Origin of the sequence: Vibrio nigripulchritudo, from assembly GCF_027924785.1 — a bacterium.
GTDB lineage: Bacteria > Pseudomonadota > Gammaproteobacteria > Enterobacterales > Vibrionaceae > Vibrio > Vibrio nigripulchritudo.
Genome location: NZ_AP027049.1, coordinates 2,131,532 through 2,246,874 on the forward strand (window position 1 = coordinate 2,131,532; position 115,343 = coordinate 2,246,874).

At 45.6% G+C, this 115,343-nt stretch carries 100 protein-coding genes, 1 pseudogene and 1 riboswitch (2 of these 102 running past the window's edge); of the genes and pseudogenes, 48 read left to right on the forward strand and 53 right to left on the reverse strand.

Annotated elements, in window-relative coordinates:
• The 11 genes in view from tssC (QMG91_RS09810) to tagH are tightly spaced (at most 38 nt apart) and all read right to left on the reverse strand, a layout consistent with a single transcriptional unit that may run on beyond the window.
• A protein-coding gene (gene tssC, locus QMG91_RS09810; RefSeq protein ID WP_022550487.1) for a type VI secretion system contractile sheath large subunit crosses the window boundary here: on the reverse strand, positions 1-929 show its 5' portion. It extends 577 nt beyond the left edge of the window; only the first 929 of its 1,506 coding nucleotides appear in the window; its start codon is at positions 927-929; the stop codon falls past the left edge of the window.
• A 38-nt stretch (positions 930-967) separates the two neighbouring features.
• On the reverse strand, positions 968-2,461 hold the full coding sequence (tssC, locus tag QMG91_RS09815) for a type VI secretion system contractile sheath large subunit (protein WP_022550486.1): 1,494 nt from the start codon (positions 2,459-2,461) through the stop codon (positions 968-970).
• Positions 2,461-2,982: a type VI secretion system contractile sheath small subunit gene (gene tssB, locus QMG91_RS09820; protein ID WP_004408930.1), complete on the reverse strand. Its 522-nt coding sequence runs from the start codon at positions 2,980-2,982 to the stop codon at positions 2,461-2,463. Before tssB ends, tssC (QMG91_RS09815) begins: the two co-directional genes overlap by 1 nt.
• Positions 2,983-3,000: 18 nt before the next feature.
• Positions 3,001-4,128: a type VI secretion system protein TssA gene (tssA, locus tag QMG91_RS09825; protein ID WP_281826140.1), complete on the reverse strand. Its 1,128-nt coding sequence runs from the start codon at positions 4,126-4,128 to the stop codon at positions 3,001-3,003.
• Complete coding sequence (locus tag QMG91_RS09830; RefSeq protein WP_281826142.1) at positions 4,128-4,913, reverse strand: PP2C family protein-serine/threonine phosphatase; 786 nt, start codon at positions 4,911-4,913, stop codon at positions 4,128-4,130. The genes tssA and QMG91_RS09830 overlap by 1 nt, the downstream gene beginning before the upstream one ends.
• Positions 4,914-4,926: 13 nt before the next feature.
• Positions 4,927-5,622, reverse strand: a complete 696-nt coding sequence (gene tagF / locus QMG91_RS09835; protein WP_004408927.1) for a type VI secretion system-associated protein TagF — start codon at positions 5,620-5,622, stop codon at positions 4,927-4,929.
• A complete protein-coding gene (gene tssM, locus QMG91_RS09840) occupies positions 5,604-9,128 on the reverse strand; it encodes a type VI secretion system membrane subunit TssM (protein ID WP_004408926.1) in 3,525 nt (1,174 codons plus the stop codon). Before tssM ends, tagF begins: the two co-directional genes overlap by 19 nt.
• A complete protein-coding gene (tssL, locus tag QMG91_RS09845) occupies positions 9,125-10,459 on the reverse strand; it encodes a type VI secretion system protein TssL, long form (protein WP_281826145.1) in 1,335 nt (444 codons plus the stop codon). The genes tssM and tssL overlap by 4 nt, the downstream gene beginning before the upstream one ends.
• 14 nt (positions 10,460-10,473) lie before the next feature.
• Positions 10,474-11,799 carry a type VI secretion system baseplate subunit TssK gene (gene tssK, locus QMG91_RS09850; RefSeq protein WP_022550482.1) on the reverse strand — a complete coding sequence of 442 codons (1,326 nt, stop codon included), beginning with the start codon at positions 11,797-11,799 and terminating at the stop codon, positions 10,474-10,476.
• Positions 11,800-11,828: 29 nt separating this feature from the next.
• Entirely contained in the window at positions 11,829-12,290 is a 462-nt protein-coding gene (gene tssJ, locus QMG91_RS09855) for a type VI secretion system lipoprotein TssJ (protein WP_004400057.1), read from the reverse strand.
• A gap of 4 nt (positions 12,291-12,294) precedes the next feature.
• On the reverse strand, positions 12,295-13,683 hold the full coding sequence (gene tagH / locus QMG91_RS09860) for a type VI secretion system-associated FHA domain protein TagH (RefSeq protein ID WP_045962534.1): 1,389 nt from the start codon (positions 13,681-13,683) through the stop codon (positions 12,295-12,297).
• A 309-nt stretch (positions 13,684-13,992) separates the two neighbouring features.
• Here tagH and QMG91_RS09865 point away from each other — a divergent pair, with 309 nt between their 5' ends.
• Both QMG91_RS09865 and QMG91_RS09870 read left to right on the forward strand, forming a co-directional pair.
• The gene (locus QMG91_RS09865; protein WP_281826146.1) at positions 13,993-16,188 is read left to right on the forward strand and encodes a serine/threonine-protein kinase; all 2,196 of its coding nucleotides are present in this window, start codon (positions 13,993-13,995) and stop codon (positions 16,186-16,188) included.
• Positions 16,189-16,858: 670 nt separating this feature from the next.
• The gene (locus QMG91_RS09870) at positions 16,859-18,658 is read left to right on the forward strand and encodes a sensor domain-containing diguanylate cyclase (protein ID WP_004400060.1); all 1,800 of its coding nucleotides are present in this window, start codon (positions 16,859-16,861) and stop codon (positions 18,656-18,658) included.
• Between the two features lie 65 nt (positions 18,659-18,723).
• On the opposite strand, the gene QMG91_RS09875 is transcribed toward QMG91_RS09870, so the two are convergent.
• From QMG91_RS09875 to QMG91_RS09895, 5 genes are all read right to left on the reverse strand, one after another.
• The gene (locus QMG91_RS09875; RefSeq protein WP_281826147.1) at positions 18,724-19,938 is read right to left on the reverse strand and encodes a catalase family protein; all 1,215 of its coding nucleotides are present in this window, start codon (positions 19,936-19,938) and stop codon (positions 18,724-18,726) included.
• Complete coding sequence (locus QMG91_RS09880; protein WP_281826148.1) at positions 19,938-21,926, reverse strand: di-heme-cytochrome C peroxidase; 1,989 nt, start codon at positions 21,924-21,926, stop codon at positions 19,938-19,940. Before QMG91_RS09880 ends, QMG91_RS09875 begins: the two co-directional genes overlap by 1 nt.
• Positions 21,927-22,232: 306 nt before the next feature.
• Positions 22,233-22,613, reverse strand: a complete 381-nt coding sequence (locus QMG91_RS09885; protein ID WP_004400064.1) for a hypothetical protein — start codon at positions 22,611-22,613, stop codon at positions 22,233-22,235.
• 11 nt (positions 22,614-22,624) lie between these two features.
• Positions 22,625-23,899, reverse strand: coding sequence for an ABC1 kinase family protein (locus tag QMG91_RS09890; protein WP_281826150.1), 1,275 nt, complete (start codon positions 23,897-23,899; stop codon positions 22,625-22,627).
• Between the two features lie 5 nt (positions 23,900-23,904).
• Entirely contained in the window at positions 23,905-24,618 is a 714-nt protein-coding gene (locus tag QMG91_RS09895; RefSeq protein WP_281826151.1) for a TetR family transcriptional regulator, read from the reverse strand.
• A gap of 457 nt (positions 24,619-25,075) precedes the next feature.
• Here QMG91_RS09895 and sbcB point away from each other — a divergent pair, with 457 nt between their 5' ends.
• The 5 genes from sbcB (at position 25,076) to purT (ending at position 29,980) form a co-directional block, all read left to right on the forward strand.
• Positions 25,076-26,500: an exodeoxyribonuclease I gene (gene sbcB, locus QMG91_RS09900; RefSeq protein ID WP_281826153.1), complete on the forward strand. Its 1,425-nt coding sequence runs from the start codon at positions 25,076-25,078 to the stop codon at positions 26,498-26,500.
• Positions 26,501-26,510: 10 nt separating this feature from the next.
• A complete protein-coding gene (locus QMG91_RS09905; RefSeq protein ID WP_004400117.1) occupies positions 26,511-26,873 on the forward strand; it encodes a CidA/LrgA family protein in 363 nt (120 codons plus the stop codon).
• A complete protein-coding gene (locus QMG91_RS09910; protein ID WP_004400118.1) occupies positions 26,873-27,547 on the forward strand; it encodes an LrgB family protein in 675 nt (224 codons plus the stop codon). The genes QMG91_RS09905 and QMG91_RS09910 overlap by 1 nt, the downstream gene beginning before the upstream one ends.
• A gap of 221 nt (positions 27,548-27,768) precedes the next feature.
• Positions 27,769-28,656, forward strand: a complete 888-nt coding sequence (gene cdd, locus QMG91_RS09915; protein ID WP_281826157.1) for a cytidine deaminase — start codon at positions 27,769-27,771, stop codon at positions 28,654-28,656.
• A gap of 148 nt (positions 28,657-28,804) precedes the next feature.
• On the forward strand, positions 28,805-29,980 hold the full coding sequence (gene purT, locus QMG91_RS09920; RefSeq protein WP_281826158.1) for a formate-dependent phosphoribosylglycinamide formyltransferase: 1,176 nt from the start codon (positions 28,805-28,807) through the stop codon (positions 29,978-29,980).
• A 44-nt stretch (positions 29,981-30,024) separates the two neighbouring features.
• Here purT and QMG91_RS09925 read toward each other — a convergent pair whose 3' ends face one another.
• The gene (locus QMG91_RS09925; RefSeq protein WP_281826159.1) at positions 30,025-30,666 is read right to left on the reverse strand and encodes a thiopurine S-methyltransferase; all 642 of its coding nucleotides are present in this window, start codon (positions 30,664-30,666) and stop codon (positions 30,025-30,027) included.
• A gap of 92 nt (positions 30,667-30,758) precedes the next feature.
• Between QMG91_RS09925 and QMG91_RS09930 the strand changes: the two genes are divergently transcribed.
• Together QMG91_RS09930 and QMG91_RS09935 are read left to right on the forward strand one after the other, a co-directional pair.
• A complete protein-coding gene (locus QMG91_RS09930; RefSeq protein ID WP_022592457.1) occupies positions 30,759-31,514 on the forward strand; it encodes a P-loop NTPase family protein in 756 nt (251 codons plus the stop codon).
• 134 nt (positions 31,515-31,648) lie between these two features.
• Entirely contained in the window at positions 31,649-32,419 is a 771-nt protein-coding gene (locus QMG91_RS09935) for a RelA/SpoT domain-containing protein (protein ID WP_004400123.1), read from the forward strand.
• 268 nt (positions 32,420-32,687) lie between these two features.
• Here QMG91_RS09935 and ihfA read toward each other — a convergent pair whose 3' ends face one another.
• The 12 genes from ihfA to QMG91_RS09995 all read right to left on the reverse strand — a co-directional run bounded on the left by ihfA (position 32,688) and on the right by QMG91_RS09995 (position 48,021).
• Positions 32,688-32,984 (reverse strand): integration host factor subunit alpha, encoded by a 297-nt coding sequence (gene ihfA / locus QMG91_RS09940; protein WP_004400124.1) that lies wholly within the window; start codon positions 32,982-32,984, stop codon positions 32,688-32,690.
• Positions 32,985-33,498: 514 nt separating this feature from the next.
• Entirely contained in the window at positions 33,499-34,674 is a 1,176-nt protein-coding gene (locus tag QMG91_RS09945) for a hypothetical protein (RefSeq protein ID WP_281826165.1), read from the reverse strand.
• Positions 34,671-35,381: an ABC transporter ATP-binding protein gene (locus tag QMG91_RS09950; protein ID WP_281826167.1), complete on the reverse strand. Its 711-nt coding sequence runs from the start codon at positions 35,379-35,381 to the stop codon at positions 34,671-34,673. Before QMG91_RS09950 ends, QMG91_RS09945 begins: the two co-directional genes overlap by 4 nt.
• Before the next feature lie 2 nt (positions 35,382-35,383).
• Positions 35,384-36,607: an ABC transporter permease gene (locus QMG91_RS09955; RefSeq protein WP_281826169.1), complete on the reverse strand. Its 1,224-nt coding sequence runs from the start codon at positions 36,605-36,607 to the stop codon at positions 35,384-35,386.
• Positions 36,597-37,826, reverse strand: coding sequence for an ABC transporter permease (locus QMG91_RS09960; RefSeq protein ID WP_281826171.1), 1,230 nt, complete (start codon positions 37,824-37,826; stop codon positions 36,597-36,599). The genes QMG91_RS09955 and QMG91_RS09960 overlap by 11 nt, the downstream gene beginning before the upstream one ends.
• 16 nt (positions 37,827-37,842) lie before the next feature.
• The gene (locus QMG91_RS09965) at positions 37,843-38,598 is read right to left on the reverse strand and encodes an outer membrane lipoprotein-sorting protein (protein WP_281826173.1); all 756 of its coding nucleotides are present in this window, start codon (positions 38,596-38,598) and stop codon (positions 37,843-37,845) included.
• 168 nt (positions 38,599-38,766) lie between these two features.
• Positions 38,767-41,172, reverse strand: a complete 2,406-nt coding sequence (gene pheT, locus QMG91_RS09970) for a phenylalanine--tRNA ligase subunit beta (protein WP_281826175.1) — start codon at positions 41,170-41,172, stop codon at positions 38,767-38,769.
• A gap of 17 nt (positions 41,173-41,189) precedes the next feature.
• Positions 41,190-42,173 (reverse strand): phenylalanine--tRNA ligase subunit alpha, encoded by a 984-nt coding sequence (gene pheS / locus QMG91_RS09975; protein WP_004401280.1) that lies wholly within the window; start codon positions 42,171-42,173, stop codon positions 41,190-41,192.
• Positions 42,174-42,697: 524 nt separating this feature from the next.
• Entirely contained in the window at positions 42,698-43,852 is a 1,155-nt protein-coding gene (locus QMG91_RS09980) for a hypothetical protein (protein WP_281826179.1), read from the reverse strand.
• A gap of 9 nt (positions 43,853-43,861) precedes the next feature.
• On the reverse strand, positions 43,862-44,641 hold the full coding sequence (locus QMG91_RS09985) for an outer membrane lipoprotein-sorting protein (RefSeq protein WP_004401276.1): 780 nt from the start codon (positions 44,639-44,641) through the stop codon (positions 43,862-43,864).
• A gap of 53 nt (positions 44,642-44,694) precedes the next feature.
• Entirely contained in the window at positions 44,695-47,049 is a 2,355-nt protein-coding gene (locus QMG91_RS09990) for an efflux RND transporter permease subunit (RefSeq protein ID WP_281826182.1), read from the reverse strand.
• A gap of 183 nt (positions 47,050-47,232) precedes the next feature.
• The gene (locus tag QMG91_RS09995) at positions 47,233-48,021 is read right to left on the reverse strand and encodes a TetR/AcrR family transcriptional regulator (RefSeq protein ID WP_022592447.1); all 789 of its coding nucleotides are present in this window, start codon (positions 48,019-48,021) and stop codon (positions 47,233-47,235) included.
• Positions 48,022-48,216: 195 nt separating this feature from the next.
• Here QMG91_RS09995 and QMG91_RS10000 point away from each other — a divergent pair, with 195 nt between their 5' ends.
• The 6 genes from QMG91_RS10000 to QMG91_RS10025 all read left to right on the forward strand — a co-directional run bounded on the left by QMG91_RS10000 (position 48,217) and on the right by QMG91_RS10025 (position 53,218).
• Entirely contained in the window at positions 48,217-49,296 is a 1,080-nt protein-coding gene (locus tag QMG91_RS10000) for a PQQ-dependent sugar dehydrogenase (RefSeq protein WP_281826186.1), read from the forward strand.
• A gap of 177 nt (positions 49,297-49,473) precedes the next feature.
• On the forward strand, positions 49,474-49,923 hold the full coding sequence (yciA, locus tag QMG91_RS10005) for an acyl-CoA thioester hydrolase YciA (protein WP_223880394.1): 450 nt from the start codon (positions 49,474-49,476) through the stop codon (positions 49,921-49,923).
• 53 nt (positions 49,924-49,976) lie between these two features.
• Positions 49,977-50,453 carry an NUDIX hydrolase gene (locus QMG91_RS10010; protein WP_281826190.1) on the forward strand — a complete coding sequence of 159 codons (477 nt, stop codon included), beginning with the start codon at positions 49,977-49,979 and terminating at the stop codon, positions 50,451-50,453.
• 192 nt (positions 50,454-50,645) lie between these two features.
• Entirely contained in the window at positions 50,646-52,316 is a 1,671-nt protein-coding gene (locus QMG91_RS10015; RefSeq protein WP_281826191.1) for a metallophosphoesterase, read from the forward strand.
• Between the two features lie 196 nt (positions 52,317-52,512).
• A complete protein-coding gene (locus QMG91_RS10020; protein ID WP_004398618.1) occupies positions 52,513-52,809 on the forward strand; it encodes a YciI family protein in 297 nt (98 codons plus the stop codon).
• A gap of 4 nt (positions 52,810-52,813) precedes the next feature.
• Positions 52,814-53,218 carry a GspS/AspS pilotin family protein gene (locus QMG91_RS10025; RefSeq protein WP_004398617.1) on the forward strand — a complete coding sequence of 135 codons (405 nt, stop codon included), beginning with the start codon at positions 52,814-52,816 and terminating at the stop codon, positions 53,216-53,218.
• A gap of 89 nt (positions 53,219-53,307) precedes the next feature.
• Here QMG91_RS10025 and QMG91_RS10030 read toward each other — a convergent pair whose 3' ends face one another.
• Positions 53,308-53,790: a peptide-methionine (S)-S-oxide reductase gene (locus tag QMG91_RS10030; protein WP_038142290.1), complete on the reverse strand. Its 483-nt coding sequence runs from the start codon at positions 53,788-53,790 to the stop codon at positions 53,308-53,310.
• A gap of 371 nt (positions 53,791-54,161) precedes the next feature.
• Between QMG91_RS10030 and QMG91_RS10035 the strand changes: the two genes are divergently transcribed.
• From QMG91_RS10035 to QMG91_RS10050, 4 genes are read left to right on the forward strand one after another with little or no spacing between them, the layout of a single operon-like run.
• The gene (locus tag QMG91_RS10035) at positions 54,162-55,304 is read left to right on the forward strand and encodes an ABC transporter substrate-binding protein (RefSeq protein WP_022550448.1); all 1,143 of its coding nucleotides are present in this window, start codon (positions 54,162-54,164) and stop codon (positions 55,302-55,304) included.
• A 45-nt stretch (positions 55,305-55,349) separates the two neighbouring features.
• Complete coding sequence (locus tag QMG91_RS10040; protein WP_281830460.1) at positions 55,350-57,065, forward strand: ABC transporter permease; 1,716 nt, start codon at positions 55,350-55,352, stop codon at positions 57,063-57,065.
• Positions 57,031-57,678 (forward strand): ATP-binding cassette domain-containing protein, encoded by a 648-nt coding sequence (locus QMG91_RS10045; protein WP_281826196.1) that lies wholly within the window; start codon positions 57,031-57,033, stop codon positions 57,676-57,678. The genes QMG91_RS10040 and QMG91_RS10045 overlap by 35 nt, the downstream gene beginning before the upstream one ends.
• The gene (locus QMG91_RS10050; RefSeq protein WP_281826198.1) at positions 57,671-58,339 is read left to right on the forward strand and encodes a CDP-alcohol phosphatidyltransferase family protein; all 669 of its coding nucleotides are present in this window, start codon (positions 57,671-57,673) and stop codon (positions 58,337-58,339) included. Before QMG91_RS10045 ends, QMG91_RS10050 begins: the two co-directional genes overlap by 8 nt.
• 116 nt (positions 58,340-58,455) lie before the next feature.
• Here the strand turns inward: QMG91_RS10050 and QMG91_RS10055 are convergent, their stop codons facing one another.
• Entirely contained in the window at positions 58,456-58,749 is a 294-nt protein-coding gene (locus QMG91_RS10055; RefSeq protein ID WP_022550445.1) for a hypothetical protein, read from the reverse strand.
• A gap of 40 nt (positions 58,750-58,789) precedes the next feature.
• Positions 58,790-59,536, reverse strand: a complete 747-nt coding sequence (gene ppk2 / locus QMG91_RS10060) for a polyphosphate kinase 2 (protein WP_281830461.1) — start codon at positions 59,534-59,536, stop codon at positions 58,790-58,792.
• A 328-nt stretch (positions 59,537-59,864) separates the two neighbouring features.
• On the opposite strand from ppk2, the gene QMG91_RS10065 reads away from it, so the two are divergent.
• Entirely contained in the window at positions 59,865-60,752 is an 888-nt protein-coding gene (locus tag QMG91_RS10065; protein ID WP_022598951.1) for a LysR family transcriptional regulator, read from the forward strand.
• Position 60,753: 1 nt separating this feature from the next.
• On the opposite strand, the gene QMG91_RS10070 is transcribed toward QMG91_RS10065, so the two are convergent.
• Positions 60,754-61,908 (reverse strand): aminotransferase-like domain-containing protein, encoded by a 1,155-nt coding sequence (locus QMG91_RS10070; RefSeq protein WP_281826202.1) that lies wholly within the window; start codon positions 61,906-61,908, stop codon positions 60,754-60,756.
• 109 nt (positions 61,909-62,017) lie between these two features.
• Here QMG91_RS10070 and QMG91_RS10075 point away from each other — a divergent pair, with 109 nt between their 5' ends.
• From QMG91_RS10075 to QMG91_RS10115, 9 genes and pseudogenes are all read left to right on the forward strand, one after another.
• The gene (locus tag QMG91_RS10075) at positions 62,018-62,887 is read left to right on the forward strand and encodes an AraC family transcriptional regulator (RefSeq protein ID WP_281826204.1); all 870 of its coding nucleotides are present in this window, start codon (positions 62,018-62,020) and stop codon (positions 62,885-62,887) included.
• A gap of 142 nt (positions 62,888-63,029) precedes the next feature.
• Positions 63,030-63,126, forward strand: a riboswitch (TPP riboswitch).
• 74 nt (positions 63,127-63,200) lie between these two features.
• Positions 63,201-64,052: a bifunctional hydroxymethylpyrimidine kinase/phosphomethylpyrimidine kinase gene (gene thiD / locus QMG91_RS10080; protein WP_281826206.1), complete on the forward strand. Its 852-nt coding sequence runs from the start codon at positions 63,201-63,203 to the stop codon at positions 64,050-64,052.
• Complete coding sequence (locus tag QMG91_RS10085) at positions 64,042-64,845, forward strand: ABC transporter ATP-binding protein (RefSeq protein ID WP_281826207.1); 804 nt, start codon at positions 64,042-64,044, stop codon at positions 64,843-64,845. The genes thiD and QMG91_RS10085 overlap by 11 nt, the downstream gene beginning before the upstream one ends.
• Before the next feature lie 58 nt (positions 64,846-64,903).
• Positions 64,904-65,635, forward strand: a pseudogene (locus tag QMG91_RS10090) (ABC transporter permease); the annotation flags it as partial.
• Positions 65,636-65,710: 75 nt separating this feature from the next.
• Positions 65,711-66,658 carry an ABC transporter substrate-binding protein gene (locus QMG91_RS10095; protein WP_004408386.1) on the forward strand — a complete coding sequence of 316 codons (948 nt, stop codon included), beginning with the start codon at positions 65,711-65,713 and terminating at the stop codon, positions 66,656-66,658.
• Positions 66,659-66,670: 12 nt separating this feature from the next.
• Positions 66,671-67,348: a thiaminase II gene (gene tenA, locus QMG91_RS10100; RefSeq protein ID WP_200765529.1), complete on the forward strand. Its 678-nt coding sequence runs from the start codon at positions 66,671-66,673 to the stop codon at positions 67,346-67,348.
• Positions 67,345-68,130 carry a hydroxyethylthiazole kinase gene (thiM, locus tag QMG91_RS10105; protein WP_281826212.1) on the forward strand — a complete coding sequence of 262 codons (786 nt, stop codon included), beginning with the start codon at positions 67,345-67,347 and terminating at the stop codon, positions 68,128-68,130. The genes tenA and thiM overlap by 4 nt, the downstream gene beginning before the upstream one ends.
• Positions 68,131-68,201: 71 nt before the next feature.
• Complete coding sequence (gene thiE, locus QMG91_RS10110; RefSeq protein WP_281826213.1) at positions 68,202-68,831, forward strand: thiamine phosphate synthase; 630 nt, start codon at positions 68,202-68,204, stop codon at positions 68,829-68,831.
• Positions 68,832-68,968: 137 nt separating this feature from the next.
• Positions 68,969-70,906 (forward strand): tetratricopeptide repeat-containing diguanylate cyclase, encoded by a 1,938-nt coding sequence (locus QMG91_RS10115; RefSeq protein WP_281826214.1) that lies wholly within the window; start codon positions 68,969-68,971, stop codon positions 70,904-70,906.
• A 22-nt stretch (positions 70,907-70,928) separates the two neighbouring features.
• On the opposite strand, the gene QMG91_RS10120 is transcribed toward QMG91_RS10115, so the two are convergent.
• From QMG91_RS10120 to QMG91_RS10135, 4 genes are all read right to left on the reverse strand, one after another.
• Entirely contained in the window at positions 70,929-71,861 is a 933-nt protein-coding gene (locus QMG91_RS10120; RefSeq protein WP_281826215.1) for a class I SAM-dependent methyltransferase, read from the reverse strand.
• Entirely contained in the window at positions 71,858-72,556 is a 699-nt protein-coding gene (locus tag QMG91_RS10125; protein WP_281826216.1) for a TIGR01621 family pseudouridine synthase, read from the reverse strand. Before QMG91_RS10125 ends, QMG91_RS10120 begins: the two co-directional genes overlap by 4 nt.
• Positions 72,557-72,633: 77 nt before the next feature.
• Positions 72,634-74,253 (reverse strand): methyl-accepting chemotaxis protein, encoded by a 1,620-nt coding sequence (locus QMG91_RS10130; RefSeq protein WP_281826217.1) that lies wholly within the window; start codon positions 74,251-74,253, stop codon positions 72,634-72,636.
• Positions 74,254-74,498: 245 nt separating this feature from the next.
• Positions 74,499-75,833 (reverse strand): sodium-dependent transporter, encoded by a 1,335-nt coding sequence (locus tag QMG91_RS10135; protein WP_281826218.1) that lies wholly within the window; start codon positions 75,831-75,833, stop codon positions 74,499-74,501.
• A gap of 399 nt (positions 75,834-76,232) precedes the next feature.
• Between QMG91_RS10135 and cls the strand changes: the two genes are divergently transcribed.
• Together cls and QMG91_RS10145 are read left to right on the forward strand one after the other, a co-directional pair.
• Positions 76,233-77,687, forward strand: coding sequence for a cardiolipin synthase (cls, locus tag QMG91_RS10140; RefSeq protein WP_004408374.1), 1,455 nt, complete (start codon positions 76,233-76,235; stop codon positions 77,685-77,687).
• Between the two features lie 77 nt (positions 77,688-77,764).
• On the forward strand, positions 77,765-78,973 hold the full coding sequence (locus tag QMG91_RS10145) for a cystathionine beta-lyase (RefSeq protein ID WP_022550429.1): 1,209 nt from the start codon (positions 77,765-77,767) through the stop codon (positions 78,971-78,973).
• Between the two features lie 47 nt (positions 78,974-79,020).
• Here QMG91_RS10145 and QMG91_RS10150 read toward each other — a convergent pair whose 3' ends face one another.
• The 7 genes from QMG91_RS10150 to pspA form a co-directional block, all read right to left on the reverse strand.
• Positions 79,021-79,584, reverse strand: a complete 564-nt coding sequence (locus tag QMG91_RS10150; RefSeq protein ID WP_281826222.1) for a DNA-3-methyladenine glycosylase I — start codon at positions 79,582-79,584, stop codon at positions 79,021-79,023.
• A gap of 68 nt (positions 79,585-79,652) precedes the next feature.
• Positions 79,653-82,745, reverse strand: a complete 3,093-nt coding sequence (locus tag QMG91_RS10155) for an efflux RND transporter permease subunit (RefSeq protein WP_281826225.1) — start codon at positions 82,743-82,745, stop codon at positions 79,653-79,655.
• A complete protein-coding gene (locus QMG91_RS10160) occupies positions 82,742-83,821 on the reverse strand; it encodes an efflux RND transporter periplasmic adaptor subunit (RefSeq protein WP_281826227.1) in 1,080 nt (359 codons plus the stop codon). Before QMG91_RS10160 ends, QMG91_RS10155 begins: the two co-directional genes overlap by 4 nt.
• A gap of 1 nt (position 83,822) precedes the next feature.
• The gene (locus tag QMG91_RS10165; RefSeq protein WP_004408369.1) at positions 83,823-84,857 is read right to left on the reverse strand and encodes an efflux RND transporter periplasmic adaptor subunit; all 1,035 of its coding nucleotides are present in this window, start codon (positions 84,855-84,857) and stop codon (positions 83,823-83,825) included.
• A 132-nt stretch (positions 84,858-84,989) separates the two neighbouring features.
• Positions 84,990-85,379 (reverse strand): envelope stress response membrane protein PspC, encoded by a 390-nt coding sequence (gene pspC, locus QMG91_RS10170; RefSeq protein WP_004408368.1) that lies wholly within the window; start codon positions 85,377-85,379, stop codon positions 84,990-84,992.
• Entirely contained in the window at positions 85,376-85,606 is a 231-nt protein-coding gene (gene pspB, locus QMG91_RS10175) for an envelope stress response membrane protein PspB (protein WP_004408366.1), read from the reverse strand. The genes pspC and pspB overlap by 4 nt, the downstream gene beginning before the upstream one ends.
• A 20-nt stretch (positions 85,607-85,626) precedes the next feature.
• Positions 85,627-86,298, reverse strand: a complete 672-nt coding sequence (gene pspA / locus QMG91_RS10180) for a phage shock protein PspA (RefSeq protein ID WP_022592416.1) — start codon at positions 86,296-86,298, stop codon at positions 85,627-85,629.
• Between the two features lie 178 nt (positions 86,299-86,476).
• Between pspA and pspF the strand changes: the two genes are divergently transcribed.
• From pspF to QMG91_RS10215, 7 genes are all read left to right on the forward strand, one after another.
• On the forward strand, positions 86,477-87,487 hold the full coding sequence (gene pspF, locus QMG91_RS10185) for a phage shock protein operon transcriptional activator (protein WP_281826232.1): 1,011 nt from the start codon (positions 86,477-86,479) through the stop codon (positions 87,485-87,487).
• 144 nt (positions 87,488-87,631) lie between these two features.
• Positions 87,632-89,254, forward strand: a complete 1,623-nt coding sequence (locus QMG91_RS10190) for an ABC transporter substrate-binding protein (protein ID WP_281826233.1) — start codon at positions 87,632-87,634, stop codon at positions 89,252-89,254.
• Positions 89,254-90,216, forward strand: a complete 963-nt coding sequence (locus QMG91_RS10195) for an ABC transporter permease (RefSeq protein ID WP_022550422.1) — start codon at positions 89,254-89,256, stop codon at positions 90,214-90,216. The genes QMG91_RS10190 and QMG91_RS10195 overlap by 1 nt, the downstream gene beginning before the upstream one ends.
• The gene (gene sapC / locus QMG91_RS10200; protein ID WP_022550421.1) at positions 90,203-91,090 is read left to right on the forward strand and encodes a putrescine export ABC transporter permease SapC; all 888 of its coding nucleotides are present in this window, start codon (positions 90,203-90,205) and stop codon (positions 91,088-91,090) included. The genes QMG91_RS10195 and sapC overlap by 14 nt, the downstream gene beginning before the upstream one ends.
• Positions 91,090-92,085 (forward strand): peptide ABC transporter ATP-binding protein, encoded by a 996-nt coding sequence (locus tag QMG91_RS10205; protein ID WP_004409215.1) that lies wholly within the window; start codon positions 91,090-91,092, stop codon positions 92,083-92,085. Before sapC ends, QMG91_RS10205 begins: the two co-directional genes overlap by 1 nt.
• Entirely contained in the window at positions 92,082-92,864 is a 783-nt protein-coding gene (locus QMG91_RS10210) for a peptide ABC transporter ATP-binding protein (protein WP_022550420.1), read from the forward strand. The genes QMG91_RS10205 and QMG91_RS10210 overlap by 4 nt, the downstream gene beginning before the upstream one ends.
• An 8-nt stretch (positions 92,865-92,872) precedes the next feature.
• Positions 92,873-93,664 (forward strand): DUF2927 domain-containing protein, encoded by a 792-nt coding sequence (locus tag QMG91_RS10215; RefSeq protein WP_281870008.1) that lies wholly within the window; start codon positions 92,873-92,875, stop codon positions 93,662-93,664.
• Between the two features lie 13 nt (positions 93,665-93,677).
• Here the strand turns inward: QMG91_RS10215 and QMG91_RS10220 are convergent, their stop codons facing one another.
• Complete coding sequence (locus QMG91_RS10220) at positions 93,678-94,067, reverse strand: DUF2750 domain-containing protein (RefSeq protein WP_022550418.1); 390 nt, start codon at positions 94,065-94,067, stop codon at positions 93,678-93,680.
• 106 nt (positions 94,068-94,173) lie between these two features.
• Positions 94,174-95,088, reverse strand: a complete 915-nt coding sequence (locus QMG91_RS10225) for a MurR/RpiR family transcriptional regulator (RefSeq protein ID WP_080717257.1) — start codon at positions 95,086-95,088, stop codon at positions 94,174-94,176.
• Between the two features lie 241 nt (positions 95,089-95,329).
• Here QMG91_RS10225 and QMG91_RS10230 point away from each other — a divergent pair, with 241 nt between their 5' ends.
• The 7 genes from QMG91_RS10230 (at position 95,330) to QMG91_RS10260 (ending at position 102,971) form a co-directional block, all read left to right on the forward strand.
• A complete protein-coding gene (locus QMG91_RS10230; protein WP_281870009.1) occupies positions 95,330-95,809 on the forward strand; it encodes a TRAP transporter small permease subunit in 480 nt (159 codons plus the stop codon).
• Positions 95,806-97,128 (forward strand): TRAP transporter large permease, encoded by a 1,323-nt coding sequence (locus tag QMG91_RS10235; RefSeq protein ID WP_281826241.1) that lies wholly within the window; start codon positions 95,806-95,808, stop codon positions 97,126-97,128. Before QMG91_RS10230 ends, QMG91_RS10235 begins: the two co-directional genes overlap by 4 nt.
• Before the next feature lie 64 nt (positions 97,129-97,192).
• Positions 97,193-98,245, forward strand: coding sequence for a TRAP transporter substrate-binding protein DctP (dctP, locus tag QMG91_RS10240; protein ID WP_004409232.1), 1,053 nt, complete (start codon positions 97,193-97,195; stop codon positions 98,243-98,245).
• Between the two features lie 47 nt (positions 98,246-98,292).
• Positions 98,293-99,660 (forward strand): glutamine synthetase family protein, encoded by a 1,368-nt coding sequence (locus QMG91_RS10245; RefSeq protein ID WP_022550415.1) that lies wholly within the window; start codon positions 98,293-98,295, stop codon positions 99,658-99,660.
• A gap of 22 nt (positions 99,661-99,682) precedes the next feature.
• Complete coding sequence (locus QMG91_RS10250; protein WP_281826244.1) at positions 99,683-101,074, forward strand: aldehyde dehydrogenase family protein; 1,392 nt, start codon at positions 99,683-99,685, stop codon at positions 101,072-101,074.
• Positions 101,074-102,240: an iron-containing alcohol dehydrogenase gene (locus QMG91_RS10255; protein WP_281826246.1), complete on the forward strand. Its 1,167-nt coding sequence runs from the start codon at positions 101,074-101,076 to the stop codon at positions 102,238-102,240. The genes QMG91_RS10250 and QMG91_RS10255 overlap by 1 nt, the downstream gene beginning before the upstream one ends.
• 17 nt (positions 102,241-102,257) lie before the next feature.
• Positions 102,258-102,971, forward strand: coding sequence for a glutamine amidotransferase-related protein (locus tag QMG91_RS10260; RefSeq protein WP_281826248.1), 714 nt, complete (start codon positions 102,258-102,260; stop codon positions 102,969-102,971).
• Here QMG91_RS10260 and QMG91_RS10265 read toward each other — a convergent pair.
• The gene (locus tag QMG91_RS10265; RefSeq protein ID WP_281826249.1) at positions 102,968-104,632 is read right to left on the reverse strand and encodes a winged helix-turn-helix domain-containing protein; all 1,665 of its coding nucleotides are present in this window, start codon (positions 104,630-104,632) and stop codon (positions 102,968-102,970) included. The genes QMG91_RS10260 and QMG91_RS10265 overlap by 4 nt on opposite strands.
• A gap of 166 nt (positions 104,633-104,798) precedes the next feature.
• Between QMG91_RS10265 and QMG91_RS10270 the strand changes: the two genes are divergently transcribed.
• Complete coding sequence (locus QMG91_RS10270) at positions 104,799-105,605, forward strand: alpha/beta hydrolase (protein ID WP_281870012.1); 807 nt, start codon at positions 104,799-104,801, stop codon at positions 105,603-105,605.
• 138 nt (positions 105,606-105,743) lie between these two features.
• On the opposite strand, the gene nagE is transcribed toward QMG91_RS10270, so the two are convergent.
• From nagE to QMG91_RS10295, 5 genes are all read right to left on the reverse strand, one after another.
• A complete protein-coding gene (gene nagE / locus QMG91_RS10275) occupies positions 105,744-107,195 on the reverse strand; it encodes an N-acetylglucosamine-specific PTS transporter subunit IIBC (protein WP_022598921.1) in 1,452 nt (483 codons plus the stop codon).
• A gap of 677 nt (positions 107,196-107,872) precedes the next feature.
• Entirely contained in the window at positions 107,873-109,510 is a 1,638-nt protein-coding gene (locus QMG91_RS10280) for a methyl-accepting chemotaxis protein (RefSeq protein WP_022592402.1), read from the reverse strand.
• 12 nt (positions 109,511-109,522) lie between these two features.
• Complete coding sequence (locus QMG91_RS10285; protein WP_022550407.1) at positions 109,523-109,768, reverse strand: hypothetical protein; 246 nt, start codon at positions 109,766-109,768, stop codon at positions 109,523-109,525.
• Positions 109,769-109,848: 80 nt separating this feature from the next.
• Positions 109,849-111,906 carry an NHL repeat-containing protein gene (locus tag QMG91_RS10290; RefSeq protein WP_281826258.1) on the reverse strand — a complete coding sequence of 686 codons (2,058 nt, stop codon included), beginning with the start codon at positions 111,904-111,906 and terminating at the stop codon, positions 109,849-109,851.
• Between the two features lie 263 nt (positions 111,907-112,169).
• Positions 112,170-113,075: a manganese-dependent inorganic pyrophosphatase gene (locus tag QMG91_RS10295; protein ID WP_004399521.1), complete on the reverse strand. Its 906-nt coding sequence runs from the start codon at positions 113,073-113,075 to the stop codon at positions 112,170-112,172.
• 358 nt (positions 113,076-113,433) lie between these two features.
• Between QMG91_RS10295 and QMG91_RS10300 the strand changes: the two genes are divergently transcribed.
• Together QMG91_RS10300 and QMG91_RS10305 are read left to right on the forward strand one after the other, a co-directional pair.
• Complete coding sequence (locus tag QMG91_RS10300) at positions 113,434-114,636, forward strand: quinone-dependent dihydroorotate dehydrogenase (RefSeq protein ID WP_004399523.1); 1,203 nt, start codon at positions 113,434-113,436, stop codon at positions 114,634-114,636.
• A 2-nt stretch (positions 114,637-114,638) separates the two neighbouring features.
• Positions 114,639-114,821: a DUF1315 family protein gene (locus tag QMG91_RS10305; RefSeq protein WP_004399526.1), complete on the forward strand. Its 183-nt coding sequence runs from the start codon at positions 114,639-114,641 to the stop codon at positions 114,819-114,821.
• 75 nt (positions 114,822-114,896) lie between these two features.
• Here the strand turns inward: QMG91_RS10305 and torA are convergent, their stop codons facing one another.
• Positions 114,897-115,343: the 3' portion of a trimethylamine-N-oxide reductase TorA gene (gene torA / locus QMG91_RS10310; RefSeq protein ID WP_004399528.1), read on the reverse strand. 2,016 nt of this gene lie beyond the right edge of the window; 447 of the gene's 2,463 nt are visible here — the last part of the coding sequence; the start codon falls outside the window, past its right edge; its stop codon occupies positions 114,897-114,899.

The window sequence follows — 115,343 nt, forward strand, 5'->3', positions numbered from 1 at the left end:
CTTCCTGCTTTCAATCCCCTGATATGGGCAAACCATCCCGATTCGCTGTAGGCTCTTAACACTGTGGCGGCAAAACAAAACGAAGCGCTGCCCCACAGCATATCGCTTTCTGAATTGGTCACCTTTTCTTTAAACGCAAAAGCATCTAGTCGACTGCCATCGTATTTGTACGGCTGACGCATAAGAACGTAAGGCACCGTAACCGCGACGAATTTGGCATCTTCACTGTCACGGACTGCCTGCCAGTTCTTATATTCCATTTGGTCAAATTGCGCATGCACATCCAATATCGTCGCCAATTCTGAAAACGCATCAACTCCGAATAAACTAGGAGTTGCTGAAATCAAAACCGGGCAGAATGCTGCTGCCGCTGTCTGGCTGATCTTCCGAACCAGTGTCATGTCTCTGTCAAGCTTGTTTGTTCCTGCTTGATGAGAGATGCAATAGTTCCCCACAATCAGACCAAATGGCTCCCCTCCGGGAGTAGAAAATTCATTTTGGTAGACAAGTTTGAACAGACCACTTTGGTCAAACTCGATAGCTCGCTGACTATCCCGTCTGAGCTCTTCCCAGCTGCACGATAAAATCTTTATCTTGGAGCTTTGCTCGGAACCAAAACTGTCTTTTTGATTCACCAGATATTCGACGCCACGCCAACCCGCTTCAAAAGCCTGGAACTCCTCGTGATGAAGAATCGCGTTTATCTGCTCGTTCAATTGCTCATCAATCAGATCAATAACACTCAGTAAACTTTGATGCATCTCTTCAACACTGCGAATGTTGTTTGCGTCGCACCAATATTTCAGAGATTGTGAATCGGACTGTAAGTCAAGAAAACGGTCAAGCCAGATGGCATCCAAGGTTGGGTCTTGGGGTGTCTGCACATCGTGAATCAACAGCTCTGGTTCTACAAAATGAAATTCTGTCATGATGATATGGCTGACCCGAGGGTCAGCCGTCTATCCTATTAACCGCCTGACTCAGGGATCTTCGCAACAAGACGAAGAGACGTAGTCAGTTCTTCCATTTGTAGCCATGGTTTCAACCACGCTACAGCATTGTATGCACCTGGGCTTCCAGGAATTTCTTTAACCTGTACTTTTGCATCAGCCAGAGGGTACTTAGCACGGATTTCCTGACCGCCACCTTCTGATGCGTTAACGTAAGACAGGATCCAACGGTTTAGCCATGACTCAACGTCTTCTGCTTCCATGAAGCTACCGATCTTGTCACGTGCCATAACCTTCAGATAATGAGCAAAACGCGAAGTCGCCATCATGTATGGAAGACGTGCAGAAATTGCCGCGTTTGCCGTGGCTTCAGGGCTGTCGTACTTAGCTGGCTTCTGACACGTCTGAGCACCAAAGAACACCGCGTAGTTGGTGTTTTTGTAGTGACAAAGAGGCAAGAAGCCCAATTTACTCAGCTCTGCTTCACGACGGTCAGTAATGCCGATTTCAGTTGGACATTTCATATCCGGGTCACCATCGTCACTCTGGAAGAAGTGCGTTGGTAAGTTTTCTACGCGACCACCGCCTTCAGCACCACGGATAGCGGTACAAAAGCCATATTTAGCGAATGCATCGGTCAGTTTTGCACCCATCACGTAAGACGAGTTCATCCAGCAGTAATCATTGTGGTTTGCGTTGATCGCAATGCCAGATACTGGGTCAACTTCAAACTCTTCATAGCCAAATTCTTCAACCGGAGCTGTTGCTTCACCGTATGGCAAACGAGCAAGCACTTTTGGCATAGTAAGAGAAACAAAGCGAGAGTCCGCACTTTCACGGAAAGAACGCCACTGCGTGTATTCCAGAGATTCAAATACTTTTTCCAAATCACGTGGTTTAGAAAGTTCTGTCCACTCATCAAACCCGAATAGCGCTGGAGATGCCGCTGAAAGGAACGGAGCAAATCCCGCTGCTGCGACGTTAGACATCAGACCAAGAGTCTCAATGTCTTCTGGGTGGTTAGTAAATTCGTAGTCACCAATCAGTGCACCATAAGGTTCACCACCAGCACTACCAAACTCTGATTCGTATACTTTCTTAAAGATCTGGCTTTGGTCAAACTCAACCGCTTTACTCAAGTCTTTATGAAGCTCTTTCTTCGTCATACTCATCAGACGAATTTTTAGCGTTGCGCTTGTTTCTGAGTTTGAAGTCAGATATTGCAGTCCACGCCAAGTACCCTCAAGCTTCTGAAGTTCAGGGTGATGCATTACCGCAGCCAGCTGCTTTGAAATTTGACTATCTAGAGCTGCAATCGCTTCACGGAAAGTTACGGTCAAGTTCTTGTTCCAGGTAACCGTACCTTTCATCGCTTCTTCAGTTAGCGTTTTGATCAGCTCTTCCGCACGTGAAGCTTCAGTCTGCTTTGTCGCACCGATCGCCTGCTCTAGAAAAGAAGCACTCTGTTCGCCAACGGTAGGGTCTAACTGCTGTTCAGTTTGAGTACTCATTACTCATCTCCCTCCTTCTTATCACCTTCATTGAGGTTCAGTTCACCAGCCAACTTCTCTAAGTTGTCTGTGTTATTCAGTACGGACTCCAGAACGTCTTCCAGCTCTTCAGAACGGTCTACTTTCGTCATCAAGTCACGAAGTTTGTTACGGGTTTCCATAAGTTTACGTAAAGGATCAACCTGATTTACGATGGAAGCTGGCTCGAAGTCCTTCATGGAATTGAAGCGCAGATCAACGGTAAACGTTGAGTCATCATCAGCCAGTTTGTTATCCACTTTAAACGACAGAGTCGGGCTCATTTTCTTTAGAACGTCGTCAAAGTTATCGCGATCAATCTGGATAAAGCGACGGTCTTTAAGCGGCTTTAGCGCTTCAGTGTTGTGTCCCGCAAAATCACCCATTACACCAAGAACAAAAGGCAGTTCTTTTTTAAGTGAAGCATTTTCAGTTTCTACGTCATACGTAATATGAACACGAGGCTTCCTTACTCGTGAAAGTTTCGAGTGGATACTCGTCATAGGATTCTCCCTTATTTGTTATTCGCCATCTTGGTCTACTATGCCAACCAAACGGAAGTAGCCGTTCTTGGCTTCTCCATCAGAAATAAGCTCTGCCAACAAGTCTGGCAGAGGCATATCACACCACCTCACTACCTGTTCGATTGAATACGAAACGGGAGAATGTGGTTCAGTTTCCTTAAAGAACTCCGCAATCTTTTTGAGTTGCTCTATAGCATGCTCTCTTGATGCCAAGTTCGCCGCTAATAGCTGACCTGCAGGTACCGCAACCGTTTCTACTGTTCCGTCTGCAGTCTCTTCAACGACTTCTTCTAATTCTGTTTCTACTGCCACATCTGCTTTAAGCCTGTCACCAGCCAAATGATTAAGTGCAGATTGAATGGCTTCAAGCTTCTTCTGGATATGAGAACTTGGCATTACTTCGCCACAAGCATCATCCATGGACTGGCTATATCGATTAAATGCTTCAATGGCTAACGCAAGGTCTTCTCCAAGCTGCTGGTAGAACTCCTTCGAAGACTGGTTAACCGCGTCTTGAATCGACTTAAGCTCTACCGCACCGCCATCCAGTTTTTGACGTTTCTTGTCTTCGTCTAAACGTTCCAGATCGACCGCTTGCTGATACTCCCAGTAGGCGTATGACTGCCCCGTATGTGTCTCTGTAAGTGGAATGGAAGACAGAGGAAACAGCAAAGTACCCTCTTTCTCTATTCCGTTTAGTCCAATGATTGGAGTGACGCGTGTCTCGATTCCATCTTCATCGGGCATCGGATGAAGATGATCCCAGAAGTTTTCAATGAGTTGAGCGGCTAATTGGTAGCCCTCTGCAAATCCCTTGAACCCATAGGCTCGCGTCATCGCCTCAATCACCCAGGCAACCAGTTCCAAATCTTTTGAGTGATTGGACAATTGCTCTGGAACGGTTTCAAGAAACGGAATCCAGAGATTGACGTAATTGAGTAGAGGTTCTTCAACGATGATCGCATTGCGTTCTTCATTTCGTGCGACCATACGCTGGTCTTTCAAACGGAAGTAAGCCGACTGTGGGCTTACATCAGAACGCGGATCTGCACCTGCTGGCGCTTCTTCAGATATAGGAAGAAGTGCTTGTTCGATCCATTCAAAATCGGAGGCTTCGTACATCATTATCGACTCCTTGCGAAAATTGGAACCGTTGCATCATCAGATTGTGCAACCTCAGATGAATATTCCGCAGCGGTTGCTTTTATCAGTGCGCAGGTTACGTTGTCTTGTGCGCCTTTCACCAAGGCTGAATGCATAAGTGCCAAACCAGACTGAGCAACAGCATCTGCCTGAAGGCTTCTAGCCAGTTCAGCATTGTTTAGCTCTTTAGTGAGACCATCACTGCAAAGCAGAAATTGATCTCCGGGTACCAGTTGCCCAGACACCTGATCGACGACAACATCGGGTTCCACCCCTATCGCTCTGGTGATCACATTTGCCAGAGGGTGACTCTCGGCGTCATCAAAATTCAGCAGCCCTTGATCAACCAAGTCCATGACTTGGCTGTGATCGCGCGTTTTTTGGACTAACTGATTGTTTCTCATAAGGTAAATACGGCTATCGCCTACCCACAAGCAGTGGTAGAACCCATCCTGAATGTACAAGAGCACCAACGTTGTCCCCATGGTTTTCCCATCGAGGTTACTTCTTGCGTAGTCATATATCGCGTAGTTCGCTTCTAAAACGGCTTTTCTCAGGTCATCAATAGAAAAGTCCTGATGTTCATTCGCGTACTTTTCGATGGTATCAACCAGCATTTGACTGGCAATATCACCGGCTTCATGACCGCCCATTCCGTCCGCTACAACCCAGACACGCTTTGCAGATAAGTCCAGTAGAGAATCTTCGTTGTAGGGTCTGACCTTCCCTGGGTGCGTTTTTGAAAAGGTAAAGAAATTCCAATTCATTTCGCGTTACTCCTTACCAATTCCATTGATCCCAATTGCCATCTAGCATGGCTGCAAATTGTCCGACGGCCGGCAAGCCATCTGTAAACGTTGAAATTGCCGGAATAGTCTCTGAACCTTCGGTCCACCAATAGCATGTGCGCGGCAACTGAGTCTTGAGTAAATGCTGAAGCAGATGATTGCTTTCAAGCGGAATTTGTTCTTCAAACAACAGGTTTTGAAACTCACCGTTTACTGGTGTTGCTTTAAGCACTGGCGAACGGGTTAAGACTGCTTCCCAGTGCTCATTTGTAAGTAGTGGAGTCCAAGCTTCTAGCTGGAAGTTATCATCAAGCACTTCTAATGCGCGATCCTCCGCGGCTTCGCTCCATTTCCTGTCTTGCCAATAGCTGATAGCAGAGCCTTCAACAGGTCTTGCCAGAGTAAAGAAGTAGTATCTTCCAACAGAATCAACACTCGGGATCATGGTGCCAATAACCGTGTTCTCACCACACACATTAGGTGAAAGCGCAAAGTGCCAGATTGGCGCGTTCATGTAGTGCTGTGTCCAGGATTCTTCCATTTGTTCCCGGCTAACAGCAAGCACCGCTTGCTGCCAGTCTTGCCATGATTTTAAGAAGTCTTGTGGAAGGGATTCCTGTATGAAATCCCCTTTAGCCGGCACTTTTCCAAAATATCCCCATTGTGGTGTTATAAGGTTTGAGGACATGTAAATCGCTCCATATCGTTCGACCAGAATGGGTTAATGGTACTGCTCGGTATTAACTCCAATTGAACCTTATTCCCCTTGAGATCAATCATGACAATGTTGTCCTTACGTGTTTCAGGACGAGCCTTAAGTGACTGATCGAGCATCTTGTACAGACCCCATTGACCTTCGTAGGTGTGTGAGATCTCTCTGGATGAGTTAGGCGGAATAAAGATAATTCGTGTTTCCGACTTGCTTGAAGGCCAAGACAAATTCTGAGTTCGCTCTGGACCATGGCTGTAAACCAGTTTTTGTGAACCCAGCTCTAACTTGAACTTAGAAATATGTTGGTCCAGATATTTTGGTCTCAAGCCGAACTCAATCTTCACTGAGTTATCGGTTTCGAAGAAAGTCTGTCTGATTTTCTCTGCACGCTGGAACACTGCTAACGTCTCAGGGCTCACTCCAATTTCTTTTTCGAAGCGCCATACACGTCCAGATGTATCGACAAACGGCTCCAAGTAGTCTGAGAAGAAACTGTCTAATGTTCCGCCGTAACCAAAGAAGCGTTTGAAGTCTTTCAGGTTCACTTCATTCTTAGCAGAAGGATTGAATGGGTATCGACCTTCAATGCTTCGCTCATAAGCTTTAACCACCTGAGTTTTCCAGATCTGGTTCAAGTGATTCTGAGAACCCTTTTCTGCCAAGCGTGTTGATTCATGAGAAAGACCAACTAGCCAGCGGTTAAACGGAGCAGGTAGAATCTGATTGGTGCGCTTAAGTGAACGCGCAACGTCTTCAGTTACTGTTCCATCCAAAATGCTCTTGTATGCCAGTTTCTGGTTGTTACCTGAACTTGATAAGTCGGACAAGTATTCTCTCAATCCAACAAGAGACTGGTTGATCAGTTCAAAATCCTGTTGCTCGATTTTGATGATACCTTCGAACGCTCTTTCTACCTCTTTGCCTGGAAGGTTGATAGCCAGCTCTGTGTTCTCGGTAGGCATGAATCGACCAATAGCGTTTTTCTTGTTGTGCAGCGCAACATCGGCAGCTTTTGTCGCCACTTCAGCAGCCACTTTTTCGTTTTGGCTTAGCGACACTTTCGTTAGCGAAACTTCTTTCTGAACTGCTTTCAGGAAGGATTCCACCGGGCGCTCGGAACTCGCGAGAATTCGGCTTTGAATCAGACTAAGCTCCAGACTTGGTGTCGACTTAAGTGCAATGTCGTTAATCAAAGATTCCCATTCATAGATGTAATCTCTGTAGTAACGCTCGCGTACACCTTTAACCGCAAGATCATGATCTACCGCTTGAATATCGATGTTGTCGCCGTAGACCCAGTTATCTTCCATCAGGTTTTTAACTGTACGTCCAATCTGCATCTGGAAAATACTGTGGAAACCATTAAAGGTGTAGAACCCAGGTATTCCGGCAGAAAGTGGTTTGCCGCTTTTACGCTCAAACTGACTAAGGCTTTGTGACCCCATAACATCTGTGATTCGGAATGAAGGTACATGGCTCTTAATGAATTGCAGTTTCATTCGCTGATAAGCACGCTCTGCCAATGGCAACTGAGTAAGTACATTACGCGCGTCTTGGACTGCGTCATTGTTCACGTATAGCCCGAGGTCGTCGTTAGCCAACAAGTTCTTGGTATGCATCATTAGAGAAGCGCGTTTTTCTTCGTTGAACTCACCTGGGAAGTTGTTCTCGAAATAGAGTTCGAACCAACTTTCGACATGGACGATATCGAAACGCTCCGGATTAAACAGCATCAAGTATGTTTTAAGAGTTTCGTACAAGTATTCCCGGTGAGACTGACTCGCTTCCATCTCACTGATAAGCGCCGATTCCAACAGCTTAGAGAAGTAGCCATTTAACGCCTGGTGATAGGCAGCTTTCGCTGGCTGCCCTATCTTGTCGCCCTGATACAATCCAAACTTCTTAATGCCTTCAACGTCTTCGTAGTATCCGGCATACCCCATAGGTAGCCCCATGATTTCATCGAGCAACTCAAGGGATTCCACTAAGTTGTCTTCGAAATCAAAATCGATTCGCTTCACTTGTTCATCGATATTGGCAATGCGATCATCGGTTTCAGTGATAAGTTGCTTATTCCATTGGAAACTTTGGAACCAGATTGCGCCAAAAGCCGCCACACTCGCCAAGCTGAATGCCAGTGCACCATGCTTGACCCAACGGTTCTGCTTTTGATGATGACGGTTCACACTGCCAAGGAATTGCTCTCTGAATATAATGTCTTCAAACAGAGAACGAATGAAGAAACTCGCTGACTCTTTAGAGCTGGTTTTAAGCGATAGCTGAGAAAGCCCAAGACCTGATGATGTTTCATTCATTACGCGGTCAATTGGCATGCCTTCCTGAACCGCACTCACGATAAACACACCACGAATCATGGTTGACTCTTCGAAGGCGTTCTTTGCAAAGATGTCGCTTAGAAACTCGTCAACATTTGCCTGAAGCATTCTTAACTGCTTTGGAAACTCAAAAATCAGTGCTCGCTTGTCTAGATCAGTTTCCTGTTCTAAACGCTTGTTCATGCGTTTATCGAGGCTTTCCAGAAGATGGTGAAATTCTTTGTTAAACAGAGAAATAACACCTTTCTCATCTTCTGAAGACTCAGGGAACATGAAACCAAGTAACTGATCGCGCTCTTCGTCCTCTAAGTCTGCAAAGTACTCATTAAAACCTGCTATTAGGTCAGCTTTGGTGAGAACAATGTAAATAGGGAACTGCATACCAAGCTGGTTTTTCAGCTCCTGAATACGCGCCTTAATTGCTCTTGCATGCATGCCTCGTTCTGTACGAGTCTGGCTCATCAAGCTCACCAAACTTACTGCCACGATGGCACCATTGATAGGACGTTTCGTACGGTACTTTTTAAGTAACCCAAGGAAACCCAACCAAGCTTTGGAATCTTTTTCTGAATGACTGTCTTGCGTGGTATAGCGGCCAGCCGTATCAATCAGCACCGCTTTATTAGTAAACCACCAGTCACAGTGACGAGTTCCACCAATCCCAGACAAAGGATCTTGCCCTAAGCTGTCAGAAAGTGGGAACTCCAAACCAGAATTTGCTAGTGCCGTCGTTTTACCTGTTCCAGGAGGACCAATTAAAACGTACCAAGGCAGTTTGTAAATGCTTTGCTTTCCGCGTTTGCCCGTCTTGTGTAAGACTTGAATTGCCTGATCAATTCTCTCTTTGAGCAAGTCAATTTCGGCAGCGGATTCTTCATCGTCTTGCGCATTGACTTCCAGAAGATTCTGAATGCTTTCATCTTCTTCTTTCTTTTCTTTCTTCTGCTGGCGGATGTTCACGACACCCCAGCCAAACATTAGTGCTAGCAGTACTAGAAGACGAGAGGTTTCGCTTTTTAAAGGTTCATGACCAGCAACGGCCACGAGCGGGCCAACCAGCCAGATCATAAGTGACAGAGCAATCAGACCAATTAAGCTGACAAACCATTTTTGGCTGACAAATTTCCCTACAGCTTTAAAACTCACTGTTCCTCTCCTCCTACAGCTCTTTGTGCCACTAACAAGTCGATTTCAACACGGCGGTTTTTCGCTCGATTTGCTTCGGTGTCGTTATCAACGAGTGGTCTTGCGTCTCCCATGCCTTCCGGGATCAAACGACCGGTAAGATTACTGCTGTCAGCAAGATGATTAGTTACCGATGTGGCTCTGGCTAAGGACAGGTGCCAGTTAGACGGGAACTTACTAGTAAAAATTGGCTTGTTGTCGGTATGACCAACAATCATAATTCGACCTTTCGTTCCTTCTAAAGAACGACCTACTTTGGACAGTACTGGACGAATATGTTGGGTCAGCTCAGCACTGCCAGAGTCAAACAGTTCGTTTGCTGCAAATGAGATTCTGACTCTATCTGGAAGCTGTTGAATCTCTACAACACCACGATCCATTTCGGTAGCGAGATAGTCCTGAATTCGTAGAGCAACAGGAGCAACATCTGCCAAAGGTGTCGATTCAGTTACTTCAACAGAAGGGACGAGGTTAAGTAAGTTGGTAAAGGTCCTATTAGATTCTTCATTGATCTTATAATTGAATCCCATATACGTAGCGGCAAGGATGGCTCCCGCAATGGAAAGCGTCACCCACACTGGTGTGCTTTCGGTGATTTCCTCACCCACGCGTACCTTATCCTGCCAACCATCACTCAGTACTTTAGGTGGACGCTCGCTTACAGTGGTAATAACGTCGAAAACACGCTGTCGCAAGCTGCGATGAGATTCCACACCGTTCTTTTCTAATCGGTAGCGCCCAATGAAACCAAGAGACATACAAATATACTGAAGTTGCAGAATATCTAGGCTTTCGGTTGGCGCGGACATGGCTTTGTCCAGGTAATCATAAAACTGCTCACCGCCCTGAGTATTGGCATAGAAAGTTGAAAGCAGAGAGTTGTCTACCCAAATTGACTGACCACCCCAGACTGTGTTCAGCACGGTTTCATCGATTAGACAGCATAGGCAGAAGCGTGCGATATCAATATCTTGGTTTCTTGCGTTTTGCAGTCTTAAGCGGGTTTCGTAATCTCGAATTTTCTGGACAAAAGCTTCTCGCAGCTGTTGAACATCACCGTACTGGCTGGTAGCTCTGATTTGACCAATCAATGAGAGAACCACGTTTGCTTCGGCCAGAAGAAGGTTTTTGCCAAACGCGATTACACTAGAGGATTTCTCCTCTTTGATTACTTTGGTAAGCAGTACAGTGCTGTCTCCCTCTTGGGGCGGTGGTGGAGAAGCGGGGGCTGCTGGTGCTGGCTTAGCACCACCTCTACGTCCGGGAGTAGGTTTCATTACAGTGTCTTCCATCAGTCTACTTCAACTTATTGATTAATCGTCCATAACTCGACATCGATCCCCGGATAGTTACCTGAGATATGAATTGCCAAACCACCACTTTCAGTCAGTCTTTGCCAGTAAGGACCTTTCTTGGTCACTTCAAAGTATTGGTAACCTGCCTGATACGGAATTTGTCTTGGAACCACAGTCAGCGGCGAGATTGCGATACCGTGAAGCTGGTTGTTGATGAGATCGCGAATGTTTTCGACAGGTCCGATCTTGATTTGAGACGGTAAGCGTTTACGCAGCTCTTCACTTGCCACGTCAGCTTTGATGGCAAGAACAAACTGACACTTCGAAAGAATGTTTTTGTCAGGAATACTGGAAACACGAATACCGTATTGTCTGATCTCAAGTGGTAGCTTAGTCGCCGTTTGCTCAAGTACTACACTCAGATACTGGCTGAGCATCTGATGCACTACATGGAAAAGTTCTGCCATGTCACCATGTTTGTATTTCGGTAACACAGGCGGACGCTTAGACTTAGTCGAGAAAGTCGCTAGCTCTCCAATCAAACCGTACAGTGCCGTTGTCAACTGGAAGGGATGTAGGTCCGAACACTGGCTGAAATGCCTTAAGGTTGTCTCATGACGGTTGAGCATTTGAAGCATGACAAAATCAACAGCCGATGCTGATGCCGATTTCCCCTGCCCTAATCTTTGAGCAAGAGCATCGGCACGGATTTTAATCATTGCAACAATGTTGTTGAGATACTTATGAATGGTTTCGTTCTTGTTCGCATTTAACGAAGGTGGAATGAAGTCCTGATCAAGCAGAACTTCTCCTTCCGTCGTGACTTCCTTAATTTTGGCAACTCTAATGGAATGGTAACCAGGAAGTTTGTCATTGGTGACTTTCAACTGAACTCTCAAGGAAGCTAGCTGAAGGATTTCTTCATCGTGTCCAGTGACATTGTCCGTGACAGATTGATCAGAATATATATAGCGAGTAACCAACTCTTCTGAGTCGGATGCGATGTTCTGACCATTCACCTTGTCAGCTGGAATAGCGAGGGAAATGTAGGTGTCTTTGGTTTCTGAATCCACCATTAAAGGTTTCGGCGCATTGTCTTTAACCGGTACATTAACCAAGGTCATATCGGGCATGATTGCCTGACATTGCTCTAGATGAAGTTGACCTTCTTTAAGCAGCGCCTGGTTAAACTTAATTAAAGAAACACCCCAGGAATACGGCGACAGCAATTGCTGGATTTCCTTGGATTCAAAATTAATCGCTCGCTCTTGCTGCTGAAAATGTTGAGGGCGCAAAAACATACCCTCACACCATGCGATGGGAGAAAAATCACTCATTAAATTAGTAAACCTATTCGTACAACAATTTATTTAACAGCTATGGACAATTCACCAATAAGTAACTTGTGTTTTTCATAACCCGTTTTGTCTACTGGAATTACTTTTCGCCAGTTAGCATTTTCAATATCTCTGTAAGCTGCAATAACACCGACATATTCCACTTCAGGCTTCATACTTACTTCATATAGCTCAGTGCTACCAGGAGCAAAAGTAAATTCTTGCTTAGCAATTAGATCAGGACCTAAAACTTCTTCAGGTTCTTCATATAGAGAAAAGAAATCTTGGCTTTCAAATAACGTATTTGACGTTAATTCATACACGTGAATGACTACAGGAGAAGGTCGACCATTTAAATCTGGGTTTGCCTTATTGCTAACCTCAAATTCAAGTGTGGAATACGCTGGTACAACATAGTTAGCTACTGAGCATCCTGCCAGAACGAATGCAAATAATAGCCCCATTATTGATAATTTTGTTTTTTGTTTCATTTTCTCAACCTTTTTTCAAAGCCATTTCGTAAGATTTAGCGAAGTCTTCTAAATAGAATGGAGTGGAACTCTCTTCAAGTTCATTGGACAAATCTGAATATTGTCTCTCGTAGTTTTTCCAAAAATTAGCTTGGGTTTTACCCGGTATTATTTTCTCTAGTACACCGTCACCCGCATTCATGGTGGAAATATAATCTGGATTCAGTAATCCCATAACACCACGTACCGCGCCATCTACACCCAGCATTAACGCTTTTTCGTGTTTTTCAATGTCATCAAAGGCTTCTTGAATAGCGTGCTGTGGTGCTAAAAAACTCGCGGTATTACGGTTGTAGAGGTTGTGGATCGCGTCTTCCAGGTTTGCAGAAAATTTAAGTGGGTTATTTTCATGCCTTTGGAATGCGGTGTGATTCAAGCGATTTGTCTGTTTAAATTCTGCTCTGTGATGAAGCGTATCCATCAATCCACCTAGCAACAGCGCAAATGATTCACCGAGTTGCTTAAACCACTCTTCTGAGTGTTGAGCTGGGACCATATTTCGTGTGATTCCCAAACCACTCAGAAACTCGTCCATTTCTCCTGAAGTGTCACCTGCCACGTGAGGTTTTGCCACTTGAGGGGCTTGACTAGGTTGGTTTACTTGCGGTTTTTCTGTCTGAGTTTGGGGAGCCGCTCTGCCCGGCGATGGGCGTTCTACTCTTGGTGTTGCAACCGTTGCCTGAGCAGGTTCATTGTGTGCTTGTGGCTGTACGTGTTGCTGAGGAGGTGGCTCAGGAATAAAATCTGGCGCAACCTGTGGCTGTGCGGGTTGAGAAGGAGTATCTGCTACTAGATCGTCTGTAACATGTGTTTCTTGCAAGTTAAAGAAATCATCAGTTAGCCCGATATCGCTTTCGAACACAGGATTGCTCTGCAAATTCGAAGATAAGTCGCTGGCAAAATTGTGGTCTTGGGAGTGATTATTAAACCCAGTTGGCGCATTAAAATCATCGTTGGGAATTTGATTAAATACGTCACTTGCGTTGACTTCCTGATGAGGGTGAATGGTCGTTTCACCAGAGTTCTTTAACTCAACCAGAATTTCGTACTCACCAAATGTAATTATATCATTATCATTAAGCTTAATTTCATTGCCATTACCAACAGGCGTTACCGACCTATTTAAGAATAATCCGTTTGTTGACAAATCTCTTATTAAATAATCACCACCAAAGCGAATAAGTTCACCATGAACACTTGATACAACTCGTTCTGGATCAGGCAATGTCCAGTCACAGCTATCTGAGCGACCGAATTTAACTGAATCATTTACATTATTATCATTAAATTCAAACTCACTCTGAATCTCAGATGTAAATTTATGAAAGCTGTTAATAGACAGCACGATTCCCATAATAACCTCAAGCCAACATTATATAAATTCTAACGTTATTAATAGAAGCAACTAATTTACTATTTTATCAATGATAAATATAACAATAGAGCGTCACTAAAATTAGCCTGAACTATGATTAAATTGGCTTTTAATTTGAAATATATTTTGCAACGAAAAATGATTTATACAGCGCAGATCAAATTTTAAAAAATATTTACTTCACCAAATTTCGTTTGATTGTTATCTAAGCCGAAACTTTAATTCCTACTAATTGTTTCAAATTGCTGGGTGCCTAACCTTACTGACATTCAACTTGGAGTTCGCTAAATGTCAAAAGATAATCTTCCCCCTAAAGAGCCAACCAAACCACAAGATGGTGATCGCACTCAAATCGTGAAAATTGAGCGCAAAACTGCAGCACCCGCTGATAAACCTGAAGAGAAAAAAGCAGAGCCTAAAAAACCAGTCTCCTCAAAGGAAAAAACCAAGGCACCCGGAACAGCAAAACCAAAGCCTGCTGAAGAGCCAGTAAAGGCACAGTCTAAGTCTCCTACTCAGCCACCAGCATCAGTTGCGAAAAAAGCCACTAATCCAGGCAACGTAACCTCAAACGCCGAGAGCTTAGTAGGCACGTTGGTTAAGGGAAGATACAAACTCGAATCATTAATTGGACATGGCGGTCTATGCGATGTGTATCGGGCAAAAGATAAGGTACTCGAATCTTCTGGCTCCGAATCTCCATACGTGGCACTGAAGATATTGCAAAAAGAGTATGTAAATCAGCCGGAAACAGCTCGCATGCTGATTCGTGAAGCTCAGAACACTCAAAAGCTAAGTCACCCCAATATTATCCGCGTTTTCGACTTTGGCGTTGATCAACAGATTTACTATCTGGTAATGGAATACCTTGATGGAGAAACATTGGAGCAATTGATTCAGCGTTCCCGTCCATCCGGTTTGCAATACACCAAAGCGCTCGCCGTTCTTGACCAAATCTTAGATGCATTGCACTACGCCCATCACCAAGATATTGTTCACGCTGATTTGAAGCCGGCGAACATCATGCTCAACTCTGATGGGCAAATTAAGATATTTGATTTTGGCGTATCAAAGACTTTCAAACTCAAGCAAGATCAATATGCTGCAGCAAGAAAAGAAAGTAACGACAACGTGGGTGGTTACACGCCAAACTATGCGTCAATTAACCTGATTAATGGTTCCGATCCAAAGCACACGGACGATCTATTCGCGTTTGCTTGCATCGCATACGAACTGCTTAGCTGCAAACACCCTTATGGACGCAAACCAGCGAACATTGCGTTAAAAGAAGGGTTGAAAGCGAAGAAGCCTGCCAACATTCCTGCGTCTAAGTGGAAGGCACTTAATGACTATCTAGACCTAAGCTCAGAACCAAAACTTGATTCAGCAGAAAAGATAAAAGAGTTCCTGCATAAGAACTACACACCAGCTATTGCAGCAGGTGTGGCGATATTGGGTCTGGTCGGAATGCTCGGTTATGGCTACTCACAAATGAGCTCCGAAATCGACACCCATAAAACTCATATTGCTGCATTAGAACAGCAAATTGATGCCCAAAACGCATTGCTCGATACCCCGTTCTCCGACGTGCTCGCTATGATCGATGCACAACCCACTCATCATGCTGTTATCTCTCAGGGATTACTTCGTCATCACAAAGAAGCCATCATTTCAGAGTTTGAAACCCGAATTGATGAAATTCTGAATGACAGAGAAAGTTCGTATCCAAACTACTACTCTATTGAGAAAGTTCTGGAAGACGCTAAGAAGTACTACCCTGATTCTCACGAACTTGAAACCATTGCGGCAGATATTCGTTCGAGTAAGCTGTCTACGCTGTCGGTACTTGCCCAGAGAATTAATACCCACCTTGAGAAAGGTCGCTACAGTAAATCGGACAGTAAAGACAATGTGTTCACCCTGTATCTCGATCTGCAGACCATTAATTCCGACTATCAATTTAAGCCATCTTCACTGGCTAATGAGGTATTCGGTTCCAAGTTTGACACTGCATTAAAAGAAAAAGATACAGTGACTCTCGCTGAACTCATCACCGTTGGTAATACTTTGTTTGATAGCGTAGAGGAACACAAAACACTGCTTGTTCAGGGCAACAAGATGTCCAGTGCTATCAGCGCACTCAGCACTTATCAATTGGCTGTGAATTCAGGGCAGTCTGCGACCTACCCATATGAGGCGGCGCGTGTACTGTATGGCGAAGAGTTGTCAGCACTTAGAACTACACTAGAAGGCTCTAATACCATTAAGGAACTTGATAGCTTAGTTGACAATATTGATAATTTCGCGAGCAAAGTACCTTCTGATTTCCGGGATGTCGCTAAAATTCGCTCAGAAACGGCAAACCGTTATCTCGAGTTGTCTGACATTTTGCTGAACAAACGTAAGGCGTCTCAAGCTCGCGCGGCGATGAAGAAAGCAAACGATCTACTTCAAAAAGTAGAATTATCTAAACAAGGCGGATAACAGAGCCAACTAAAGCTTTCGATACGATTACAATAAATCAAAGCCAGCTTCCTTTGAGAAGTTGGCTTTTTGTTTACTAAGATAAATATTGCTTAACTTTAAAGTGATATGTTTATTCAATTTACAATTTAATAGAAAGCATCATAAAACAAATTTATTAGACATAAATCCCAAATAACCATGCCCTATGGTTAATCAATCAAGCTAATTATGTAAACCAATTGTATCAAGTGCGAAAATTTACTGATATGCCCCTGCTTTTATAAACCTTCTCAAAAGTGAAAATTATCAGTGGAATGACTTCAAAATTTTGATGTTTCATTGAACGCAACGCCGTCTCTGGGCAATCGTTTTTAAAAAATTCGTCTAAAGTTATGTGCTAACTCAATCAAACTGTGAAATGAGTACGCCATTTTACTCTTTAGATTTGTATCATTAGTGAGAACTCTATATCTTGATGAGCTTTTAGTAAGTTAAACTTGAGCCAATCGAGTAATTTTGTATGACTTTCTAAGCAATTCGATATTATTATAACTATCAATATACTTGCGACGTCGGTTTCTCTAAAATAAGACAAAAAAACGCTAAGTTGTTTTTTAAAGCGAAAAATGGGATGAGGAAGGTGCTCTTTGAGTGCCAATGCATTTTAATGACAAATATAGAATCAAGGATGTTGCCGAGCTCTTTTGGCATCTTTGCAATGTTTCTGTTGCAGCTTTTAGTATCATTTGGTGCTTCCGCCTCAGTCTTTCCTATTGAGGTTTCAGGGGACGAAGAAGGAAAGCGAATTACAGGTCGCTACCTTTTATGGCACGACGCTTCGGGGGAAGCAAAATTAAACGATGCCGTTAAAGCTTTTCGTAACCAAGAGTTTAAACCTCTTAGTACCAAAGGTTCCACTGGGCTACAGCCCGGTGCTTTCTGGAGCATTTTTGCTCTCACCAACACCACCAACACCGCTATCACGGTTCATCTTGAATACATCGATCATCAGTTGATTTACCTCGATGCGTATCAACGCTCTGTCGCGGAAAACAACTATGAAATGCTGGCAAGCTTATTCCTTGGCGACTCTTTTTCAGAGCGACTGATTCCACACCAAAGGTTTGTGGTGCCTGTTACGCTGGAGCCAAACCAAACTTATCAGTATCTTTTCCGTTATGGCTCTGACGGTCAGGGCTACGTTTTTCCTGACCTGAGAATCTGGAACCCTCAAAAGCTCAACTACGCGCAGTCTGTTGAAGTTGCACTGATCTCTATTGGAGTGGGCAGTTTATTGCTTATGGCATTGACATCCTTTGTTGTGGGCAGCGCATCCAATGATCGTGTTTATATGGCTTATGGCGTCTACGCCATAGCAAAAACCCTTACGTGGCCAACGATTCTCGGCTTTACACACATGTTTGTGTTACAGGATAACTTCCACTGGAACCTGATGTCTTTGGGTGGAGCGTTGTCCATTATGACCGGAATCATTTTTGTACGTTCCATGCTACAAACCAGGGAAAAGACACCAAAGTTAGATTGGGTATTGAAGTTCATGATACTCAATACACTTTTTCTGGCGTTAGCCGCAGTATTTCGTGAGACAGCCCTTGCGGTCATTTTCATGACCATCGCCCTACTCCTTTATCCGTTCCTCGCGATTGCAGGCATCATTCGCTGGATCCAAGGCTCCATAGTTTCCGCAATCTATACGGTCGCCTGGGGTATTCTGGTTGGCGGTTTATTTGCACAAGCGATGCGAGATTTGGGTTATGTCGAACATAACTTCTTCACCTATTACTGGCCTGTCTTTGCTTCCTTTGGTGAAATGGCAGTCATTCTTATTGCAATGGGCATTCGATTACTTCAACTCAGAAGAAGAAAAGACAACGCAGAGACACTTTACCGCCGCCAACTTGAGCGTGCTAAGTACGAACTGGAAATGCTGGTTTCCGAGCGGACTCACGCACTGGAGCAAGAGAAACAACGAGCGGAAATTGAAGCACGTACAGACCCGCTGACTGGAATCAGTAACCGACGTAACTTTATGAAGCTCGCTGAAGAGTCTTTCGACAAAAGCTTACTGGAATCCAAACCATTGGCGGTCATCATGTTTGATCTCGACCACTTCAAAGAAATAAATGACAGATATGGTCATTCAACCGGAGATAAAGCACTGAAACTGTTCGCGAGTACTATTTCAGGGAACATTCCCGACAATGCTATCTTCGGTCGACTCGGTGGAGAAGAGTTCTGTATGGCATTCCACGGCGATCAGGTCATGGCGATGGACATTGCAGAATTTCTCAGAAGCACAATAGAAAATATATCTATCGATAATGGTGAAAGGCAGGTTAGATTTACCACCAGCGTTGGGATTTCAGTACTAGACCACGAGAAACACATTGATCAATTGATCACTAACGCCGATAAAGCTTTATATCGCGCAAAATACTCGGGTCGGAACAAGGTTGTCGTCGCCTAGTAAACGGGTTGCGACACTCTACAGGAAAGGAAAGAGGTGCAGATACCTGCTCCTCTTTTTTATAATCAATATTTCTCATCACCTAATGGTCTGGCTAAATAGTCAAAATCACGCTTAAACGGCCAGTTTGGTGTTGTTTCTATCAGCCTCTCCGTTTTACATGCTTCCGTCTGATCTGCTTTTAAACACCACGAAGTGGGCTCGGGAGTCGGAACTTTATTCATCATATGGCGATAATCTGAGACAGCTTTATAGACCAACCTTCGGGCACGATTTAAGCTGCCTAAAGGCTCCCAACCATCAACCGCCCTCCAGGGGTTCATTGAAACATTCTCACAAAACTCTGTTTGTTCAGGGCTGTTAATCAATTGAGGTGGAATATGAATCGTGGCAATAGGAATAAATGGCGATGCTTTCTCTGACCATATCACCGTCGCATCGTCGATTGGCATGTATTTGCCTGTCACTTTTTCCTGAACCATAAAATCAAAGCATGCTCCGTCAGTTAAAAGCTGCTCTTGGAGTTGGGTATTGAGGTAATTTTCGGGTGAGCGGTCGACTTTTCCAGGGAAGGTCATTCCTTTACAAGGTTTGGTCGAAAACTTGATGGTATTCTTCCCTAGCTGATAAGGGAGCATTGAAAAATACTGAGCATCCAATGGGGTATCAATCACTGTCGATACGGTCTGTATCGCCCGATAGAACTGTTTCGGATGAAACCGTGGTGGAAATATGCTGATGAACCATTTAGTACGTTCAAACTTTGCCAGGAAAAGCATGTCCTCGGCATAGTCAAAAATATTGCGATTAAAAAAGGCGGGAACATTGGTCATGATGAAATCCTGATTGCCGGACGCGCCAAGCTCAGGTGCAATTGGGTCCCCAGGTACATTCATCACCTTAATCGCCATCCCCCGGGCATCACCTTTCTTATCTGCCTGCACCAGCATATCACCATTGGAAAACCGAATCCAAGCGGGATACTGGTGTCCTTCATGCTCAAACAGGCTAGCTTTAAACCTCGAAGGAATATCGGGGTTGACTGTAAAGGTCGCTCTCACGCATCCAGTCGCTTTAGCATGAGCGTCTCGCCGGTAGGGTCTTCCGTTGTATTCCTCTGCTCTCCGAGATATTTCTCTCGCGCTTAGAATCGACGACTGAACGGCATCGTACTCTGGTTGTGACATTCCCATTTCGAGCGCCGTTTCATCAAGCGCATGTGCTTTAAACCCGAATAGAGCGGCGAAAACACATACACTCAAGGTCGTTAACTTGTTCATTAATGTACCTCCAGTGGATGACTTTTCGCAGACTCAAAGCGAGATTCACAAGCAAGCTGCTCTGATTCAAAGTACGGAGCTTCGACGTATTGATTCCAGTTTTGAGGGTCACCGCCAAGTGCAACGTCAAAATCTGGGTTGCCCATGACTTTGATGTATTCCAGCAACTTCATTCTTTCTTTGACGGTCAGAAGTTTTCCAATTCGTCCTTTAACGTCTGCATCAGTGAATAAATGCCCGTGGTTCCCATTACCTTCGATACGAGTGTCATGAAGAAACGCACCTTGCTTGATGTCAGTCGCGTATCCCAAACGAATAGGATCGTATTCTCGATTGCCAACATAGAATTCCTGAGGTCTCTCACTTTGCGGTGAAATCATGTGATAAACGGTTGGTACTGACCCATTGTGAAGATATGGTGGTGTAGCCCACACACCATGCAGAGGCCTGGCTTTATAAGCCCTTTTGTTCACAATTCTAAATGGAATGTTAAGACCGTCGTATTCGGGTATCAGTGACTTATCGATGTGTTCATCCTGATAGAGCTTTGGAATAAGGCGATTGAGTAGAATCTGTAATCCATCACCCGCATTAACTGGCTCTGAATCTGGAATTATCTTACTGGCATCGTATTTGTGGTCCATGTAGTTGTTCGCAGCGGTCGCATCAGTACCAATGGTGTCGATATCAATCCAAGGCAACGCCCAGACAACTTCACGCCAGTCCTGGCGTATTGCCCGACCCGCTACATACGTGATATCCCCATCCATATCCCACTCCCAGTTCACATCAATTTGGTGAGCTGGGTTAGCACCTTCGTGCGATGCTACAGGCCATTGGTAAGACTCGCTTCGGTGCGGACCATGACAAAACTGGCAGTTCTTGGCAAACAGATCTTTTCCATCTCGTGCCATGGCAATGTCAATGTCTCCAAGAATATGCTCTGGCCATTTAGGCGGTTCGAGTGTTCTTAACTTCCCCTCAATGCAGTGCATTCCCGGCAAATCAATCACGGTTTCACCAAACTCATCAGAAGTCAGAAGTTCTCCGTTTTCATTCACCAACTTTATCGGCGCGAGAACCCCCAAACTTTCCCCGATGTTTCTTGCCATTGGCTGATTGGTAAATCCGGTATACTGAACCCAGTCAAATCGCCACATATCCCACAAAAAAGGATAACTGACAGGCGCATTCGCTATCGTCAGGTTGGAAGGTTCATTAATGTCATAGCCAAAAACCACATTTGCAATCCTGCCTACTGCATCGGTACGGCCACGTCCTTCTTCAACTGGATATAAAGATGGATTCCCCGCAGAATTTGCGAAGCTCAGACCTTTTTCAATAAACGCACGCAGATCTTTTCTAAGCTTCATGCGTTTATCCATATCCTCCCCAACTACCCTGTCTGCAAAACGGTTGAACTTAAATGGGTCGACATAGGTAAGAAAGACTGAAGCACCAAGCGATACAATGAACTCGCCGGTTTTGATACTGGAGATGCTGTGAAGTGCCTGACCACCATCAACCCGCATGGCTTTGCCTTGAAAGTGAAGCTCTCCGGTATGACACGCCGCGCAGGTGATATCTAATTTTTCCCGCTGCGTTTTTGGATCGATGTGCCGACCAAAACCAACAGGCAAATTACCCGGATTCATAATGGTAGGCTGCTGACCGGGGTCAACGATAAACCCCCATCCTCGCATATTGTCTGTGCTTGCCAGCATGTCTTTAGAAAAAGGCAGCTCAAGATTCACAAGCCAGTTGTATTCTAAGCCAAGTAGCTCAGTACCTTGAGGAGTAAAGTAATATGTCTCTCTATCTTTGTCAGTCCAGCCACTGTTCAGATAGTGAACTTCATTAACGGTTTCTACTGTCAGATTAGGCGCTAAAAAAGATTTAATCTGAAAGTAAAGGAAAGAAACAATAACGACAGAAAATAATGTTACCCGGAACCATTTCGGTCCAAGAGATAACCATAAGTTCAACAAAGCGATTATTATACCTTTCGCCCATCGATAAACTTTTAATATAATTGTAATTATTGCTCTGAATATTGCTTTTAGTGCAGTGAGTAACGCCTTAAAAAACCATTGGAATGGTAAAATCAGCCACTGAACTGTTTTTTCTAATTGCACAGCGTCTTCCTGACATTTGTAAACACTCTAATTCAACAATGTTAATAAACATTATTAAAATACCCAGATTTTTACCTCTAAAAGGAGATCTGAATATCGAATTAACCGTATGATTGGCTAGTATTTACACATACAGCTCAGGGACTATCAATTAATTGCTTACAAAACTCCCGCCAATCCCAATAAACCTACCGGTAGAAGCAAAATCCACTGAGGAAGAGAGAGCCAAAGGTTTGGTAATTTCCAGCGCCAGGAAATCCACAAAAACAAAAATGCAAAAAGAATGTATTGAACAGAAATAAAGCCAACGCTTAAAGACTTATCCCGGTCAAATGCAGATAAAATAAGCCAGAAACCAGTAGAAAATAAAACGATGGTGACCATATGCCAGCATGCATACATTACACTTTTTACCGATGTTTTCATTTCGGTCGCCATAAATGGTCTTACCGGATCGTAATGCCCCGCAATTAAATGAACAAACGCACAGAAAATTGCAGCGGCTCCTGAAGCTAACCACCAATAATTTGCAATAGCCATAAATTCATCCCTTACAATTGAAACGTAATTTGAGCGTTTGCACGCTGAAAAATTTGTAAATACCCATACAAAACCCGTTCATAAAAAAGAACATCTCCTCTCGGATTGAAAGGCATTTTTTCATCATGATGTGCATGAAAGGCTATGGTCATCCCCTGCTCCATATAACCGGGATTAGATTTAAAGCAGAACCCTTTATCACTCAGTAATTTTGATTTCCACGCAACAAACTCTTTAAAACGTTCTTCAAAGCCATTAAGTCTTTCTGTATTCACACCAGATAGATAAAAGTGACCAACCCACTTTTTAACTTCAGAAAGGTTTTGTGACTGATAGGCTTTTAACATTGAAAGAAACCCGTCTGCCGTTTCTCTATCGATGGGAAATGTGCTACCAAAATCCAGTAATTGAATGGTTTGATTTTCTGAGATAAGGAAGTTGCCTATGTTCGGATCGGAATGAAAGCGTTGCCCACTGCGGAGTGTTTCCAAAAAAAGCGTTAACAAACGCTGGCACACTAAATTTATATTTTTCTGGCTTGGTTGTGTTGCCAGCCATTCGTCTAAATGCATTCCCTCGACATAATGGGTGGTTAACACTTTTGCTGTACAGAACTCTTCTACTGGATTCACAACGCCAACACCATCAATCTTCAGTGATGAGAAAAACTGCGTTTGCTCCAATTCATGAAGGTAATCGACTTCCTCAAGTAAGCTTTTTTCTATATAGGGCAAAGATTGTTTGAAGTTGTATTCGCTAGGTAGAAGTTTTAATAGCTGGCGCAACGTAGCCATGTCTGATCGAATGGTCTGATCTATTCCCGGATATTGAATTTTCACAGCCAGACTGTTGCCATTCTGATCTTTCGCCAGGTGAACCTGCCCCAAGCTTGCCGCTGCAAAAGGCGTATTTTCAAACGACGCAAACAATGTTTCCGGGTACTGACCAAACTGACTATGGATGATTTTTCTGGCCAAAGCCCGGTTGATACCGGGTACCTGATAGCATGATTTACCTAACTCTTTTCGAATCGATTCAGGGACATGAACCTGATTCATGCAAAGCATCTGAGCAACTTTTAACCCGGTACCACGAAGTTTGGTTAACGCTTTGAATAATATTTCCGCCACTTCCTGATCAACCAGTTCATCGCTAGAAGTGTCCGAAGCGTTGTTCAAACCGATCAGCTTTTTCGCCTTTTGAGACACTTTCTTGGATCCAGCCCGAACCACTGCCTGAACAACAACAGAGCTTCGACCAATTTTCCCCGTTGGAATATCCGTCATAATGGCTATCTCCGTTTAATGGTTCTGACTGTACTCATCGCTTTAGTCAGATAGTCAAAACCAGAGAACAGATGATGACGGAATAGAAATGAAAGCATGTCCCCAGCACGATTCAACACGCCACTTTCCAGAACCGACATAGCAAACGCCAGACTAAGATCAATCAATTGCGTGGTTTGCGTGAAGTCTTCGCTGTCGTCTTTAAGCCAGTAAGCCAGAATTCCAACATAGTAGTCCCAGAATAAGGATGGGAGAAAGCTGCTTCCAGCTTGCGGTTCGAGTTCTTCATTCTCGTAAGCTAAATGCAAATATCCTTCAAATGTTTCGGACACCTTGGCTCTGATTGGTGCCATTGAACCAAATTTTGCTAATGGAGATAAATAAGCCAGATCGAATGCTTCTGAAACAAATTCGCGATTCGACAGAAGTAGACTCAGGTTGGTTTCAATAAAGCACTGAACTTTTTCATGTAATTGGTAGGATTCAAATTCTTCAATAGTATCCAGCTCTTTCAAAGTGTCTTCCATCACCACTTCAAAATAGCCATAGAGAATCTTCTCTTTACTTGGAAAGTAATTGTAGATCGTCGCATCACCCACTTCTGCAGCTTTTGCAATTTTCCTCATTGAGACATTTTTAAAACCGTCCTCTGACATTAAATCGACCGCCGCATCAATAATTCTGCGCCTAACCTCTGCCTTTTTATCCTTCATTTTCATATCAAATTACCAAAACCGAAAACACTACGATTAAAATATGATCAATTTGACGTTTTGTCTATAGTATTTTCATATATTGTATTTTACGTCTGCTATTTACAGATCGCTAAAATGCAATTCATCACCAACACAACGATGAAACAATCCAATCAAATACCTAACAAAATGATGACATTAGATATCTCTGCCTATGCAACAATTCACACCATCACCTACAGTTTGAATTAGTCACAAACTGTGTTTATCCCTAATTGAGACTCATGAGCCATTTGCTCTAGCCCGCTTTTAGCGGGCTTTTCTTTTTTCAGCACACTAAAGCTGTCGAAAAATTCTTCACTCCACAATCAAAATCTGCGCAAACGCTTTTCGAAAACACCCTAAATCTTTAGTTCTGGTTTACCTGTCACGAATGCGGTGGTCTAATACGGATGAACGCTTAATTTATTGGAAACCATTCATGTCAAAAGAAAACCAGCCGACTCTGTTCTTTTTCGATTACGAAACCTGGGGGACCAGCCCCGCTAAAGATCGACCTAGCCAGTTTGCCGGAGTTCGCACAGACATGGATCTGAATATCATAGGCGAACCGCTTGTCATTTATTGCCAGCCTCCCTCTGATTACCTCCCTTCACCTGAAGCCGCGCTTATTACTGGAATCTCTCCACAAACAGCTGTGAGTAAAGGGCTACCCGAGCCTGAGTTCATTAAAAAGATTCACGATGAACTTTCTACGCCAAATACCACAAGCCTTGGTTACAACAGCATTCGATTTGATGACGAAGTCTCTCGCTATACTCTTTATCGAAACTTTTATGACCCGTATGCCTGGAGCTGGCAGCACGGAAACTCTCGATGGGATTTGCTGGACGTAATGCGAGCCTGTCACGCACTTCGACCTGAAGGTGTGAACTGGCCTCAACGTGATGATGGCTATACAAGCTTTAAGCTAGAGCATCTGTCTGTTGCCAATGGCATAGAACACGAAAATGCACACGATGCGATGGCGGATGTGATTGCGACCATCGAAATGGCTAAGAAGGTTAAGGAAGCGCAACCAAAGCTGTTCGATTACCTATTCAGCATGCGCCACAAAAAGAAACTCAATGAGCTTGTCGATATCGTCAACATGACACCTTTGATGCACGTCTCCGGTATGTTGGGTGCAGAATGCTCCTACACTTCGTGGATGGTTCCTGTCGCGTGGCACCCAACCAATCAAAATGCTGTCGTCATGATCAATCTTGCCATGGACCCAAGCCCGCTTATTGAGCTGGATTCCGCACAGCTGAAAGAACGTCTCTATACTAAAAGAGATCAGCTTTCCGAAGGGGAACTTCCAGTACCGATAAAACTCGTTCACCTAAACAAATGCCCTGTCCTAGCACCTGCAAAAACGTTAACCGCGGAAAACGCAGAAACAATAGGTATTGATCGCGAGCAGTGCTTAAAAAACCTTGCCATAATTCGCCAACACCCTGAAATTAGGGAAAAGCTTATTGAGCTTTACCAGAATCAAAACGAGTATGACGTAGACCCAGATGTCGACACTCAGCTCTATAACGGATTCTTCTCTTCGGCAGACAAGACAGCCATGGAGATCATTCGAGAGAAATCACCTGAACAACTCGCTGGCTTGGATTTGAATGTAAAAGACGCACGAATCGCACCTCTGCTTTTCCGCTATCGTGCTCGTCACTATCCATGGACTTTGGACGAAACGGAACAAGCGAAATGGGCAGCACATTGTCGTGAGTATTTTGAAAGCAACTTACCGGAATACATGCAGAATCTGGAAAACTTAGTTCACGAACATGACGGTGACGAGAAAAAGATTGCCTTGCTAAAATCCGTATACCATTACGTTGAAAAATTGGTCTCTTAAGGATTCGGCAATGCTACAACGCGTCTTAGGGTACGCAATTTCATTTCTGGTTATTATGGCCTGCCTGCTGGTGGGTCTTACTATTCAACATTTGCTCGGGCTCGCCATTCCGGGCAGTATTTTTGGTATGCTGATTCTGTTCTTTCTTCTTGTAATGGGTTGGATCCCCGTTGAGTGGGTAAGACCAACATCGCAACTGTTTATCCGTTATATGGTTCTGCTTTTTGTCCCAATCAGCGTAGGGCTGATGAACCACTTTGACATGCTGGTGGCAAATGCGCTTCCCATTCTGGCGAGTGCCGTTGGTGGGACAGCCATTGTGCTTATCTTGTTGGCGCTCGGATTAGAAAAGCTGTTAAAAGGAGCAAGCTAATGTGGGTGCTTCTAACTGTAGTGGTTTTCTTTTTTGCCCGAAGTATTGCAAGAAAATTCAATAGCCCAATCGCGAACCCCCTGGTTATCAGCGTTTCTATCATCATCCCTGTCTTAGTTTATTCTGGTGTAGACTTCGACACCTATTATGAACAGAACAAATGGTTTAGCTACTTACTTCAGCCTGCTGTGGTGGCACTCGCCTACCCTCTATATGAGCAGTTGCCCGAGATCCGAGCTCGCTGGAAGATCATTCTTCTTGCTTGTGGAGTGGGTAGTGTTATGTCTATGTTTTCATCTTCGATGATTGCGCATTATCTAGGTACGGATCACGCTCTGATAGCAAGTTTACTGGGGAAATCAGTGACGACACCTATTGCGATGGAAGTATCCAGCTATCTGGGAGGCGAACCCGCCGTTGCCGCTATTCTGGTATTACTTGTTGGCGTTTTTGGAGCGGTTTTCGCTTACCCAATTTATAACTTAATTGGCATTACTCATCCTATTGCACGAGGTCTAACCATGGGTACAGTTTCTCATGCTTTAGGTACGGCTGCGTGCGCAGATAAGAACCCTAAAGACGCGGCATTTAGCTCCCTTGCTCTCGTCGTGTGTGGGGTGCTCACGTCGGTTCTTGCTCCCGCTTTCTTCGCTCTTGTTGTGTGGTTGGGATAGCTCTCCCAGCCATATAAAACTGCTCAAATATCGCACTATCAATCATTCTGTTAATAATTTTGACTTCGCTCGCACCTTTATGTGATGTAATCAATTACAAGTTGAATATCACTCACAAAATGCAACACAGCAATCCATTACACAATTTTACGTGATTTACATCACTGTGTGAGCGTGTATATTTCCTAGAATAACGTTGTATGTACCCAAAAGGATAAAAAATGAACGCTAGGATTTTAAAGGCGATTAAAGAACTTCCATCTGCTCTCGCACATGCGCTTGAAGAAATTACCTCTCAGCCAAGTTATGATGCGACTCTGTCTTCTGAGCAGTTCTCTCACCTAATGGAAGTATCTGGGCTTAAAGATGAAGACCTGAGAGTCGCTCTGTTACCCGTGGCTGCTGCCTACTCTCATGCTCCTATTTCTAATTTTTACGTTGGCGCTATTGCCCGTGGTCTTTCTGGCAGACTTTATTTTGGTGCGAATGTAGAATTTCTGAACGTCCAACTCGGCCAAACCATTCATGCGGAACAATGTGCAATTTCACACGCCTGGATGAAAAAAGAACATGGCATCAAAGACATTACTGTTAACTTCAGTCCGTGCGGGCATTGTCGCCAATTCATGAATGAATTGAACACAGCAACGGAGCTCTCGGTTCAGCTTCCCCATCGTCAGCCCAAAACTCTGCATGAATATCTGCCAGAGGCATTTGGACCTCAGGATATCGGGATTGAGTCTGCATTGATGACAGAAATCGACCATGGCAAATCGTTTGAAAGCGACAAGTCTCTGGTCAATGCAGCCCTGAATGCCTTAAACATGAGCCACGCGCCATACTCACATAATTTAAGTGGTGTTGCGGTACAGACCGAGAGCGGTGCTGAATATTCTGGCGCGTATGCTGAAAATGCAGCCTTCAACCCTAGCCTACCTCCGCTTCAGGTCGCACTTATTCAACTGCTTCTGGCTGAAGATTCTTTGGAACGCATCACTAATGCCGTCTTAATCGAATCAAATTCTGGCACGTCAAGCCACTTCGCGAACACTCAGGCAACGCTTCAAGCCATTAATCCAGACATATCTCTCGAATACATTTCGCTATAAAAAACAACATTTCCTTAAACATTAAGACCTTGTTATCACAAGGTCTTAATACTTTATCTCTGATTGAAAGTCATTGAAGGCAAACGATTGCGTGGCACGTAAATTTCAGTATGATTCGCGTCAGGTTCTCGAATAAAGGTTTAGGAAAATGTTTGGTACTGCGACAAGTAAAAATGCAACTCGTGTCCTTCTGCTTGGTTCTGGTGAACTAGGTAAAGAGGTAGCGATAGAGTGTCAAAGGTTGGGGCTAGAAGTCATCGCCTGTGACCGTTACCCTGACGCTCCAGCGATGCAAGTAGCTCACCGTTCACATGTTCTGGATATGCTTGATGCAAAAGCATTAAGTGACATCATTGAGCAAGAAAAGCCAGATTATGTCGTGCCTGAGATTGAAGCCATTGCCACGGATAAGCTGGTCGAGCTTGAAGCACAAGGGTTAAATGTCGTTCCAACAGCAAATGCCACCAAGCTCACTATGAACCGTGAGGGAATCCGACGTTTAGCCGCGGAAGAGCTTCAGATCCAAACATCTCCATACCGTTTCGCAGACAACTACGACGATTTCGCCAGTGCGGTGAACTTTGTAGGCATCCCTTGTGTTGTAAAGCCGATCATGAGTTCATCGGGCAAAGGACAAAGTGTGATTAAGAGCGAAAGCGACATACAGAAAGCATGGGATTATGCTCAGGAAGGCGGTCGTGCTGGTGCGGGTCGAGTTATTGTCGAAGGCTTTATCGATTTCGACTACGAAATAACGCAGCTCACTGTGAGAGCTTCAGATGGCGTGCATTTCTGTGATCCCATTGGTCACAGACAAGAAGATGGTGACTACCGTGAGTCATGGCAACCGCAGGTGATGTCAGAAGCTGCCAAAGAAAAAGCTCAGGAAGTCGCCGGTAAGGTAGTTAATGCGCTTGGAGGATACGGCATTTTTGGCGTGGAGCTGTTTGTAAAAGGTGACAACATCATCTTCAATGAAGTGTCCCCTCGCCCACATGATACTGGTCTTGTTACTTTGATCTCTCAAGAGCTTTCCGAGTTTGCTCTGCATGTTCGTGCATTCACTGGTCTGCCTATCAATCAGATTACTCAGTATGGACCTTGTGCATCAGCCGTTATCTTGGGGCAAGGCACATCAGAAAACATTCGGTTTGAGGGCGTAAGTGAAGCGCTGAATGCCCCTCAGACTCAACTTCGTCTATTTGGTAAGCCCGATATTGATGGAAGACGCCGATTAGGGGTTGTCCTCACTCGTCGCGATGACACTGATCAGGCGATTTCAGACGCCGTAAACGCAGCCTCAAAAGTGAAAGTAGTTTACTGATTTGTCGCTATAAAGTAAGAAGAGCAGCCGAATGGCTGCTCTTCTCACTCAATTAACCAGGTCTCTTCTGCAAATCGCGAAAGCCCTTTCTTTATCCGATGATGTGTTTTGTCTGCGTCGTCTCGCGCTAGATGCGTAACCTTGAAGCCATCAAACAAACTCAGTACTTCATCTTTCGGAACACTGAATGGAGGTCCTGCCATTTCTTCCTGTGGGTAGTCCAAGGTCACTAACAAAATCTTTCCACCCGGTAAAAGCAAGGATTTCAATCTTTCTACGTAGCTCGATCTCAGATCCTTTGGCAGAGCAATTAACGCTGCTCTATCATAAATCAGCTCTACTGGTTCAATGGGCGCTGTGAAGTAGTCACCGGTGTAGATGTTCAGCTCGTCAAACTGATACCAGTCATGCTGAGATGACACAGTAGTCACAGTTGGAGTATAAAAATGTTCCGCGAAGAAGGCTCGCACGGCAATATCACTTAACTCGACACCTTGTACGTTGTCATGCTTTTGTGCCAGCCACACCAAATCTTCTGATTTTCCACACAAAGGGACGAACACCTTTTGCTCTCGACTGGGAGAAAGTTTCTCCCAGTATTTAATCAACAACGGGTTGACGTCTTCCAGATGAAAACCGATCTGGTTTGATGCCCATTTTTGATGCCAAATCTCTTGGTCTTGCATGTTATTGCCCTAAGCTACCGTTTTGTAAAGCATATCTAATACCATTCGCTTGGAAAAGTCTGATATGCCGTATTTATGCGAATAAAGATGATATGCCTAACGCTCTACTTCTGTGTTTTGTTCGTTTGAAAGTGAATAAAAATGTGGAACGCACACTAGAAAATAAAGTTCACACTATGTCTTTGGCAAAAAGATCAAATTGGGTGAAGCTCACACTTTTAACATGTATTGCGTTAAACCTTAATGTTTATCATGGATTTCAAACGGCAATCCTCGTAGTTTGTGCGGCATATAAACAAATAATTATTACGTCAGGTTCAAATATGGCTAAGCGCACCCTTATATTTGGGAATATAAGTGCTGGCAAATCTGCTTTGGCTAAGCAGATATCTGCCCAAACCGGACAGCGGCACATTGAACTGGATGAACTGGCATGGCGAGATCAGAACCATTCTATCGCTGAAAAAATCCAGGTCATTTCAGATGAACTGCAATATCTTAACGAGTCAGGAAACTGGATTGCGGAAGGTGTTTTCGGGCACCCTATATCTCAGTTATGCTCTCACTCCAATCAGGTTATTTTCCTCGATATGCCACTTTCTGTGTGTATTGAACAACTCGAACAACGCTACGGCAATGAACTGAGTGCTTCTGATCTGGAGCGCCAGAGGCTTTGGGCAGAATCTTATTATCACAGAGATACTGCAAATTCTTATGCATATCATAGTGAGCTATTCGATCGCTTTTCAGACTCTAAAATCAGAATTTCATCTAAAGAGCAGCTGAAGTCTTTCTTATCCGAACTTGCCACACAAAATTCTGAGCACAACCTCACACTTATTAGCTAACATTCCCAAATGGGGTTGGAACTTGTTGTTCTTATCCCCATCTAACTATTGTCTGGCAAATAAAGACAATTCAAATTCTTAGCAACGCAGTGCCCTTTGAGTATCCACTTTACTGTCGCTTACTAGGAGTGTGAATGAACCTGTTTCTCAAAACGACGGCTTTGATGCTTTTGCTTCTGAGCAAGGCACCTCTCGCAGCCGTTACATCACCTGCTTATAACTCAGACTCTCCTCGTTCTGGTACGTCTCAAAACCAGCTTAATCCCAATCGATTCAGACACAGCTTAAGCGGTCTTTACAGCATTCAGTCAATGAATACTCAGCCCGTTCAGCCTTATTCCGATTTTGATGTTTTATACTCGAAAGCACATCAAGCTCAGTTTGAGTTAGAAAGCTTGTGTAAGACAACCGCAATGCTCAGTGGTACTTCCCCTTACTTCGCAGGAGTGAAAAGCAAAGAAAGAGCGCAAGAGAAAATTGAAAAAGAACTGAATGGTGAAGTTTCAAGAATTACCGATCTTGCCCGAGCTACTTTAGTTGCAGACGATATTTCCAGCCTGGTTGCTTCTTATGAAATGCTTCATCAAAATGCCAAGATTCTGAAGGTCAAGAACCGCTTTAAGTCCCCCACACCTTCAGGCTATCGAGACCTAAACGTGTTACTGGAGCTTCCGGGAACCAAAATCGTAGCTGAAGTACAGCTTCATCTGAGTGATATTGCTGAAGTTAAAAGCGGAGCTGAGCACAAAATCTACCAGAATATACAGATGATAGAGCGAACCGCGGTGATTGAATCTCGCGAGCTCAGTGTAAGAGAACAGGAAAAGATCAAAGCATTGAGGTCACAAGCGAAAACCTTGTATCAAAGAGCCTGGCAACCATACATTGCCCCGCAAGCTGCATAACCCTTCATTCAAATACTTCAAATAGCAAAAAGGCACGGTTACCGTGCCTTTTGTTCGAAATATGCCAACTAACTTGAGCAAACTCGCCTAAACGAGACCATCTGCCTCAGAATATTATTGACCTTCGAAAACCAAGAAGTTGCCAGACTTAAGGTTTGTACCTTAAGTCAAGCAACTTCAACAGTTGAACACTGCAAGCAGCAAAGCGAATGAGTCGTAAACCAGTGTAAGTCAAAAAGACCACGTCGAAGTGGTCTATTTGCTTAGGCTACTTTTCAACCTTGATGTTCTCGACTCGGGCTTTTAATTTCTGACCTGGTCGGAACGTAACTACGCGTCGAGCAGTAATCGGAATGTCTTCGCCCGTTTTAGGGTTACGACCTGGTCTTTCATTTTTATCACGAAGATCGAAATTCCCGAAGCCAGACAGTTTTACCTGTTCGCCACTTTCTAGGGCTTTTCGAACTTCCTCGAAAAACACTTCAACCGTTTCCTTGGCATCCCGTTTACTGTATCCGAGCTTTTCAAACAGGTTCTCAGCCAAATCGGCCTTTGTGAGCGCCATAAAACTTCCCTCAAAGCTGTGTTAAACATTAGCTACAAAACTTGTAGCGCCAAAGCATTTTGTAGAGCCAATTTAGTAACTTAAGACCCCACAAACAAAAGTGTATGCCAAGCTTATGATTTTCGCCAATTTTTTTCTTTTGAGATCTTACGCAATATTTGTAAGTAGCTGATAATTTACTCAACAGATGGAATGATTTTAAGAAAATCCACCCAAGAAACAACCATTAACAAGAATATTAAGCTAATAAATATCAAATAAACAGGACAATAATCCAATGTAAATTTTGTGTACTTTTTCTGTTTTTTCCCAAACAATTCATAAAGTTGAGACAGTTTTTGCGATCTTTTGCGATTAAAAACACATCAATTATGAAACACAAATCAGACCATTTGAACGCATAGCAACTTGTTCATTCTGTGCTCCATATATAAACAATCAGACTTGTTTCCCAAAACCGATGAAAACTACCTCCTGACAACATAATAAACAGAATTCTGGATACGCTTGCGGACTAGAAACTCCACTTTAACTGGGCGTAGAATGCCGTTCCGGGTGACTTTCCAAATACGCTATTGCTTCTCCCGTCAAAGCGCTGAACAACACCTATCAGTTGGGTATTATCCGACAATGAGTAACTGGCGTTTCCGCCATAGAATATAGAACCATCACTATATATCGTCGAACTCAATGTCGCTCTGAGCAATGGAGACACATCAAAACCCAAATCTGCATAGCCCGTAAAACGAGAAAAACTCATTGTTCTCGCCGTCAAGGGCATGTTCAGAAACTTGATGGCATTATCAACTTCTTGCGGTTGTGATATATAAAGTGCTGCAATTCGCCCAAGCCAGTTCTGTGTTCCTCCAAAACTGTAATCGCTTTCTAGGCTAGCAATCACACTGTTTTTTAGTTTTATTTTATTGACTTGGTTTTCATCGGGCTTGAAGTAGCTAATTTCTCCCTTTAAGCCTGCGCCTTTAACATCCCCGGCAAACCCAGATCCAATTACTCTATCGGTCTTGGATTTACCTGCCATTACCTGATAATCCCACCCAGATTCGTTACCTAAATAGCGAATAGAGTAGCTATTACTCTCATCATTTTTACCGGGAGAGAACACAATATCGATACCACTGGCAAATCCCAGATTCTTACCAATCAGTATTGCATCGGTGCCGCCCTTTTCTTCATAGTCGAAATCGTAAATAGAATAGGTATTGTAGATATCGTTCGGATTCCAGAGCGTGGTCATCGCCCAATTAACCCGAAATCGCCCTGCTCTGGCGTACCAAGAGTCCTGATTCCAATTTACATAGGCTCGATCAAACTGAGTCGTTCCAATCACTTTGTCTTTCTCAAGCCAGTTTGTTGTGAGGTCGAAATACCCCGAGTCTTTACCAATAAGATCTGCATAGTTTGGCGCACGGCTTACAGAATCTCCCCACAGTACCCGGTTACGCATGCTGACGTTAGCACGCCATTGAGAATTGAAACGATATTCAAAATTGAATCGCTGATGCACTAAGTGATCAACAACATTATCACTGCCTGAATCTGGTACATTCACCGTTGCCATGTACTTTGCGTAACCACCTAAGTCCCAATTGCTTTCGGGTGCTAGCCCCGGAACTTGTGCAGCCGCAGATAGTGAAAGTAAAAAGCCGATTAATCCACAAACGTTCCTCATGCGAGTTCCGCCTTGTGAACAGAGGATTGCCGTTTGTCTTCTTTCAGAGAGCCATCTTCAAAAACAATAACGCGTTTGGCACGCTTGATGACTCGGGGATCGTGGGTTGAAAATATGAACGTTGTCCCTTCTTCTCGGTTTAACCTTTCCATAATGTCCAATAGCTCAGATGTGCTTTTGGCGTCTAAGTTAGCCGTAGGCTCATCTGCCATTACAAACCTTGGAGCAGGTGCTAAAGCTCGCGCGACAGCCACACGTTGCTGTTGACCTCCTGACAGTTTCGCTGGCACTTTATGCATCTGATCTTCCAAACCAACTTTAATAAGAAGGTCCGTGGCACGCTGAACACATTCAGACGAACCTCTGCCCTGTAACTGCATAACAAACTCGACATTTTCCAATGCAGTAAGAACAGGAAGCAGGCTGTAGTCCTGAAAGATAAAGCCAATATTGTCGCGACGAAATGCAATCAGATTTTTTTCAACCAAATCGCAGATATTGCAACCTTCGATTTCAACGCTGCCCGACGTTGGTTCATCAATTCCACCCAACATATTGAGAAGAGTTGTTTTTCCCGATCCAGATGGTCCCATTACCGCAACAAACTCACCTTGTTCAATAGTAAGGTTTAAGTCTTTTACTGCATGTACGGGAAAGTCACTGTCCTGATTATAGGTTTTTCGTAAACCTTGAATTTGAATAGTCATAATTAATGTTTCTCCGACATGGCTTGAACGGGTTGCTTTTTCAGGATTTGACGCGCGGGGTAAAGGGCAGCGACGATACTCGCGACGACCACAGTAACAACAATAAGCTGGTATTCAGCTAGCTGGATTCTCGGGTATAGCATGGTATCAACGCCATAGGCGCCCAGCGCATCAGACATAATGCTAAGATCCAACCCAAAGGCATGAAGTGTCGAAATCAGAGCAATGCTACTCAGAACACCCAATAGTGCGCCTAAGGCGCCAAGCAATGTCGCTTCAAGCAGGAGCAATGTGAAGATACGGTGTTTTTGCATTCCTACCGCCATTAGAACACCGAACTCTCGTGTACGTTCAAAGACCGACATCAACAGTATATTTACAATGCCAAAACCCATAGCAATGACAAACACACCCAGTATCAGAGTGTTGCTGGTTGCCATGCTCCCCTGCATCGACGCCAGCAAAGGCTGAACCTTCTGCCAGCCTCGTACTTCCACCTCCGATGAGACAAGCTTTTCTAAGTCCTGCACCATAGCTTCCAAAGACGGTTTGGAGGCATCTTTCAACAGTATCGCAATTTCGTGTGCACCTTCTAAACCGGCTAACTTGGTGAGATCGGATTTCCTTACATAGACGTTTCCGTCGTCAAAGCTGCTTGAAGGCGTTTTGAATATACCGCGAACTCGAAATGCTGCCCCTGCGACTTCGTTGTCTGCTCCAGAGAAAGTCAAAACCACTTTGGAACCAATTCTGAGCTTTAATCGCTGAGCGGTCTTTTCTGAGACCAGAACGGGATTTCTCCCCTCCTCAGACAGCCACTCACCTTCAGTAAGATGATCCGAAAGAGGCGTAATGGCTTTTTCATCATGTAAATTGACACCGTTAATCCGGGTTCCACGAGTACTTCGGGCAGAAGCAATCATGCCATTGACCAAGAAACGGGATGACACCGCTTTTACCCCGCTCTTCGATTCAATGCTTTCTTTTAAGGAGTCACTGCTTGGGATAAGTGCGTGTAGATCTGGGTTATCAATGTAAGAGCGTTGATGGATCTGGACGTGGCTTGTCTGCCAGGAAATAGCATTACTGAGCATGCTGTCCATCAGACCGTTCATAAAGCCCATAATGGATACCACACCGAGCAACCCAAATACCATTGCACCGAGCATGATGCCGGTACGAATCTTGTTGCGCCACAGGTTGCGCCAGGCAAGTTTAATCAGCATGGGCACCTCCTTTCAGGGCACTCACCAGATTGAGCTTGTAAACTCTTATCAGAGGGTAAATCAAACAAAGCAGGAGCAGACCAAGCACAATCATGGCTTGATTTAGATAGAGCGTCCCTGACAGGGCAAACGGTAAAACTGGCTCCATTCCTGCTTCCAACATTAGTGTGGCGGTTTCTCCGGTCAGCTCTATTGGGTTGAAATGGAAATAAACAAGCACGGGTGTCGCCAGTATCATTCCCATTACTGATCCCAGAAGCCCAATCAAAACCGATTCAATACCAATTAAGGTCAGTAAGCGAGAACGTAACAATCCCGTTGCCAGCATCACGCCGAACTCACGTTGCCTTTCAAGTGTCATCATTAGAATGGTGGCGAACAGACCAAACCCTACGACCCCATAAAGCACTAGCATCATAAAAATGCCGCCGGCTTTATCCATCTGAATATTTTGGGCGGTTTCAGGGGACAAATCAGTCCAGTCACGAACTCGAGTACCTTCGCCATACAATATTTGAAGTTCTGATAACTTGGTTGATAGTTGGCTCAGCGGTTCAATGTGGAGCACCCAACTCGTGACCTTGTCACCTGTGCTGAACATAATCTGTGCCTGATCGATGGGTATATAAACCAGCTGACTCTCAAGCTGAGGAATGGGTAAAGAAATGATTCCAGAAACAAGAAATAAGCCAGCGGCTGTCTGCCCTCGGTAACCTTGCCCATACAAAACCAGTTCGTCGCCAACGGAAAGTTGCATGTATCTTGCGAGAGATTCTCCAACCAATACTTGCTGCTTTCCGGCTTCAAGATAGTGGCCTTGGGAAACCTTTTTCCCAAGACTTGAATACTGGTCTTCTAAGTCAGGTTCAACGCCGACCACCATGATTCCTTTCGACTTATCTTTAGCCGCCGCTAACGCGAAGGATTCAATTCTTGGTAGTAAGTTGGTAATGGCTTCGTCATCTTTAATTGGAGCAATAAATTCTTCAGTGCCGGAGACAAGATCATCAATACTGTTGCTTTCCCCAAACTCTGGATGCTGAAGCTGAATTAGCCCGGTGGAAAGCCGTGCACTGTTGTCGATGCTGTTTTGGTAAGTACCTTCCTGAAGTGAACGCATGGATAAAGACAGAAAGAGTGCAAGTGCCAGCGCAGACGCAGTTAAAATGGTTCTGCGTTTTTGTCGCCAAAGATTACGCCACGCCAATGTGAGTAACATGCTTTAGCCTCCTGATTTAATCTCGCAAGGCTTTCATCTGCGACTGGGAGAAGAAGTCACTTTCAATCTCAAAGTCAAACTGAGCATCGTGGGTAATCATTTCGGTTTTCTGACCCGGTTTGTCGGCTGGCACCATTTCCATTCGGGTAGATACCATTCTTCCACCCAGCTCTTTCACTTCATAGGTACTTAGCGTATTCACGAGCTCGTCAAACTCATCATAGAATTCCACTTTGCGCTGTAAGAACGTTTTTTGAGAAATCCAGAGTTTCACCTTGCTCCAGACCACAGGAGCATCTGGCTTTGCCGTTGCCTCTATCAGCCACATATCTGCGCGATCAAAGGTTTCAGAGCCAAGTAGCTCGTGCGTGTAGTCCACCACAATTGAAGACTGGTTTATCAAATCATCATTGGTGAAATCTGATCCCATCCAGGACTGACCCAGCATAGAGGGGGCGATTTTAATTACTCTCTCAATCCCCGGAAGCCAGTTCCACATTTCGCGATAGCGTTTTAAAGAAGAGGTGCCTTTGTCTTTGGCTGGAGCAGTCACCAGAACCAGAGACAAGTCCTGTCCTTTGCTCCAGGATTTCATGCTCATTGAACGCGTCCAATCAGGGCGAATAATGTTCATGGTAGAAACGGTATAACTCGATTCGCCCCTCATTTGCTGATCGGAACGTTCAATAATTTCTGTTGCGGTCAGTATTTTTTCAGACGAGAGACTTGTTAATGGAAGTACTAATAATAGTGTCGCTAGCCAACGCTTCATGTTGCCTCCTAATATAGGGATATAAACATGATGATATAATTTGGATTAACGATGCGTTAAGGAAGATCAAATTGCTAGACGATTTACAACCTTCTGAATGAAAACGGGATTACAAGTACAAAAAAAGCAGGCTAGTGAGCCTGCTTTTATCGTTTTGGTCAGTATCAGTTAGTCACGTAGTGAAGCGCCAAACTTCTCAGAAACGTGAGCAACGATAGCGTCAACAGCACCTGCGATATCTGCATCTTCAAGCGTGCGCTCAACAGACTGCAGAGTCAGTGCAATAGCCAGGCTCTTCTTGCCTTCCTCGACACCTTTACCTACGTAAACGTCGAATAGCTTCGCGTCTTTCAGGAACTCACCGCCTTGCTCAAGACAAGCACTTACAATATCGCCAGATGCAACCGCTTCGTCTACCACAACCGCGATGTCACGACGGTTTGATGGGAACTTAGAAAGCTGAACAGCTTCTGGGATCACCTTAGAGTTGATTGCAGACCATTCGATTTCAAATACGATGGTGCGACCGTTTAGACCGAACTTACGCTCTAGTTCAGGGTGAACCGTACCAATCACACCCACCTCTTTGCCGTCTACGATGATCGCAGCAGACTGACCCGGGTGAAGTGCTGGGTTAGCTTTTTTGCTTTCAGGAGACAACGCAGCGAAAGAGTATGCTTTTTCGTTAGCAGATAGTTCCAGAATCGCTTCCAAGTCACCCTTAAGGTCGAAGAAATCAACAGTATTTGTTTCGATATCCCAATGCTCTTCACTGCGAGTACCTGCAATAACACCAGCAAGCATAGGCTCTTGGCGCATACCATTCTCAGCAGACTCACAAGGGATGAAACGCAGACCGTATTCGAACAAACGAACACGTGGCTGTTGACGCTTCTGATTATGAACAACCGTGTTAAGCAGACCTTGGATAAGGCCAAGGCGCATCGCAGACATTTCCACTGAGATTGGGAAAGGCAGAACTAATGGCTCAACATCTGGCACGATAAGCTTTTGCTGCTCTGGCTCTACGAAGCTGTAGGTAATGGCTTCGTGATAACCACGGTCAACAAGAAGATCACGAACACGTTTAAGAGGAAGATCCGCTTCAACATGATTGTGCATCTTAAGTGCCGCAGCTGGGTTTTGGTTAGGAATATTATCGTAACCGTAGATACGACCCACTTCTTCAATCAGGTCTTGTTCAATAGCAATATCAAAACGCCATGTTGGCGCAGTCGCTGTCCAGCCTGCCTCTGTCGTCTCAACAGTTAGACCAAGGCGCTCTAGGATTTCAACGACATCGCTGTCTGCAATGTGGTGACCCAATAGGTTGTCAAGCTTAGTGCGACGTAGTGATACTGTATTCGCTTTTGGTAAGTCAGCTTCAGACTCTACTGCAACAACAGGTGCTACTTCACCGCCACAGATTTCAACCAGAAGCTCTGTTGCACGTTCCATTGCGCTTGTTTGCAATGCGAAATCCACACCACGCTCGAAACGCATAGATGAATCAGTGTGTAGACCGTAGCTACGAGCGCGACCACGGATGTGGTCCGGTGCAAAGAATGCACACTCAAGCAGAACGTCTTTTGTTTCTGTAGTTACACCAGACTCCTCACCACCGAAGATACCAGCAATAGCAAGAGCTTTATTGTGGTCTGCAACAACCAGAGTATCTGCGTTTAGTTCAGCTTCAGTGCCGTCCAGAAGAGTTAGCTTCTCGCCCTGCTCTGCCATACGAACAACAATACCGCCTTCGATCTTAGCCAGATCAAACGCGTGCATTGGCTGACCTTGCTCCAGAAGTACGTAGTTAGTGATGTCTACAACAGGATCAATTGAGCGAATACCACAACGGCGCAGTTTTTCCTGCATCCAAAGCGGTGTTTCAGCCTGAACGTTTACGTTCTTAACAACACGACCCAAGTAACGAGGGCATGCTGCAGGTGCTTTAACTTCGATAGACACTTGATCGTCAATCGCTGGAGCAACCGGGTTAACAGCAGGCTCTGTCACGTCAGCGCGATTTAGTACGCCAACTTCACGAGCAAGACCGCGGATGCTGAAGCAGTCCGCACGGTTAGCGGTTAGGTCTACGTCTACTGTTACGTCATTCAGACCAAGGAAGTCACGGAAATCTGTACCGATAACAGCATCTTCAGAAAGCTCTAGAATACCGTCTGATTCAACATCAATGCCCAGCTCTGAGAAAGAACAAAGCATGCCGTGAGATGGCTGACCGCGAAGTTTCGCTTTCTTGATTTTGAAATCGCCAGGTAGCACTGCGCCAACAGTCGCGACAGCAACTTTCAGTCCCTGACGGCAGTTAGGCGCGCCACAAACGATGTCCAGTAGCTCGTCAGCACCAACATCAACTTTGGTTACGCGAAGTTTATCGGCATCTGGGTGTTGTCCACACTCAACAACGTGACCCACTTTAACGCCAGTGAATGAACCTGCAACAGGAAGGACATCGTCAACTTCCAGACCAGCCATGGTAATTTGGTGTGTTAGTTCGTCAGTAGTAACCGAAGGGTTTACCCACTCACGAAGCCAAGTTTCGCTGAATTTCATAGTGATAAACCTCTGGATTACTTGAACTGTTTAAGGAAACGAAGATCGTTCTCGAAGAACGCACGCAGGTCGTTTACGCCATAACGAAGCATAGTCAGACGTTCTACGCCCATTCCGAATGCGAAACCAGAGTATTTTTCAGGATCGATGCCTACAGAGCGCAGTACGTTCGGGTGAACCATGCCACAGCCCAGAACTTCTAGCCATTTACCGTTTTTACCTTTTACGTCTACTTCAGCAGAAGGCTCTGTGAACGGGAAGTAAGAAGGACGGAAACGCACTTCCACTTCTTCTTCAAAGAAGTTGCATAGGAAATCGTGCAGAATGCCTTTTAGCTGAGCGAAGTTTACGTTTTCGTCAACCAGCATACCTTCCACCTGATGGAACATTGGTGTATGCGTTTGGTCGTAGTCGTTTCGGTATACACGACCCGGAGCGATGAAACGGAAAGGTGGTTTGCCGTTTTCCATTGTACGAATCTGTACACCAGATGTGTGAGTACGCAACATTAGATCAGGGTTGAAGAAGAATGTGTCGTGGTCAGTACGCGCTGGGTGATCTTCTGCAATATTCAAAGCATCAAAGTTATGGAAAGCATCTTCAATTTCAGGACCAGACTCGGTGTTAAAGCCAAGTTCACCAAAGAACTTCTCAATACGCTCAACAGTACGAGTTACTGGGTGCAGACCGCCATTTTCAATGCGGCGACCTGGCAGAGTCACGTCGATAGTTTCTGCCGCTAGTTTCGCTTCAAGTTCAGCACGTTGAAGTGCGTCTTTTCTTGCTGCGATAGCTTGCTGAACTACGCCTTTTGCTTTGTTGATTTCCTGACCAGCGCTGCGGCGCTCTTCAGGTGGCAATTTACCCAGGCTTTGTAGCTGAGCAGTTAGCTCACCCTTTTTGCCAAGGTACTGAACACGCACTTCATCAAGTGCGACAAGCGAGTCGGCAGCGTCGATGGCTGAGCCCGCATTAGCAATGATCTCTTCTAGATGTTGCATCGTTTCCTCATCTACCTATGCTTCCCTCAATGGAGTCGTCATAAGTGGTAGTGTCCGTAAGGTTTCCCTGATGGGATTCTTGGGTATTTTCAAATAGCTCTACATAGTAATCAAAGCGATGCTCAAATCCAAACCCTAATCTGCGATCATTGGCTTTACGGATGAAAAAACATCAAAAAAGAAGCTTTAGAGGCGTATTTCAGCCAATACATCTCAAATCTCATGATTTCCTGGTTAAGACTAATCAATCAACATTGAGTAACTCGACGGAAGAACACCATACTCAAAAATGAGAAAAATCAACACGGTGATCATTCCGATTTTAATCTGCTCACAAATTACCAACTAATGGGCAAGTCTTTAATCAGTAGCTCGGATTTAAAGCGAATTTGATCCAAATACGATTGAAAAGTTTTAGGTATGAACTAGCATTATTTATGTAGCCAAGGCTACATAGTCTTACTCGCAAAACACAAAAGCCGGGCAATGCCCGGCTTTGTTTTGTCATCTTTCAGCTATTTTATCTAAAAATAGTATTCAAGTGACAGTTCCACAAAATCATCTTGTCGACCGAAGTACAGCAAGTCTGTCGGCGTATCGTTTTGTAGCAGCCAGGCATCAACACGCCATTTCCACTGATTATTGATACGGCTAGATGCTTCTACCCTTCCGTTATAGACATCACTGTTATCCAGGTCCTGAGTCACTCCAATAAGAAACTCTGTTCCTTCTGCGTCATTAGCAACAAGACGAGTACCAAAAAACACATCATTTTGTCCTATGTTTTGCGCGTTGTTACCGCGAGAGTCATACAGGTATTCGGCAATCACTCCCACATCCCAGTCGGATTCAGCTATACCAATAAAGGTATATTCAAAACCTGCAACAACACCGGTGTGGTTGTCATCGCTGTCCCGATAAATACTTTCCAGTTTCCAGAGCCAGTCACCAACGATCCCCTGAACATCCAGACCTACTTGAGACATCTGCGCGTAATACGGTTTAAATTCACCATTAACCTTTCTAAAGTAAGGATCTCGATTCGTTCCGTTGAAGTAAGACAGCCCTACATCCCAGTCTCCGAACATTTGAGAATATCGAAACGCAAAATCGACATGTTTTTCCTCTCTAGAAGACTCGTACAAGGCGCCATCTGAGACAGGTAACCTTAATCGACCATCTTCGCCAGCAAAGGTTCTTTCCCTAAAATAAGGTAAGACAAGTGCGTCCACGATTCCCCAATCTCTTTCGAAGGTGAACTGAACCATAGGTTGTCCCAGTTTCTGCTCACCATCCAATGACTCAACGGCATCAGACTGATTGACCACATCAACTAAATGCGCCGATTCCGTGACTCCCCAGAAAACCTTACTTATGCCTGCCCTCACTTCGAAATCTTCAAATACATGCAGATATTGAAGCTCTCGAATGTCGTAATGAGTACGTTCACTGTCCATGCTGTCAAAGCGTGCAAATGGGGTAAAACTCCATTCACCATTACCTGACTCGGTTGTCCGGTACCATTGAGGCTTTAGCACTAGGGATGTCTGCTCTTTTCCTTGACCGTCCAGCCCTTCCTGGAAAAACTGCCTGTGCTCCAGGTTTACCTGCCCAGCCAGCTCAGTAAAAGCAGGGAACCCAACAAGCATCGACAAGGCTGCCGCGATTCTTAACTTCATAAACCGTCCTTAGCGAACACGCTTAAGCGTGTTTTTGGAGAAATCACCATCGTCCAGCCCATTTCTGAACGCCATTTCCTCAGTATTCAGAATGGTGCTTTTACCAGACTGGTGGTTCACCATCAGCATTTTGTGTGCACGCCAGTATTGATCTTCATACACCTGATATTCAGAGAACGTCAAAGTTTTCAGAAGTGCGCTTTTACGATCGTAGAACTCCACTTTCAACGGGCGATAATGAACCTTGTCTAACCATACGAGTTGTTTGGTATAGCCTGAGTTTTTGTCTGTAGGAATCTGCTCCAGAAGAAATACGGGTTCGCCATCCACCATATCGTCCTGAATATAGTTGAACTTGTATTTTTCTAGTTCAAACGAGCTTAAATCTTCATAGGCAAACTCACTGCCCATAAATGGACCCGACTTGTTTCTGGAAGAAATGCGTTTCACTCGCTTCAAAGCTGGTAGGTATAGCCACTGATCGTCAGGTTCTGTTGTATGAGAATGGTTCAGAAATGCCGTGCCTTTCACGTCACGTGGCTCGTCAAAAATGGTCAGCCCCTTGTCTCCGTCTCCATCAACTTCAAGCGATTTTAAGCGCATCTGGCGCGTGCTGCTTTCACCCTGTGCATTTTTCAGAATCATGCTCATTGTTGCTACCGAATCGCCCCAACCTGTATCTCTTGCTTTTCTTTCATTAGCGATTTCCATTCCTTTTACTGCATCAGCAAGTACGTTGCCCGACATGAGTAAGCCAGCCAGTAGTAAAGAGGTGTATTTCATTTTCATCATTCATTCCTTTTACTGACGGGTGAATCTCTTCACCCGTGAAATTCAAATTATTAAGAGACGGTTTCTGTCTTGTTCAGAGAAATGGCTTCTTTGGTGTCTTCAGCCGGTGCCTTGTCTTTGTCAAACAGCATTAGCAGTGTTGGCAGGAATAAGAAGTCCACCACTAGCGCGAGGAAAATCACTAACGCGCTAAGCTGCCCCATATCGGCATTCAATCTAAAGCTGGACATCGCCAGAATAGAGAAGCCTGCGACAAGGACGACCGTGGTAATACCAAGTGCTCGACCTACTGTGTTGAAGGCGTATCGAACGGCCTGTTCAGCATCTTTGCCTTCTTTACGCGCACGCTGGTACTTGCTGAGGAAATGCACGGCATCGTCAACCACGATTCCCAGAGTCAAAGTCACAACCACAGAAAGACCAAGATTGATTTCACCGGAATACAGTGCCCACATACCAAATCCGATCACGGCAGGTGCCATGTTTGGAGCCAGGCTGATCACACCCAGTCGGAAAGAGCGAAGCGCGAATATCATGAGTGCTGAAATCAGAATCAGAGTAATTGGCAATGTGGACAACATACTCGCCATGTTGGTCTCGCCAATATGAGCGAACATCAAGGTCGGGCTCGAAGCAGAAATGTCGTATTGCGGTGCGTTGGTCGCAAACCAGTCATAGATACGGTTTTCAATATCCACCAGCTCTTTACTGCCCAGATTTCGAGTCGTAAGCACCAATTTGACTGAAGACTTATCGACATTGATTTGGTTGTTAAGATCCAAGCCATATGGCAATGACATCTCGTACATCAACAGGTACTGGGCAGCTAGCTCTCTTTCCTGAGGAAGTGTGTAGTAGCTTTGGTCATCACCATGCATGTTCTTATTCAGACGCTTATACACATCCGCCAGAGACGCAACATGATCCGTTTCAGGTTGAGCGCGTAGCCAGTCAGTAAACTCACCCAAAGTAGTCAGGAATCTAGGGTCAGCGATGCCTTGAGACTCACCTGTCTTAATCGCGATGTTGATATTGGTCATGCCAGAAATATGTTCTTCCATGAAGTCCGCTGCCTGACGGAACGCACTGGTCTGGTCGAAATACTTCACCGATTCATCGTTGATTTTGTTTTGGGGAACCAGCGCAGCGGATACGGCGATGACAACCACGGAAAGTGGAAGCAGCACTTTACGTTGACGGACAACAAAAGCGCCAAATTTGTCCATGTAAGTCGCTTTGTTTTGAGCTTGAGGTTTCACCTTAATTGGCAACACCTTCAATAGTGCTGGCAATAGAGTGACCGACAGAATACAAGCGATCATCACACCCAGAGCGGCCAGGTTACCGAAGTCACGAAGCACTGGAGAGTCGGACATATTCATCATTAAGAAGCCGATTGCCGTCGTTACCGAAGTAATCAGAATCGGCATGAAGTTCAGCCAGATACTGTGAGAAATGGCTTCAGACTTGCTCTTACCTTCCAACATTGCCTGACGCATTGTCGCAATGACGTGAACACAATCCGCCACGGCAAGAGTCAGTACGAGTGTGGGGATATTAACTGTAGCCGTGCTGAGGAACATGCCCGCCCAGCCAGACAATCCCATGGTTGCCGTGACGGAACCAATGATAACCACCAGCGTTGCCACCACGCTTAGGAAAGAGCGCAACATGATTGTCAGGAAAACCAAGACCACAGCTAGCATTGCCGGAACCAGTGTGGAGGTATCATTCTGGGCAGAGACCATAAAGGCATCATTCATTGCCACTATACCTGCTTTATGGAAAGTGACACTTGGGTATTGCGCCTGATATTTGGCAAGCAGCTGATCGGCAAATGCGACAACTTGAATGAGTTCCGCTGTTTCGTCTATTTTAGGCAGCTGTAATGTGATGTTAACTATAGTGACATCACCACTTTCGGACACAACGGATTTAAGCAAAACTGGCTCTGAAAGTGCAACTTGCTTAACCTTTTCAATTCGTTCCTGCGTTAGCTCATAGTCTTCTAACAACAGGTCTTCCACCAGAAGATCATCTTCAAACGCTTCGGTATGCTGATAGTTAGATAAAGAATCCACGCGGCTAGAAAACGGAACTTGCCATGAATCTTCGGTGAAGTCTCTAACCAGGTTTAGAGTTTCAGGAGTGAAGACATTGCCATCGGCAGGTGCAATAACAATGGCGAGATTATCGGTTTTATTGAAGGTAGCTTGAATCTCTTCAAAAGCTTGGAGCTGTGGGTTGGCTCCATCAAAGAAGATATTGTAGTCCCCTCGGAAATATAAATTTTTACCGCCAATAGTGGCGACAACCAAAAGTATCGTTGTTAGAAGAAGTACCCATGGCGTGTGGCTAATAGGACTTCTCAGTAACCTTGTCAGAAGGTTTTGTTGAACTTTCATCACACTCTCCGTTTGTGACGTTTCGTCATTTATTTGTAATATAAAACCAGCTCAAGCTGGTCTCATCTACTCTGCTAGATCGATTTGCGGAATAATCCCGCAATCTCGTGTCTTTCTTGACGAATCGTCACTGAAGAGTCTAAATAAACCCACTTTCGTGGGTTTCATCAGGGGCTTACTATGCTATCGACCGATTGATTCCAGATAGGCAATCTCTTCGGCAAATATCTCCTGCTCTACCTTTTGACAGGTTTTGCGGTAATCCCACTCAGTAGACAATGGTTTCCACTGAAGTCCATCCAGTACAATGTTGGAATTCTGGAGTACAGAGAAAGGGTCTTGCAAGCGGGTAATACAGTAACTGTTAGTAGAGTTCTTCGCCAATGCGTTCGAGCCGAATGCCACCGACCAATTCGCAAAGACAATCGCATCAGAGCTCAAGCCTGGACCGTATTTCAAATCCCCGACTTCTACTGCTTTCTGAACCAGTTTGTCAGCGCCATCAATAACCTGTTCTTCCAGATCATTAAGCTCTTTTACTCGTTCAGGCGATGCTTTCTCCAGTACCCATGGGGTTTTAGCGGTAATCACGCAGTCTGATAAAACGGGCTCCAACCGAACATAGATTCGATATGCGGTGTGCATTGCCATTACTTTCTCTCGAGTGTTGCCTTCAAAGGTCAATGCCCGATTAAACATCATGGCTTCTTTTTTCAAAGAATGAATGCAAAGCGCTAAGATCACGTCTTCTTTACTGCAAAAGTGATTGTAGATAGTACCTTTAGAGTATGGGCTGCGCGCAGTAAGCTTATCCATAGTGAAGTTCGCAAAGCCTTGCTCTTTCACCAATTCTTCCGCTAACTTCGTCAGTTCCATTTCTCTGTTTGCAATAGCCTGCTGCTTCTTCGTCATCGACAAAGCGCATTTCGACTTTGCATTTTTACTGTCTTTACTACAACCAAAACCGAACATAGGTCTTTCACCGTATAATTTACACTTGCTCCTATCTCATTGTATCACGTCCAGTATTCCTGTATAGGACGACAATTCATGACGATGCGTCATTTATGACACTTCGTCATAATAGTTTATTAGATAAACATAGCAAGCGTTTTTTATGATTTAATGAGATTTAATTCGTCTGATAAATAGAAAAAGGAAACTCGCATGGTCAGCAAGGTGAATTGGCTTATCGCTACTGCTTTATTTTTGGCAAGCCCAGCGATTGCTGCTAAAGAGAAGTTTGAGTTATCGAAAATAGCGGAACTGACTGGTGTACCGTGGGGGCTAGCATTTATTGACCAGCAAACGCTTATTGCTACAACAAGAGACGGCAAAGGTTACATTCTGAATGTAGATGATGGCAGTACGAAAGCGTTGACTGGTTTGCCCGATGTCTACGCAAGAGGCCAAGGCGGATTGATGGACGTAGCTGTGTCTCCTCAAAACGCCAACACGCTTTATTTTACTTATAGCAAGAACCAGTCTGGGGGCGCTGCCACTACGTTAGCTTCAGCAACACTAAATGGAACAAAACTAAACAACTGGACTGACTTACTGATTACCGATTCAGTCACCAGCACAACCCGCCACTTCGGCAGCCGAATTGCATTTGACAACAGTGGTCACCTGTTTTTCAGTGTGGGTGATCGGGGTGAGCGCCCAAATGGTCAGGATGTAACGAATCATGCAGCAACAATTCTGCGTTTAAAGCTAGATGGTTCAATACCCAGCGACAATCCAGACATCTCATCAAACGCAAAGCCAGAAATTTGGAGCTACGGTCACCGAAACCCTCAAGGGTTGTTCTTTGATTCAAAGACCAGTGCATTGTGGTCTGTCGAACACGGACCGCGTGGTGGCGATGAAATTAACCTGATACAGAAAGGCAAAAACTATGGCTGGCCCGTAACGTCTCACGGTAAGGAATATTGGGGTCCCATTTCTGTCGGAGATGCTAAAGAGAAAGAAGGCATTGAATCTCCGAAGAAAGTGTATGTTCCTTCAATCGCACCAAGCAGCTTGGTTCTTTATCGAGGTGAACACTACCCTTCTCTCGATGGCAAGATCTTAATTGGTGCGTTAAAACTCACGCACATCAATGTGGTTAATCCTAACGGCTTTAGTGAAGTTCGCTTGTTTGAAGATCTGGGTGAGCGCATACGTGCAATCGCGATATCACCTAGTAAGCACCTGTATTTCAGTACCGACAACGGGAATATCTACAGAGTTGAACCTTCAAAGTAAATATATGAATTAACTTAATAACAGGTAGTTGATGAAGTAACCAATCGACTTCACACCCATAGAGCAACAGGGGTAATCACTCCTCCTACCCCTTGTTGCTAGTGGTCTTAAATATTGTCTGAGACCTTCTCTCCTGATAGTATTCGCGTCCTTTAATTTTTACCCCTTATGAGGCACTTGCCTCTGCTGTTTTGGAACACCCATGCGTTTTTATATTTCTTATCAAAATGGTGGCTTGTCGTGAGTACACCAAAAGGACAACTATTAACCCGAACACTTGCCATGCCAAGCGACTGCAATGCTAATGGTGACATTTTTGGTGGCTGGATTATGTCTCAGCTAGACTTGGCCGGCGGAATCTTGGCAAAAGAGATTTCCGGTGGACGCATCGTAACCGTGTCAGTCTCCAGTATTGCGTTCAAAAAGCCCGTTAAAGTGGGTGACGTGGTTTGTTGTTATGGCGAATGCTCCAAAATAGGTAGAACGTCCATGAGTATAGAGTTGGAAGTATGGGTGAAACCCGTAAAAGAAGATGGCGTAAAAGATCGTTTTCAAGTGTGCGAAGCCACATTTAACTATGTCGCCATCGACAGCAATGGAAAGCCTCGCCCGATTGTTACTAACTAAGATCTGTTGAGACAATACGACAAGGCACTACATCATTTTTAGCAGGGAACACTATGATTGCATACCAATATGGAGAGTCGCGCTTTAACTATCGCAGTGCCGCCGTAATATTTCATCAGGACCATGTCTTGCTTCATAAGAGCAGCCGAGATGATTTTTGGTCATTACCCGGTGGTCGTGTTGAGCTTTTCGAGCATTCCGATGAAACCCTGCCACGAGAGCTAAAAGAAGAAATTGGCTTAGATTCTTCTGTCAGAAGATTGCTTTGGCATGTGGAAAACTTTTATCTTTACCGTGAGCAAAAATACCACGAGCTTTGTAACTACTTCCTTGTTGAACTGGACACTCCGGAGGCGATTCCATTTGGTGCTTCAGTCCCCGGGATAGAAGAAGATAATGACCTCATATTTCGCTGGTTCCCATTAAGCGAAATAGATTCGATGACCATCTACCCAACGATCTTAAAGAAGAAACTCAAACAAATTCCAGATTCGACAGAATTGCTAAAAGCCAATGAGCTCCCTGCTTAAGAATAAGAGCGCTTTAATGTAACGATTAGAGCGCTACATCGCCAAAGTCGGATCAATATCTCCTTGTTATTTAAACGCTTTATTCATGAACAATTAATATGAATGAAGCATGCCGCAACTAGCATTGTGGTCGAATTAGCCCAAGCCTTTTCGTATGGCTGGGTTTTAAATAACAAGAAGGGATACTCACAGATGTCTATTAAACACTTGTTCGTGCTTTTGGGGATACTAACCCTGACAGCATGTGACGACAACAAAGAAATGCTATTCGATTATGGTTCTGATTGGCGTTATCTGGATACGGGGTACGCCCCTGATTCGGACTGGAACCAAACCAACTTCAACGACACCTCATGGAAACAGGGAGAAGGTATCTTCTCCTACGGTTACGACCATCCTGCGGATGGCAACACCGCTCTGATCGATTATAAAACTCTCAGTTTTCCCGACAAAACACCAAGCGCTTACTACTTCCGTAAAACCGTTAAGGTAAACAACATTCTGACTTTGAAAGATGTTTATCTGAAAATGAAGATTGATGACGCCGCCGCTATCTACGTTAACGGTGTGGAAGTGGCTCGTTCCCCTCTTCTAAAAAGAGATGAAGTGCTCACCAATACCACCAAGCCACTTCGCTATTCCAAATATGGAGAAGAAGCCGAAAACATATTTGTGTTGCCCGCTAAAGCCTTTGTTGAAGGTGAGAACACCATAGCGGTAACGGTGTTTAATCAGGTTTATCATTCAACGAATGACGTTCAGTTTAATGCTTCTCTCACGGATACATTCCAGTACCTTGGCGAACCTGATGGACCATACGTCACGTTTTTATCAGACGACAAAGTGCGTGTAGAGACATTGGATAAACGAGGACATAAAAAGAGAACCTACTACAGTGCCTCCAAAGCGAGAGTTATCGTCAACTTGCCGGGAGAGCTTGGCAGTTTCCGAGTTAACCTGAGAGACGACTACACACCACCAGCATACCAATACAACAAACCTTCGGAGTATTTTGTTACGTCTGATCTGGAAGGTAACATCGAGGCATTGGTGTATATGCTGATTCAGGCGGGCATCATGGATGAAGACTACAACTGGACTTATGGTTCTGGACATCTTTACCACTTAGGTGATCTGTTTGACCGTGGTGAGTACGTTACCGAAAGCTTATGGCTTTTCTATCACCTAGAAGGTCAGGCAAGGAGCATGGGCGGTGATGTTCACTTTATTCTGGGCAACCATGATTTGATGAACTTCTATGGCGATTTCCGTTACGTTAATGCCCGTTACTTTGAGAATGCCAGCTTAATGGGGAAAACTTTCCTGGAATTGCACAACAAAGATACCGTACTTGGTCAGTGGCTACGCTCTAAAAATATTATGGAGGTCGCTGGCGACACATTATTTGTGCATGCCGGGTTTAATAACGATCTGATCACTGCGCTAGAAAACAACACTTTGCCTTTAAGCGACATCAACTCATATGGGCGTCAGCATATGGACGCGGGATACATCCGTTATGATGACCAAGGTAAGCTGATTAAAGATGCTTACTATCTCCCTTCACGACTTTACTGGGATCGCTCTGTGCCTCGTGAGTCCCTTTCGCAGGAACGTCTCGAGCAAGGGTTGGCGGCGTTCAATGCAGAGCAGGTGATCATTGGCCATACCGTATTTGAGAAACCTTCGTACCTATACAATTACAAAGTAATCGCCGCAGACGTTGATCATAAAGATAACTTTGAACTGGAAGGTCGGGTACAGGGCTTAGAATATGTGAATGGTGCCTACAATCACTTTATTGCAGACAAGGTGTCTGGTGTCTCTCGCCTGCCTGTAGAGCTACTTCCGTCCACACCATAATTCAAATAAAAAACACCTCAACGCCCCTTACATCATGAAGGGGCGTTATTCGGTAAAACTCATCTATAAAACTTTTCTCGTTGAAACTCACACTTTTACGTCAAGTAAAAGCAAATATCTTTTATAGAACAAGATCTTTACGTTGAATCGGTTTAGTATCTCCCTAACCGAAACAATTGGAATGGGAAGTCTTACTATGTGGTACGTGATTTTTTCTCAGGACGTTGAGAACTCACTGGAAAAACGCCTGAGTGTTCGTCCGCAGCATTTGGAGCGTCTTCAAAAATTACAAGATGAAGGTCGCTTACTCACCGCAGGTCCAATGCCTGCTGTAGACAGTAATGACCCGGGTCAGGCTGGCTTTACTGGTTCTACTGTTATCGCCGAATTTGATTCGTTAGAAGCTGCGCAGCAATGGGCAGATGCCGATCCTTACATCGAAGCGGGCGTTTACGAAAAAGTTATCGTCAAGCCATTCAAAAAAGTGTTCTAGCTTTATGTCGAAATATTCAATTGCAAAAATTGCAGGTACCGCGCTGTTGTCCATTGGGCTTCTAGCGGGTTGTGCTTCTTCCAACGACAAACAATCTCAAATTGAACTGATTGCCCAGCACCGCGCAAGCGTGCTTTCTGCTGGCCTTCCATTAGAGTTTGGCGCGTTAAACGTCATGAAAGCTTCTTCAAAAGGCGGTGTGGTTGAAATACTCATGCTCTACAATCAGGATCAAGGCAAAATTGCACCTCAGGAACTGATGCACAATGCGGTGCGCTACTACTGCTCCAGTAACGAGGTAAAAACCAATCTGGAACAAGGGGTGCGTTACCGCTTGATGCTTCGCAATGCCCGCGGTCAGTTGATTGTTGATCAAGCTGTTGGTATCGAAACCTGCGAAAGTAAGTAACCTGAACTCGGGATAAGCAATTTAGCTTGTAGAGCCATGCGCTTTCGAAAGCATGACTGCACCGAACATCAAAACCTGAGCCTCTCTGCTCAGGTTTTGTATTTATGAAGCAAAGATTTAGGAATGTGGCAATAATCGTTAGGGAAACGCGTTAGTCTGTCCTGATGTTCGTCGTCACTCGCAACAAAATTGTTAAGTGGTAACACTTCCACCGCGATCTTTTCTGCGTCTTTTCGGTTGCTAATGTAGCGTTTTGCCTGTTCCAAATGTGCCGGTTCAGTACTGTAAACACCCGTGCGGTATTTCTCCCCTACATCTTCCCCTTGCTGATTCACGCTATACGGGTCGATTATCTCAAACAAATAGCCCATTAACTGAGTAACGTTAACTTGCTCAGGTTCAAATAGAATCTTCACGCACTCTGCGTAGCCATCGTATTCACTTTGCGTGGTATTCGTTTTCCCGTTTGCTCTTCCTGCCTGAGTGGATACAACACCGGGCAGATGCCTGACAAACTCCTGAACTCCCCAAAGGCAACCGCCTGCAAGATAGATTTCTTCCGTTCTTTTCATTCGCATTATTTCAATTGTTCGCTCTGCAATGAACCTTACTCGATCACTACCCTGCTATACCAGCAGGAATGATCCAAATCCTCCACCTGAATTGCTCATTAAAGCGGCGACCTTCTGTTATTTAGACAAAAATGAATCACTTTCAGCGTCTTAAAGTTAAATTTTTGAAATTTTAAGCCATAATTGAAAGGAAACTGTCTTGAGGTTGGTCTGGTATTTCGAAGACTCGAGTCTTGTACTCAAGCTTTTTTCAAATCATTAAGGGGATTCGTTTCTCAAACGAAATTTGGATTCGCAGGGTGGTCTCAAGGTGTTGGAGTCGTCGCCAAGGAATTTTCCACACCCTAGCATTTACATTTAAAAGGATAATCATGAAAAAGCTCATTTCTTCTTTGTGCATTGCATTGCTTTCGCTACCTACAGTAGCTTCAGAGCAGTGGAAGGACATTGAAATGAAAGCCCGAGGTCAAACCGTTTTCTTCCATGCGTGGGGAGGAAGCCAGCAAATAAATAACTACCTTCGCTGGGCAGACAAAGAATTACAGCGTCGATACGGTGTTGAGTTAAAACATGTAAAAGTGACCGACATTGCAGAAACCAGCTCTCGTCTTCTGGCAGAAAAAACCGCAGGAAAGAACAGTGGTGGTAGCGTCGATATGGTTTGGATTAACGGTGAAAACTTCAAATCCATGAAGACGAACGAACTGTTGCATGGTCCGTTTGTCGATCAGCTTCCAAGCTGGGAATATGTCGACAAGTCTCTGCCTGTCGACAGCGATTTCTCTGAACCGACATTAGGCTTAGAAGCGCCATGGGGTGTAGGGCAGCTAGTGTTTATTCATGACTCTAAACGCCTGAACAACCCACCAGCGAACTTTGCTGAGTTGTTAAGCTACGCACAAGCGTATCCAAACCGTATTAGTTACCCGAAACCACCTCAGTTCCACGGCACCAGCTTTTTGAAAGCATTGCTAATTGAACAAACAAACAATGATCCGCGCCTGATGAAGCCTGCAAACGACGTCGATTTTGCACAGGTGACTGAGCCTCTTTGGCAGTACCTGGATAAGCTTCATCCAAACGCTTGGAAGAAGGGTAAGCAGTTCCCATCCGGCTCTACAGAAACTTTCCAGCTGTTAGATGATAACCAGTTGGATCTGGCGATTACCTTCAACCCGAATGCCGTTTTCTCCGCACAGAATGAAGGCACGCTTGCGGAATCAACTAAGGCATACGCGATGGAAACAGGTGCATTGTCCAACATCCACTTCCTGGCTATTCCGTGGAATGCGAACGCAAAAGAAGGGGCAAAAGTTGCCATCAACTTCCTGCTTAGCCCTGAAGCACAATCTCGTAAAGGTGATCTGGACATTTGGGGTGACCCGTCCGTACTAAAATCTGTTCACCTGACAGGCAGTGCGAAAAACACCAAGCTATATAAATCTGTTGCTGAGCCTCACCCAAGCTGGCAGGTAGCTTTGGAAAAAGAGTGGCTTAAACGCTACGGTCAGTAATCTAACTCCTCCCTCTTTGAGGGAGGAAAACGACAGAAAGTCATGATGTTAAGACTCCTATATTTATTGATGATTGTTGTATGTATCGCGCCAACCGTTCCCGGTTTTGTCGGCGTGATACTCTCATCAGTTAACTACATCCCTCCTCTTGGCTATACCTCACCTTCGGTGAACGGGTTTGCTGCTGTCTTTGAATGGAGTGGTGTCTGGGAGTCTATTTTCCTGACTCTGTTTACAACATTAGTCAGTACCATTCTGGCGTGTATATTTACCTTCTTTATCTTGCAGGCATCCTGGCGCTCTACGTTCTGGCGTAAAGTTGAATTTACCTTGTCGCCTTTGCTGGCTTTGCCGCATGTTGCTTTTGCTATCGGGTTTTCATTCCTGTTTGCACCTACCGGAATGATCGTTCGGGCACTTCACCCTCTGCTTGATATGATGCCGATATTTGGCAGTACACCATGGGACTTCAACATTGTTCACAACCAGCAAGGTTGGGGATTGATTGCAGTCCTGGCCCTAAAAGAGATTCCTTTTCTGTTGCTGATGAGTATTCCTATTCTGCAACAGTTGAAAGTCAACAAAACCACTCAGGTGGCACACAGCTTAGGTTATAACGACGCACAAATGTGGTGGAAGTGCATCTTCCCACAGTGGTTACCTAAACTGCGCTTTCCTCTGCTGGCGGTATTAGCGTATGGCGCATCCGTGGTTGACCTATCGTTAATTGTTGGGCCTACAAATCCACCTACATTTGCTGTGTTAGTGTGGCAATGGTTTAACGATCCCGACCTTGCATTGTTACCTCGCGCCGCAGCGGGCGCTGTGATTCTATTTTTGGTGTGTGCCTTACTTATCGCCGTATTGCGAGGAATTGAAACGGGTGTCGTTAAGAAGTGTCGCTACTGGCAGTTTTCTGGTCGCTTTGGTTTACGAGTTCCCGGTAAAACCTTCTTTCTTGCGACGACAGCCATTGCGTTTATGACCCTTCCACTAATGGTAATCTGGAGCTTTGCTCAACGCTGGCGTTTCCCTGATCTGTTCCCAACCAAGCTGAGCGAACGCTTTTGGGCGACGGAATGGGAAGGCATTGTACCGACTATTTTGGACAGCCTGTCGATAGCCATTATTTCTTCTACCATTGCGCTGATTCTGGCATTGATTGGACACGAATATCGCCTGCGCTACCGCATGCATGTACCGGGTTTCATCATCGCAATTCCGATGCTGGTGCCTCAACTCTCCATTTTGTTTGGATTACAGATCACTACCCTATTGTTTTCTACCGATGCCTACTATTTCTGGGTATGTTGGGCGCACGTATTCTTCGCGTTCCCTTATGTATTCCTTTCACTAGACGGTCCATGGCGCAGCTACGACAATCGCTTAACGCAGGCAGCACTAAGCCTGGGTAAATCCCCGTTTCGTGCATGGTGGTCGGTAAAAGCACATATTCTGTTCCCGGCAATTATTTATGCTTGGGCGGTGGGTATCAGTGTCAGCCTTGCGCAATATCTTCCAACGCTGATGTTAGGCGCTGGCAGAATTGCCACCATCACGACAGAAGCCGTTGCTCTGACCAGCGGGCACGATCGCCGTGTCACCGCAATTTATGCTTTATGGCAGGCACTATTGCCATTGATTTTCTTCTCGTTTGCAATGCTGACGAACCAATTACAAAACAGACGTTTACGTCGTACACAAATAGTAAGGACTCAAAGCCTTCATGACGCTTCAGCTAACAAACCTCGTCATCCATGACAGGCACAATAAAGCTCTATTTAATCCGGTTTCCTTTGAGGTAAAAGACGGAGAAGTCTTCACATTAATGGGACCAAGTGGCTGTGGTAAATCCACATTGCTTAGTGCGATTGCAGGGCATTTATCCGATGACTTCTCCTTTGATGGGGCTATTCAGATCGAGGGGAAAGACGTGGGTAAAATCAGCCCACATCTTCGCCGAGCCGGATTCCTGTTTCAGGATGATTTGCTTTTCCCTCACCTGAACATCTGGGAAAACTTGGCGTTTGCATTACCAAACACCGTGAAAGGTCAGGCTCGCAATCAGCAAGCTATGCAAGCACTAGAAAAAGTCGGTTTGGCAAAGCTGGCGAATTCCTTCCCGAATCAGGTTTCCGGTGGTCAGCGTGCGCGTGTGAGCTTGCTAAGAATGCTATTGGCGCAACCAAGAGTTGCTTTGCTGGATGAACCGTTTAGTAAGCTTGATAAAGACTTGCGAGTTCAATTCCGTGAATGGGTTTTCCAGCAGTTAAGAGAAGCGAATATTCCAACTCTGATGGTGACGCACGATGAAGCCGATGTACCAGTCAACAGTTCGTGTTTAAGTTGGCCATGGGAGAATGCTCATGCTTGATAGATTCAGCGTTAAAGTGATTCGAGCGCCGCTTAATCTTGTGGCGCAATCATTGGACAACCTCAACATCACTGCCAATCAGGCGACGTTTGTCGGGTTTCTACTTGGTTGTCTCGCACTCCCTGCCCTGGCTTTGCAGGAATATGGCTGGGCGCTATTCTTTATTGCCTTAAACAGGGTTGCTGATGGCGTAGACGGTGCGCTGGCAAGAAGGCACGGGATTACGGATTCGGGCGGTTTTCTGGATATCAGTCTCGACTTTCTTTTCTACTCTCTGGTCCCTTTTGGATTTGTACTTGCAGATCCGGAAAGCAACGCCATCGCTGGCGCATTCCTGATCTTTTCATTTATCGGAACAGGCACCAGTTTCCTTGCATTTGCAGTAATGGCAGGCAAACATCAAATCGATAACCCGGTTTACACTAACAAATCACTGTATTACATGAGCGGCATCACCGAAGGTACAGAGACCATCGCCTGCTTCGTTTTCTTCTGTCTGTTCCCGCAGTATTTCGCAGTAATCGCCTTTGTATTTGGTTCACTCTGCTGGATAACCACCTTCACCCGCATCTGGTCTGGTTTCCATACGTTGAAGAATATTGAGTTGGAGAAGAGCCAAAAAGTTAGTAACACTGAACCTCAAGGAACTGGCGCTGAGTAAGAATGGAGTTCTAGCTGCAAACCAATTGAATACATGAATCTAAATAGATAAATATCACTCACAAGGCGTATGTTAACAGAGAGGCTTCGCCTCTCTCCTTCAACAAAATCACCCTTTTAAACCGCCACTGGCTTTTTCTCTCGATTGCTGATCTTCTTGGCTCGGCGGATCGCGGATTTCTTAGAGACTTTCTTTTGAGCAGCCTGAAATGATTGCGCTTGCTTGAGTTCTTTCTTGGCTTTTTTCAGCTTTGATCTGGCGAGGTTAGCGGCTTCTTCCGCTTTTGCTGCTTGCTCCATCGCGCGTTTGGCTTCTTCAGCCGCGGCTCTGGCAAGCTGGGCGGTTTTTTCAACTTCTTTTTCACTTTTCTCGAACAGTTTTTTAAGCTTCTTTAGTTCCTTTTCAGCCATGGGTTACTCCTTATTTTTATGTCTATTACGGTTTATCTCGTTAGCCTGCATTCGTCATATTTTTTGGGCTACCCACAATTTGAGGGTCGAGCTGATTAACGACATCGTGATCCTTACCGGGGTATTCAATTAAGCTTAAGAAATGACGCATACAGTTGATTCTGCCGCGCTTTTTGTCATCTGAGCGAATGATGGTCCATGGTGCGTCTTTGGTATCAGTGTGGAACATCATTGCATCTTTCGCTCGACTATAATCGTCCCATTTTGAAAGTGACGCCATATCCACCGGGCTCAGTTTCCACTGCTTGAGCGGATCATTCTGGCGCGATTTAAAGCGGCGGAACTGCTCTGCCCGACTCACAGAGAACCAGTATTTAAATAAGCGAATGCCTGAATTCGCCAGCATGCGTTCCAGTTCAGGGGTTTGGCGCAAAAATTCAAGGTATTCGTCATCGCCACAGAAGCCCATCACTTTTTCAACCCCTGCCCTGTTGTACCAGGAACGGTCGAACATGATAATTTCACCCTTGGTTGGCAGGTGCTGAATGTAACGCTGGAAGTACCATTGATTCCTTTCACGGGCATTAGGTTTTTCTAACGCGATTACGTGTGCACCACGAGGGTTCAGGTGTTCCATAAATCGTTTGATGGTTCCGCCCTTACCCGCCGCGTCTCGTCCTTCAAACAAAATAACAATACGCTCGTTATTCTCTTTTACCCAACCCTGCAATTTGAGCAGCTCAATTTGCAGCTCGTGCTTGTGGCGTTCATATTCCACTACGTCCATCTTGGTTTTGTAGGGGTATTCTCCATCTGCATTCCACGGGATTTTGCCGTTTTTAGCATTTAGGTCGAACAGAATTTCAGGGGACTTTTTCTTCTTCGTTGGTTTTTCATTTTTGGTTGTCTGAACAGCAGACAAGGGGACTGAATTGGCTTGATTCATAGACTGCGCATTCCTTTTCACTGGCTTGCCTTTTTGTAGGCGACTGACGTATCTATCAGCTTATACCCATATCAATATAACTTCTGTTTATTCACCTTAATTATGCTATGGTTATCCATGTAAATTAAATGTTATTATTCTATAACTTCAATAACTTTTACTTATAGACATGAATTTGATTCAACTTAAACTTTTCAGTGACTTAGCAAGAGAACAGAGCTTTGTGAAAGTGGCAAAGTTGAATCATATTAGCCAGCCAGCAGTTAGCGTACATGTTAAAAAACTTGAAGATGCGCTTGGTCAGCAACTCCTTTCCCGAACTTCACAAACCACTCAACTCACCCCCGAAGGTTTACTGATATTGGAAGATGTCAGGGAAATTCTTCGACTGTGTGAAAACATCAAAATTAAGTCCAATTACAGTGCCGGTGTTCTTGAAGGGCATATTCGAATCGCGGCTATTCACAGTGTGGGAATGTACGAATTGGGAGACTTTCTTTCCGGTTTTATGAAAGCCTTCCCTAAGGTGTGTGTCCACTTAGAGTACGAGCACAGCGAAGCGATTTATGAAGCGGTCAGGAAAGAACAGATTGATATTGGTATCGTCGCTTACCCTAAACCAAACCATTTGATCGAATCTATCCCGTTTTCTGAAGACGAACTGGTCTTAGTTACCGGGAAAAAACACAAACTCAATGGTAAAAAATCGGTTTCTATCAATCAGCTCAAAGGAGAACCCTTCGTTGCGTTTGGTGAACGCATTCCTACTCGGGTGGTGATAGATAAACTCCTTGCCGAAAAAGACATTGATGTAAACATTCGAATGACCCACAACAATGTGTACACTTTGAAAAAGGCAGTGGAAGCCGAAATAGGTGTGTCGATTTTGCCAAATGAAACGGTAAAAGAAGAGGTCGCTAAAGGTACGTTGCATAAAATCAACATTACCGACATCAACTCTAAGCGACCGTTATCCATCATTCGGCTGGCATCGAAAGACATTTCGACGCCACTGGAAGTCTTTATTAAAGAGCTTTTGAGTTTCGCTCAGAAGTAATTTACAACGCGATCTGTTGTATGCCAGTTGCCAGTCGGGTTACCGCTTCTTTAAGCTCGTCTTCGCTCGCGTTGGTGAAATTTAACCTGATTGCGGACTTCTGCCCTTCAGGACTAGGGTAAAACACAGGGCTTGGTACGACTGCAACACCCTTTTCCAGCAAAGCTTTTGCCAGAATGTAGGTATCACATTCTGGCAATGTTACCCAGACAAACATCCCACCATCGACGCTTTGCAAATTGCAGCTTTCTGGCAGTTGCCTATCCAACTCTGATTTTAGGCATTCATAACGTCTGCGATAGAGGCTACGGATTGAAGCAAGGTGATCATCGAACCCATCATGAGTGAGCAAACCTAACAATACTTCCTGCATTGGCACGCTAGAATGCAAATCCGCCCCCTGTTTGATTTTAAGCAGCGGTTCAATGTAGCTTTGCTTGCCAGTCACTACGCCCATCCTTAAACCCGGTGAAGCAATTTTGGAAAAGGATCTAAGGACAATTGAGTGCTGAGGGCAGAACTCAGACACCATTGGCAACATTTCCCCATGAAATCTCAGCTCTCGGTACGGTGCATCTTCAATAAAGGCAACATTGTACTCTTCACACAGGTTCGCCACGGCTTGCCTCACTGATAGAGACCAGCAAACTCCTGTCGGGTTGTGGAAGTCAGGAACCGCATAAAACATCTTTGGCTTTTCAGAAGCAAAGCAAGATTTCAGTTCCGTGAGATCAGGACCACACTCATTCTGTGACACCGTCACTATGTTCGCCTGTACTAAACCGAATACCTGCATTGCTCCGAGGTAGCTTGGTGCTTCCATAACGACGGTATCCCCCGGATTTATATAAGCTCTCGCAATCAGGTCTAACCCTTGCTGCGATCCTGTGCAAACCATGGCTTGATGCGTATCAGGAAGATTGAAAGCCTGCTCCAAGTGTTCAAGCAATGGCGGATAACCTGCCGTCAAACCGTATTGAAAAACAGCCGGTTTCTCGGTCAAGCTTTCCAGAACTGGCTTCATTAGTGCAATTGGAAACGTTGATTCGTCTGGTAAACCACCAGCCAGCGATATGACATTTTCGTCGCTTGCCGCGCTTAGAATTTCACGTATATAAGACGATTGGATTTGTTTTAATGATTGTGCGACTTCCATTTGTTTCCCATTGCAGCATTGAATTCTGAATTCAATGTTATGGTCTATTGCGAAAACATGTTTGTCCATTTATGCTCTTCATTATGTCCGTTTATGCTTTTTTAGAATTTTGAGCTATCAACATACCTCTAGGATGAATGATGTTCTGTTCCACATTCATCAAGACATAACTAAGACGCATTCTGTAAAGGAATTGATGTCGATTGCTGCTTATTCTGAGCAGCATTTCCACCGTGTGTTTAAAGAAGTGATTGGCGAACCCATCCACCAGTACATTCGCCGGGCGCGCATGGAATACGCAGCCAATCAGCTCATGTTTGATACCTCTTCTCCTATTCTGGATATCGCTAACAACTGTGGTTTTTCTTCGCTTTCTTCTTTCAATAAAGCATTTAAAGCAACATTCGATATGTCACCGGGCAAATGGCGCAAACACGATCTACAGGTATCCGATAAACCCTATTTGAAAGATCCTGAAATCGCAGCGGGCTACAAAAGAGTCGCAAGCCGCCCTCTTCCCGTTCCGAAAATAAAAGAAGTCCCAGACAGAATGGCGGCGTATGTTCGTCACAATGGTTACAGCCGTTCGATTCGCAATGCATGGCTAACGTTGCAGGCGTGGACGAAAGATGATGGGCGAGATTTTTCGCAGCAGTTTGGCTTACACCATTCAAACCCAGCGTGGGTGGAGCTGGATCAGTGTCGATACGTTGCATGTGTGGGCATTTCAGAACCCCTAAAATATCGGGGAGTCGTCAACCAGATGGTGATTCCCGGCGGCTTACACGCAGTATTTAAACTCAAAGGCATCTACGGGGAACTGCTTCCCCAAATAAGCACAGTGCTGGAAACCTGGCTTCCACAATCTGGGTTTAAGCTTCGTTCTACACCAGCTTATGTTCACTATCATAAAAACCACTTTCTTAGCGAAGATGAAGCATTCGAATTGGACTTCTACCTTCCCATTCGTTTTTTCTAGACACTTCATTGATGAGCAAAAAGATGCATTTTACTTGCTAACACATCAAGTCATCATAATTGATATTTCGCTCACTAATTAGACGTACGCACCAAGCCGGGGATCAATTCGTTGCCCTTTTAATGAAAATTGTTATCATCGCGAATAATAGTCGGGGAGCCTTAGGCTGAGATCGCATAGCGAGACCCGTTGAACCTGATTCAGTTAACACTGGCGTAGGGAACTATGAATCTTACTGTCGATGGGTTGATCTCACTACCATTCCATTCTTTAGTCAGAAGAGTTCCTGCTCGCCTGTATTGCGGGAGCACTTATGACCACACAAAACAACCACCCTTCCCCCACAGGTGTGAATACGCCAATCGTACTTACTATTGCTGGTTCTGACAGTGGTGGTGGTGCCGGCATTCAGGCGGATATCAAAGCCATTTCAGCAACGGGCAGCTTTGCTTGTTCAGCTATCACGGCAATTACATCTCAAAACACACAAGGCGTTTCCGCGATTTTCCCTATCCCACTAGACCATGTGGAAAGCCAGCTAGACGCCGTATTTACCGATCTCAATATCGCAGCTGTCAAAGTCGGCATGCTGGCAGATTCGGGCATCATTAAAGTGGTTGCCAGTAAAATAAAACAATACAAGCCAAAATATTTGGTGGTTGACCCGGTAATGGTTGCAACCAGTGGGGATCTGCTTCTCGAAGAGAGTGCCATCAGCACCTTGAAAGCGGAGTTATTGCCGCTTGCTGATGTCATCACCCCTAATCTGCCCGAAGGCGCAGCCTTAACCGGTAATCCAGTGCCTGAAAGTGAAGCCGATATGGAAAGCATGATTGACCAGCTTCGCTCTCTGGGTTGTCAGTCGGTACTGCTCAAAGGCGGGCATTTAGAAAGCAGTGAATACAGTACAGATTTATTGATTTTCCCTGACAAGGTTGAATCATTAAACGCCAAACGTGTTGATACTCAAAACACTCACGGCACAGGTTGTACGCTCTCTTCTGCTATCGCCTCTTTCCTAGCTCAGGGCTATGAACTGCCAGAAGCCGTCAAGCTGGGTAAGTACTACATCTCCAATGCCATCGCTCATGCTGATGAACTGGATATAGGCCAGGGGCATGGTCCGGTTCACCACTTTTTCCCCGGACATGAAGATGTACTCTGAAGCTTCGAGTTTTACGACTCTTGCAAAGGATAAAGCGTTCATCGCGTTAGAAAATGGTGAACTGCAATATCTGGATGCCGAAACGCCAACATTAGCCGACCTGAATATGCGATTTCCTGTCGGGTACTGGACGTGCATTCTTGGAAGAAGCGGTTGCGGTAAATCGACTCTGCTTCGCCATTTTGCAGGGCTTCTCAACGCCAAAGCCAGCTGGAAAGGTGCGCTGTTGTTGGAAGACCAACAAGGCATAAAACACCCTTTGTCGGTTGACAATGAAATCGCGTATATGGGGCAGCAAGATTTACTGATGCCCTGGCTATCCGCATTAGACAATGTCTTGCTCAGCACACGATTTGGCAAGCAATTGAAAGACAAAGAAAGCCAGAAAAAAGCACTGCATTTACTGGAACAGGTCGGTTTGGCAGACCAAAGGGATCTCCTTCCCCAGCAATTGTCTGGTGGCATGCGACAGCGTGTTGCTATCGCCCGAACTCTGATGCAGGAAAAACCCATCGTTCTAATGGATGAACCCTTTTCGGCATTGGATGCAGTAAATCGTCACAAACTTCAGAACCTGGCACATCAGCTACTTCAAGATAAAACCGTGTTACTCATTACCCATGACCCGCACGAAGCCATTCGACTGGCTTCCAAGCTATACGTGATGCAGGGTGCTCCTGCCTTTGCTCACGCTATGGAATTACCTCAATCCGACATCCCAAGAAAGCTGGATGCCGAGTGCGCCAAGCTTCAACAAAGCATTATTGAAAAGCTGGAGAAAGACTATGAGTAACGTAAACCAGCTTTCTACCGTTGCCAGAGCCATTAAGCGAAGCGAGAAAATTTCCTTCCCTCTCCTGCGCGTGATCATTAGTGCGTCGGTGATGATTGGGTTGTGGCAGGCAATTGTGGTGATATTCGACATGCCGGCTTTTATATTGCCAGCCCCGTTTGATGTCTTTGAGCGCCTGATTCAGCGTCAGGATGTGTTGCTCAAACACACCTGGGTCACGGCTCAGGAAATCTTGCTTGGTCTGCTTCTCGGCTTGTCAATGGGGCTGATCTTTGCCCTGCAAATGCTGATGTTCAACCCCCTTAAACGTTGGTTGTTGCCAATTCTTATCGCCAGTCAGGCAATTCCGGTGTTTGCGATTGCCCCTGTTTTAATGCTCTGGCTTGGGTATGGCATTACCTCCAAAGTCGTGATGGCAGCCATCATCATCTTCTTCCCTGTCACGACCTGTTGTTACGACGGTTTACGCAACACCCCAACAGGCTATCTGGATCTGGCGAAAACCATGGGTGCAACGAAATGGGAAACCCTTCGTCATATCCAGCTACCCGCTTCGCTACCAACTCTGGCTTCAGGAATCCGAGTTGCGGTTGTTGTGGCTCCGATTGGAGCAGTTTGTGGCGAATGGGTAGGTTCAAGCGAAGGGCTTGGGTATCTGATGTTGCAGGCGAATGCCCGCATGATGATCGACGAAATGTTCGCGGCGCTCTTTATTTTATCCGCTTTGTCTGTGTCGCTGTATTTTGCAGCAGACGAAGCACTTAAAAGACTTATCCCTTGGGAAAAGTAATCACACTTTCAATAGGAATGATCTATAGGGTCTGTTGACCTGGAAATCAATCAGCGATTTAAAAAGGAAAATATTGTGAAAAAGAAGACCATTTTCAGTGCTATTGCACTTGCTGCCTCAGCGGTTACTTTTAATGTAACTGCGGAAGAAAAGAAACTGACTCTGATGCTGGACTGGTTCGTTAACCCGAACCACGGCCCGATCGTCATCGCTAAAGAACGCGGTTACTTTAAGGAAGAAGGCATTACGGTAAACGTTCAGGAACCTGCTGACCCAAGCACACCACCAAAACTGGTTGCAGCGAATAAAGTTGATCTGGCGATTTCTTACCAGCCAAACCTGACTATTGACGTTGCTGCTGGCTTGCCACTGATTCGTTCAGCAACACTGGTTGCAACACCACTGAATACGCTGACGGTTCTGAAAGGCAAGGTAAACAACCTGTCTGAACTTAAAGGCAAAAAAATTGGTATCGCTATCGCAGGCAATGAAGAAGCCACCATTGGCACTATGCTGAACACTCACAACGTTGACTACAAAGACGTAGAAATCATCAATGTTGGCTGGGCGCTGTCATCATCACTTGCTTCTGGCAAAGTCGACGCTATCTGGGGTGGTTTCCGTAACTTCGAAAGCAACCAGTTGGCTCTTGAAGGTTACGATGCAAAAGCTTTCTTCCCGGAAGAGCATGGCGTACCTACTTACGACGAACTGGTATTCGTTGCTAACGCCAAAACGCACGACAAAGAAGCCATCAAAGCGTTTAATCGCGCTCTGGAAAAAGCGACAACCTACATCGTTAACCACCCTCAGCAATCGTGGAAAGAGTTTGTTGCCTACTCGCCAGACACACTGAACAACGAGCTGAACAAACGCGCTTGGAACGACACTCTGACTCGTTTTGCACTTCGTCCTTCAGCTGTCGACCACAAACGCTATGACGATTACGCTCAGTTCATGTACGACCAGAAGATCATTGAGACACTACCAAAAGCAGTGGACTACATTCCAAACTTCAACTGATCGAGGCTTACTATGAATCATCAAGATCTCATTAATGCGTGCCGAAGTGACTGGGAAGACTACACTCAGCATGAGTTTGTAAAGCAGTTGGCAGACGGGTCACTGGAACAGCCTTGCTATCTTCATTATTTGAAGCAAGATTTTCTGTTCTTAAAACACTACGCCCGTGCTTACGCGCTTGCAATATACAAAGCAAAAACGCTGGAAGACATGCGCGACGCATTGCCTAGTGTTCACGCCCTTTTGGATTCTGAAATCGCTCACCACGTGGAATACTGTCAGAACTGGGGATTAACAGAAGCGGATCTGGAAGCTGAACCGGAAGACTTCGGTACAGTGGCTTACACCCGATACGTTTTGGATGCTGGCATGATGGGTGATCTGGTCGATCTTTATGCCGCATTGGCTCCTTGCTCTATCGGCTATGCTGAAATCGGCAAACAGCTCCTGAATGACCCGAACACCAAGCTAGAAGGTAACCCTTACGCAAGCTGGATTAAGCTTTACGGCGGCGAAGAGTTTCAGCAAAGCGTGGCACAAGGCGTGAAAACCATCGACAAACTGTTAGCTGAAGTGGAACTTAACAGCCCACGAGGCAAGCACATTATCGACGTTTTCAGAACCGCAACACGAATGGAAGTTGCATTCTGGCAACAGGGACTGAACGCTATCAAGGAAGGTAAAGTATGAACAAGCAATCTATTGCTGAACTGCTCACCAAAGTCAGAGAAAACAAACCGCTCGTCGTCAATGTCACCAACTACGTGGTGATGAACAATACGGCAAACGCACTGCTTTCTGTGGGCGCTTCACCTATTATGGCGCACTCTCGTGAAGAGATGGCAGAAATGATGAGCTTTGCAGGCGCGCTTGTCATCAACATTGGTACGCTGGATTCTCAGTGGTTGCCTAGAATGGAATTTGCGGTTGAGCAAGCAAACAAAAATGGCAAGCCCGTCGTGCTAGACCCAGTAGGATGTGGTGCAAGTGCTATCAGAACTAAAGCCTCCAGAGATATTGCCAAAGCAGCCGACAGCCTGATCATTCGTGGCAATGCTTCTGAAGTCATTGCGCTGGCTGGTGAACAGGCTCAGAGCAAAGGCGTCGATGCGCTGGACAGCAGCGATGCTGCTTTAGGAGCGGCAAAGTTCCTTTCTGAAGAGTATCAGTGTTCAGTGGTGGTATCCGGGGCTACCGATTACATCGTAAGTGCAGGTGAAGTAGTGTCGCTGGCAAATGGACACGAAATGATGCCCTATGTGACCGGAATGGGGTGCACATTGAGTGCGCTTACAGGTGCATTTGCTGCCATTGGTGACAACAGTGGTGTTGCGGCAGCGGCGGTATTAGGTGTAGCTGGTGAAATAGCAGCAGAACAAGCGAAAGGTCCTGGTAGCCTTCAACTGGAACTGATTGATGTACTCTATCTGTTAGATGAAAAAGTTCTGGTTGAACGCCTGAATATCTCCTAAAAACAAACGCTGCTTCGAGCAGCGTTTTTGTTTGAGCCACACAAAGACAACTTACCTAAGAAGGAAACCCAATGAACCCATATCCACTCTATCTGGTTACCGATGACAGACAAGACTTAGACACGTTCTGTCATGTGGTTGAACAGGCAGCCAAAGGCGGCGTAACCATGATTCAGGTTCGAGAAAAGCATGGTGACGTTCAGGCATTCATTGAACGAGCAGCTCGCGCCAAATCTATCCTTGAGGGGACCAATATTCCTCTTATTATCAATGATCGCGTTGACGTGGCTCTGGCGGTCGATGCGGATGGCGTCCACCTTGGGCAATCGGATATGCCAGCCGAAATCGCACGAAAATTGATAGGTGATAATAAAATTTTAGGGTTATCAGTAGAAAACGAAGCTCAGTTGGAAGAGGCAAAATCCCTTCCCGTCGACTATCTTGGTGTTAGTGCCATTTTCTCAACGCCAACCAAAACGGATATCAAACGTGAATGGGGAATCGACGGGCTTGCTTACGCTGTCCGCACCAGTCCTTTTCCTACGGTGGCTATTGGTGGCATTAACCACACCAACTTGTCGGACGTATTGGGCACTGGTGTTAACGGCATTGCGTTAGTTTCGGCTATTTGTCAGGCGGAAGATCCAAAGTCGGCGTCCGAATCATTACTTAAAAGCATCAAGCTATGCCAAAACCAATAAGCCGATGAAGGTTGATCAATTACCGTACAATATCACCAAAAACACTGTAAAAAGCCAACATACCGTGTGCAATGTTGTAAGAGTAAAGCTCGCATAGTAACATTTCACCGCTTTGAAACTGTGGGAGCTCTTGGTCAATGAGAAAAAGTGTGTTGTTCTTTCTAGCCTGCATAGGGCTGGTGATCCTGAGCGTACTCACAGCATATGTCGTGTTGTTCGAGCCGAGTATCAAAGACATACGTGGAGCTCAGGTCAAAGCATTTAACCCAGAAGACACACTTGCGAATACTGAGAATGGTCGCGAAATTTTAAGGATTCGCAAACTCCTTGATGCATCACTAAAAGATGCACAAGCCGAAATGGTTGCTTTCGATAGCAATTCTAAAGCAACACTCACTCCAACAGAGAATGCCTATCGATTGTTTACATTGCGAAGCATTGCAAGCGATAAACATGAACCAGAAGTAGCGAATGAGTATACCCAGAAGTTGTACCAGCTAGCAGAAACTGAAGACCTGCCTTGGTTAACACTGGTCATGATGATAGACAAAAGCACCAACCTCGCCCGTAAAGGCGAGATTCAGGATGCAACTAAACTCATCAACGAGGCAATCAAATACGGAACGGAAAGGCATATCCTTTATCTCCTGCCAAAAGCCCACAACACAGCTGGGTTCCTAAGTAATGCTGACAACCAGTTGATGGATGCACAACGCCATTTCTTACTAGGTATACAGGTCTCAAAAAGAATTGGTGACGACAAACTGCTCGGCACTTTTTACAACAATTTGGGTTTGCTGTACCTGCATATTGAGAAATGGGACAAAGCTTTGGACTTCATGGAGAAAGCGCGTAAAGCTCCTACCCCTCCAGGTAGAGACTTGAACTCATTGCATCAGGTTATTCATTTAAACGAAGCCTATATATACTATCAACTAAACAATCTGGAAAAACTTCGTGAATCGTTTGAGGCAGCTTCCAGGTATTACGATGAAAAAACCAGTAGCCCTCGGCACAACATTCTTCAGATAAAAGGCGAAACGCTCCTTTATATAGCGAACAAACAATACGACAAAACAATAGGAGCCGCTGAACGGTGCCTCGATGCCCCCAAGATCTTTGAATTACCGATACAGCAAGGGCAATGTCAGCTAATTAAATCAAAAGCGCTTCTGGAGCAAAACCAATATCAAAAAGCGCTCTATGGGGTCGAAGACTCCATAGCAACGTTTTCTTCGATCAATCATAAACGCTGGTTAATCAAAGCCTATGAGCAGAAAGCCGACATTCTGGAAGCTTTAGGAGAGACAGACCGCGCGTTGACTATGTACAAGCAATATTACAAGCAAGATAAAGCCCATCTCCTCAGTCAGGTTTACGACTTAGAGCACGCCTTTGTCACCCAGCATATCCGCCAGGAAAAAGAGCTGCTTAATATAGAGAACGAGCTCGCCGCTGCTCAACTGGCAAAAGAAAAGCTCCGATTCCAAATAGCCTGCACCTGGATTTTGATTGCCGCTATCACCATCATCTACGCATTCAGAAAAACATCTCACGTACAGAATAAAAACGCAGAGCTGCAAAACCTTTCTTTTGTCGACGAACTGACCACACTGCACAATCGACGCTATTACACACAGCAACTAGAAACCTGTCAGGAAATCGATGGGGAAATTGGCTATCGCATTGCCCTGTTTGATTTGGACAATTTCAAATCTGTTAACGATACGCATGGTCACGATGTGGGTGATGAAGTTCTGGTTGAGACAGCTAGCCGGCTAAAAGAGCTGGTTTCAAATACCGAAATGCTGATTCGCTGGGGAGGGGAAGAGTTTTTGGTATTGATGCGCGATGACGAACACATTGGCACTCGCGTAGACGCAATGCTCGATGCCATAGGGCTAACCGCATTCAGTACTCAGGCAGGACCACTCAACATTACCGCCTCTATCGGCGTGAGTCCGGTCGCCCTGCCCGCTTCACTTGCTCAAGACGATGGTTTCTTTCGCAAGGCTGATCAGAATCTTTATGAGGCTAAACGCTCAGGAAAGAACCGAGCAATTTTTCCAAATTAAAGCCTTTTTTGAAGGCACTCTTTTAAGAAAAAACGAGTGCTTTCAGGCTTGCATTTTCGTCTTTATCTTTGAATTCTGATGGATTTTCCAGTCGATACTGAAACGCCAGTTCTGGTGCCTCAGCTTTCATTCCATCAATCAAAAATTCAGGTGTTACGCTTGGTGAATTCACACAAGCCAGAACCTCACCATTGTCTGTAAGCAGACTTGGTAATCGACGCAATATCTTCTGGTAATCTTTGGTCAGGGCAAAACTGCCTTTCTGAAACGATGGCGGGTCAATTACGATCAGATCATAGGGTCCATTCTTTTTGATTTTCCCCCACGACTTAAAAATGTCATGCCCCATAAACGATACCGCGTTAACGTTGTGTCCGTTCAGTTTGTGATTGTCTCTACCCCGACTCAGGCTTGATTTCGCCATGTCGACATTGACTACTTTATCTGCTCCACCTTCAATGGCAGCGACAGAAAACCCACAGGTGTAGGCAAACAGATTAAGAACAGTTTTATTGCTCGCTCTCTCCCGAACCCAGTCACGCCCATTTCTCATATCCAGAAAAAGACCGAAGTTTTGATTCTTTCCCAGTTCGAGCTGGTATTTCAGACCCGACTCAATCACAACAGGTCTTAAATTTGGTTCTCCCAGAATACTTTCAAATGGCGCCCCATCCTGATATCTGTGTTGCAACAAAATGTTTGATAAGCCACGTGATTTTGCGGTATCACTCTGGCTAAACGTGATAAGCCCGCTTTTCAGATGAGTCAGAAACTCTTCATCCACTGGCTTAAACAAGTTAACAACGAGCTGCCCCTGTAACCAGTCAACTGTGAGTTGCTCTAACCCTTCCCAGCAGCGCCCGCGACCATGAAATAATCGACGAATTTCGTCTGGTACATTTGAAAGAGCCGAGTCTAACTCGACCCAAAGTAAATCTAATGCTTGTTTGTTCATTTTGTTCTCACACCCGGCCAATTCAGTTGCCAGGGTTTATTCCAGAGTTCTAGCGAGTTGCGCACGGCTTCTGTCTGCCAATGCTCGCCCAGTCCTCTCATTTCTATAGGATTACAGACAAACTCAAATGGCTGACTTTTGTGTTCAAACCTTAACGCAAAGGCGTGAAGATAGCCTCTGTCTGCATGTGATGAGGGATTATAAATGTCATCGCCCAGAATGGGAGAGCCGACCGATTTCAGGGCTACACGGATTTGGTGTGTCTTTCCAGTGTGCGGTTTGCAAAGGAAGACCCTTTGACCAGGCTCGCCAGCATGAGAGAAAAACTGCGTAATGGCCGGGTTAGACGTTTGGCTGGTGAGCTTCCAGGAAGCGCGTCTGGAACGCTCCATATCTCCCATTACCATACCCTGCTTCTTTTTTGGCTTTTTAGAACCAATTGCGAGGTAGTATTTCTCAACGTTTCGGTTGGCAAACAGTTCCGATAACTCCCGAGCCGCTTGCGAACTTCGTCCTACAATCAGAAGCCCCGAAGTCATTTTGTCTAATCTATGAATCAGATAGAGCTGAGTATCGCCAGTGACTTTACACATCTCAGTCAGCAAGGCTGTATCATCATCGTCTTTGTGAACGCTGATACCTTGGTGTTTATTGATGATGTAGAAATCGGGATGAGTATAGAGGATGTCAAACATAAATGGCTCCTTCGCAGGCGCGGAATTATAACGCCTAATGCAGAAGAAGCCATTGTTTATAAAGGTTAGTACTGGTTTTACGCGATCTTAAATTTAGAAACCAAGTCTTTAAGCTCGTCTACGCGCTGAGTAAGCCCGCTCACATCGTGTGAACTTCGTTCGACCAACTCCAGTGAACGTGCCGAGATATCATTGATGGTATTGATGTCGTTGGCAATTTCCTGTGTAACCGCGGTTTGCTCTTCTGTCGCAGTAGCAATCGAAGCAATCATGCCCTGAACCTGAGTTGCACTGGATACGATTTGATCCAACGCCGCACCTGCTCCAGCACTTTGTTCAACGCCCTTCTCAACCAATTCAACGCTTTCAGAGGTTGAACCCATGACTTTCTGAGTGCCTTGCTGAATCGCCTGAATGATCTCTGATACTTCTTGAGTCGCTTGAGTAGTACGTTCTGCCAAGGCGCGAACTTCATCGGCCACCACGGCAAAGCCACGACCAGATTCACCCGCACGCGCCGCTTCGATAGCCGCATTCAGAGCCAGCAAGTTGGTTTGCTCTGCAATGCCTTCAATCACCTTGATAACACTGCCAATTTGTTCACCGTGGTCATTGAGCTCACGCATACTTACCGACATTTCAGCCATTTGTGTCGATGCTTTTTCTATGCTGCCAACCATTTCCAGAATCACACCACGACCGCTTTCCGCTGCATCGCCCGATTGAGAAGCACTTTCCGCCGTCGCAACACTCTGCTGCGCCACTTCACCAATGGTTAACGTCAGTTCTTCTGATGCTGTTGAAATAAGGCTGGCTTTATCAGCCTGCTCTGCAGCACCATGTGTAATAGACGTCGTTACTTCGGACAAATCCGTGGTTACGCTGTTCACCTGATCGCTCACCTCGCAAATAGAGGTCAGAAGCGTTTTCAGTGAATCTTGCATCGCATAAATCGATTTCGCCAGGTTAGCCAGCTCATCACCCGAGTTATCAACAATCTGATCAGACGTCAGGTCACCTTCCGCAATGCTTTTCGCAACTACTTCTAGTTTCTCAATTCGATTTGTCAGAGACGCCGACAAACGGTAAGCAATAACAATGGCAATCAGTGAACCGACAACCAATAAACCAATCATGGTCTGGCTCATGGTAGAAAGGGCAGAGTTCAGAACATTTAGTCCCGTCTCAACATCACTTTTTTCCGCTGCGGATTCACGATCAAGCATTTTTTCCATCGGCACCATAGTTCTGGCATCGATAGACATCTTTTGCTGATAAAGCTCTCTCATCTCATCAGCACTCAAAGACGAGCCAGATTGCTTGAATAGCTTCTCCAGTTCTCGCGCATAATCTTCACCGTAAGATCGAATTTGGCGAACGGTGTTTTTGGCTTCTGCTGAACTTTCGATTTGCGCAAGGCTATTAAGAGCAGTCTGGAACTGTCCGTAGTTTTTCTTAAAGTCCCCTTTTGCAGATTCATCGCCCAGAATGGCTCGTAGCGCATCTCTTTGCATGTCGCCTGACTCATCAATCAGTGTGAGGTAAAGCTCCATACCAGGTACATCATCAGTTCGAATGGTGTTTTCCAGCTCATGCGCTGACTTCACCTGAAAAAAGACAACGATTACCGAAATCGCCATCAGCAAAATGATGCTCCCAAAAGCAGCAGCCAATTTTTGTTTGACTGATAAATTCATACAACAACCTCACGAACCAGTCTGCTAACGAGACCGGTATTGAAAAAACTCATAGAAAATGAACTAGTATCAAAAGTGATACTGTAAGTTCAACTCAGGGGTGAAATAAAGGAGATTTCCTACAATCTTGTTAGCATTTATTAAGCAACAATATGCCATACGTTTAGTATGGAAACACAAAAAAGCCCTAGAGACTAGGGCTGGAGTGTTAATTTTTAATAGTTTTATTAGTAATCAGTTAAGTTCTACGCGAAGAAGACCATTAACATCAGTACTGGGCACACTATGCGAACGTAAAGAGGCCAGATTTTCCAGAACAGAGAATTTTCTACATCAGGGTAGCCCTGACGAATTTCCTCTAGAACCTTATTTCTATGCCAAATCCATCCTACAAGTAGTGCCCAAACTAAGCCCAGTATCGGCTGTGCATACACTGTCGTAAGCTGTACCACAAAACCAAACAGTGAGCCGAAATTCAGAACGATAATCGCTGAAATTACCGTAATTACTCCACCTATCCATATAACGGCAGCAGTACGGGTTTGCTTTAATTCTTCTATCGCACATGCGACGGGTACCTCAAGCATTGAGATTGAGGAAGTAAGCGCAGCAATGATCATCAGGGCAAAAAACATCATGCTTGCCGCAATGCCAACACTGCCCATCGTATCGAACATTGCAGGTAAAACGGTGAACACCAAAGTATCTGAACTGAGCAGCGCTCCGGTTTCATCGAATATTTGAACGCCGTGATTTTTTGCAACAAACATTGCTGGTAAAACCAGTAAGCCTGCACAGATTGCAATACCTGTATCGACCAGAGAAACCTGAACCGCCGTTTTTGGAATATTGGTATCTTTCCTTAGGTAAGAGCCATAGACCATCATGGTGGCAACACCAAGAGACAATGAGAAGAACGCCTGTCCCATCGCGCTAACCAGAAGATCCGAATCAAAGTAAGAAAAATCGGGGATCAGGTACATTTCTAACCCTTCTGACGCACCTTCTTGAGTCAGGATGTATCCAATCATCACAATGAACAGTACAAACAGCACTGGCATTAGGCGAGTTGACCAGCGCTCAATACCGTCTGCAACGCCACTTCTTACCACGTACATGGTTGCAATCATAAAGATGACCATGAGAACAAGGTTGCGTGAATCTCCAAAGCTCGTCAGCCACTGAGATGCTTCATTCATTCCGACAATTTCCAGTGCACTTCCTGCAAATTCACCAAACAACCAACCCGCAATGATGGCGTAAAAACTGAGGATAAGAGAGACTGCCGTCATTGCTGCAATACCTAAAAGCGCAGCGCCTATTTTGCCTTTTGGCCAAACAGATTTAAGTGACTGAATTGGGTTGGATTGACCGTATCGTCCAATGGTGAGCTCTGCTATCAGCATTGGACACGCCAGAACAAATACCATGATCAAGTAAGTGATCAGAAATACTGCACCACCATTACTTGCTGCTTGAGTAGGGAAACCCCAGATATTACCAAGTCCGACAGCACTGCCTGCTGCCGCCATGATGAACCCAAGTTTTGAGGAAAACTGGGCACGTGATGTTGTTGCCATATATTACCGCCTGGTTTGAACATGGGCGTACAAAATAATTTACACCCAACTTAGTTCTTATTTTCTTTTCAATGATGGCAAGTAAAACAGTTTGCAATTAAAATTGGAAGCGCGCGCAGCCTAATTTATTAACAACACCCTCAACACAAGCACCGATCGCTGCTTTTTTATTCAATCCAAGTTGAATTCTCCATTCATTTTCCCAAAAGCTGCATATTTCACTCTGTAGATTCTGCTACGTTTGATTCGTGTTTAGAAAATAAAGCGCCATTCGGTAAAATTTGGGCTATTCCACCAATTTCTCATTCTTAATAGTCATATCTGACCAGCAATCATTTCTTCTTAAGCTCTTGTTGTTTATAGTTAAGCTATCTTTATCGCTCTTACCTTCTGGGGAAAATGGAAAAGTTCTATCAGTTTGTTGCTCTATTTGGGTTGGTCGCTTACTGGGTTCTCGTGGCCGGGGTAACAATACGCGTGGTTCTTAAACGCAGAGCCGTCAGTGTTTCTCTTGCTTGGTTGATGATCATCTATATCATTCCAATTCTCGGCGTAGCGTGCTACTTCCTATTTGGGGAGTTAAACCTAGGCAGAAAAAGAGCCGAACGCGCACAGCGCATGTTCTCTCCATACGAGTACTGGTTCAATCAACTTCACGACTGTCAGGCGCATCTTCCCGAGTTAATGGAAGGTCAGATTTCTCAAATCCACGATCTCTGTTCTAACCGCACGGGCATCCCTGCTTTGTGTGGTAACACTCTCTCACTGCAAACATCTCCTGTAAAAATTCTTCAGTCGGTGATCGAAGATATTCGAAATGCTAAACACCATGTCCGAATGGAGTTTTACATCTGGCACCCCGGAGGTTTGGCAGACTCAGTTGCCTCTGCTTTGATTCAGGCAGCAAAACGCGGCGTTAAGGTGCAGCTACTTCTGGACTCGGCTGGAAGCCATCGTTTCTTCAAAAGTCATTGGAAAGAGATGATGGAAAATGTCGGCATTGAGGTGACGCAAGCTCTTGCCGTGTCTCCAATGCGGGTATTTTTAAGGCGACTGGATCTCAGACAGCACCGAAAAATTATCGTTGTAGACGATGAGATTGCCTACACCGGATCCATGAACATGGTTGACCCTGCGCACTTCAAGCAAGGCGCAGGTGTCGGTCAGTGGATAGATGTCATGGTTCGAATTACCGGACCGACCGTAAACGTCCTTTCCGCTATTCACGCTTGGGATTGGGAAGTGGAGACAGGTTCGCGAGAGCTGCCTATGTTCCCTCAATGCCCGATTGATCGTGAAAACGGCTTGCACCCGATTCAGGTTGTTCCATCTGGTCCCGGAATGCCAGAAAACCTGATTCAGCAAGTTATGGTTCTGTCTATCAATCAGGCGAAGGAATCCGTTCGTATTACCACGCCTTATTTTGTTCCGAGTGAACAATTGCTGGAAACCCTCAAGATGACAGCTCAGCGCGGGGTTAAAGTTCAGCTCATCATTCCTCATCGCAACGACTCAATAATGGTTAAGTGGGCATCCAAAGCGTTTTACAGCGAATTACTGAACTCCGGTATTGAGATATATGAGTTTCATGGCGGACTGCTTCATACCAAATCCGTGGTCATCGACCGACACCATTGCTTAGTAGGCACCGTAAACCTCGATATGAGGAGCCTGTGGCTTAACTTTGAAGTGACACTGGCCGTTGACGATGCAGCCTTCACCAAAGAGCTGTATTGGGTGCAGGAATCTTACATTGAGAACGCACACAAAATCGAATCGGCGACCTGGTCAGAACGCGGTTTCATCCATCGTATCTTCGAACGTGCTTACTTCTTGCTCAGCCCAATTCTTTAAAGGGAAATTTCTCTTGATCTCATGCTGCATAAAATGGTTTAAATAGAACCAAATAGTTATCGGGACAAGGAAAAAGGATGTCTGACAAATACCAGACCAAGTTAGTCACTGCTGGTCGCAGTAAGAAGTGGACAAACGGTGTTGTTAACCCACCAGTTCAACGTGCTTCAACCGTCGTATTTGATACCGTTGCAGAAAAACATCACGCAACAACAAAAAGACAAGAACACACGCTCTTTTATGGTCGTCGGGGCACACACACCCATTTCGCCTTTCAGGAAGCAATGACGGAAGTGGAAGGTGGTGCAGGCTGTGCGCTTTACCCTTGCGGCACGGCGGCTATTACCAGCTCTATCCTTTCCTTCGTCGAATCCGGCGATCATATTTTGATGGTCGACACCTGTTACGAACCTACACGCGACTTCTGTAATGTGATGCTGAAAAAAATGGGCGTAGAAACGACTTACTACGATCCAATGGTAGGCGAAGGCATTCGTGACCTGATTCAGCCAAATACAAAGATTCTTTTTACCGAGTCACCGGGTTCCATCACCATGGAAGTGCAGGATCTCCCTACTCTTTCGCGTATTGCTCATGAACACGATATCGTTGTTATGCTCGATAACACATGGGGAGCAGGTGTAAACCTGTCTCCGTTTGAGCATGGTGTCGACATTTCGATTCAAGCTGCAACGAAGTACATTGTCGGGCACTCAGATGTCATGTTGGGAACAGCGGTGGCAACTGAAAAATACTGGGATCAGCTTCGTGAACAAAGCTATCTGCTGGGTCAGTGTGTTTCTCCTGACGATGCCTACCTTGGCCTTCGTGGTTTGCGAACACTTGATGTGCGTTTGCGCCAACACCACGAAAACAGCATTAAAGTAGCCAATTGGCTCGCTTCACGACCAGAAGTAGACCACGTTCGTCATCCTGCTCTGGAAAGCTGCCCGGGTCACGAATTCTTTAAGCGTGATTTTAAAGGGGCAAACGGCTTGTTCTCATTTGTGCTGAAAACCAGCTACCCACGCGCAACGACCGCTTTACTTGACGGCATGAAACACTTCAGCATGGGTTACTCTTGGGGTGGTTTCGAAAGTCTTATCCTTGCCAATGAACCAAAGAGTTTTAATTACCTGAGAACGATTTCAAACCCGAATTTCGAAGGTACGCTCATTCGTCTGCACATCGGTTTAGAAGACACCGATGATTTGATCGCTGATTTAGAAGCTGGCTTTGAAAGATACAATGCATTGATTCTGGAAAAAGAAGCGTCAAACCAATAATCGAAATATAGAAAAAGAGACCCCCAGCAATTCGCTGGGGGTCTTTTTTAATTCACATTATATCTCGGGCAATCAACCAGATGGTCATTTACCATTCCTACCGCTTGCATAAAGGCATAACAAATGGTCTCGCCAACAAACTTAAATCCTTTCTTCTTCAAGAATTTACTCATCGCTTTTGATTGCTCTGTCGAGACTGGTACCTGATCCATGGTTTTCCAACTGTTGATGAGCGGTTTACCATCGACAAACTGCCATAGTGCTTTTGAAAGTGAGCCATACTCTTTTTGCAGTTCAATGGCTGCACGTGCATTGCTATAGACTGAAGCGATCTTTCCTTTGTGTTTCACCACATCGAAATTTTCAATGATGTGAGACACATTTTCTTCGTCAAAAGTCGCCAGTTTTTCAATATCATAATCTTCAAAGGCGGCGCGGTAACCTTCGCGCTTTTTCAGAATGGTAATCCAGCTCAATCCAGCCTGGGCCCCTTCCAGAGTAATGAATTCAAACAGAACTTTGTCATCATAAACAGGAATGCCCCACTCCGCATCGTGATACTCCCTTTCTAGCTCATGATTCATTGCCCATGCACATGTTGTGTCTGACATAAGTTCTTCCTTCTGTTGCTTTAAAAAACCCGCCAGCTGGCGGGTTTGTTCATTAGAGTTTGTTGATCCTAGTTGTGAACCTTCACCTTATGGAAAAGACGATACAACACAGGCACGACAATAAGTGTCAGTACAGTCGCAAAGCCAAGTCCAAACATGATGGTTACCGCCATTGGTTTAAAGAAAATATCTGGCAGTAGTGGAACCAAACCAAGGATAGTCGTGATCGCTGCCATGCATACTGGACGAACACGACTTAATGCTGCGTCAACAACGGCGACATAAGGGTCCTTGCCTGATTTCATTTCGATCTCTATCTGGTCAAGCAGTACGATACCGTTTTTCAACAACATCCCAGACAGACTCAAGAAACCGAGCAGGGCCATAAAGCCAAACGGTGTGTCGAATAACAGTAGACCACAGGTGACACCAATCACTGCTAATGGAACGGTCAGCCAGACAATCAGTGGCTCTTTCACCGAGTTGAACAGGAAGATGGTGATCAGGAACATGAACAGGTAGCCAAGAGGCATGGTTTTGAACAGAGATTCCTGAGCATCGCGGGAAGATTCATATTCCCCGCCCCACTCAAGGTAGTAGCCAGACGGCATTTCAATCGCTTCGATTTTTTCCATCAAGCGATTTTGTAACGTCGACGCCGTTTCTTCACCGAGAGGATCTGGGTCGGCCATGACCGTTAGCATGCGCTTGCGGTCTTTACGTACGATCAGAGGGTCTTCCCAACGAATGTCGTAGCCCAGAGTCACTTGTTGCAATGGAATGAATTCGCCAAGTGCCGGACTCCAGATCTTCATGCCTTCGATGTTGCGCAGATCCACACGTTCTTCTTCTGGAAGACGGGAGACAATCGGCATCAGAGTAGTACCGTCGCGGTAAACACCGATGTTCTTACCTGAGAAGGACATCATCAGCAGTTCATCGACATCAGACTTGGTAATTCCGTATCGGCGAGCCTGACTTTCGTTGAACACAGGCTCAAGCACCTTAGTGCGTTCACGCCAGTCATGACGGATGTTATGAGCACCATTATCAGCGTTCAATACATCAATCACCTCGGCTGCGATTCGGCGAAGCTCAGTTGGATCGGAACCAACAATACGCGCCTCGATTTTTGCACCGCCACCTGGTCCCAACTCAATACGTTTTAGTTTGTAATTGATTTCAGGGAAGCTGGATTCGATGTAGTCACGGAATTCCGCCATCAGAGGTTCTAGCTCTTCATAGCTTCTTACACGCGTTGTAATTTCGCCGTAGGCGGCATAGGCTTTTTCTGGCGCATAGGTCAGCATAAAGCGTTGCAGACCCTGACCAGCGGTAGTGGTGATGTGTTCGACCGCTTCTTTTTCTTCTAGCCAGTTGGCTAGCACTTTCAACTTGGTGTTGGTTGCACGAATGTCGGTACCTTCCGGCATCCATACATCCACCATAAACATTGGTGTAGTGGAAGACGGGAAGAACGACTGCTTGATTTTAGTGAAGCCGTACAATGACGCGACCAAAGCCACAATAAGAACAATCACGGTTAACCAAGCGCGCTTCATGCAGAACTCTAGGAACCCGCGATAAAGGACAAACACCATACCGTTGTATGGGTCAGAGTGTTCATCATCGCCTTTGGACTTCTGATCTTTGAAGAAGATATCTGCAAAGAATGGGGTCAGGGAAATAGCGGTAAACCAGCTCAACATCAGAGAGATGAGAAGAACGGTAAACAGGGTTCCACAGTATTCACCCGTTGCGTCATCAGAAAGCCCGATAGGCGCAAATGCCGTTACAGCAATCACCGTTGCACCCAGTAATGGCCATTTGGTTTGCGTGACAATATCGGTTGCAGCTTGCAACCTCGTTCGCCCTCGCTGCGTCCCTATGAGTATTCCTTCCACGACGACGATGGCATTATCCACCAGCATACCCAGTGCAATAACCAACGCACCTAGCGAGATTCGCTGCAGATCAATGGCGAAGTACTGCATAAAGATGAATGTACCAAGTACAGTCAACAACAGGATGAGACCAATCAGCAATCCTGAGCGTAACCCCATAAAGAACAGAAGCACGATGATAACAATGGCAACAGCCTGCCCAAGGCTTACAACAAATCCACTGACGGACTTATCCACTTCTTTCGGCTGGCTATAAATCTCAGAAATTTCGATGCCCACTGGTTGCTGGAATTTCAATTCCGCAAGACGACGATCAAAACGCTCGCCCACTTCCACCACGTTAACGCCCTGGCTAAACGATACACCAAGGTTTAGCGCTAAGTGACCGTTGTAGGTGATGATGTTTTTCGGAACATCGATATAGCCACGTTTGATTTCAGCTACATCTCGCAAGAAGATAAGCCCTTGAGCACCACCTTCCGTGAGAATCAAATCGCCTAACTTATCAACGTTTTCAAATTCCCCGGTTGGCTGAATTCGAATGTATTCGTCACCAATCCGGATAGCACCTGCGTCACTTACGGTGTTTTGCGTTGATAGCAGGTTGAATACGGTGTTAGGTGCAATACCCAGCGTGCTCATACGCTTCATGGAAATTTCAATGAAGACCTGCTCTTGTTGCTGACCGGAAACATTAACCTTGCCAACGCCGTCAACTAATTCCAGCTCACGTCGAAGATAATCGACATAATCCAACAGTTCTTTGTAGGTATAACCTTCACCCGTAACCGCGAGCAAAATACCGTACACATCACCAAAGTCATCAATAACCTGAGGCGGATTTACACCCGGCGGAAGCTGAGACTGAATGTCGTTCACTTTACGGCGAAGTTCATCCCAGATCTGCGGTAAATCATCCGGACCATAGTTACTCTTCATGGTCACACTGATTTGTGACAATCCACGTGAAGACGTCGAGTTCACTTCATCCACATAGGTCAGCTGTTGAATTGCTTTTTCTAGTGGGTATGTCACTTCCTCTTCAACCTGAAGCGGTGTCGCTCCGGGATAAGAAGTAATAACCATCGCATCTTTGATGGTAAACGCTGGATCTTCCAGTCTTCCCAAACCAAAGAATGCCGATACACCACCAATCAGGAAGATAAGCGACACCATCCAACTGATCACACGGTTTTTGATAAAGTATGCTGCTACGCCTTTTTCTTCAGGGTTTACAGGCTGGTTAGATTCACTCATTTGCCTGCCTCCTGACTAATCACTTCTACTTTCATGCCATCTCGTAATCGGGCAACACCAGCAATCACTATCTGCTGCCCCTGCTCAAGACCATTCACAATCTGAATTTCGTCAAAGTTGACTTTACCAGTCTCAACTTTCGTCTTTCGAACTTCACCATTATCACCAAGTACCCAGACATACTTGTTGTCGCGAGATAGCTCATCACCATCGGCATTAAATATGGCTTCCACAGGGATACTGATACCACGCTTCAGAGTAAGCCCGGTGTTTTTGCCCTGAGCAGCAACTTCAACGGCCATGCCATCGAGAATAATGCTGTCATCTGGCATAGGCATGGTTAACGTGACGTTGTAAGTGGCCGTTTTTGGATCAGGTTCCGTGGTGTATTCCTTTATCGCCGCTGGGTACTCCACCCCTTCTTTGACCCGAACCATGACCTCAATTTTGGTGACGTCCATATCTTTGGGTTGTTCAACGAACAGGCGATCTGGAATTTGGATGAGTACATCCACCTGATCAAGACTGTGAATGTTCACAATCTGCTGACCTACCTGAATGTTTTCAAATTGATCTACCGCTACACGTGAAATCACACCGGAGATTGGAGCTTTTAGCTGAGTAAAGGACAAATGAAGTTTTGCCAGCTCCAGCTCAGCTAACGCGATTTGACGCTGGGCTGCCAGTTCGTCGAATTGGGATTGAGCTAACAACCCTTTCTTCACCAAAGGCTCTGAGCGGCGATACTGGCTATCGGCGACAGAATATTTAGCCTGAGCATTGTTCACTTTGAGCTGATAATCCGTCGGGTCGAGTTGAGCAATCAACTGACCTTTCTTCACCTTGTCGCCTTCTTTCACAACAAGTTTGCTGATTTCGCCAGACACGCGAAAACTCAATGCGGATTTATCTGCGGCTTCAGCTACGGCCGGGAAGAACATCTGGTCTTGCTGCAACTTCTCACCAAGCTCAATTGCCTTCACCTTAGGTAAAGGTTTATCAGGTGCGACCTCAACCTGACCACATCCGAAAAGAACAGAAGCAGCAAGAAGCGTTAATGGTACTTTCAAATTCATTTTACAGTCCTCGCTCCTTGATCCATTCACGCACTTTCATGCCCTCTTTTAATCCGGAAATGCCAGAGATAACGATTTGATCGCCGTTCTCTAGTCCACTTACAATTTTGTAGCTGTCATCTAGCTCGACCTGAACGGGTTCGACGCTGCCATCTTCTTTCCTTTTCCACACCATAGTTGATCCATTTTCATCAGAGATGGCTGTTGGCGGAATGGTGGTTACTCGACCTTCTGGGATTTCCACCCGAACAACGCCTGACATACCCGGAAGCAAACCGACATCATCCGGTCTTTCCATTACCATGGTCACTTTATAGCTGTTGGTTTTAGGGTCGGCTTCAGTGTCTATCTCCTGAAAAGTCAGCGGGAAAGAGCGATCGTGATAGGTGTCAAATTTCATTTCGGCCGATACCACATCGCCAATGGTGAAACGCCTGAAAAGGTGTTCTGGCAGCTGGAAAACCACTTTCAGAATCTGGTCAGTTTGAATGTTCATCACGCCCTGCTGGGCAGCGACGAATTCAAAATTGTTGGCATTAACAATCGAAATGGTTCCGTTGTAAGGCGCACGAAGCGTGGCATACGAAACGTTCGCTTTTGCCTGATCAAGGCTAGCAAGTGCGGTTTTATGATTGGCTGCCGCTTTATCGAAATCCTGTTCAGAAACAACTTTATCTTTACGCAGTTTTTTAAAACGCAAATATTGTACTTCAGCAAGCTTAAAGTTGGCTTGCGCCTGTTTTAAAAGCTGCTGATATTCATCAGGATTGAGTGTAGCCAGTACATCGCCTTTATTTACACGCTGACTGGCAAAAGCTGGAATAGTCTGCAACTGGCCCGGAACTCGAAATGCCAAAACGGCTTTATCGCCTGCTTCAGACGTCGCTGGAAATTCTCGAACGAGTTGTTGTTGACTAAGGGAGATAGTAAGAAGTTTTGCTGGTCGGGATTCTGGTTCTGGAACAGGAGGTAACTCACGTCCGCATCCAGCCAGAGTTGCTACGGATAGCGCGAGAAAATGAAATTTGAAACGCATAGCGTGTTCATCCATGTTTCGAAACTTGGTAATAACATAGATGAAAACGGATATGCGTTCCAGTTTAAAAATAAGATAAATGTATGAAATCTAACTTCTTGTTTCAGAACTCATTCATACATCTGGCTGACATCAGAGATTCTTGAACTCTCTGTTGACTTTGAAAGCGTCTGACGTGACATACGCTTCCATTTTTTGAAGAGATGATTCGAGCTCAGATAATTCTCTATCAATGTTATGAATCACCTGAGACGGTGTACCACCAGATTGCCAAGGTTTACTCTTCACTTTGTGCTCGAACTGCGATGTCTTCTTTTGCTCAATAAGCACTGGCTTCTTATCTAACATCAAAGCCATTGCGATGTAAGCCAGTACAACAAAGAATCCGAAACCTAATAGCGCGGCGGAAACAACTAAGATTCTGACCAACCAGGTTTCTGCGCCAAAGTACTGAGCTACACCGGCGCAAACGCCGGCTAGCTTTCCATTTTCAGGGTCTTTATACAGGCTCTGTCTACTCATAGATTTTGCCTCCAGTTTGGCGATTCAGCATCCAGAATGCGTTCCAGTGTCTGGACTCTTTGCTGCATCGCTTCTGCCTGACGCGTTAGGGATTGCAGTTTCTCAAAGTCTTCGTCTGACAATCCTTGCGCCGTTTTTCGTTTGCTGCGGTAGTGCAGCACTAGCCATATTGGTGCCACAAAGATTAGAAATACAATCAGTGGGGCGGTGATAAACGCTGCTGACATACAGAGACTCCGTTAGTGAATTACTTGTCTTCTTTATTCTGACCCATTTGCTCTTTCAATTTTGCGAGCTCTTTTTCAATCTCGTCCTGAGCTTGAAGTTCTGCGAACTCTTGATCGAGTGAACGGCCTGTTGAGGTGTAGGTGTCGGCTTCGGCTTCCAGTTCGTCAATTTTACGCTCGTATTGCTCGAACTTTGACATCGCCTCAGCAGTGCGGCTGGTGTGAAGGTGCTTTTGCACATCACGGCGGTTCCCCGCAGCCTGACGACGAATCACCAACGCTTGTTGCTTAGCACGTGTTTCGTTGATTTTCGCCTCAAGTTTGCCGATTTCGCCAGTAAGCTTCTCGATGGTTTCTTCAACCAGCGTCTGTTCTGTATGAAGACCAGCAACCATTTCTTCCAGCTTTTGCTTTTCAATCAACGCTGAGCGAGCCAAGTCTTCACGTTGTTTAGTCAGTGCCAGAGTTGCTTTTTCTTGCCACTCTGAAATTTGACGCTCGACCGATTCAACGCGGCGAGCCAGTTCTTTTTTGTCTGCAATAGCACGAGCAGAGTTAGTGCGAACCTCTACCAATGTGTCTTCCATTTCCTGAATGATCAGTCGAATCATTTTTTCAGGATCTTCAGCTTTATCCAGAAGTGCGCTGATGTTTGAATTCACGATGTCCGCAAAGCGAGAGAAAATACCCATAATTGATCTCCTGTTATGTGACTGTTCAACTTGGTATGGTTTCTTTAATACACAATGCGTGCCAACTTTTATTTATTTTAAATACAACAAGTTAGCTGGAAATCATTTTTTATACTGAGTATGCTATGATAATTCACACCAACACTTGGTAAAATTTACCACACCTAAGGAAAATCTCGTGAAGCAGCAGAATCTCATCGGTGAATCCCCTTCCTTTTTATCCGTTCTGGACAAAGTATCGCGCCTTGCTCCAATTGAAAGACCTGTACTGGTACTCGGTGAACGAGGAACGGGTAAAGAGCTGATCGCTCAGCGCTTACATTACCTATCCAGACGTTGGGATCAGCCTTTAGTATCCATGAACTGCTCCACTTTAAGCGAAGGTTTGATAGATTCCGAGCTGTTCGGTCACGAAGCGGGATCTTTCACAGGTTCCAAAGGCAAACATCAAGGTCGATTTGAGCGTGCGGAAGGCGGTTCTCTGTTTATGGATGAACTGGCTACTGCCCCCCTTTCCGTTCAGGAAAAGCTGCTTCGGGTCATTGAATACGGTGAATACGAGCGCGTCGGCGGCACTCGGACACTCTCTGCTAATGTAAGGTTGATTTGTGCAACCAATGCCAACCTGCCAGAAATGGCAGACAATGGTGAATTCAGAGCCGACTTGCTCGACAGACTGGCATTTGATGTTGTTCATATTCCACCTTTACGCCAACGGAAAGAAGATATTCTGCTTCTGGCGGAGCACTATGCCATTAAGATGTGCCGGGAGTTATCGTTGCCTATGTTCGTAGGCTTTACGACCAATGCTGTTGGTTCGCTCCTTGAATACCAATGGCCAGGTAATGTTCGAGAGCTTAAGAATGTGATTGAGAGAGCGGTATATCAGCAGGGTGCTGGCGAAGAACCAATTGATGAACTGGTCTTCAATCCTTTTGGCAACGACTGGTCTGAAATCAATTCCGGTATAACTGAGCCTACTGAACTTAACGCCTCCTCTGCTGCCGATATTCAATTCCCTATCGACTACAAGAAATGGCAAGAAGAGCAGGACTTAATTTTGCTCAATAAAGTGCTTCATGAATCCAAACATAATCAAAGACAAGCGGCGAAAATGCTGGGCTTGAGCTACCATCAGTTAAGGGGAATGCTGAGAAAGTACAATCTTGTAGGTCAGCAAGCCGAATAAACCTGTGCGATGATTCTCATTTGCCCCTTCGGATTCAGACTAATTGTTTGGTCTGACAAGTAAAAAATGTTAGATTAGCCGGATCGAGAGGTATTGGTGAGTAATTACATTATTACCTCGTTAAGTGCCAGAATTCTCGTTTGTATGAAATCGTTCCTACATTTCTCTTTTACCGTTGCCAGTGCGTGGCTACTCAGTGCATGCAGTGACGACATCGACCATAGCACGGTCAGAAAACAAGGCTTTGTCTACTGCGGTCAAAGTTCTCCTTCGTCTTTCAATCCTCAACAAGTCGACAGCGGTCTGACAGCAGAGGCGTTAAGCCAACAGCTTTTTAATACCTTGCTGACTTTAGAGCCTGAAACTCATAAGCCAGTGTCCAGCCTTGCGACCAGTTGGGACGTGAATGAAGATGGTACGGAATATCTTTTCCAACTAAGAGAAGGTGTAGAATTTCAAACAACTCCATGGTTTATTCCTACTCGCACACTTACCGCGCAAGACGTGGTTTTTAGCTTCGAGAGGATTCTAAACAGCAGTCATCCTTTTCATTACCTTGGTCAAGGGCGTTACCCCTGGTTTGAGGGAATAGATTTTAAAGGTCTGGTTAAATCCGTTGAAGCTATCGGCTACAATCAAGTGAAGTTCACTTTGACTCGCGCCGACAACACTTTTCTTCCGAACATTGCTACTCCGTATGCTGTGATTCATTCACGCGAATACGCTGACCAGCTGATAAAGAATGGCACAAAACATTATCTCGACACTCGTCCAATCGGCACTGGTCCCTTCTATCTTGATGAGTATCAGACGGGTGATTTGATTAGAGTGAAAAAGCACGATGGCTATTGGCAGGGTGCTCCAGCCATGCAGCAGGTTGTGTTTGATATTTCTACGCGAGGAACAGGTACCTTAGCGAAGTTACTTCGAAAAGAATGTGACGTGCTCTCTTCTCCGGTTTCCAGCCAGTTACCCATTATTATCGACGACGAAAATCTCGTCTTGCACGCCAAGCCAGCAATGAATGTATCATTCATCGCATTGAACACATCACACCCTGCACTCAATGATCGCCGGGTGAGAAAGGCGTTGAACCTTGCCATTAACCGCCAGGTAATCTTAGATTCCGTCTATTACGGTACAGGTTCGATTGCCTATACTCTCTTGCCACCAAGCTCCTGGGCGTATCAAAAAGACAGCATTCAGATTCGGTACGATCGAAATTACGCACTGGCATTACTTGAAGAAGCAGGATTTTCAAAAGGGTTAGAGATGTCGATGTGGGTACCACTTGAACCCAGACCTTACAACCCAAGCCCTCGGAAAACCGCTGAGCAGATTCAGGCAAGTTTTGCAGATATCGGTATCACGCTGAATTTGCTGACGGATGACAGGTTCAATCGAGCTGAATTGAATACCAATCTGCCTAATGTTGATATGCTGCTTACAGGGTGGACGGCCAGCACTGGCGACCCAGATAACTTTTTACGCCCTTTGCTGTCATGTAACGCTGAAAAAGCGGGGCTGAACGTTTCTATGTGGTGTAACCCGGATTTTGATTTCTTACTCGATTTGTCGCGCGAAACGAACCAGCCTCGGTATCGATTGAATTTGTACCGTCAGGCACAAAACCTGTTGAACCAAGAGATGCCCGTCATTCCATTGGCTCATGGCATTCAGTATCAGGCCAACCATAAATCATTGACTGGTTTCCAAATGAGCCCATTCAACGTTCGATCATTTCACACCGTCGAGAGGAGCGAATAATGTTTCGGTATACGGTTCGACGGTTGAACCTCTTTATTATCACTTTGTTTATACTGACTTTTGTCGGCTTCAGTATATTACGACTGGATCCTACTTCGCCTGCTGCGCTCGAAGACTTGATTCCCGGATGGTTGCAGTATATTGGCGAAATCAGTCAGCTGAACTTTGGACAGAATGAACGAGGTGAACCGATCTGGAATGACATTCTGGTCGTGTTTCCTGCCACTATTGAGCTTTGCTTTTTCGCATTTTTAATTGCCCTTTTGATCGGTATTCCAATTGGAACCGTTGCTGGCACACGTCAGGGAAAGTGGATCGACACCGTGATTTCATTTACCTCGATGTCGGGATTTTCAGCGCCTTTGTACTGGATTGCCCTGATGCTGATCTTCGTGTTCTCACTCACAGCGGAATGGTTTCCGGTTGGCGGGCGTTTTGACCTCTTGTATCAAATTGATCATGTGACTGGCTTTGCGATTATCGATGCCCTGCTCTCCGATCGCCCACTCAAAGCGCACGCACTGCAAAGTGTACTGGAACACCTGATTCTTCCGTGTATCGTTCTGGCACTGGCACCGACCACCCAAATAATCAGTCTTATGCGCGCTTCCGTCGCAGAAGTCATGCAGCAGAACTACATTCGCGCGGCCAAAATTAATGGTCTTTCAAAATATGAGATTGTTATTGAGCACGTTATTCGTAACGCACTGCCTCCGATTATTCCAAAATTCGGTGTTCAGCTTTCCAGTATGCTGACGTTTGCGATCATCACTGAATCCATTTTTAACTGGCCTGGTATCGGTCGCTGGCTTCTTGATGCGTTGTCGAATCAGGATTATGTCGCTATTCAGGCGGGTGTAATGGTTGTGGCTACCTTTGTACTGATCGCCAATATTCTCTCAGACCTCATTGGTGCTTTTGCCAATCCGCTGGTAAGGAAGGAATGGTATGCTGACAGATAATGTATATCAGGAAGAACGCATTCCAACTCAGTTTGAGTTTTTCTGGAGTAACTACCGCAGTAACACGTTGGCAATGTTTGGGCTGTGGTGTCTGGTTATTCTACTTCTGATTACTCTTTTTTCTCCGTGGTTGACGCCTCATGACCCACAGGCACAAACAGCGAATCTTAGGCTGCCACCTTCATGGCACCAGGAAGGTACCGTTGAATTTTTCCTGGGAACTGATGATCTTGGCAGAGACATTCTCTCTCGCCTGATTGAGGGCTCTCAGTTGACTCTGGGTGCAGCCATTATCATCACAGCCATCGCTGCACTTATCGGTTGTGCCATCGGTATTCTTGCAGGTATGACCAAAGGCTTGGTATCCAGTACCCTGAACCACCTTTTGGATACCGTTATGTCCATCCCTTCCCTGCTTCTTGCGATTATTTTCGTCGCGTTTCTAGGGTTTGGGGAATTCAATATTCTGCTGGCGATTTGTCTTGCACTGATTCCTAGGTTTATCCGGTCTGTGTATGTTGCGGTACATAACGAAGTCGAGAAAGACTACGTGACTGCTGCTCGTCTCGACGGCGCTAAAAATATCCATCTTATGTGGAACTCGATTTTTCCAAACGTACTTCCAGTTATCGCTGCCGAAGCAACCATGGCTTTGTCTGTAGCAATTCTGGACATCACGGCACTGGGCTTTTTGGGTTTAGGCGCACAAGCACCGAGCACTGAATGGGGCGCGATTCTGGGCGATTCAGTTGAACTGATTTACTCTGCTCCCTGGACAGTAACCTTACCCGGCTTGGTCATTATGTTTACCATTGTTGTTATTAACTTGGTTGGTGAAGGAACCCGACGCGCACTGAATGCGGGGATTGAATAATGCCTTTACTTGATATTCGACACCTGACGATTGAAATCGAAACCCCACAAGGGAAAGTCAAAGCCGTCGACCGCATGAGCCTGACCATGAACGAAGGAGAAATCCGCGGGTTGGTAGGTGAATCTGGTTCGGGGAAAAGTCTGGTTGCGAAAGCCATTCTGGGCATTGCCAAAGACAACATGACCGTAACCGCGGACAGGCTGCGTCTGGGCAGTATTGATCTGCTGCAACTGACACCTCGTGAAAGACGGCGGATCATCGCGCGCGATATCGCGATGATTTTTCAGGAGCCTTCAACCTGTTTAGACCCTTCCGAACGAGTTGGCAGACAGCTGGCTGAATCCATACCCCGTGATTCTTATGAAGGTCGGTGGTGGCAAGCGTGGAAATGGCGTAAAACACAGGCGATGGCACTGCTTCATAAAGTGGGTATTAAAGACCACAGACGAGTGATGCGCAGCTACCCTTATGAGCTGACCGATGGTGAATGTCAGAAAATAATGATTGCGATGGCTATTGCAACCAAGCCCAAAGTTCTGATAGCAGACGAACCGACCAACGATTTAGACGCCATTACTCAGTCTCAGATTCTCCGTCTGCTTAGCCGGATGAATCAGGTGAACAACACGACCATTCTGCTGATTGGGCACGACCTCACCACCATTACTCAGTGGGCAGACAGAATTACCGTGATGTACTGCGGTCAGTCGGTTGAATCGGCAGCAACCAAACAGATTCTGAATGCACCTAAGCACCCCTACACCGTGGCACTGTTGCAGGCGATGCCAGATTTCAATGACTGGATCCCTCACAAGTCCAAACTGCAATCTCTGCCGGGGTCCATTCCTCCACTTCAACACTTACCTATTGGTTGCCGACTAGGACCAAGGTGCCCTCACGCTCAGCGGCAGTGTGTTGAAATTCCACAGACTCAAAAAGTGAAAAATCATAAGTTCAGTTGTCATTTCCCTCTGAACACGGAGAAGCGTTCATGAGTGCGTTGTTAGAAGTCAGCAACCTAAGCAAAACGTTTATCAGTCGTTCGGGGCTGTTTAGCAAGAAAGAGCAGTACGCGGTTAAACCCGTCAGCTTTACGCTCGAAGCGGGGCAAACCATTGGCTTTATCGGGCAGAATGGCTCAGGCAAGTCGACTCTGGCAAAAATGCTGGCAGGTGTTGTTGAACCAACATCTGGTGAAATAAGAGTCATGGGCGAAAAACTGGAGCACCGAGACTACTCCACTCGCTGTAAATTAATTCGCATGATTTTTCAGGATCCCAATACCTCTCTGAATCCTCGTTTGCAGATTGGCACCATCTTAGAAGGTCCACTGAAACGTAACACCAGCATGGCTTCGGAAGATCGTAAAAAGCGCGTAAAACAAACACTCATGAGAGTGGGTCTGCTGCCTGAACACGCTTACTTTTATCCTCAAATGTTGGCGACCGGACAGAAACAACGTGTCAGCCTGGCCCGTGCACTCATTCTACAGCCGTCTATAATTGTTGCTGATGAGGCGCTCAATGGTCTGGATATGGCGATGCGTTCTCAGATCATTAATTTGCTTTTGGAGTTGCAGGAAGAGATGGGTGTGTCGTTTGTGTTCGTTTCTCAACATATCGGAATCATAAAACACATTACCGACAAAATTATGGTGATGCATGAAGGCAACGTGGTTGAGTCTGGCTCCACGCACGAAGTAATAGCCAATCCATCCCATCAAATTACTCAACGCCTGATCGAGAGCCACTTCAATAAAGCCCCAGCACATTAAGGCAGCCTATGTGGAAAAGCATTAACCCTCTGAATCACTGTATCCTCTGTTTGGTGCTTTTCACGTTTTCCTCCCCTTCCCTCAGCGAGTATCGGTGGCTTGATCCTTCGTATCTCGAAGAAGCCTTTTATGAAGTCGCATTAAAAAATGAATACGATACTGGCGGACAAAACGTCAGGAAATGGCGAGAACCCGTAAAAATATATCTTGAGCATAAAGTCCCGGACGAAGACATTCACACCGAACTGGCTCAAATGCACGTAAAGCACCTGTCGTACCTCACTAATCACCCTATCGAAATTGTTCCCACACCTGAAGAAGCCAACGTTATTTGGGTCTACACAAGGTTGAGCGAATGGGAAGAGGACATTGAAAGAGTATTGGGAAGACCTTCGCTCCAGCATTCAAAGCGAGCTATTTGTATCGCCAATTTTGAAACCGCACCCGACGGGCAAATGATTAAAGGGGGGATTATTATTCCTGTTGATCAGGCTCGTTCAAAAGGAAAACTATTGGGCTGCGTAGTGGAGGAAATTACTCAACTTCTGGGCTTACCGAACGATTCAGAAAAAGTCTACCCATCCATTTTTAACGATGAGTACCCTGAAGATCTGCTTTCCCCTCTTGATGGTCTGCTGCTTAAAATTCTCTATCACCCTTCTCTGGAACCGGGGATGAGTAAAGACGAAGCACAACCTATCGTCAGAGCCATACTTTCAGAGTTCCAGCAAAATGGCACCTTAGAAGGTGCCATTCGAGAAATCAGAAAGGGAGAACTTTACCCACTGATGGGCTTTTAGTTTAAGCGACTTATTAGCGCTTACTCGCCTGTTTTTTTAGTTCAAAATCAAACTCTTCTGGGTACAGAATGACGCCTTCCTCGTTGTCATTCGGGAAGACAACCACAGAAAGCTCATCGTCTTCCAAGCCATAGGTCCAGCGGCTGTGCCATTTGTTGATCGAAATCGCTTCCGGCTTACACTCTTCCCAGTCACCTGTCGCCCAGGCTTGAGCAAACTCTTGGTTTGGCCACACAGGTACGCAATCTTCGTCTTCTGTGTTTAACATGACGCAGCCATGCTCGTCGGTTAAAATCCAAATCTCGCGATTGGCAACCACCTCTTTAATGCAGTATTTCAGGCGTTGTTCTGTGTTGTAACGGTTGATGGTTTCAATTTGTTCTTGATCGAGTTGTTTAGACATTTGGAATGCTCTTAGAAGACAGGAATGCAGGATGGACTATTATACCCAAATCCTCAAAGACATCACGCTCAGCGACAGACGATTTGGGCAAATCTACGACATCAGCTCAGACAAACTTTTTAAATAGTTTGGCTTTATCGAGAAGTACTTCCAGATCTTTCATTCGGTTGCTGGTTTCAGACCAGGTTGCAGACTGAATCGCCTCCACCAAGGCTTCCACTAAAAAAGTAATTGCTACTGTTGAATCCCACGCTGAAGGCGCTTCAATTCGGGCATGAAAAACGTGCTGAGCCAGCTTCACCACTGGCGAACCCCATTGGTCTGTGAAAAGAATCAGGTTCACTTCTCGGCTACGGGCGATTTCCGCCAGTGTGAGAATGTCGTTCTCGTATCGGCGAATATCAAACACCACCAGCGTATCGCCGGGCTTCATGTTAATCACATAATGCGACCAGCTATTGGCGTTCGGTTCCACCATGGTGACGTTGGCACGAATGACTTGCATATGAGTAAACATATATTCAGCAATAGAGTGGCTGATTCGCCCACCAACTATATAGAGAGAGCGGTTTTGGTCACTTAGTACATCCACAACATCATTAAACGTTTTCTCATCGATTTGAGTCACGGTCTGCCGGATGTTGTTCACCACCGCATCAGCAAAACGATCAAGAAGATGGGACTTTTCGTCGATGCTGGGAATAGAATCATGCTTTTCAATCGGGCTTTTTAGGGTGTCGCCTATCTCCTCATGAATGCTGCGCTGCATCTCTGGAAAGCCGCCAAAGCCAAGCTTTTTCGCCAAACGAACCACGGTTGGTGTCGATACCTTCGCGGCTTCCGACAAAGACACTACCGTCCCTAGACTGGACGCCGGGTAATTCTCCAACATCACATTGGCGAGCTGCCTTTCTGCCCGAGTCAGTGTGGCAAACCCTTCTTTAATCCTTTCCGCTACCGTCAAAACATTCTCCATACCGCTTTGTAGCTCCACCGTTATTGAGAACATTGTAACAAACATAACATGACATCTTAAAATGAAAAAATATTTTCTGTAATTTTATTGACAGCATTTTTATTTCTGTAAATATAGGTACAAACAGATCATTATTTAACCAATAATCTGAAATCATTCTAAGAAAACATTCTGGGAACAGTGACGTTCCTTTAGCAGTCTAGTGAACATGGAGTTGTTGATGGAGCAGGATCCAATCCTTTCGCTTCCCTCGCCTATTCGGGCGTTTGTAAAGGGAGTGGAAACAGTGAACCGAAAGATCGGTCGGTTTGCGATGTATCTGGTATTCGTGATGATAGGGATATTGCTCTACTCATCCATTTCAAAAACCTTTTTCTACCCCTCGCTTTGGACGTTGGAAATGGCGCAATTCGTCATGGTGGCGTTTTACATGCTCGGAGGACCTTACTCCATGCAGTTGCAAAGCCACGTCCGAATGGACTTGGTATACGGTAACTGGAGCCTTCGCAAAAAAGCCATGATAGACAGCATCACAGTTATCATGTTGTTCGTTTACTTAGGCGTGTTGCTGTATGGCGGAATATCCAGCACCAGCTACGCGGTCGAATACGGTGAACGCAGCTACTCAGCTTGGCGACCTTATATGGCGCCAATAAAAATCATCATGTGCGTAAGCGTGTTTCTCATGTTGCTTCAGGCGATTGCAGTCTGGATCCGTGACATAGCCACTGTCATCTATGGCAGCGAAACGGAGGCAAATTCATGAGCTACGAAATGATCGCCATGCTGATGTTCTCTGCCATGATGCTGATGCTACTTACTGGTCAGCGTGTCTTTGCGGTTATCGGCTCTATTGCCGTAATCGCCGCTCTGCTTCTGTGGGGCGACGGAGGCTCAGAAATCGCCTTTAGTTCTGCCATTAAGCTGATGAAATGGTATCCACTGCTTACTCTTCCCCTGTTTATCTATATGGGATACATGTTGTCTGAATCAGGTATCGCAGAAGATTTATACCGCATGTTCCATGTCTGGATGGGACCATTAAATGGCGGGCTCGCGATTGGGACCATAGGTTTGATGGTAGTGATCTCCGCCATGAACGGTTTAAGTGTTGCCGGAATGGCCATTGGTGCCAGTATTGCATTACCTGAGCTGTTGCGACGTGGTTACGACAAAATCATGGTAACAGGCGTCATACAGGCGGGAAGCTCATTGGGAATATTGGTTCCTCCAAGTGTGGTTTTGGTTCTGTATGGCATGATTGCCCGCCAGCCTGTTGGACAGCTTTGGCTCGCCGGTGTTTTTCCCGGTCTGCTGATGGCAACCCTCTTTATCGTCTACATTGTGATTCGATGTAAATTGCAGCCGAACCTTGGTCCTGCCCTATCGGAAGAAGAAAGAAACGTCAGCTTAAAAGAGAAACTACTACTGCTACGCGCTGGCATTACCCCGCTTCTGATATTTGTTTCCATGACCGGGTTGTTTTTGATGGGCGTGACCAGTTTGGTAGAAAGTTCCGCCGTGGGTGCAACCGCTGCGACCATTGCTGCCATCGCCAAAAGACGCCTTAATCGAAACGTTATGGAAGAGACGTTAAGAAAAACACTAGCCATAAGCTGCATGTTTATGTGGATCATTCTAGCGGCACTTTGCTTTGGCGCAGTGTTTGACGGAATCGGTGCAGTAAAAGCGATTGAAGGATTCTTCATTGACCGGCTAAACCTGACACCTTGGCAGGTGCTGATTCTGATGCAGCTTTCTTATCTGCTAATGGGAACATTCCTTGACGATACTGCCATGCTGGTGATTGTTGCACCGCTTTATGTTCCGCTAGTCGGCGCACTGGGATTCGACTTGCTCTGGTACGGCGTGCTTTACACCATTACCTGTCAAATCGCCTATATGACGCCCCCGTTTGGCTACAACCTCTTCCTGATGCGTGCGATGGCACCACCCGAAATTTCCCTGAAAGACATTTACCTGTCCATCATACCGTTTGTGCTGATCATGATATTCGGTCTGATTCTGGTGATGGCTTTCCCACAACTGGCTTTGTGGCTACCGGAGTACCACTACGGCCAATAAAACACGACCTGATGTGACAACCTTAAACTTGGACAAGGACACACATTCCATGGAGGAATAAAACATGTCTAGTAGAAGAGATTTCCTTAAAAAAGCAGGGGCGGTGTCAGCCGCAAGTGCAACAGCCATTGTGGGCGCACCTGCTATTGCAAACAGCAAAAAGACCATCAAATGGCGTTTGCAAACCTACGCGGGTCCAGCACTCGGTGAGCACGTGATCAAACCTGCTGTGGATGCATTCAACAAAGCCGCCAATGGCGAAATGGTCATTGAACTGTTTTATGCCGATCAGCTTGTACCTACGGGTGAGCTTTTCCGAGCCATGCAGCGAGGGACAATCGACGCGGTGCAAAGTGATGACGACTCCATCGCCGCTCCTGTAGACATTTCTGTATTCGGCGGGTATTTCCCCTTCGCTACTCGATACAGCCTGGATGTTCCTGTGTTGTTTGAACAATACGGTTTAAAGGAAATTTGGAAAGAAGCATATGACGAAGTGAAAGGCGTCACCTGGTTGTCAGCAGGCGCATGGGACCCCTGCCATTTCGCTACGGTAAAACCGATCCGAAGCCTGTCTGATTTGAAAGGAAAGCGCGTCTTTACCTTCCCTACAGCAGGTCGCTTCCTGTCTCGGTTCGGTGTTATTCCGGTCACTTTGCCCTGGGAAGATGTCGAAGTTGCCATTCAAACTGGCGAGCTTGACGGCATCGCCTGGTCAGGCATTACCGAAGACTACACCGTTGGCTGGGCAGACGTCACCAAGTACTTCCTAACCAACAATATTTCCGGTGCGTGGTGTGGCTCGTTCTTCGCCAACAGCGAGCGCTGGGATGCCCTGCCAGAACACCTGAAAACGCTATGGCGTCTCTGCATGGACAGTTCTCATTACTACCGCCAGCACTGGTATTGGGGTGGAGAAGCTAAACTTCGTGTAGAAGGCAAAAAACTTGAACTGACCACCATCCCAGATGAGGAATGGAAATCAGTCGAACAGGAAGCGCTGAAATTCTGGGATGAGATTGCCAAAACCAGCCCAAGGACAAAACGCGTGGTGGACATCTTCAAGAAATACGCCGCCGATATGGAGAAAGCAGGCAAACCATATCGTTACAGCTAACAGGGTATTGCACCGGCAGCTTATGCCGGTGCTCAGAGGGACAGGAAATGGATGCAAGATCAGTAAAAACCATCGAAGACGCCAAGAAAATTGTTGAAAAACGTGGGCTAAGCCACATCAAAGTTGGGCTGTTCGATAACGATGGGATTATGCGCGGAAAATACATGTCGAAAGACAAGTTTTTCTCGTCACTGGATAAGGGCTTTGCCTTTTGCGATGTGGTTTTGGGCTGGGATGCCAAAGACCAGCTCTACGACAACACCACCTACACCGGATGGCACACAGGCTACCCCGACGCACCAGTCAGAATTCTGCCAGAAACCTGTCGAGATGTGCTGGATGAAGAAGGCATGCTGCTGTTTATTGCCGAGTTTGATGAACAGGCATCCTCTGTCTGCCCTAGAAGTACTTTAGCGCGCGTATTGAACAAATATAACGAGCTCGGATTAAACGCCTTTGCTGCCTTCGAATATGAATTTTTTGTCTTCAATGAGACGCCCCACTCTGTGCGAGAGAAGAATTATCAGGACCTCGACCCAATTACCCCAGACTGGTTTGGCTACTCGATGATCCGAAATTCCACCTATCTGGAGCTGTACCAACAACTGCTCGATTTAGGTGAAAGCATGGACTTCCCCATTGAAGGCATTCATTCCGAAACAGGTCCAGGCGTAATTGAAGCCGCTCTGGCAGTTGATGAAGCCATGAGTGCATCGGACAAAGCAGCCCTGTTCAAAACTTACACCAAAGTGCTGGCTCAACGAAATGACCTTATGGCGACCTTTATGGCGAAATGGAGTAACGATTACCCCGGACAAAGTGGTCATATACATATTTCTTTGCAAAACAAAGATGGAAGTTCTGCTTTTTACGATCCTAAGACCGAATACAACATGAGCACGCTACAGCGTCACTTTGTAGCGGGTTTACAACGACTTATGCCTGATTTTTTATGCATGGTCGCACCAACGGTTAACAGCTACAGACGCATGATCCCCGGCTTCTGGGCACCGACCCACTCTACCTGGGCAGTGGAAAATCGCACAACGTCACTCAGAGTGATTCCGGGTTCTGCCAAAAGTCAGAGAGTGGAATATCGAATTGGTGCTGCTGATGGCAACCCGTATCTTGCTCTCGCTGCCGCATTGGCATCTGGTTTGTGCGGGATACAAAACAAATGGGAACCTGGCGAACCTATCGTAGGTAATGCCTATGAACAAAACATTCCGGAAGATTTGAAACTGCCAGGCACTCTGTGGGATGCAGCGCAAAGGTTAAAAGCTTCTGCTCACGCAAGGGAGATGTTTGGCGATGAATTTGTCGACCATTTCGCGGCAAGCCGAGAATGGGAAGAACGAGAATTCAGAAAAGCAGTGACCGACTGGGAGCTGAAGCGCTACTTCGAAATCATATAAACGGCTAAAGGTATAGGACATCATGGAACAGAACACCCTATCTCCGATCAATGGCAAAGTGTGTGTGACGCGAGAACTGGCAACCGCAGAACAAATTCAGGCTGTGCTCAGCAGCGCCAGTCTTAGCCAAAAGGAATGGCAGGCTACTTCGCTTGAGAAACGTAAAGCCATTTGCTCTAAGGCAATAGAGAATTTTGTTGCCAATAAAGAAGAGATTGCGAAAGAAATTACCCAAATGATGGGGCGACCTATTGCTTACACACAGGGCGAAGTGTTCGGTGTGGAGGAGCGAGCACTCTCAATGATTGCGCAGGCTGATGATGCGTTAGCAACGATTGAACTGCCCGAAAAAACAGGATTTACGCGATACATAAAGCGCGTTCCTGTGGGAAACGTGCTGGTCATCGCCCCTTGGAATTACCCATACCTCACTGCTATCAATGCGGTAATACCTGCTTTATTGGCTGGCAACAGTGTAATCCTCAAACATTCTGCGCAAACCCCACTCTGCGCCGAACGTCTGGTGCAGGCTTTCGAAGGAACCGGGCTGCCAAATGGTGTGTTCCAGTTTATTCATACCGATCATGCGTCCACTGAAAAAATGATTCAGCACCCCGGCATCGACTATGTCGCTTTTACCGGTTCTGTAGCTGGCGGTGCCATGGTAGAACGCAATGCGGCTGGTCGGTTTATTGGTGTCGGTCTCGAACTCGGCGGAAAAGACCCGGCGTATGTTCGTTCGGATGCCGATCTTGATCATGCCGTAGAGACGCTGGTCGACGGAGCCTTTTTCAATTCAGGTCAATCCTGTTGTGGGATCGAACGTATCTATGTTCATGAATCCGTTCACGACCAGTTTGTAGAAAAAGCGGTCAAACTTGCAAAAGAATACACATTGGGTGACCCGACAGATCCAGAGACCACACTGGGGCCACTGGTTAAAACCGCTGCCGCAGATTTTGTGCGCAAACAGATAAAGCAGGCCGTTTCGCAAGGGGCAAAGGCACACATAAACGAACACCTTTTCCCTATGAGTCAAAAGGGAACACCTTATTTAGCGCCTCAGATTCTGACCGAGGTGGATCATTCAATGAGTGTAATGAATGAAGAGTCCTTTGGTCCTGTTGTCGGTATTCAGTCCGTGACCAGTGACGAAGAGGCGATTTCGCTGATGAACGATTCAGAGTTCGGGCTGACGGCATCTGTTTTCACTAAAGACGAGCTAACCGGAGCCCGGATAGGCGAACAGATTGAGACAGGAACATTCTTTGTCAATCGCTGTGACTATCTCGATCCCCAGTTGGCATGGACTGGTGTAAAAAACTCTGGTCGTGGCTGCACCCTTTCAAGCATAGGGTTCGAAATGCTGACCTGCCCTAAATCATTCCATATCAAGACTCTGGGAGAAGGCTAATGACCATCGCAAACTGGAACTACCCGACAGCCATCAGTGTTGGAAAAGACGTTCTAAAGTCACTTCCTGATCACTGTAAGAGACTTAATATTCAATCGCCACTTCTTGTGACTGACCCTTTTCTGGCGGACATGGATATAGTGATAAACGCCATAAAGAACTGTGAAGAAAAAGGGTTGGCGATTGGTATTTTTTCCGATGTTCAGGGAAACCCGACGGACACCAACGTGAATCTGGGTATTGACGCTTACAACGCAGGTCATCACGATGGGATCATCGCATTTGGCGGTGGTTCTAGCCTTGATGCGGCAAAAGCCATCGCCCTTTGTGCAAATCAGAGTCTGCCTCTCTGGAGCTTTGAAGATGTCGGTGACAACTGGGCTCAAGCGGATGAGAGCAAAATTGTACCTGTTATCGCTATACCTACAACGGCCGGCACGGGTTCAGAGGTCGGGCGCGCTTCGGTGATCACCGACTCCGACAGTCACATCAAGAAAATCATCTTCCATCCTAAAATGATGCCTGTACAGGTTTTACTCGACCCAATGGTGACCGTTGGTTTGCCTGCGCACATTACGGCGGCAACGGGAATGGATGCACTCTCTCATAGTTTGGAGGCATACTGCGCTCCCGGATACCATCCCATGGCAGACGGTATCGCTATCGAATCAATCAACCTTGTTAAACACTTTCTCTATCGAGCTTATTTAGACGGTGATGATATCGATGCCCGAACTCAGCTACTGGTGGCGTCGAGTATGGGTGCGACGGCTTTTCAGAAAGGTTTAGGTGCCATGCACGCCCTAGCTCACACCTTGGGTGGGCTATACGACAAACACCACGGGCTGCTGAACGCGATTTTGATGCCGTATGTGCTGGAAGCTAACCGCAGCGAAATCGAAGACAAAATGGTGGTTTTGGCGCGCGCGCTTTCACTGCAGTCTCCGGGCTTTGACGCGGTGAACAACTGGATTCTGAGCATGCGCAAAACACTGGCGATACCACATACACTGGCTGAAATTGGCATCACGGGCGATGAAGTTGAAAAAGTTGGGCAACTAGCGGTTCAGGATGCAGCCGCAGGTGGTAACCCCATACTATTTACAGCGGAAGAGTACTCTCAGCTATTTGTGCATGCGCTGACAGGTCAGAAAATACAACAATAACCATAACGGTGATGGCAATGAAAATTGGCATATTAATCTGTGACGATGTAAACCCAGCTCTGGAACCCGAGCATGGAAACTACAAGGAAATGTTCAACCGGCTTCTGCATGCAGTAGACGACTCTATTGAACTCGCCTTTTACTGGGTAAATCATCGGCAGTTTCCTGAAGACATTACAGAGTGTGATGCCTACATTACCTCGGGCAGTAAGTCTGGTGTGATGGACAACGATCCGTGGATAAACGATATGGAATCGTTAGTACGCGAGATCCATCAGGCACACATTCCATTTATTGGGATATGCTTTGGTCACCAAATGTTGGCAAAAGCGTTGGGGGGAGAAGTATCCCGTGCTGAAGTTGGCTGGGGTGTAGGCACTGCCGTTACCAAGGTTTTCATTCCTCAGCCTTGGATGGAGCCATTTCAACAGCAGATCAATCTGCTGGTCAGCCATCAGGACCAGGTGATTTCCATGCCGGATGATGGACAGGTCATTGCGGGCAATGATTTCTGCCCAGTTTCAATAATGTTGGTAGGAAAAACTTCGCTTGGTATTCAGGCACACCCAGAATTTTGTGCCCCCTACTCCAAAGCGCTCATTGAGGTCAGAAAGGATTCGATACCTAAACCCGTTCAGGAAAAAGGTATCGCGTCGCTTAAATTACCAACCGATGGATTGCTGGTCACCCAGTGGATGCTGAATTTTATTTGTGAGTCTTTGAAAAGCTAGTGTTCAAACAGAGAGATAATATGTTCTAACTCTCTCTGCACCAGATAATCGGGCTTAGACAGAAGTTCAGCACGAAGCACCTTGATGACTTCCTGAGCTTTCAGTTTCTGATTTGAACGCTCAAGCCAATATAGGGTTTCCAGCTGAATTTCTTTTTCACTGCGTTGTGAACCAACCATGGTATTCATTTCCAGAGCTTCATTCAGCGCCATGATTATGGTTGTAGTGTCCAGCTCACCCGAACGGACCAGTGCAAGACGCGAGCGAACCTTTTGCGGGAAACCTACACTTTCTGACGGCGGTACATTCACATCAGTGAAATTCGTATCCCTGAAAGTGTGCCATGATGGAACATCTTCAAAAGAAATGGTAAGCCCCCTTTCTTTGTTGTCCTGAACAGGGATGTTTCCGCTTAGATACTGAACGTAATACTCCGTTTTTAATGCCTGAACATACCAGGAATAATTCGATTGAATTGTCTCGCCATAATTACTTTGGGTCACGTGCCAGAGTGCTTTGTCCAAATTCCCCGTTCTCATGTGGATTTCAGCCAGCCAAAGGTGGGAAAGCGAGAGCACAATTGGGTCTTGAGAGCGTTCAAGAAGATACTCCAGCTTAGGTTGCGCAGACAGCCACTCACCCACATCCACCATGCATATTGCCCTTTGAAGCGCGCTCCATTCGTGACTGGCATCGATAATGCTGGAAGCGGCGAAATAGTGTTGAGCAAGCAGGCACCCTCTCTGGCTTAGGGCTTGCTGCCCTTTCGCATATTCGTGCATCGCGCTGACTTCAAAATCGTATTCCGCCAATGTATTCAACGCTTCTTCTGGACGAAGTTGTTGAAGAATCGTCGAGGCGATCCCCGGCATGCTTAGCGCCAGATCCGATTTGGTTATGGAGCCAGTCTGGCGGGCTAAGTGCTTATCAAGAATGGTATATTCAATCGATTGCCCTTCTTCCTTCATGGTAACAGAGGCATAAACAACGGCATCCAATTCCAAACGCTTAAACTCTTCGCTGGACCAGTTTGAAATATCCGTCTCATGTGCACCAATCTGACTCGGTGGGAAAACTTGTATGTCTGGGTAGAGCATCAAGTCGGTCGCCAGCATATCGCTAAGCCCGTATTCTACCCAGTTGTAGGAGTCCAAGGGAGTCGCGTTATGGAAAGGCAACACTGCAACTTTGATGCTCTGATTGGAAAAGTCGATTTTGTCCTTGCCAGCAACCAACCAGAAAGCGGCAACCAAGGTTAATACTATGCATAGAGGTAGCAACAGAGTGAGTTTTTTGTTTGCAGATTTAGAATCAGGTTGTTTAAACGGCGCGATTTCAGCTATCCATTTGTATCCCTGATTGGGAATCGTCCGGATAAATTTTGGGTTAGATGCAGAGTCACCGAGCAGTTTTCTGAGCTCCAGAACGCTTTGAGAAAGTGATCGTTCCCGGTATTCACCATTGACCCATAACGCTTCAAGCAACTCATCTTTTGAAATGATCCTGTCTGGGTTCTCAATAAAAAATGCCAACAGCTGTGCTACTTTGTTTCTTATCGTAATGGGCTCTTCTTCTTTGAAAAGTTTCCCTGATGTTGCGTCAAATCTAAACTCACCGAACTGAATCACACTTCGCCTTTTCCCGTATCCCAGATTGCTCACACCCGCAGCCTAACGCGCTGGTTTTTACCTTTCAACGCTACAAATCACTAAATTTGATAAAATTTGTCATCCTTTGTCTTTGATTTGATGCGATTTTTAACCATTTGAATTGAGCTCAGTGCTGAAAACAAACACCTTGAAATGACCAGACAACAAGGAGTCGGTCATGAATCAATCGGTAAAATTATGCACTGGATTATTACTCTCTGCATTGGTCTTTTCGTCGAAGTCTATCGCTACGGAGAATTTAGTTTTTGTTCACGGAGCTCACTTCGATGCCAGATCCTGGAAGCCTGTTTCAAGCTACTTATCTTCTGACGTTAACGTGTTAGCGGTAAACTTACCCGGGCGGAATACAAGTGAGGACGCGTCTAAAATTGGGCTGAGCAACTCAGCTAAATCACTTTGCGAAAACATTCGCTCGCTAGAAGGTGACATTCATTTTGCTGCGCACAGTCAGGGCGGAGCTGTGGTTCATTCGGCGATTGGCATCTGCCCTTCTCAATCCATTAAGTCCATCACCTACATCACCTCGGTCGCTCCACTCGTAGGAGAGAGTGCTTTTGCTTCTCTAAACGCCGACGACGAAAAGCATTACTTCAAAGGGGTGAGTTACAACGAAAATAACCATCGCATGGAAATTCGGGATTGGACGCACTTTAACGCCACCTTTGCGCAGGATGCGTCATCAAGTCAGACAACGCAGCTGCGTAAATTAGCCATTGATGAGCCTGCTCATATCGGGGAAGAAGCTGTGAAATACGGCAAAGCGGAACTGGACCGAATTTCAAAGCACTACGTGTTCGCTAATCAAGACAAAATCATTTCTCTTGAATCACAGTTAAAAATCGCAAACTCATTAAATATTCATAGTGTTTATTCTTTACAAACCGGTCACTTACCTATGCTGACCAATGCAAAAGAGTTAGCGATGATATTAGATGGAATTGTTGAGAAGGAGGTATCTGACTGATCGCCAAAGCCAGTAGTTCGCCCTAAAAAAGAAAAGCCCTGACTCCTTTCGGAAGCAGGGCTTAAATTAATCTGTTCGGCAAGCGGTGACTAATCGCAATTCAAGTTATATAGGGGGAACTCTAGCCGAACAAAATTCTTATGCGGTCAGGTTTTTCATTGCCGCAGCAACTTTATCAACCTTACCGACACCAACGATAACCTGAATAGAAGTTTTACCCAGTTTCACAACACCAGCAGCACCCAGTGCTTTTAGGGCTTCATCGTTAATGTTTGCTGTGTCTTTCACTTCAAGACGCAGACGAGTAATACAGTTATCGATAGTAACCAGGTTCTCTTTACCGCCCAGCTCTTCAATGTACTTAGCAGCAAGGGCACTGATGTCGCCTTCGCCTTCTTCTGCCATTTCTTCACCACGTCCCAAAGTCTTAAGGTTGAACTTCACGATAGCAAAACGGAAGATCACGTAGTAAAGCACACCAAACACCAGACCTTGAGCAATCAGCATGTACCACTGAGTCGCAAGTGGGTTTTGGCTAGACAGAACGAAGTCCACCAAACCTGCAGAGAAACCAAATCCTGCCATCCACTGCATAGAGGCTGCGATGAATAGGCTGATACCTGTCAGGATTGCGTGAATAACAAACAGAACAGGTGCCAGGAACATGAATGAGAATTCTAGAGGCTCTGTGATACCTGTGAAGAAAGACGCCGCACCTGCTGCCAGCATTACTGAGAATACTTTCCCTTTGTTTTTCTTGTCTGCGCTGTGGTAAATCGCCAGAGCAGCAGCAGGAAGACCGAACATCATGATTGGGAAGAAGCCAGCCTGGTACATACCAGTTACGCCTGGTGTTGCTGTGCCGTTCGCGATTGACTGTGCGCCGCCAAGGAAGTTAGGAATGTCGTTGATGCCTACTACGTCGAACCAGAACACAGGGTAAAGAGCGTGGTGCATACCAACCGACAGGAACAGACGGTTAAAGAAACCAAACAGACCTGCGCCAAGAGGACCAAGCTCCTGCAAAGACGTACCCAGTGTCAGTAGTGCACCGAAGATGATTGGCCATACTGTCATCAGGATGAACGCCAGAACCATACCTGCAATTGAAGTCAGGATAGGCACAAGGCGCTTACCACTGAAGAAAGCCAGGAATTTTGGTAGCTCTACGTGAGAGAAACGGTTGTAGATTTCGGCAGAAATAATACCAACGATGATACCCACGAACTGGTTATCAACGTTTTTAAACGCCGAGTTTACATCATCGACTGAAATACCCTGAAGTTGCGCAAGCGATTCCATAGAAAGGAGTGTTGTGACGACGAGCCACATAACAAAACCAGAAAGGGCTGCAGAGCCATCTTTGTCTTTTGATAAGCCAAATGCCACACCTACGGCGAATATTACGGCCATGTTGCCGATGATGGCACTGCCAGACTTAATCAAAAATGCTGCCAGAATACTTTCACTGCCCCAACCCACAGGATCAAGCCAGTAACCCACACCCATTAAAATCGCTGCTGCAGGTAAAGTAGCTACTGGCACCATAAGTGCCTTACCTACTTTCTGCATATAACCTAATACGCTCACTCGATACCTCACGAAGCTTTTAAAAAATCTTCGGCGGATTTTACGAATGTAATTTTACTGCGCAAAAAAACTCTTCACTATTGTGCCTAGCGTCACTAATATCGATAAAAATATCACTAATAAGCGTAAGTTTATTGATATTTTTATCTAAATCATGTATTTTTATCAGGCGTAACAACCAATTAACAACGATTTATCAGAATTATAAATCAATCTCAGTTATCTCTTTTTAGCGAAATACTCTTACATTTTTGAAACAAAAATTAGAGTCACTCTGCTCTACCCAATGCGTATCCCAACGCAATGAGCATTACTTATACCCAAGTCACCTCAAGATGCTTGGTTCAGCGACCTATTTACAAAGAAGAAAGGAACTGGTTTTCAGGCAAGACACTGATTTGAAGATCTAGTGGGCCTAAATCAAGAATCAGTAACGCAGTATGAAAGCCAGTTAAACTCGCCCTTGGGAGCCCATATTCTGTCCCATTTCATCGTCAAAGAACTTGGAAAGGACTCGTCATTCCGCTGCGTTCCTGATTTTTGGAACAGAGAGGCTTGAACTGAAACAGAATATGAGGCTCTGAATCCTGCACCTTGAGGCCACTTGGGTATATCTATAAGAAAGATAAAGAAAAAGCCGAAGCAATAGCTTCGACTTTTCAATTTTGAGGTGAGAATTAAGCGAGCTTAAATCGGTTGATCATACGCATCATATCTTCCGATACCTGACTCAGCTCTTCACTTGCCGCTGCCATTTGTGTCGATTCACTGGCGAGTGACGTTGAGCCATCATTCAGACTAGAGACATTCTGGTTGATGCTATTGACGGTAAGAGTTTGCTCTTCAGTGGCCGCAGAAATCTGCTGATTCATTCCCTGAATCGCATGAACTTCCTGAGCTATTTCATTCAGAGCATCACCCGCAGAAGAGGAAATTTCTGAGGTATTGGTTGCTTTGTCGGCGCCCTTTCTCATTACGCCAACGGCTTGCTCAGCTCCCGCCTGAAGTTTCTCAATAATGGTTTGAATTTCAATGGTTGATTCTTGTGTCCGTAAGGAGAGCGTTCGAACCTCATCGGCAACCACAGCAAACCCGCGCCCTGCCTCACCTGCACGAGCGGCTTCTATCGCGGCATTAAGCGCAAGTAGGTTGGTTTGCTCGGCAATGCCACGAATCACTTCCAAAACGGTGTCTACGTTGCGGCTGTCAGTGGCTAGCTGGCTGATCACCTGACTCGCCTCACCGATGTCTTCTGCCAGAAGTTGTGACTCTCGAATATTACGCTGAATTATATCCAGGCTCTCTTCCGTCTGTTTCGCAGCTTTGACACTAAAGTCGGATGCATCAACGGTTCTTCCTGCCACTTCCTCAACAGCTGTGAGCATTTCGCTCATTGCACCAGCCAACTGTTCAGTATCACTCTGCTGTTGATTCAGATTCACGTCCACCGATGAAACAGAAGATGACAATTGGTTCGCGGAAGCAGCTAACTGGGTACCCGCATCGCTGACACCTCTCATAATGTCCTGAATCGAACTTACGAAGCGATTGAAGTACTGAGCCAGCTCAATCAACTCCTGACTGCCTTCTTCCTTCAGACGTTGGGTAAGGTCCCCTTCTCCGCTGGAAAGATCTTTCATTGCAGAAACCGTGCTGTTGATAGGCTCAGTAATACTCCTTACGAAGTAGACGATCAATGCAGAAAGAATCACCAGCACCATACCCGCGTTCATCAGGGAAATCATTTGCGATTCCTGGATGTCTTTTTCCAGCGCATCCATGTTAATACCTGTACCTATCATCCAGCCCCACGGGTGGAAGTAATCGGCATAACTTGTTTTAGGCGACAGCTCTGTTGCGTCTGGAGAAGTCTTCCACATGTAATCGACAAAGCCTCCTCCCTGCTTACCTGTAGCGTAAAGCTCTTCTACGAACAGTTTCCCGTTACCGTCTTTAAGCGGCAGAATGTTCGTCCCAAGCAGCCTTTTCAGACCTGACGCAAGCTGTATACCGTCTTTATCCGCAACAAAGATGTAGTTGCCATTATCAAACCGCATTGCTGAAATCGCTTCCAGCGACAGACGCTGAGCTTCGTCTTTGGAAAGAGCACCATTAACACTTTGCTCATGGTAATAACCAAGAACACCGACCGCACCTTCAACGATTTGCTGAACGCCACGCTCATAATTGGCTCGCATGTGTGTTTTCGTTTTGGAAGCATCCAGAAGTGAGTTGGCAATCAAACCAATAGCAAACAGAACCAGAATCATCCGCGCTCGGGAACTGATTGACGCGTTTTTAAATGAAAAATTCATAGTGCCTCCCTGTTACTCATGCGGACCAGTCACTTTCTGACTGGAAAAGCAGGACTCATGGCTTTCGTACAACTTACGAAGCGCATCTCTACACTTATCTTCGTCCTTTGCGTTTTCTTCAAAATGCTGGATAACATCCTGAAACTGCTGAAGCAGCTGACGAGAATCTGCTTCTGACTTCTCGCAGACGCCGCTTGAGTCTTGTGCCTTTCGATGCGACAGTTTTTTCCCCTGTGCACGCTTGAATACACTATTCATACCTAACCCCTGACGTTGTATCTGTACTGCCTGCTATGTTCAATTAGTTACGGTCCAGTCATAGCCTCATACAGGTATTGTTAAATGTTAAACTTGTATACGTTCACTCTGTTCAATGCACAGTCTGGTAAATAGACTTTGCTATTTTTCACGTGCAGGAGATAAGGCAGCCATAACTGTCCTTTCTCTCTGTCTGCGCCAAAACCGCTGAACGATTCCACATACTCACCTGAGCAGTTGAAGATCTTTATTGCTCTGTTCACGAGATCAGACACAAACAAGTAGCCATTCTCGTGATCTATGCTGGTAGGAAGCAGGAAGTTGTCGTTATCTGTTCCATACCCTTCTTTACCGAAACTGCGAATCCATTTTCCGTCCTGACCATAGACTTCTATGCGATTGTTATTTTGATCCGTAATGAAACAAGTGCCGCTGGCATCAACCGTAATGTCTGATGGAGTATGGAATTCTCCGTGCTCAGACCCTAATTTCCCGAACGTATGAACTAATCCGGCAGAGCCTGTTTCTGACAGCCTCCAGCGGCTAATTCTGTTGTTGCCGGAGTCGGCAATTAAGATGTCATTGTTCGTTGGGTCAATCGCGATGCCCTGAGGCTTGTTCAACTGCTCTTCGCCAGCTCCCAATCCACCAAAGACGGTGTAAGGCACCAGTTCGCCCAATACATCGTTGTACTGAAGTATCGTAACAATGCCACTCAGGTAGTTGCTTACGACCAGCAGCGGGACTTCAGGATCCATTTGACCCGGTAGTGGCTTACTTGGCGTAAGTGCTGCAATCCCCAAAGAGCCCGGGAGCATTGGCAGGCTGATTGGTCTGGCAGAGTTGCTCTTGCCATCTTCTGTTGCTTGCAGTTGATAGTTACCTGCATCCACCATCCAGAGTAAATCTTCCGGGTCTTCAAATTTGTCATTCAGGAAAATGCGGATCATGGTTTGTTGCCACCTTTGAACCCACTCTGTTTGTGCCGACAAAGCGATACTCAGCCAGGAAGGGATGCCCGCTGGCTGCATGGCTTTTAATATTTGATCCTGAATCGAAAGCTGCTGTTCCACCCAATTTTGAAATGCTGGCGCATTGCCAGAATATCCGGGCTGAGTATTGGTGACGTCTCCGACAACAGAGGTCACAAAATGGAGCTGACCCGGATTGTCTCGTTCATCGCCAATGGATTTGAGTACTTTAGTTGCGCGAGTTTTGCCGCCTTTCAGAGTAGACAGGTTGATTTTGTGCTTTTGCAGAGACGCAAGAAACGGCTCTGTAATCAACATGGTCTGCGATTCGGTAAATTCCGTAATCTGAACAGGGGCGAAAAACCCATCCAGATTACCCATAAACCGCCCATCCAGGTTATAGACAGCGATAACGTTGGGGCCACCACCCGGAATCAAGACCCGGTTTTGGATCACGGAGACACCGCGAGACAAATCCAATCCGTCGATATAGCACTTGTCTCGTTCACTGAATACGATGCCATTACCTTGCCAGTCACAACGAACAACGGTCGCAAAGCCTGTATTGGCAATGTAGATGTTGCCTTGCTTGTCCAAGCTAAGCCCTTGTGGCCACAGCAAGTGGACAGGATCACCGCCGTTTTCTGGCATTATTTCGTCGATGGTGTATTCAAAGTCCCCGTCTTCGCTAAACACGACGAGACGAGACTGACTATCTGGTCCCTCATAAAATTCATCAGCGACACAGACTTTTCCATCATGAACGACAATGCCATTAGGACCTTTAAGATCAACTTCTGGCTCGTTGCCAAAAACTTTTATGGATTTGATACCTAGGTTTTCTGAGTATTCGAGGATGTGAACCCGAAAATTACCAATATCGGTAACGTACACTCTATTTTTGTCAGGATGGGCAAGTAACCTGAACGGCATATTGAACTGCTGGGGACCCGTGCCTACAGTGCCGAAAGAGGCAAGAATCTGATCCATATCAGAATCGAAAACCAGCACTCGGTTGTGTGCGGTGTCTGCTAACCAAATGCGACCGAATCGATCTACGCAACTGCCAACTGGCGTATTTAGAGAGAGATGACCGCTCGCCGAACAAGGCAACTGCGGCAACGTATCGACGGTTGTGCCGATATAACTGTGATATGCGATTCCCATAATTCCTAGCCTGTAAAATTCTTGTTTTTCCGAGTATCTGGATTTGCTCGCAACAGATTACTTGGGGATACAATGATTTATATTTTTATGCGTACTGACTCATAAAAACGTAGCAGCTAGTAGGTAAGTCGCCAGTCAAGAACGTGGTAAAAGTCGAATTTATTGAAGATTTCATACTAACGTCATATTTTTCAATCGAAATGACGAGTATAAAAAAACCGGAGCCAAGGCTCCGGTTTATTAACTTTATAATTAATAAAGAGTTACGCGAGTTCAGTCTGAAGCCAAGGCCAGCCCTGCTTCTTACGGCTTAATGTGTTTTCCATCATTAAAACGCCGTCTTTTTCGTGCTTAACCAGTTTTTCTGCCCACTCGCCTTTGTAAATTAAGTGAGTTTGAGAAGTGGTGATGTCGGTAAGCATTACTGCAGCAAATGCCAAACCTTCTTCCTGGCAACGACGCTCTAGATCTTGCTCAAGAGATTCAATCATGCCGTCTACTTGCTCAAGAGTAGCCAGTTCAACCTGACCAACAACAACATCACGACCATTGAATGGGTATGCTTTCAGGTCTTTGTCGACAAGTTCAGTTGCAGACAAACCTTCGATGTTTGTTTTTGCAATCAGAAGATCTTTGATGAACTGATCCAGGTCTTCAACACCAGCAATTTCAGCCAGAGCGTAAACCGCATCTTTATCTTTTTGCGTACAAGTAGGAGAAGCGAAACCGACAGTGTCAGACAAAATTGCAGACATCATCATGATTGCCAGAGGCTTAGTGATTTCTGTTTCTTCCATTTTGAACAGTGCGTACAGGATAGTACATGTACAACCTACTGGCCAGATCCAAGCTTCCAGTGGGTTCACTGTCATCACATCACCCAGACGGTGATGGTCAACAATACCTAAGATTTCTGACTCACCGATATCGTCCGGTGCCTGAGCCAAATCAGTGTAGTCGACTAACCAAATGTTTTCGCCCGCAACTGATGTACGCAGTTCAGGTTGATCCACACCAGCAACCTCAAGAACGTGTTGAGTTTCGCGGTTGATTTCGCCCTGACGAATGCCTTTTGCTTCAAGTCCACGTGCTTTTAATAGCTCCGCAGTAACAATTGCACTACAAATGCTGTCCGTATCCGGATTTTTGTGACCAACAACTAGAATCATTTCGCTTCCTAATTACTTCAAGTTTGCCCTCACCTTCACTGTAAAACCTCGATTGATTAAATCAGTCAGTGATGGTCGATTTTTCAAAAGTGGTTACTTTACCTTAATGAACGAAAAAGTCATTCAAGATCACACTAATTTCCATCATTTTGCACAGTCAAACTTGTAACTCGTCACGATTGTAGAATTAAGAACCTCACAAATGATAATTATTTGCATTCGCATTATCATTTATTTAAAGTTAGTAACATACCAAGTAACTCTTGGTTACAAATACAAACGCTTTCCTGTCTGATGTCTAAAAGCTGATGCAGAGAAAAGCAAATAAAAAGTCAACCAATAACAAGGATAGATAGTCATGAGCTTCCTAATCGGCGTGAGAAACCTCATTCTGAGAGTCCTCTATCGCATCGTTCGCCCATTAATTTTTCTTATGGAACCAGAGCAAGCGCACTCCGCACTGAAAAAAATCGGTATTGCACTGGGCTCCAATGGTCTAACGCGAGCTTTAACGAGCTTTTTCTTTAACTACGAAAACCAGGCACTGAACACCAAAGTCGATGGTGTTACCTACCGTAACCCTGTCGGCTTGTCCGCTGGCTTCGACAAAGATGGTGAGCTAACCAAAATTTACCCTTCTCTGGGTTTTGGATTGGCAGAGCTAGGTTCATTCACAGGCGAAGTCTGCCCGGGTAACCCTGGTCGTCGTCTTTTCCGCATGGTGAAGTCCAAAGCCATCGTAGTCTGGTACGGTCTGAACAACCAGGGTGCTGAAAAAATCGCTAAGCGACTCGCTAACGTAGATTTTGGTCCACTTCGCGTCGGTATCAACGCCGCGAAATCCAACATTACTCCAGATTTTGTTCTTGAAGATTCTATTGAAGATTATCTGAAAACAATGCGTGCTTTTAAGGACATCGGTGATTACTTCACTATCAACATCAGTTGTCCGAACACACAGGATGGCGAACCCTTCGTCGACAGAGGCAATCTAGATGCCCTACTAAACGCTGTGAACGAAGAAATTCGTCCACTGACTGACCGACCAATCTACGTGAAACTTGCGGCAGATATGTCTCTTGAAGAGATCAACATTATTGTTGATGCCTGTGTAGAACATGGAATGGAAGGTGTGGTTCTGACTAACCTTGCGAAACCGGAGGGTAATGAAGAGCACCTTCCAGAAGAATACCCTTCAGCACAAGGTAAACTTCCGAAAGGAAAAGGCGCAATGAGTGGCTTACCACTTCAGCGTATTTCTACTAACGTTATTCGTCATGTTTACCGTCGTACACGTGGCGAAATCACTATCATTGGTGTGGGTGGCGTGTTCAGTGCACGAGACGCTTACGAAAAAATCACGTCTGGAGCAAGCCTGCTTCACATGATTACGACTATGATTTTCGATGGTCCACAGAACATCAATGAAATTAACCGTGGCTTGGTGCAACTTCTGAAACAAGATGGCTTCAACTCGATTGAAGAAGCTGTTGGTTCCAGAAACCCGCTACCGCCGCTGAAACCGACTGAATTGCAAAAACAGGAAGACAAGGCAGCTTAATAATGAACGGCAATAGCTTTAATCTTATCGTACATGGTCTACCCGACGAGGTTTACTCAGAATTTAAACGTGCCTTAAGAAAAGGCTATTGGCGTAACGGCATGCTACTGACAGCCAAGCAGAAAGAAGCAGCACAGCGCGCTATCTTAGTCAGAGAAACGCAAACCACTGCTGCTCTGCAATAACGGCTTTCCTGCAAGCATTAAAAAAGGTTCGGTAAATACCGAACCTTTTTCTTTTATTGCTCCAAACGCAACTGTTTAGGCAACTTCAATTGGACCGCCGAATGAGGTCACTGGTGGCACTTCACCAGAGAACTTCTCAAAGTCCACAATACAGGTATTCGCCGATGTTGCCTGAGCAAGCTCAGAGGTCGGGATGTCCTGAGTAAGCGTATTCGGGTCACCGTAAGTACAGATCGCCCCTTCTTTCTCGTTCAAAGGTCCATACCAAGCACCCTCTTCAATACGAATAACACCTTGAGGGAAGCTGTCTGTTACCACCGCACCAGCCATTAGCTGGCCACGGTCGTTGAACACGCGAACCAGGTCACCGTCTTTAATGCCCTTCTTCTTCGCATCCACCGGGTTAATGTACACTGGCTCACGCCCCTGTACCGCATAGGTTGCGCGGAATTCTTCCGATTCACACATCTGCGAGTGTAAACGCTTATCCGGGTGGCAAGACTGCAGCCAGTACGGGTGTTT

What these genes read in the sequence shown, in the direction of transcription:
- QMG91_RS10245 (WP_022550415.1), top strand. Translation starts at nt 98,293, where the DNA reads ATGGATGCAAGATCAGTAAAAACCATCGAAGACGCCAAGAAAATTGTT.
- QMG91_RS09865 (WP_281826146.1), top strand. Translation starts at nt 13,993, where the DNA reads ATGTCAAAAGATAATCTTCCCCCTAAAGAGCCAACCAAACCACAAGAT.
- pspA (WP_022592416.1), bottom strand. Translation starts at nt 86,298, where the DNA reads ATGGGTATTTTCTCTCGCTTTGCGGACATCGTGAATTCAAACATCAGC.
- QMG91_RS10270 (WP_281870012.1), top strand. Translation starts at nt 104,799, where the DNA reads ATGAATCAATCGGTAAAATTATGCACTGGATTATTACTCTCTGCATTG.
- QMG91_RS09935 (WP_004400123.1), top strand. Translation starts at nt 31,649, where the DNA reads ATGAACCTGTTTCTCAAAACGACGGCTTTGATGCTTTTGCTTCTGAGC.
- QMG91_RS10125 (WP_281826216.1), bottom strand. Translation starts at nt 72,556, where the DNA reads ATGTTTGACATCCTCTATACTCATCCCGATTTCTACATCATCAATAAA.
- QMG91_RS10205 (WP_004409215.1), top strand. Translation starts at nt 91,090, where the DNA reads ATGCCTTTACTTGATATTCGACACCTGACGATTGAAATCGAAACCCCA.
- tagH (WP_045962534.1), bottom strand. Translation starts at nt 13,683, where the DNA reads ATGGGAATCGTGCTGTCTATTAACAGCTTTCATAAATTTACATCTGAG.
- QMG91_RS10210 (WP_022550420.1), top strand. Translation starts at nt 92,082, where the DNA reads ATGAGTGCGTTGTTAGAAGTCAGCAACCTAAGCAAAACGTTTATCAGT.
- tssK (WP_022550482.1), bottom strand. Translation starts at nt 11,799, where the DNA reads ATGAGTGATTTTTCTCCCATCGCATGGTGTGAGGGTATGTTTTTGCGC.
- QMG91_RS09930 (WP_022592457.1), top strand. Translation starts at nt 30,759, where the DNA reads ATGCCTAACGCTCTACTTCTGTGTTTTGTTCGTTTGAAAGTGAATAAA.
- QMG91_RS10010 (WP_281826190.1), top strand. Translation starts at nt 49,977, where the DNA reads ATGATTGCATACCAATATGGAGAGTCGCGCTTTAACTATCGCAGTGCC.
- QMG91_RS09995 (WP_022592447.1), bottom strand. Translation starts at nt 48,021, where the DNA reads ATGTTCGGTTTTGGTTGTAGTAAAGACAGTAAAAATGCAAAGTCGAAA.
- QMG91_RS10030 (WP_038142290.1), bottom strand. Translation starts at nt 53,790, where the DNA reads ATGAAAAGAACGGAAGAAATCTATCTTGCAGGCGGTTGCCTTTGGGGA.
- cls (WP_004408374.1), top strand. Translation starts at nt 76,233, where the DNA reads ATGGAAAAGTTCTATCAGTTTGTTGCTCTATTTGGGTTGGTCGCTTAC.
- QMG91_RS09945 (WP_281826165.1), bottom strand. Translation starts at nt 34,674, where the DNA reads ATGAGGAACGTTTGTGGATTAATCGGCTTTTTACTTTCACTATCTGCG.
- QMG91_RS09985 (WP_004401276.1), bottom strand. Translation starts at nt 44,641, where the DNA reads ATGAAAATGAAATACACCTCTTTACTACTGGCTGGCTTACTCATGTCG.
- QMG91_RS10305 (WP_004399526.1), top strand. Translation starts at nt 114,639, where the DNA reads ATGAACGGCAATAGCTTTAATCTTATCGTACATGGTCTACCCGACGAG.
- QMG91_RS10190 (WP_281826233.1), top strand. Translation starts at nt 87,632, where the DNA reads ATGAAATCGTTCCTACATTTCTCTTTTACCGTTGCCAGTGCGTGGCTA.
- QMG91_RS10070 (WP_281826202.1), bottom strand. Translation starts at nt 61,908, where the DNA reads ATGGAAGTCGCACAATCATTAAAACAAATCCAATCGTCTTATATACGT.
- QMG91_RS09950 (WP_281826167.1), bottom strand. Translation starts at nt 35,381, where the DNA reads ATGACTATTCAAATTCAAGGTTTACGAAAAACCTATAATCAGGACAGT.
- QMG91_RS09980 (WP_281826179.1), bottom strand. Translation starts at nt 43,852, where the DNA reads ATGAAGTTAAGAATCGCGGCAGCCTTGTCGATGCTTGTTGGGTTCCCT.
- thiE (WP_281826213.1), top strand. Translation starts at nt 68,202, where the DNA reads ATGAACCCATATCCACTCTATCTGGTTACCGATGACAGACAAGACTTA.
- QMG91_RS10020 (WP_004398618.1), top strand. Translation starts at nt 52,513, where the DNA reads ATGTGGTACGTGATTTTTTCTCAGGACGTTGAGAACTCACTGGAAAAA.
- QMG91_RS09960 (WP_281826171.1), bottom strand. Translation starts at nt 37,826, where the DNA reads ATGTTACTCACATTGGCGTGGCGTAATCTTTGGCGACAAAAACGCAGA.
- ihfA (WP_004400124.1), bottom strand. Translation starts at nt 32,984, where the DNA reads ATGGCGCTCACAAAGGCCGATTTGGCTGAGAACCTGTTTGAAAAGCTC.
- tenA (WP_200765529.1), top strand. Translation starts at nt 66,671, where the DNA reads ATGAATCATCAAGATCTCATTAATGCGTGCCGAAGTGACTGGGAAGAC.
- QMG91_RS10135 (WP_281826218.1), bottom strand. Translation starts at nt 75,833, where the DNA reads ATGGCAACAACATCACGTGCCCAGTTTTCCTCAAAACTTGGGTTCATC.
- QMG91_RS09910 (WP_004400118.1), top strand. Translation starts at nt 26,873, where the DNA reads ATGTGGGTGCTTCTAACTGTAGTGGTTTTCTTTTTTGCCCGAAGTATT.
- pspC (WP_004408368.1), bottom strand. Translation starts at nt 85,379, where the DNA reads ATGAGTAGACAGAGCCTGTATAAAGACCCTGAAAATGGAAAGCTAGCC.
- QMG91_RS10195 (WP_022550422.1), top strand. Translation starts at nt 89,254, where the DNA reads ATGTTTCGGTATACGGTTCGACGGTTGAACCTCTTTATTATCACTTTG.
- QMG91_RS10285 (WP_022550407.1), bottom strand. Translation starts at nt 109,768, where the DNA reads ATGAATAGTGTATTCAAGCGTGCACAGGGGAAAAAACTGTCGCATCGA.
- tagF (WP_004408927.1), bottom strand. Translation starts at nt 5,622, where the DNA reads ATGTCCTCAAACCTTATAACACCACAATGGGGATATTTTGGAAAAGTG.
- QMG91_RS09905 (WP_004400117.1), top strand. Translation starts at nt 26,511, where the DNA reads ATGCTACAACGCGTCTTAGGGTACGCAATTTCATTTCTGGTTATTATG.
- tssJ (WP_004400057.1), bottom strand. Translation starts at nt 12,290, where the DNA reads ATGAAACAAAAAACAAAATTATCAATAATGGGGCTATTATTTGCATTC.
- QMG91_RS10300 (WP_004399523.1), top strand. Translation starts at nt 113,434, where the DNA reads ATGAGCTTCCTAATCGGCGTGAGAAACCTCATTCTGAGAGTCCTCTAT.
- QMG91_RS10040 (WP_281830460.1), top strand. Translation starts at nt 55,350, where the DNA reads ATGTTAAGACTCCTATATTTATTGATGATTGTTGTATGTATCGCGCCA.
- QMG91_RS10000 (WP_281826186.1), top strand. Translation starts at nt 48,217, where the DNA reads ATGGTCAGCAAGGTGAATTGGCTTATCGCTACTGCTTTATTTTTGGCA.
- QMG91_RS10055 (WP_022550445.1), bottom strand. Translation starts at nt 58,749, where the DNA reads ATGGCTGAAAAGGAACTAAAGAAGCTTAAAAAACTGTTCGAGAAAAGT.
- QMG91_RS09870 (WP_004400060.1), top strand. Translation starts at nt 16,859, where the DNA reads ATGTTGCCGAGCTCTTTTGGCATCTTTGCAATGTTTCTGTTGCAGCTT.
- thiD (WP_281826206.1), top strand. Translation starts at nt 63,201, where the DNA reads ATGACCACACAAAACAACCACCCTTCCCCCACAGGTGTGAATACGCCA.
- QMG91_RS10025 (WP_004398617.1), top strand. Translation starts at nt 52,814, where the DNA reads ATGTCGAAATATTCAATTGCAAAAATTGCAGGTACCGCGCTGTTGTCC.
- QMG91_RS09875 (WP_281826147.1), bottom strand. Translation starts at nt 19,938, where the DNA reads ATGAACAAGTTAACGACCTTGAGTGTATGTGTTTTCGCCGCTCTATTC.
- QMG91_RS10150 (WP_281826222.1), bottom strand. Translation starts at nt 79,584, where the DNA reads ATGTCAGACACAACATGTGCATGGGCAATGAATCATGAGCTAGAAAGG.
- pheT (WP_281826175.1), bottom strand. Translation starts at nt 41,172, where the DNA reads ATGAAATTCAGCGAAACTTGGCTTCGTGAGTGGGTAAACCCTTCGGTT.
- QMG91_RS10235 (WP_281826241.1), top strand. Translation starts at nt 95,806, where the DNA reads ATGAGCTACGAAATGATCGCCATGCTGATGTTCTCTGCCATGATGCTG.
- QMG91_RS10165 (WP_004408369.1), bottom strand. Translation starts at nt 84,857, where the DNA reads ATGCGTTTCAAATTTCATTTTCTCGCGCTATCCGTAGCAACTCTGGCT.
- QMG91_RS10145 (WP_022550429.1), top strand. Translation starts at nt 77,765, where the DNA reads ATGTCTGACAAATACCAGACCAAGTTAGTCACTGCTGGTCGCAGTAAG.
- QMG91_RS09885 (WP_004400064.1), bottom strand. Translation starts at nt 22,613, where the DNA reads ATGGCTATTGCAAATTATTGGTGGTTAGCTTCAGGAGCCGCTGCAATT.
- pheS (WP_004401280.1), bottom strand. Translation starts at nt 42,173, where the DNA reads ATGCAACATCTAGAAGAGATCATTGCTAATGCGGGCTCAGCCATCGAC.
- QMG91_RS10035 (WP_022550448.1), top strand. Translation starts at nt 54,162, where the DNA reads ATGAAAAAGCTCATTTCTTCTTTGTGCATTGCATTGCTTTCGCTACCT.
- thiM (WP_281826212.1), top strand. Translation starts at nt 67,345, where the DNA reads ATGAACAAGCAATCTATTGCTGAACTGCTCACCAAAGTCAGAGAAAAC.
- sapC (WP_022550421.1), top strand. Translation starts at nt 90,203, where the DNA reads ATGCTGACAGATAATGTATATCAGGAAGAACGCATTCCAACTCAGTTT.
- QMG91_RS10115 (WP_281826214.1), top strand. Translation starts at nt 68,969, where the DNA reads ATGAGAAAAAGTGTGTTGTTCTTTCTAGCCTGCATAGGGCTGGTGATC.
- QMG91_RS10295 (WP_004399521.1), bottom strand. Translation starts at nt 113,075, where the DNA reads ATGATTCTAGTTGTTGGTCACAAAAATCCGGATACGGACAGCATTTGT.
- QMG91_RS09895 (WP_281826151.1), bottom strand. Translation starts at nt 24,618, where the DNA reads ATGAAAATGAAGGATAAAAAGGCAGAGGTTAGGCGCAGAATTATTGAT.
- tssA (WP_281826140.1), bottom strand. Translation starts at nt 4,128, where the DNA reads ATGATGTACGAAGCCTCCGATTTTGAATGGATCGAACAAGCACTTCTT.
- QMG91_RS10050 (WP_281826198.1), top strand. Translation starts at nt 57,671, where the DNA reads ATGCTTGATAGATTCAGCGTTAAAGTGATTCGAGCGCCGCTTAATCTT.
- QMG91_RS10290 (WP_281826258.1), bottom strand. Translation starts at nt 111,906, where the DNA reads ATGGGAATCGCATATCACAGTTATATCGGCACAACCGTCGATACGTTG.
- QMG91_RS10045 (WP_281826196.1), top strand. Translation starts at nt 57,031, where the DNA reads ATGACGCTTCAGCTAACAAACCTCGTCATCCATGACAGGCACAATAAA.
- sbcB (WP_281826153.1), top strand. Translation starts at nt 25,076, where the DNA reads ATGTCAAAAGAAAACCAGCCGACTCTGTTCTTTTTCGATTACGAAACC.
- QMG91_RS09990 (WP_281826182.1), bottom strand. Translation starts at nt 47,049, where the DNA reads ATGAAAGTTCAACAAAACCTTCTGACAAGGTTACTGAGAAGTCCTATT.
- tssB (WP_004408930.1), bottom strand. Translation starts at nt 2,982, where the DNA reads ATGACGAGTATCCACTCGAAACTTTCACGAGTAAGGAAGCCTCGTGTT.
- cdd (WP_281826157.1), top strand. Translation starts at nt 27,769, where the DNA reads ATGAACGCTAGGATTTTAAAGGCGATTAAAGAACTTCCATCTGCTCTC.
- QMG91_RS09830 (WP_281826142.1), bottom strand. Translation starts at nt 4,913, where the DNA reads ATGAATTGGAATTTCTTTACCTTTTCAAAAACGCACCCAGGGAAGGTC.
- QMG91_RS10225 (WP_080717257.1), bottom strand. Translation starts at nt 95,088, where the DNA reads ATGTTTGTTACAATGTTCTCAATAACGGTGGAGCTACAAAGCGGTATG.
- QMG91_RS09955 (WP_281826169.1), bottom strand. Translation starts at nt 36,607, where the DNA reads ATGCTGATTAAACTTGCCTGGCGCAACCTGTGGCGCAACAAGATTCGT.
- QMG91_RS10065 (WP_022598951.1), top strand. Translation starts at nt 59,865, where the DNA reads ATGAATTTGATTCAACTTAAACTTTTCAGTGACTTAGCAAGAGAACAG.
- QMG91_RS10085 (WP_281826207.1), top strand. Translation starts at nt 64,042, where the DNA reads ATGTACTCTGAAGCTTCGAGTTTTACGACTCTTGCAAAGGATAAAGCG.
- tssC (WP_022550486.1), bottom strand. Translation starts at nt 2,461, where the DNA reads ATGAGTACTCAAACTGAACAGCAGTTAGACCCTACCGTTGGCGAACAG.
- QMG91_RS10015 (WP_281826191.1), top strand. Translation starts at nt 50,646, where the DNA reads ATGTCTATTAAACACTTGTTCGTGCTTTTGGGGATACTAACCCTGACA.
- QMG91_RS10220 (WP_022550418.1), bottom strand. Translation starts at nt 94,067, where the DNA reads ATGTCTAAACAACTCGATCAAGAACAAATTGAAACCATCAACCGTTAC.
- tssL (WP_281826145.1), bottom strand. Translation starts at nt 10,459, where the DNA reads ATGGAAGACACTGTAATGAAACCTACTCCCGGACGTAGAGGTGGTGCT.
- QMG91_RS10130 (WP_281826217.1), bottom strand. Translation starts at nt 74,253, where the DNA reads ATGAATTTATCAGTCAAACAAAAATTGGCTGCTGCTTTTGGGAGCATC.
- pspB (WP_004408366.1), bottom strand. Translation starts at nt 85,606, where the DNA reads ATGTCAGCAGCGTTTATCACCGCCCCACTGATTGTATTTCTAATCTTT.
- QMG91_RS10280 (WP_022592402.1), bottom strand. Translation starts at nt 109,510, where the DNA reads ATGAATTTTTCATTTAAAAACGCGTCAATCAGTTCCCGAGCGCGGATG.
- QMG91_RS09890 (WP_281826150.1), bottom strand. Translation starts at nt 23,899, where the DNA reads ATGACGGATATTCCAACGGGGAAAATTGGTCGAAGCTCTGTTGTTGTT.
- QMG91_RS10120 (WP_281826215.1), bottom strand. Translation starts at nt 71,861, where the DNA reads ATGAACAAACAAGCATTAGATTTACTTTGGGTCGAGTTAGACTCGGCT.
- QMG91_RS10260 (WP_281826248.1), top strand. Translation starts at nt 102,258, where the DNA reads ATGAAAATTGGCATATTAATCTGTGACGATGTAAACCCAGCTCTGGAA.
- QMG91_RS10155 (WP_281826225.1), bottom strand. Translation starts at nt 82,745, where the DNA reads ATGAGTGAATCTAACCAGCCTGTAAACCCTGAAGAAAAAGGCGTAGCA.
- ppk2 (WP_281830461.1), bottom strand. Translation starts at nt 59,536, where the DNA reads ATGGACGTAGTGGAATATGAACGCCACAAGCACGAGCTGCAAATTGAG.
- QMG91_RS10250 (WP_281826244.1), top strand. Translation starts at nt 99,683, where the DNA reads ATGGAACAGAACACCCTATCTCCGATCAATGGCAAAGTGTGTGTGACG.
- QMG91_RS09925 (WP_281826159.1), bottom strand. Translation starts at nt 30,666, where the DNA reads ATGCAAGACCAAGAGATTTGGCATCAAAAATGGGCATCAAACCAGATC.
- dctP (WP_004409232.1), top strand. Translation starts at nt 97,193, where the DNA reads ATGTCTAGTAGAAGAGATTTCCTTAAAAAAGCAGGGGCGGTGTCAGCC.
- purT (WP_281826158.1), top strand. Translation starts at nt 28,805, where the DNA reads ATGTTTGGTACTGCGACAAGTAAAAATGCAACTCGTGTCCTTCTGCTT.
- QMG91_RS10160 (WP_281826227.1), bottom strand. Translation starts at nt 83,821, where the DNA reads ATGAATTTGAAAGTACCATTAACGCTTCTTGCTGCTTCTGTTCTTTTC.
- QMG91_RS10255 (WP_281826246.1), top strand. Translation starts at nt 101,074, where the DNA reads ATGACCATCGCAAACTGGAACTACCCGACAGCCATCAGTGTTGGAAAA.
- QMG91_RS10215 (WP_281870008.1), top strand. Translation starts at nt 92,873, where the DNA reads ATGTGGAAAAGCATTAACCCTCTGAATCACTGTATCCTCTGTTTGGTG.
- QMG91_RS09965 (WP_281826173.1), bottom strand. Translation starts at nt 38,598, where the DNA reads ATGAAGCGTTGGCTAGCGACACTATTATTAGTACTTCCATTAACAAGT.